The sequence below is a fragment of the Streptosporangium roseum DSM 43021 genome, assembly GCF_000024865.1.
GTDB lineage: Bacteria > Actinomycetota > Actinomycetes > Streptosporangiales > Streptosporangiaceae > Streptosporangium > Streptosporangium roseum.
The window spans coordinates 6,911,724-7,024,241 of sequence record NC_013595.1 but is presented as its reverse complement, the minus strand read 5'-3'; the positions used below and the strand labels follow the sequence as shown (position 1 = coordinate 7,024,241).

107 protein-coding genes and 2 pseudogenes (2 of these 109 running past the window's edge) are annotated in these 112,518 nt (G+C 70.8%); 69 read left to right on the top strand and 40 right to left on the bottom strand.

Annotated elements, in window-relative coordinates; genetic code table 11:
* The 4 genes from SROS_RS30965 to SROS_RS30950 all read left to right on the top strand — a co-directional run.
* Positions 1-1,568: the 3' portion of a carboxyl transferase domain-containing protein gene (locus SROS_RS30965; protein ID WP_012892862.1), read on the top strand. 1 nt of this gene lie to the left of the window's left edge; only the last 1,568 of its 1,569 coding nucleotides appear in the window; only part of the start codon is in view: it crosses the left edge, with 2 bases visible at positions 1-2; its stop codon occupies positions 1,566-1,568.
* 55 nt (positions 1,569-1,623) lie between these two features.
* A complete protein-coding gene (locus SROS_RS30960; protein WP_043657121.1) occupies positions 1,624-3,591 on the top strand; it encodes an acetyl/propionyl/methylcrotonyl-CoA carboxylase subunit alpha in 1,968 nt (655 codons plus the stop codon).
* Positions 3,592-3,676: 85 nt separating this feature from the next.
* On the top strand, positions 3,677-4,624 hold the full coding sequence (locus tag SROS_RS30955; RefSeq protein WP_012892860.1) for a hydroxymethylglutaryl-CoA lyase: 948 nt from the start codon (positions 3,677-3,679) through the stop codon (positions 4,622-4,624).
* A gap of 2 nt (positions 4,625-4,626) precedes the next feature.
* Positions 4,627-5,784, top strand: coding sequence for an acyl-CoA dehydrogenase family protein (locus SROS_RS30950; protein ID WP_012892859.1), 1,158 nt, complete (start codon positions 4,627-4,629; stop codon positions 5,782-5,784).
* Between the two features lie 232 nt (positions 5,785-6,016).
* Here SROS_RS30950 and SROS_RS30945 read toward each other — a convergent pair whose 3' ends face one another.
* Positions 6,017-6,601, bottom strand: coding sequence for a nucleosidase (locus SROS_RS30945; protein WP_012892858.1), 585 nt, complete (start codon positions 6,599-6,601; stop codon positions 6,017-6,019).
* Positions 6,602-6,874: 273 nt separating this feature from the next.
* On the bottom strand, positions 6,875-7,864 hold the full coding sequence (locus SROS_RS30940; RefSeq protein WP_012892857.1) for an LLM class flavin-dependent oxidoreductase: 990 nt from the start codon (positions 7,862-7,864) through the stop codon (positions 6,875-6,877).
* A 221-nt stretch (positions 7,865-8,085) separates the two neighbouring features.
* On the opposite strand from SROS_RS30940, the gene SROS_RS30935 reads away from it, so the two are divergent.
* Positions 8,086-9,432, top strand: coding sequence for a glycoside hydrolase family 6 protein (locus SROS_RS30935; RefSeq protein WP_012892856.1), 1,347 nt, complete (start codon positions 8,086-8,088; stop codon positions 9,430-9,432).
* 338 nt (positions 9,433-9,770) lie between these two features.
* Positions 9,771-11,729 (top strand): APC family permease, encoded by a 1,959-nt coding sequence (locus SROS_RS30930; protein ID WP_148269254.1) that lies wholly within the window; start codon positions 9,771-9,773, stop codon positions 11,727-11,729.
* A 135-nt stretch (positions 11,730-11,864) separates the two neighbouring features.
* Here SROS_RS30930 and SROS_RS30925 read toward each other — a convergent pair whose 3' ends face one another.
* A complete protein-coding gene (locus SROS_RS30925) occupies positions 11,865-12,392 on the bottom strand; it encodes a MarR family winged helix-turn-helix transcriptional regulator (protein WP_012892854.1) in 528 nt (175 codons plus the stop codon).
* A gap of 79 nt (positions 12,393-12,471) precedes the next feature.
* Between SROS_RS30925 and SROS_RS30920 the strand changes: the two genes are divergently transcribed.
* Complete coding sequence (locus SROS_RS30920) at positions 12,472-12,903, top strand: DoxX family protein (protein WP_012892853.1); 432 nt, start codon at positions 12,472-12,474, stop codon at positions 12,901-12,903.
* Positions 12,904-12,984: 81 nt separating this feature from the next.
* On the opposite strand, the gene SROS_RS30915 is transcribed toward SROS_RS30920, so the two are convergent.
* From SROS_RS30915 to SROS_RS30900, 4 genes are all read right to left on the bottom strand, one after another.
* The gene (locus SROS_RS30915) at positions 12,985-14,757 is read right to left on the bottom strand and encodes a hypothetical protein (RefSeq protein ID WP_012892852.1); all 1,773 of its coding nucleotides are present in this window, start codon (positions 14,755-14,757) and stop codon (positions 12,985-12,987) included.
* Between the two features lie 64 nt (positions 14,758-14,821).
* On the bottom strand, positions 14,822-15,772 hold the full coding sequence (locus SROS_RS30910) for a carbohydrate kinase family protein (protein ID WP_012892851.1): 951 nt from the start codon (positions 15,770-15,772) through the stop codon (positions 14,822-14,824).
* 7 nt (positions 15,773-15,779) lie between these two features.
* Positions 15,780-16,718 (bottom strand): pseudouridine-5'-phosphate glycosidase, encoded by a 939-nt coding sequence (locus SROS_RS30905; protein WP_012892850.1) that lies wholly within the window; start codon positions 16,716-16,718, stop codon positions 15,780-15,782.
* Between the two features lie 118 nt (positions 16,719-16,836).
* Positions 16,837-18,255, bottom strand: coding sequence for a YeiH family protein (locus tag SROS_RS30900; RefSeq protein ID WP_012892849.1), 1,419 nt, complete (start codon positions 18,253-18,255; stop codon positions 16,837-16,839).
* 70 nt (positions 18,256-18,325) lie between these two features.
* Here SROS_RS30900 and SROS_RS30890 point away from each other — a divergent pair, with 70 nt between their 5' ends.
* From SROS_RS30890 to SROS_RS30855, 8 genes are all read left to right on the top strand, one after another.
* A complete protein-coding gene (locus SROS_RS30890) occupies positions 18,326-19,267 on the top strand; it encodes a LysR family transcriptional regulator (RefSeq protein ID WP_012892848.1) in 942 nt (313 codons plus the stop codon).
* Between the two features lie 172 nt (positions 19,268-19,439).
* Positions 19,440-20,930 (top strand): phytoene desaturase family protein, encoded by a 1,491-nt coding sequence (locus tag SROS_RS30885; protein WP_245564341.1) that lies wholly within the window; start codon positions 19,440-19,442, stop codon positions 20,928-20,930.
* 59 nt (positions 20,931-20,989) lie between these two features.
* Complete coding sequence (locus tag SROS_RS30880) at positions 20,990-21,703, top strand: response regulator transcription factor (protein WP_012892846.1); 714 nt, start codon at positions 20,990-20,992, stop codon at positions 21,701-21,703.
* On the top strand, positions 21,700-23,094 hold the full coding sequence (locus SROS_RS30875) for a sensor histidine kinase (protein ID WP_012892845.1): 1,395 nt from the start codon (positions 21,700-21,702) through the stop codon (positions 23,092-23,094). The genes SROS_RS30880 and SROS_RS30875 overlap by 4 nt, the downstream gene beginning before the upstream one ends.
* Before the next feature lie 156 nt (positions 23,095-23,250).
* Positions 23,251-24,459 (top strand): bifunctional glycosyltransferase family 2/GtrA family protein, encoded by a 1,209-nt coding sequence (locus SROS_RS30870; protein ID WP_012892844.1) that lies wholly within the window; start codon positions 23,251-23,253, stop codon positions 24,457-24,459.
* Entirely contained in the window at positions 24,456-26,726 is a 2,271-nt protein-coding gene (locus tag SROS_RS54020) for an ArnT family glycosyltransferase (protein WP_012892843.1), read from the top strand. Before SROS_RS30870 ends, SROS_RS54020 begins: the two co-directional genes overlap by 4 nt.
* A gap of 735 nt (positions 26,727-27,461) precedes the next feature.
* Positions 27,462-28,385 (top strand): hypothetical protein, encoded by a 924-nt coding sequence (locus SROS_RS30860; protein ID WP_012892842.1) that lies wholly within the window; start codon positions 27,462-27,464, stop codon positions 28,383-28,385.
* Between the two features lie 421 nt (positions 28,386-28,806).
* Positions 28,807-29,007, top strand: a complete 201-nt coding sequence (locus tag SROS_RS30855) for a hypothetical protein (protein WP_148269252.1) — start codon at positions 28,807-28,809, stop codon at positions 29,005-29,007.
* 131 nt (positions 29,008-29,138) lie between these two features.
* On the opposite strand, the gene SROS_RS30850 is transcribed toward SROS_RS30855, so the two are convergent.
* A complete protein-coding gene (locus tag SROS_RS30850) occupies positions 29,139-29,786 on the bottom strand; it encodes a hypothetical protein (protein ID WP_012892840.1) in 648 nt (215 codons plus the stop codon).
* Positions 29,787-29,901: 115 nt separating this feature from the next.
* Here SROS_RS30850 and SROS_RS30845 point away from each other — a divergent pair, with 115 nt between their 5' ends.
* Entirely contained in the window at positions 29,902-30,696 is a 795-nt protein-coding gene (locus tag SROS_RS30845) for a DUF6461 domain-containing protein (RefSeq protein ID WP_012892839.1), read from the top strand.
* Between the two features lie 489 nt (positions 30,697-31,185).
* On the opposite strand, the gene SROS_RS30840 is transcribed toward SROS_RS30845, so the two are convergent.
* From SROS_RS30840 to SROS_RS30830, 3 genes are all read right to left on the bottom strand, one after another.
* Positions 31,186-32,019: a CPBP family intramembrane glutamic endopeptidase gene (locus SROS_RS30840; protein WP_052317073.1), complete on the bottom strand. Its 834-nt coding sequence runs from the start codon at positions 32,017-32,019 to the stop codon at positions 31,186-31,188.
* An 80-nt stretch (positions 32,020-32,099) separates the two neighbouring features.
* On the bottom strand, positions 32,100-32,378 hold the full coding sequence (locus tag SROS_RS53305; RefSeq protein WP_043653267.1) for an oligopeptide/dipeptide ABC transporter ATP-binding protein: 279 nt from the start codon (positions 32,376-32,378) through the stop codon (positions 32,100-32,102).
* Positions 32,379-32,708: 330 nt separating this feature from the next.
* A complete protein-coding gene (locus SROS_RS30830; RefSeq protein ID WP_012892836.1) occupies positions 32,709-33,383 on the bottom strand; it encodes a TetR/AcrR family transcriptional regulator in 675 nt (224 codons plus the stop codon).
* A gap of 123 nt (positions 33,384-33,506) precedes the next feature.
* Between SROS_RS30830 and SROS_RS30825 the strand changes: the two genes are divergently transcribed.
* From SROS_RS30825 to SROS_RS54010, 8 genes are all read left to right on the top strand, one after another.
* Complete coding sequence (locus SROS_RS30825) at positions 33,507-33,821, top strand: putative quinol monooxygenase (RefSeq protein ID WP_012892835.1); 315 nt, start codon at positions 33,507-33,509, stop codon at positions 33,819-33,821.
* A 684-nt stretch (positions 33,822-34,505) separates the two neighbouring features.
* Positions 34,506-35,162, top strand: a complete 657-nt coding sequence (locus SROS_RS30820) for a C39 family peptidase (protein ID WP_012892834.1) — start codon at positions 34,506-34,508, stop codon at positions 35,160-35,162.
* Positions 35,163-35,179: 17 nt separating this feature from the next.
* Positions 35,180-35,764 carry a hypothetical protein gene (locus tag SROS_RS30815; RefSeq protein ID WP_012892833.1) on the top strand — a complete coding sequence of 195 codons (585 nt, stop codon included), beginning with the start codon at positions 35,180-35,182 and terminating at the stop codon, positions 35,762-35,764.
* 103 nt (positions 35,765-35,867) lie between these two features.
* Positions 35,868-36,167: a DUF3703 domain-containing protein gene (locus SROS_RS46315; protein ID WP_052317072.1), complete on the top strand. Its 300-nt coding sequence runs from the start codon at positions 35,868-35,870 to the stop codon at positions 36,165-36,167.
* Positions 36,168-36,293: 126 nt separating this feature from the next.
* A complete protein-coding gene (locus SROS_RS30805; RefSeq protein WP_012892832.1) occupies positions 36,294-36,782 on the top strand; it encodes a CAP family protein in 489 nt (162 codons plus the stop codon).
* A gap of 124 nt (positions 36,783-36,906) precedes the next feature.
* Positions 36,907-38,577, top strand: coding sequence for an IPT/TIG domain-containing protein (locus SROS_RS54015; RefSeq protein WP_012892831.1), 1,671 nt, complete (start codon positions 36,907-36,909; stop codon positions 38,575-38,577).
* 329 nt (positions 38,578-38,906) lie between these two features.
* Entirely contained in the window at positions 38,907-39,077 is a 171-nt protein-coding gene (locus SROS_RS51315) for a hypothetical protein (protein ID WP_169369412.1), read from the top strand.
* 307 nt (positions 39,078-39,384) lie between these two features.
* Complete coding sequence (locus tag SROS_RS54010) at positions 39,385-39,507, top strand: hypothetical protein (RefSeq protein WP_012892829.1); 123 nt, start codon at positions 39,385-39,387, stop codon at positions 39,505-39,507.
* Between the two features lie 126 nt (positions 39,508-39,633).
* Here the strand turns inward: SROS_RS54010 and SROS_RS30795 are convergent, their stop codons facing one another.
* On the bottom strand, positions 39,634-40,329 hold the full coding sequence (locus SROS_RS30795; protein WP_012892828.1) for an SDR family oxidoreductase: 696 nt from the start codon (positions 40,327-40,329) through the stop codon (positions 39,634-39,636).
* A gap of 111 nt (positions 40,330-40,440) precedes the next feature.
* Between SROS_RS30795 and SROS_RS30790 the strand changes: the two genes are divergently transcribed.
* Positions 40,441-41,016, top strand: coding sequence for a TetR/AcrR family transcriptional regulator (locus SROS_RS30790; RefSeq protein WP_012892827.1), 576 nt, complete (start codon positions 40,441-40,443; stop codon positions 41,014-41,016).
* Positions 41,017-41,187: 171 nt separating this feature from the next.
* On the top strand, positions 41,188-42,081 hold the full coding sequence (locus tag SROS_RS30785; RefSeq protein WP_012892826.1) for a LysR family transcriptional regulator: 894 nt from the start codon (positions 41,188-41,190) through the stop codon (positions 42,079-42,081).
* A gap of 211 nt (positions 42,082-42,292) precedes the next feature.
* Here the strand turns inward: SROS_RS30785 and SROS_RS30780 are convergent, their stop codons facing one another.
* Positions 42,293-42,478: a DUF4158 domain-containing protein gene (locus SROS_RS30780; protein ID WP_043653264.1), complete on the bottom strand. Its 186-nt coding sequence runs from the start codon at positions 42,476-42,478 to the stop codon at positions 42,293-42,295.
* Between the two features lie 256 nt (positions 42,479-42,734).
* Here SROS_RS30780 and SROS_RS30775 point away from each other — a divergent pair, with 256 nt between their 5' ends.
* The 7 genes and pseudogenes from SROS_RS30775 to SROS_RS54565 all read left to right on the top strand — a co-directional run.
* Positions 42,735-43,109 carry a VOC family protein gene (locus SROS_RS30775; protein WP_012892825.1) on the top strand — a complete coding sequence of 125 codons (375 nt, stop codon included), beginning with the start codon at positions 42,735-42,737 and terminating at the stop codon, positions 43,107-43,109.
* A 194-nt stretch (positions 43,110-43,303) separates the two neighbouring features.
* The gene (locus SROS_RS30770) at positions 43,304-43,711 is read left to right on the top strand and encodes a hypothetical protein (protein WP_012892824.1); all 408 of its coding nucleotides are present in this window, start codon (positions 43,304-43,306) and stop codon (positions 43,709-43,711) included.
* 60 nt (positions 43,712-43,771) lie between these two features.
* Positions 43,772-44,767, top strand: coding sequence for a CocE/NonD family hydrolase (locus tag SROS_RS48820; RefSeq protein WP_169369410.1), 996 nt, complete (start codon positions 43,772-43,774; stop codon positions 44,765-44,767).
* A 45-nt stretch (positions 44,768-44,812) separates the two neighbouring features.
* A complete protein-coding gene (locus SROS_RS48815; protein ID WP_086012378.1) occupies positions 44,813-45,628 on the top strand; it encodes a CocE/NonD family hydrolase C-terminal non-catalytic domain-containing protein in 816 nt (271 codons plus the stop codon).
* 77 nt (positions 45,629-45,705) lie between these two features.
* Entirely contained in the window at positions 45,706-46,545 is an 840-nt protein-coding gene (locus SROS_RS30760) for an SDR family oxidoreductase (RefSeq protein ID WP_012892823.1), read from the top strand.
* Positions 46,546-46,821: 276 nt separating this feature from the next.
* The gene (locus tag SROS_RS30755) at positions 46,822-47,256 is read left to right on the top strand and encodes a site-specific integrase (protein WP_043653262.1); all 435 of its coding nucleotides are present in this window, start codon (positions 46,822-46,824) and stop codon (positions 47,254-47,256) included.
* Positions 47,257-47,323: 67 nt separating this feature from the next.
* A pseudogene (locus SROS_RS54565) lies at positions 47,324-47,932 on the top strand (permease-like cell division protein FtsX); the annotation flags it as partial.
* Here the strand turns inward: SROS_RS54565 and SROS_RS53290 are convergent.
* A complete protein-coding gene (locus tag SROS_RS53290) occupies positions 47,914-48,684 on the bottom strand; it encodes a DUF4158 domain-containing protein (RefSeq protein ID WP_362967194.1) in 771 nt (256 codons plus the stop codon). The pseudogene SROS_RS54565 and the gene SROS_RS53290 overlap by 19 nt on opposite strands.
* 278 nt (positions 48,685-48,962) lie before the next feature.
* Between SROS_RS53290 and SROS_RS30740 the strand changes: the two genes are divergently transcribed.
* On the top strand, positions 48,963-49,595 hold the full coding sequence (locus SROS_RS30740; RefSeq protein ID WP_012892821.1) for a TetR/AcrR family transcriptional regulator: 633 nt from the start codon (positions 48,963-48,965) through the stop codon (positions 49,593-49,595).
* Between the two features lie 60 nt (positions 49,596-49,655).
* On the opposite strand, the gene SROS_RS30735 is transcribed toward SROS_RS30740, so the two are convergent.
* The 10 genes from SROS_RS30735 to SROS_RS30690 all read right to left on the bottom strand — a co-directional run bounded on the left by SROS_RS30735 (position 49,656) and on the right by SROS_RS30690 (position 62,499).
* The gene (locus SROS_RS30735) at positions 49,656-49,916 is read right to left on the bottom strand and encodes a hypothetical protein (protein WP_012892820.1); all 261 of its coding nucleotides are present in this window, start codon (positions 49,914-49,916) and stop codon (positions 49,656-49,658) included.
* Between the two features lie 67 nt (positions 49,917-49,983).
* Positions 49,984-50,898, bottom strand: coding sequence for a helix-turn-helix domain-containing protein (locus tag SROS_RS30730; protein WP_245564337.1), 915 nt, complete (start codon positions 50,896-50,898; stop codon positions 49,984-49,986).
* 81 nt (positions 50,899-50,979) lie between these two features.
* Positions 50,980-51,186: a hypothetical protein gene (locus SROS_RS30725; RefSeq protein ID WP_012892818.1), complete on the bottom strand. Its 207-nt coding sequence runs from the start codon at positions 51,184-51,186 to the stop codon at positions 50,980-50,982.
* Positions 51,187-51,348: 162 nt separating this feature from the next.
* The gene (locus SROS_RS30720) at positions 51,349-52,377 is read right to left on the bottom strand and encodes a phosphotransferase family protein (protein WP_012892817.1); all 1,029 of its coding nucleotides are present in this window, start codon (positions 52,375-52,377) and stop codon (positions 51,349-51,351) included.
* Positions 52,378-52,597: 220 nt separating this feature from the next.
* Complete coding sequence (locus SROS_RS30715) at positions 52,598-54,457, bottom strand: acyclic terpene utilization AtuA family protein (RefSeq protein WP_012892816.1); 1,860 nt, start codon at positions 54,455-54,457, stop codon at positions 52,598-52,600.
* A 103-nt stretch (positions 54,458-54,560) separates the two neighbouring features.
* Entirely contained in the window at positions 54,561-55,364 is an 804-nt protein-coding gene (locus SROS_RS30710) for an enoyl-CoA hydratase-related protein (protein ID WP_012892815.1), read from the bottom strand.
* Complete coding sequence (locus tag SROS_RS30705) at positions 55,361-57,364, bottom strand: acetyl/propionyl/methylcrotonyl-CoA carboxylase subunit alpha (protein ID WP_012892814.1); 2,004 nt, start codon at positions 57,362-57,364, stop codon at positions 55,361-55,363. Before SROS_RS30705 ends, SROS_RS30710 begins: the two co-directional genes overlap by 4 nt.
* Before the next feature lie 8 nt (positions 57,365-57,372).
* Positions 57,373-58,956: an acyl-CoA carboxylase subunit beta gene (locus tag SROS_RS30700; protein WP_012892813.1), complete on the bottom strand. Its 1,584-nt coding sequence runs from the start codon at positions 58,954-58,956 to the stop codon at positions 57,373-57,375.
* 276 nt (positions 58,957-59,232) lie between these two features.
* Positions 59,233-61,011 carry a serine/threonine protein kinase gene (locus SROS_RS46310; RefSeq protein WP_052317070.1) on the bottom strand — a complete coding sequence of 593 codons (1,779 nt, stop codon included), beginning with the start codon at positions 61,009-61,011 and terminating at the stop codon, positions 59,233-59,235.
* Positions 61,012-61,137: 126 nt separating this feature from the next.
* Positions 61,138-62,499, bottom strand: coding sequence for an FAD-binding oxidoreductase (locus SROS_RS30690; RefSeq protein WP_012892810.1), 1,362 nt, complete (start codon positions 62,497-62,499; stop codon positions 61,138-61,140).
* A 270-nt stretch (positions 62,500-62,769) separates the two neighbouring features.
* On the opposite strand from SROS_RS30690, the gene ctaD reads away from it, so the two are divergent.
* From ctaD to SROS_RS51305, 6 genes are all read left to right on the top strand, one after another.
* Positions 62,770-64,443, top strand: a complete 1,674-nt coding sequence (gene ctaD / locus SROS_RS30685; protein ID WP_012892809.1) for an aa3-type cytochrome oxidase subunit I — start codon at positions 62,770-62,772, stop codon at positions 64,441-64,443.
* Positions 64,444-64,905: 462 nt separating this feature from the next.
* Positions 64,906-67,680, top strand: coding sequence for an immune inhibitor A domain-containing protein (locus tag SROS_RS30680; RefSeq protein WP_012892807.1), 2,775 nt, complete (start codon positions 64,906-64,908; stop codon positions 67,678-67,680).
* Positions 67,681-68,057: 377 nt separating this feature from the next.
* Entirely contained in the window at positions 68,058-68,456 is a 399-nt protein-coding gene (tnpA, locus tag SROS_RS30675) for an IS200/IS605 family transposase (protein ID WP_043653256.1), read from the top strand.
* Positions 68,457-68,462: 6 nt separating this feature from the next.
* A complete protein-coding gene (locus tag SROS_RS30670; RefSeq protein WP_012892805.1) occupies positions 68,463-69,752 on the top strand; it encodes an RNA-guided endonuclease InsQ/TnpB family protein in 1,290 nt (429 codons plus the stop codon).
* Between the two features lie 50 nt (positions 69,753-69,802).
* A complete protein-coding gene (locus tag SROS_RS30665) occupies positions 69,803-70,741 on the top strand; it encodes a diacylglycerol/lipid kinase family protein (RefSeq protein ID WP_012892804.1) in 939 nt (312 codons plus the stop codon).
* Between the two features lie 93 nt (positions 70,742-70,834).
* Positions 70,835-70,990 (top strand): hypothetical protein, encoded by a 156-nt coding sequence (locus SROS_RS51305; RefSeq protein WP_012892803.1) that lies wholly within the window; start codon positions 70,835-70,837, stop codon positions 70,988-70,990.
* A gap of 56 nt (positions 70,991-71,046) precedes the next feature.
* Here SROS_RS51305 and mads6 read toward each other — a convergent pair whose 3' ends face one another.
* Positions 71,047-72,468 (bottom strand): methylation-associated defense system protein kinase MAD6, encoded by a 1,422-nt coding sequence (gene mads6 / locus SROS_RS30660; protein ID WP_012892802.1) that lies wholly within the window; start codon positions 72,466-72,468, stop codon positions 71,047-71,049.
* A gap of 436 nt (positions 72,469-72,904) precedes the next feature.
* Between mads6 and SROS_RS30655 the strand changes: the two genes are divergently transcribed.
* The 3 genes from SROS_RS30655 (at position 72,905) to SROS_RS46305 (ending at position 74,897) form a co-directional block, all read left to right on the top strand.
* A complete protein-coding gene (locus SROS_RS30655) occupies positions 72,905-73,429 on the top strand; it encodes a GNAT family N-acetyltransferase (protein ID WP_012892801.1) in 525 nt (174 codons plus the stop codon).
* A 278-nt stretch (positions 73,430-73,707) separates the two neighbouring features.
* A complete protein-coding gene (locus SROS_RS30650) occupies positions 73,708-74,109 on the top strand; it encodes a phage holin family protein (protein ID WP_012892800.1) in 402 nt (133 codons plus the stop codon).
* Entirely contained in the window at positions 74,106-74,897 is a 792-nt protein-coding gene (locus tag SROS_RS46305; protein ID WP_012892799.1) for a DUF3618 domain-containing protein, read from the top strand. The genes SROS_RS30650 and SROS_RS46305 overlap by 4 nt, the downstream gene beginning before the upstream one ends.
* A 384-nt stretch (positions 74,898-75,281) precedes the next feature.
* Here the strand turns inward: SROS_RS46305 and SROS_RS30640 are convergent, their stop codons facing one another.
* Both SROS_RS30640 and SROS_RS30635 read right to left on the bottom strand, forming a co-directional pair.
* Positions 75,282-75,575: a hypothetical protein gene (locus SROS_RS30640; RefSeq protein ID WP_012892798.1), complete on the bottom strand. Its 294-nt coding sequence runs from the start codon at positions 75,573-75,575 to the stop codon at positions 75,282-75,284.
* A 44-nt stretch (positions 75,576-75,619) separates the two neighbouring features.
* Positions 75,620-75,892, bottom strand: a complete 273-nt coding sequence (locus tag SROS_RS30635; protein ID WP_012892797.1) for a hypothetical protein — start codon at positions 75,890-75,892, stop codon at positions 75,620-75,622.
* Between the two features lie 507 nt (positions 75,893-76,399).
* On the opposite strand from SROS_RS30635, the gene SROS_RS30630 reads away from it, so the two are divergent.
* Together SROS_RS30630 and SROS_RS30625 are read left to right on the top strand one after the other, a co-directional pair.
* Positions 76,400-76,975: a hypothetical protein gene (locus tag SROS_RS30630; protein WP_012892796.1), complete on the top strand. Its 576-nt coding sequence runs from the start codon at positions 76,400-76,402 to the stop codon at positions 76,973-76,975.
* Between the two features lie 11 nt (positions 76,976-76,986).
* Positions 76,987-77,451 carry a VOC family protein gene (locus SROS_RS30625; protein ID WP_012892795.1) on the top strand — a complete coding sequence of 155 codons (465 nt, stop codon included), beginning with the start codon at positions 76,987-76,989 and terminating at the stop codon, positions 77,449-77,451.
* Here the strand turns inward: SROS_RS30625 and SROS_RS30620 are convergent.
* Entirely contained in the window at positions 77,448-78,143 is a 696-nt protein-coding gene (locus tag SROS_RS30620; RefSeq protein WP_012892794.1) for a TenA family protein, read from the bottom strand. The two genes, SROS_RS30625 and SROS_RS30620, sit on opposite strands and share 4 nt — an antisense overlap.
* 112 nt (positions 78,144-78,255) lie before the next feature.
* Here SROS_RS30620 and SROS_RS30615 point away from each other — a divergent pair, with 112 nt between their 5' ends.
* The 6 genes from SROS_RS30615 (at position 78,256) to SROS_RS30590 (ending at position 84,274) form a co-directional block, all read left to right on the top strand.
* Entirely contained in the window at positions 78,256-78,936 is a 681-nt protein-coding gene (locus SROS_RS30615) for a FadR/GntR family transcriptional regulator (RefSeq protein WP_012892793.1), read from the top strand.
* 146 nt (positions 78,937-79,082) lie between these two features.
* Positions 79,083-79,601, top strand: coding sequence for a MaoC family dehydratase (locus tag SROS_RS30610; protein WP_012892792.1), 519 nt, complete (start codon positions 79,083-79,085; stop codon positions 79,599-79,601).
* 151 nt (positions 79,602-79,752) lie between these two features.
* The gene (locus tag SROS_RS30605) at positions 79,753-80,913 is read left to right on the top strand and encodes an acyl-CoA dehydrogenase family protein (RefSeq protein ID WP_012892791.1); all 1,161 of its coding nucleotides are present in this window, start codon (positions 79,753-79,755) and stop codon (positions 80,911-80,913) included.
* A 22-nt stretch (positions 80,914-80,935) separates the two neighbouring features.
* Entirely contained in the window at positions 80,936-81,766 is an 831-nt protein-coding gene (locus SROS_RS30600) for an HpcH/HpaI aldolase/citrate lyase family protein (protein ID WP_218919718.1), read from the top strand.
* Positions 81,767-81,770: 4 nt separating this feature from the next.
* Positions 81,771-82,199 (top strand): HIT family protein, encoded by a 429-nt coding sequence (locus SROS_RS30595; protein WP_012892789.1) that lies wholly within the window; start codon positions 81,771-81,773, stop codon positions 82,197-82,199.
* 71 nt (positions 82,200-82,270) lie between these two features.
* Positions 82,271-84,274, top strand: coding sequence for a DUF6571 family protein (locus SROS_RS30590; protein ID WP_012892788.1), 2,004 nt, complete (start codon positions 82,271-82,273; stop codon positions 84,272-84,274).
* Here SROS_RS30590 and SROS_RS50060 read toward each other — a convergent pair.
* A complete protein-coding gene (locus tag SROS_RS50060; RefSeq protein ID WP_012892787.1) occupies positions 84,261-84,719 on the bottom strand; it encodes a hypothetical protein in 459 nt (152 codons plus the stop codon). The genes SROS_RS30590 and SROS_RS50060 overlap by 14 nt on opposite strands.
* A gap of 103 nt (positions 84,720-84,822) precedes the next feature.
* Here SROS_RS50060 and SROS_RS30585 point away from each other — a divergent pair, with 103 nt between their 5' ends.
* The 3 genes from SROS_RS30585 to SROS_RS48810 all read left to right on the top strand — a co-directional run bounded on the left by SROS_RS30585 (position 84,823) and on the right by SROS_RS48810 (position 86,899).
* A complete protein-coding gene (locus SROS_RS30585; RefSeq protein WP_012892786.1) occupies positions 84,823-85,110 on the top strand; it encodes a hypothetical protein in 288 nt (95 codons plus the stop codon).
* A 363-nt stretch (positions 85,111-85,473) separates the two neighbouring features.
* Entirely contained in the window at positions 85,474-86,697 is a 1,224-nt protein-coding gene (locus SROS_RS47980) for a helix-turn-helix domain-containing protein (protein WP_012892785.1), read from the top strand.
* A gap of 31 nt (positions 86,698-86,728) precedes the next feature.
* The gene (locus SROS_RS48810; protein WP_245564336.1) at positions 86,729-86,899 is read left to right on the top strand and encodes a hypothetical protein; all 171 of its coding nucleotides are present in this window, start codon (positions 86,729-86,731) and stop codon (positions 86,897-86,899) included.
* 174 nt (positions 86,900-87,073) lie between these two features.
* Here SROS_RS48810 and SROS_RS30575 read toward each other — a convergent pair whose 3' ends face one another.
* Positions 87,074-88,345 (bottom strand): MFS transporter, encoded by a 1,272-nt coding sequence (locus SROS_RS30575; RefSeq protein ID WP_043657097.1) that lies wholly within the window; start codon positions 88,343-88,345, stop codon positions 87,074-87,076.
* A gap of 400 nt (positions 88,346-88,745) precedes the next feature.
* Here SROS_RS30575 and SROS_RS30570 point away from each other — a divergent pair, with 400 nt between their 5' ends.
* The 9 genes from SROS_RS30570 (at position 88,746) to sthA (ending at position 97,547) form a co-directional block, all read left to right on the top strand.
* A complete protein-coding gene (locus SROS_RS30570) occupies positions 88,746-89,942 on the top strand; it encodes a sensor histidine kinase (RefSeq protein ID WP_012892783.1) in 1,197 nt (398 codons plus the stop codon).
* Between the two features lie 198 nt (positions 89,943-90,140).
* Positions 90,141-90,395 carry an MFS transporter gene (locus SROS_RS30565; protein WP_148269251.1) on the top strand — a complete coding sequence of 85 codons (255 nt, stop codon included), beginning with the start codon at positions 90,141-90,143 and terminating at the stop codon, positions 90,393-90,395.
* Positions 90,396-90,470: 75 nt separating this feature from the next.
* Complete coding sequence (locus SROS_RS30560) at positions 90,471-91,232, top strand: LytR/AlgR family response regulator transcription factor (RefSeq protein WP_012892782.1); 762 nt, start codon at positions 90,471-90,473, stop codon at positions 91,230-91,232.
* On the top strand, positions 91,229-91,762 hold the full coding sequence (locus tag SROS_RS53285; RefSeq protein WP_012892781.1) for a hypothetical protein: 534 nt from the start codon (positions 91,229-91,231) through the stop codon (positions 91,760-91,762). The genes SROS_RS30560 and SROS_RS53285 overlap by 4 nt, the downstream gene beginning before the upstream one ends.
* Complete coding sequence (locus tag SROS_RS30550; RefSeq protein WP_012892780.1) at positions 91,759-93,258, top strand: sodium/solute symporter; 1,500 nt, start codon at positions 91,759-91,761, stop codon at positions 93,256-93,258. The genes SROS_RS53285 and SROS_RS30550 overlap by 4 nt, the downstream gene beginning before the upstream one ends.
* Before the next feature lie 73 nt (positions 93,259-93,331).
* Positions 93,332-93,472, top strand: coding sequence for a hypothetical protein (locus SROS_RS51300; RefSeq protein WP_012892779.1), 141 nt, complete (start codon positions 93,332-93,334; stop codon positions 93,470-93,472).
* Positions 93,473-93,477: 5 nt separating this feature from the next.
* Entirely contained in the window at positions 93,478-94,737 is a 1,260-nt protein-coding gene (locus SROS_RS30545) for a YcaO-like family protein (protein ID WP_169369406.1), read from the top strand.
* Complete coding sequence (locus SROS_RS30540) at positions 94,737-95,930, top strand: MFS transporter (RefSeq protein ID WP_012892777.1); 1,194 nt, start codon at positions 94,737-94,739, stop codon at positions 95,928-95,930. Before SROS_RS30545 ends, SROS_RS30540 begins: the two co-directional genes overlap by 1 nt.
* Positions 95,931-96,143: 213 nt before the next feature.
* Positions 96,144-97,547, top strand: coding sequence for a Si-specific NAD(P)(+) transhydrogenase (sthA, locus tag SROS_RS30535; RefSeq protein ID WP_012892776.1), 1,404 nt, complete (start codon positions 96,144-96,146; stop codon positions 97,545-97,547).
* A gap of 133 nt (positions 97,548-97,680) precedes the next feature.
* Here sthA and SROS_RS30530 read toward each other — a convergent pair whose 3' ends face one another.
* A complete protein-coding gene (locus tag SROS_RS30530) occupies positions 97,681-98,262 on the bottom strand; it encodes a maleylpyruvate isomerase N-terminal domain-containing protein (RefSeq protein WP_012892775.1) in 582 nt (193 codons plus the stop codon).
* 635 nt (positions 98,263-98,897) lie between these two features.
* Here SROS_RS30530 and SROS_RS30525 point away from each other — a divergent pair.
* Positions 98,898-99,227: a DUF485 domain-containing protein gene (locus SROS_RS30525; protein WP_012892774.1), complete on the top strand. Its 330-nt coding sequence runs from the start codon at positions 98,898-98,900 to the stop codon at positions 99,225-99,227.
* A complete protein-coding gene (locus tag SROS_RS30520; protein WP_012892773.1) occupies positions 99,224-100,834 on the top strand; it encodes a solute symporter family protein in 1,611 nt (536 codons plus the stop codon). Before SROS_RS30525 ends, SROS_RS30520 begins: the two co-directional genes overlap by 4 nt.
* A gap of 163 nt (positions 100,835-100,997) precedes the next feature.
* On the opposite strand, the gene SROS_RS30515 is transcribed toward SROS_RS30520, so the two are convergent.
* Positions 100,998-101,921: an aldo/keto reductase gene (locus SROS_RS30515; RefSeq protein WP_012892772.1), complete on the bottom strand. Its 924-nt coding sequence runs from the start codon at positions 101,919-101,921 to the stop codon at positions 100,998-101,000.
* A gap of 104 nt (positions 101,922-102,025) precedes the next feature.
* On the opposite strand from SROS_RS30515, the gene SROS_RS30510 reads away from it, so the two are divergent.
* Positions 102,026-103,072 carry an alpha/beta hydrolase gene (locus tag SROS_RS30510; protein WP_012892771.1) on the top strand — a complete coding sequence of 349 codons (1,047 nt, stop codon included), beginning with the start codon at positions 102,026-102,028 and terminating at the stop codon, positions 103,070-103,072.
* A 223-nt stretch (positions 103,073-103,295) separates the two neighbouring features.
* Here the strand turns inward: SROS_RS30510 and SROS_RS30505 are convergent, their stop codons facing one another.
* A complete protein-coding gene (locus tag SROS_RS30505) occupies positions 103,296-104,846 on the bottom strand; it encodes an MFS transporter (RefSeq protein WP_012892770.1) in 1,551 nt (516 codons plus the stop codon).
* Between the two features lie 32 nt (positions 104,847-104,878).
* Positions 104,879-105,436: a TetR/AcrR family transcriptional regulator gene (locus SROS_RS30500; RefSeq protein ID WP_012892769.1), complete on the bottom strand. Its 558-nt coding sequence runs from the start codon at positions 105,434-105,436 to the stop codon at positions 104,879-104,881.
* Between the two features lie 241 nt (positions 105,437-105,677).
* Between SROS_RS30500 and SROS_RS30495 the strand changes: the two genes are divergently transcribed.
* The gene (locus SROS_RS30495) at positions 105,678-106,271 is read left to right on the top strand and encodes a TetR/AcrR family transcriptional regulator (protein WP_012892768.1); all 594 of its coding nucleotides are present in this window, start codon (positions 105,678-105,680) and stop codon (positions 106,269-106,271) included.
* Between the two features lie 27 nt (positions 106,272-106,298).
* Here the strand turns inward: SROS_RS30495 and SROS_RS30490 are convergent, their stop codons facing one another.
* The 4 genes and pseudogenes from SROS_RS30490 to SROS_RS30480 form a co-directional block, all read right to left on the bottom strand.
* Entirely contained in the window at positions 106,299-107,771 is a 1,473-nt protein-coding gene (locus SROS_RS30490; RefSeq protein WP_012892767.1) for a WS/DGAT/MGAT family O-acyltransferase, read from the bottom strand.
* A gap of 153 nt (positions 107,772-107,924) precedes the next feature.
* Positions 107,925-108,180 (bottom strand): annotated as a pseudogene (locus tag SROS_RS53280) (transposase); the annotation flags it as partial.
* Between the two features lie 125 nt (positions 108,181-108,305).
* On the bottom strand, positions 108,306-108,935 hold the full coding sequence (locus SROS_RS30485) for a response regulator (protein WP_012892766.1): 630 nt from the start codon (positions 108,933-108,935) through the stop codon (positions 108,306-108,308).
* A complete protein-coding gene (locus tag SROS_RS30480) occupies positions 108,875-109,972 on the bottom strand; it encodes a sensor histidine kinase (protein ID WP_012892765.1) in 1,098 nt (365 codons plus the stop codon). Before SROS_RS30480 ends, SROS_RS30485 begins: the two co-directional genes overlap by 61 nt.
* Positions 109,973-110,101: 129 nt before the next feature.
* Here SROS_RS30480 and SROS_RS30475 point away from each other — a divergent pair, with 129 nt between their 5' ends.
* Entirely contained in the window at positions 110,102-111,127 is a 1,026-nt protein-coding gene (locus SROS_RS30475; RefSeq protein ID WP_012892764.1) for a hypothetical protein, read from the top strand.
* Positions 111,128-111,262: 135 nt separating this feature from the next.
* Here the strand turns inward: SROS_RS30475 and SROS_RS30470 are convergent, their stop codons facing one another.
* A complete protein-coding gene (locus tag SROS_RS30470) occupies positions 111,263-111,829 on the bottom strand; it encodes a PadR family transcriptional regulator (protein ID WP_012892763.1) in 567 nt (188 codons plus the stop codon).
* Between the two features lie 143 nt (positions 111,830-111,972).
* Between SROS_RS30470 and SROS_RS30465 the strand changes: the two genes are divergently transcribed.
* Positions 111,973-112,365: a nuclear transport factor 2 family protein gene (locus tag SROS_RS30465; RefSeq protein ID WP_012892762.1), complete on the top strand. Its 393-nt coding sequence runs from the start codon at positions 111,973-111,975 to the stop codon at positions 112,363-112,365.
* A 10-nt stretch (positions 112,366-112,375) separates the two neighbouring features.
* Here SROS_RS30465 and SROS_RS30460 read toward each other — a convergent pair whose 3' ends face one another.
* A protein-coding gene (locus SROS_RS30460; RefSeq protein ID WP_012892761.1) for a sulfite oxidase crosses the window boundary here: on the bottom strand, positions 112,376-112,518 show its end. Its footprint extends 1,060 nt past the window's final position; 143 of the gene's 1,203 nt are visible here — the last part of the coding sequence; its start codon lies off the right edge, out of view; its stop codon occupies positions 112,376-112,378.

The following is a 112,518-nucleotide window of genomic DNA, read 5'->3' as shown; positions in this document are numbered from 1 at the left end:
TGAGTGGCTGGCCGGTGCTGCGGAGCGCCTGCGACCCGGGTGGCGAGGGGTTCAAGGGCAACGCGGAGGTCAACGAGCGCCTGGCCGCGGACCTGAGAGAGCGGCTCGCGGTCGCCGGGCTGGGCGGTCCGGAGAAGTCCCGGGCCAGACACGTGTCGCGCGGCAAGCTGCTGCCCCGCGACCGGGTGGACGCCCTGCTCGACCCGGGCTCACGCTTCCTGGAGCTCTCCCAGCTCGCCGCCACCGGGCTCTACGGCGACGAGGCCCCCGCCGCCGGGATCATCACCGGCGTGGGCCGCGTCTCCGGCCGCGAATGCGTGGTCGTCGCCAACGACGCCACCGTCAAGGGCGGCACCTACTACCCCGTCACGGTCAAGAAGCACCTGCGGGCCCAGGAGGTCGCCCTCCACAACAACCTGCCGTGCGTCTACCTCGTCGACTCCGGCGGCGCGTTCCTGCCCAAGCAGGACGAGGTCTTCCCCGACCGCGAGCACTTCGGCCGCATCTTCTACAACCAGGCCACCATGTCGGCGCGCGGCATCCCGCAGATCGCCGCGGTGCTCGGCTCCTGCACGGCGGGCGGCGCCTACGTCCCGGCGATGAGCGACGAGGCGGTGATCGTCCGCAACCAGGGCACGATCTTCCTCGGCGGCCCGCCGCTGGTGAAGGCGGCGACCGGGGAGGAGGTCACCGCCGAGGAGCTGGGCGGCGGCGACCTGCACGCCCGGGTCAGCGGCGTCACCGACCACCTCGCCGAGGACGACCCGCACGCGCTCAGGATCGTCCGCGACATCGTGGCCACCCTCGCCCCGCGCCCCCCGTCCCCGTGGGAGCGCGTCCCCGCAGAGGAGCCGGCGCACGACCCGCGCGACCTCTACGGGATCGTCCCCGCCGACACCCGCACGCCGTACGACGTGCGCGAGATCATCGCCCGGGTCGTGGACGGCAGCCGGTTCCTGGAGTTCAAGGCCGAGTACGGCGCCACGCTCGTCACCGGCTTCGCCCACATCCACGGCCACCCGGTCGGGATCATCGCCAACAACGGCATCCTGTTCGGCGAGTCCGCGCTCAAGGGCGCGCACTTCATCGAGCTGTGCGACCGCCGCGCCGTGCCCCTGGTGTTCCTGCAGAACATCAGCGGGTTCATGGTCGGCAAGGCGTACGAGGCCGCCGGCATCGCCAAGCACGGCGCCAAGATGGTCACCGCCGTCGCCTGCGCCCGGGTGCCCAAGTTCACCGTGGTCGTCGGCGGCTCGTTCGGCGCGGGCAACTACGCGATGGCCGGGCGTGCCTACTCGCCCCGGTTCCTGTGGATGTGGCCCAACGCGCGCATCTCGGTGATGGGCGGCGAGCAGGCCGCGAACGTGCTCTCCACGGTCGGCAACGCCGACCCCGACGCCATCCGCAGGCAGTACGAGGACCAGGGCAACCCCTACTACTCCACCGCCCGCCTGTGGGACGACGGCGTCATCGACCCTCTCGACACCCGCACCGTCCTCGGCCTGGCCCTGTCCGCCTCGGCCAACGCCCCTCTCGAACCCGTCGGCTACGGCGTCTTCCGGATGTGACCGCACCCATGACTCACCCACCCGCTCCCCAGCCGCCTCGCGGGGGCCGCTCATGATGTTCCACACCGTTCTCATCGCCAACCGGGGCGAGATCGCCCTCCGGATCATCCGCACGCTCAGGAGACTGGGCATCCGATCCGTCGCCGTGCACAGCGACGCCGACGCCGGAGCGCGGCACGTCCGCGAGGCCGACATCGCCGTACGGCTCGGCGGCGGCTACCTCGACATCGACCGGATCCTGGACGCCGCCGCGGCGACCGGGGCGCAGGCCGTGCACCCGGGATACGGATTCCTGGCGGAGAACACGGCCTTCGCGCGCCGGTGCGCCGAGGCCGGGCTGGTGTTCGTCGGCCCGCCGCCGGAGGCCATCGAGGCCATGGGCGACAAGATCCGCGCCAAGGCCACCGTCTCGGCGGCCGGGGTGCCCGTCGTCCCCGGAGGCGCCGAACCCGGCGACGACCTGGCCGCCGCCGCCGAGCGGGTCGGCTTCCCGGCGCTGATCAAGCCCTCGGCGGGAGGCGGCGGAAAGGGCATGGTGCTGGTGCGCACGGCCGCGGAGCTGCCGGACGCCCTGGAGTCCGCGCGCCGTACGGCGGCCGCCGCGTTCGGCGACGCGACCCTGCTGATCGAGCGGTTCGTGGAGAACCCCCGGCACATCGAGATCCAGGTGATGGCCGACACGCACGGCAACGTCGTCCACCTGGGCGAGCGCGAGTGCAGCCTCCAGCGCCGCCACCAGAAGATCATCGAGGAGGCCCCGTCCCCGTTGCTCGACGCCGCGACCCGGGCGAGCATGGGCGCGGCCGCGGTCGAGGCCGCCAGGTCCGTCGGCTACGTCGGAGCGGGGACGGTGGAGTTCATCGTCCAGGGAGCGACCGGCGACTACTACTTCATGGAGATGAACACCCGGCTCCAGGTCGAGCACCCGGTCACCGAGCTGGTCACCGGCCTGGACCTGGTCGAGCTCCAGCTCAGGGTGGCGGCCGGCGAGCCGCTCCCGCTCACCCAGGACGAGGTACGGCTGCGCGGCCATGCCGTCGAGGCCCGCGTCTACGCCGAGGACCCCTCCCGGGGCTTCCTGCCGACCGGCGGCCGGGTCCTCGCGCTGCACGAGCCCGGCGACGTCCGGGTGGATTCCAGCCTGATGGTCGGCGGCGTGGTCGGCAGCGACTACGACCCGATGCTGTCCAAGGTCATCGCCTGGGGGCCGGACCGGGCGAGCGCGCTGCGCCGGCTGGACGGGGCGCTCGCCGCGACGACCGTGCTGGGCGTGCCGACCAACATCGCCTTCCTGCGCGCGCTGGTCACCCACCCGGAGGTGGCCGCCGGCGACCTCGACACCGGCCTGGTCGAACGCCACCTCGACGCGCTGGTCACCCGCGAGGCCGTCCCCGCCGACGTCCTGGCCGCGGCGGCCCTGGTCCTGCACCACGAGCGCGTGCCCGCGACACCGGCCGACCCGTGGGACGTGCCCGACGGCTGGCGGCTGGGCGAGGCCGCCTGGACCACCTGGCGGCTGGAGGGCCGCGACGGCGTGACCGAGGTCCGGGTGCGCGGCCTGCCCGGGGCGGGAGCCGAGGTGGACCTGCCCGGAGACGGCGCCCGGACGGCCGTGCGGGCGAGGCTGTCGGCGGACGGCGACGACCTGCTGGTCACCCTCGGCGGGGCCCGGCGGCGCTACGCCGTCGCCCGGGACGGTGACACCGTCTGGCTCGGCCGGGACGGCGACGCCTGGGCACTCACCCGACACCACCTGGGCGACCCCGGTGACCGGGCGGGCGCGGGCGGCGCCGGGGACGGGGTGGTCCGCAGCCCGATGCCCGGCACGGTCCTGGTGGTCAAGGTGACCGCGGGGGAGCAGGTCGCCGAAGGGCAGCCGCTGCTCATCGTCGAGGCGATGAAGATGGAGCACACCGTGACCGCGCCGGTCGGCGGGGTCGTCGCCGAGCTGCCGGTACGCACCGGCCAGGCGGTCGACATGGACGCCGTGCTGGCGGTCGTCCACCGGGACGGGGAGTCGTGATGCGCGAGCCGTACGGGAGCCCGGCGGCGGGACGGGGAGCCGCGGCGGAGCGGCCGGGGGAGACCCCGGCGGGGCCGGAGGAGTCATGATGCGCGAGCCGTACCGGACGCCGGCGGCGGGCCTGCCGGAGCGGGTCACGATCTACGAGGTCGGGCCCAGGGACGGACTGCAGAACGAGTCGGCGGTCGTCCCCGTCGAGGTCAAGGCCGAGTTCGTCGCCCGGCTGGCCGCCGCGGGGCACCGGGTGATCGAGACGACCAGCTTCGTGCACCCCACGTGGGTACCCCAGCTCGCCGACGCCGCGGAGCTGCTGGCCCGCCTGGAGCGGGTCCCCGGCGTGCGCTACCCGGTGCTCGTGCCGAACCGGCGGGGCCTCGACCGGGCGCTGGAACACGGCGTCCGGGAGATCGCCGTCTTCGCCAGCGCCACCGAGACCTTCGCCCGCAAGAACCTCAACCGGACGCTGGAGTCGCAGTTCGAGATGTTCGAACCGGTGGTCGCGCGGGCGCTGGACCACGGCCTCACGGTCAGGGCGTACGTGTCGATGTGCTTCGGCGACCCGTGGGAGGGGCCGACGCCGATCGGGCAGGTGGTCGCCGTGGGCCGCAGGCTCCTCGACCTGGGCTGCTCCGAGCTGTCGCTCGGGGACACCGTCGGCGTCGGCACCCCCGGCCACGTGAGCGCGCTGATCGAGGCCTTCGGCGGCCCCTCCCGGCTCGCCGTGCACTTCCACGACACCTACGGCCAGGCACTGGCCAACACCCTCGCCGCACTCCAGGCGGGTGTGACCGTGGTGGACGCCTCCACCGGCGGCATCGGAGGCTGCCCGTACGCCGAGAGCGCCACCGGCAACCTCGCCACCGAGGACCTGGTGTGGATGCTGCACGGTCTCGGGGTCGAGACCGGGCTGAACCTCGAATCGCTGGTGGAGACCAGCACCTGGCTGGCCGCGAAGCTCGGCCGCCCCAGTCCCTCGCGGGTCGTCCAGGCACTGGGAACGGCCCCGGCGACCGATCAAGACGTCAAGGAGTGACGATGCCCAAGCTCAACGACGAGTACGAAGACCTGCGCAAGACCGTGGAGGCGTTCGCCCGCGACGTGGTGGCCCCGGTGATCGGGGACCTCTACGAGCGTGAGGAGTTCCCCTACGACATCGTCCGGCAGATGGGCGCGATGGGCCTGTTCGGGCTGCCGATCCCCGAGGAGTACGGCGGCATGGGCGGCGACTACTTCGCGCTCTGCCTGGTCCTGGAGGAGCTGGCGAGGGTCGACTCCAGCGTGTCCATCACCGTGGAGGCCGCGGTGTCGCTGGGCGCGATGCCGATCTACCGCTTCGGCACGGCGGAGCAGCGCGCCACGTGGCTTCCCCGGCTGACGTCGGGCGAGATGCTGGGCGCGTTCGGCCTGACCGAGCCGGGCGGTGGTTCCGACGTGCCCGGGGGCATGCGGACCACGGCCGTACTGGACGGGGACGAGTGGGTGATCAACGGCTCGAAGGCCTTCATCACCAACTCCGGCACCGACATCACCGGTGTCGTGGGCGTGGCCGCCATCACCGGTGAGCGCGCCGACGGCAAGAAGGAGATCTCCACGATCCTGGTCCCGTCCGGGACACCGGGCTTCACCGTCTCGAAGAAGTACTCCAAGGTCGGCTGGAACTGCTCCGACACCCGGGAGCTCTCCTTCTCCGACTGCCGGGTCCCGGCGGAGAACCTGCTCGGCGAGCGGGGCCGCGGCTACGCGCAGTTCCTGCAGACCCTCGACGAGGGCCGTATCGCGATCGCCGCCCTCTCGGTCGGCCTGGCCCAGGGCTGCGTGGACGAGTCCCTGCGCTACGTGCGCGAGCGCCGGGCGTTCGGCCACCCGATCGGCCACTACCAGGCCATCCAGTTCAAGATCGCCGACATGGAGGTCCGCACCCACACCGCCCGCCTGGCCTACTACCATGCGGCGGAGAAGATGCTGGCCGGTGAGCCGTTCAAGAAGGAGGCGGCCATCGCCAAGCTCGTCGCCGGCGACGCGGCCATGGACAACGCCCGCGACGCCACCCAGATCTTCGGCGGCTACGGGTTCATGAACGAATACCCCGTCGGCCGCTTCTACCGCGATGCCAAGATCCTGGAGATCGGGGAGGGAACCAGCGAGGTCCAGCGCATGCTGATCGCCCGCGAGCTGGGCCTGTCCGACCTCTGAGGCGCGGGCACACGGGCCTGTCCGACCTCTGAGGCGCGGGCACACGGGGCGGTCCGGGCTCCGAGCCGCGTCAGGGCCCGGAGGGCTCCGAGCCGCGGAGCCTGGCCTGGCCGGGCTTCCGAGGGAGCCGAGCCGTGAGCCGGGACTGACCGGGCTCCGAGCCGTGAACGCACGGGACGGGGGAGCGGGCCTGCCGCGGAGGCGGCCCCAGGGCCGGCCCTGTTCCGTGGGGTCAGGACTGCCGGGGCATGTGCAGGGTGGCCCAGTCGGCCAGGGCCCGGGCGCAGCCGGCCACCGACTCGCGCCAGCTCTTCGCCGCGCCTTCGCCCGCGTCGTCGCTGACGTGCTTGACGATGCGGAGCGCGACACCGGCCTGGGCCGCGGCCGTCGCCAGGGCGTAGCCCTCCATGTCGACCAGGTGGGCCCGGGCCGCCAGGCGTTCGCGCGCGGCCTCGTCGGCGATGAAGGCGTCGCCGGTCGCCAGGACCGGGCCGTCGTCCGCGTTCAGGGTCAGCGCCGCTCCGTAGGTCTCGCCGGTGAGGGTGCGCAGCAGGTCGGTGTCCAGGTCGTGCTGGATCACGGAGCCGACGACGTGGGTGCCCGTCCATCCCGGGCGCAGCGCCCCTGCCGTGCCCAGGTTGACGACATGGGAAGGGCGGGGCCCGCGGGCGAGGACACCGGCCAGGGCGACCGCGGCGTTGACCTTGCCCATGCCGGTGAACAGCACCGGCAGATCCGTGTCGAGGAACTGCGCTTCCTCCTTGACCGCGAGGACGAGCAGCGGGCGGTCAACGGTGATTCTCCCGACGAGTTCCATGGGCAAACGTTAGGTCATCGGCCCGGCGGCTCCGTGGCGGGGGACCGTCGCCGCGGCCGTGTTCCCGTACGAGCCGCCGCCACCCGCCGGACGGGACCCAGCCGGTGAGACGTGGCCGCACCGGGCGGCGCAGGGGCCGGCCCGGCGGCACCGGGGAGAACCCGCCGTTGCCGGCCTTCTTCTCCGGCAGTTCGTCTTCTTCTCCGGCAGTTCGTCGTGCGGGAGTCGTCACCGTCCCGGCCGGAGGGGCCGGAGCCGAGAGGGTGGGCCCCGTCAGGCGGGGACCAGTCCGCTGACGTCCGCCAGCAGCTCGTAGGAGCGCAGCCAGGCGTCGGTGTTCCTCGCCTGGGTGGCGACGATGAGCTCGTCGGCCTGGGCGTGCTCGGTGAAACGGTCGAGGTAGTCCCTCACCTCGGCAGGGGTTCCGACGGCGGAGTACTTGGTCATCTGCAGCACTTGCCGTCCGGCGGGCGACTGGAGGATCATGTCCGCTTCCTCCGGGGTGAACGTCCGGCCTCTGCCGAAGAACAGCTTCACCCTGTTGCGCCGCGCCGCCAGGAGCTGCTCCTGCGCCTCGGCGGTGGTGTCCGCGGCTATGACGTTGACCCCGGCGATGACATACGGCCGGTCGAGCTGCGGGGACGGCTCGAACTCGCGCCGGTAGACGGCGACCGCCTCCTCAAGCATGTCCGGGGCGAAGTGGGAGGCGATGGCGTACGGAAGTCCGAGCGCGGCGGCGAGCTTGGCCCCGAACAGCGAGGAGCCGAGGATGTACAGCGGCACGTTGGTGCCCTTCCCCGGCGTCGCGTCGACGCCGGGGATCCGGGACTCGCCCGTCAGGTATCCCTGCAGTTCCAGGACGTCCCGGGGGAAGTCGTCCGCGGACCTCGGGTCGCGGCGCAGGGCGCGCATGGTCTGCTGGTCGCTGCCAGGCGCCCGCCCGAGGCCCAGGTCGATGCGTCCCGGATGGAGTGTTTCGAGGGTTCCGAACTGCTCGGCGATGGTCAGCGGGGAGTGGTTGGGGAGCATCACGCCGCCGGCCCCGAGGCGGATCGTCCGGGTCAGCGCGGCGACGTGGGCGATGAGCACGCTGGTGGCCGAGGACGCGATGGTGGCCATGTTGTGGTGCTCGGCGTACCAGATCCGCCGGTAGCCCCACTCCTCGGCGCGCCGGGCCAGGGCCACGCTGGCGTCGAAGCTGTCGCGCGGCGTCCTGCCCTCGGGGATGTGCGCGAGGTCGAGGATGGACAGTGGAACGCTCATGGGGAACAGCCCTTTCATCGCGAGCGGCGGCGACCGGCCGGACTGATCGGGAAGGCCAGGTCCGGGCCGGAGCCGCGCTGTGAAACTTTCAGCGGTCGCAGACGGTATCAGCACAGCTCAGAGCTGATGCGAGTGGGCGGACGACAGTTCGGACTATATGCAGAGATTGTCGCGCCGTTATTGTGGGAGCGCTCCCATGCCCCCCTCGAAGGAGCCCATCCATGCCAAGAAGGTCGATTCTGGCCACGCTCTGCGCGGCCCTGGTGGTCGTGACCGGTGCCGCGGTGTCCGCGGCCTCCGGAGCGTCCGCGGCCGATTCCCCGTTCTACGTCGACCCCGAGACCAGTGCGGCCAAGTGGGTCGCGGCCAATCCGGGGGACTCCCGCACGCCGGTCATCCGCGACCGGATCGCCGCCGTCCCGCAGGCGCGCTGGTTCACCACGACCAACACCTCCGCGGTGCGCGGGCAGGTGTCGGCGTTCGTCGGCGCCGCCGCGAGCGCCGGCAAGACCCCCATCCTGGTCGTCTACAACATCCCCAACCGGGACTGCAGCGGCGCGAGCACGGGTGGCGCGCCCACCCACGCGGCCTACCGGCAGTGGATCGACGAGCTCGCGGCCGGTCTTCAGGGACGTCCCGCGACGATCGTCCTGGAGCCCGACGTGCTCCCGATCATGACCAACTGCATGAGCTCCTCCCAGCAGCAGGAGACCAACGCCTCCATGGCGTACGCGGGCAAGAGGCTGAAGGCCGGTTCGGCGTCGGCGAAGGTCTACTTCGACATCGGGCACTCCGGATGGCTGTCCGCGTCCGAGGCCGGGGCCCGGCTGAGGGCCGCGGACGTCGCCAACAGCGCCGACGGCATCTCCCTCAACGTCTCCAACTACCGCTGGAGCTCCACCGAGGTGGCGTACGCCAAGAGCGTCATCTCCGCCAGCGGCGTGTCCCGGCTGCGCGCGGTGATCGACACCAGCCGCAACGGCAACGGCCCGCAGGGCGGCGAGTGGTGTGATCCGGGCGGCCGGGCGATCGGGACGTTGAGCACGACCGGCACCGGAGACTCGATGATCGACGCGTTCCTCTGGATCAAGCTGCCCGGCGAGGCCGACGGCTGTATCGCCGGCGCCGGGCAGTTCGTGCCGCAGCGGGCCTACGACCTGGCCATCGCGGCCCCGCCGCCCACCCCCACCCCCACCCCCACCGTGACCCCCACCCCGACCCCGACTCCCACCGTCACCCCCACCCCGACCCCGACCGGCGGGAAGGCCTGCACGGCCGCGTACAAGCTGGTCGGCTCCTGGCAGGGCGGCTTCCAGGCGGAGGTGACGGTGAAGAGCACCGGCGGCGCGGCCATCGCGGGCTGGACGGTGAGCTGGTCCTTCCCGAACGGCCAGAGCGTCACCCAGCTCTGGAACGGACGGCACACCCAGAGCGGCGCCGAGGTCTCGGTACGCAACGCCGACCACAACGGCGCCCTCTCCCCGGGTGCCTCGGCGTCCTTCGGCTTCACCGGCAACTGGTCCGGGACCAACGGTGTGCCGGCCTCGGCCGGCTGCGCCGCCGCCTGACCCGGCGGCGCAGCCATGACCCGGTACGGCCCGCGCGGAACGTGCCCCCCGCGCGGGCCGTACCGGATGTCCTTCTCTCCGGGATGACAGGCTCTCCGGGATGACCGGGATAACTGGGATGACCGGATCCGGCGGCCCGTCCGAGGTGGCGGGGGCACGGCCGTCCAGCGAGGGCCCCGGAGAGGGCGGGGCCGGAAGGGAGACGACGTCGCAGACGCCGGTAACAGCGGGTAAGTCGGCGCTCACCTGTGGGTATCAACCCGGTGGCGCGGATCCCGTGGAGGGGGCGCGCCGAGGCCTCCGGCCGGTGGGCGGATCTTCGACGGGGAGTGACGGTGGTGGGTGGGGGCCCGGACGGGACGCGGGGCGGGGTGGGGGTGGAAGGCGGCCGTCCGAGGGGGCGGCTGTCGCGGTGGCTGCTGGCGGAGCCCTCCGCGAAGGCCCGGACGGCCCCACGCGAGGAGCATCCGTGGTGGCGCGTCATGTGCCTCACCGGTGTGGACTACTTCTCGACCCTGGGCTACCAGCCCGGAATCGCCTTCCTGGCCGCGGGTGTCCTGTCCCCGATCGCCACGCTGGTCCTGGTCGCGGTGACGCTGCTGGGCGCGCTGCCGATCTATCGCCGCGTCGCGGAGGAGAGCCCGCACGGGCAGGGGTCCATCGCCATGCTCCAGCACCACCTGCCCCGGTGGCGGGGCAAGCTCCTGGTGCTGGTCCTGCTCGGCTTCATGGCGACCGATTTCATCATCACCATCACGCTGTCGGCCGCGGACGCCACCGCCCACGTCATCGAGAACCCCTTCGCCCCGCACCTCCTGGACGGGCACCGCATCGGCCTCACGCTGCTGTTCATCATGTTGCTCGCCGGGGTCTTCCTGGGCGGGTTCAGCGAGGCCATCGGCATCGCGGTGGGCCTGGTGGGCGTCTACCTGACGCTCAACCTGATCATCGTGGTGACGTCCGCGCAGCACCTTCTCGCCCGGCCCGAGACCGTGGTCCACTGGGAGAACGCGCTGACCGCGCAGTACTCCAGCCCGCTGGTCATGATCGGCGTGGCGCTGCTGGTCTTCCCGAAGCTCGCGCTGGGGCTGTCGGGCTTCGAGACGGGTGTCGCCGTGATGCCCCTGGTGCGGGGATCGCAGGACGACGATCCCGAGCGTCCGGCAGGCCGGATCAGGGGGACCAGGCGCCTGCTCACCGTTGCCGCGTCGATCATGAGCTTCTTCCTCATCGCCAGCAGCCTCGTCACGGCCATGCTCATCCCCGCCGGGGAGTTCCAGACGGGCGGGCGGGCCAACGGCCGCGCCCTCGCCTACCTCGCCCACGAACATCTCGGGGAGGTCTTCGGCACCTTCTACGACGTCAGTACGATCACCATCCTGTGGTTCGCCGGCGCGTCGGCCATGGCCGGCCTGCTGTCGATCGTGCCGCGTTACCTGCCCCGGTACGGCATGGCACCGCAGTGGGCGTCCGCGACCCGCCCCCTCGTGATCCTCCTCACCGCTGTCGCGTTCGCCATCACGATCATCTTCAGGGCCGACGTCGACGCCCAGGGCGGGGCCTATGCCACGGGCGTGCTGGTCGTGATCCTCTCCGCCGCCCTGGCCGTCACCCTGTCCGCCCGTTCCCGGGGCGACCGCAGGGGGGTGGCCGTGTTCGGGGTGATCACACTGGTGCTCGCCTACACCACGGTCGCCAACATCTTCGAGCGTCCCGAAGGCATCAAGATCGCGTCGTTCTTCATCACGACGATCATCGTCGTGTCCTTCGTCTCGCGGGCCAGCCGGTCCCTCGAACTCCGGGTGGACGAGGTCGGGCTCGATCCCCGGGCGCGGTCGTTCGCCGAGGAGGCCGCCGCGTCGGGACGACTTCTGCTGATCGCCGACAACCCGGACGACAGGGATCATCTCGGCTACCGGGAGAAGGAGAGGCGCGCCCGCAAGCTGCACCATCTGCCCGGGGACGCCCCAGTGGTCTTCCTGGAGGTGACGGTGACCGACGCCTCGGAGTTCAGCACCAAGCTCCTGGTCAGGGGCGAGGAGCGGGACGGCGGCCACCGCGTCCTCACCGTCCGGAGCCCCGCGGTCGCCAACGCGATCGCCGCCATCCTGCTCCACCTGCGAGACCGCACCGGTCTCATCCCGCAGGTCTACTTCCACTGGGCCGAGGGCAACCCGGTGATGGCCCTGCTCGGCTATCTCGTCCTCGGCGGGGGCGACGTCCCGCCGCTGACCCGGGAGATCCTCCGGCGGGCCGAACCCCGCCCGGACCGTCGGCCGCAGGTCCACGTCGGCTGAGCGCCGCCGTACGGCCCGGCCGGGCGGCGGGCACGAGGCGCCGGCCGGCCGGGCGTGGTGCGGCGTCCGGCCGCCGGGGTCAGCCGGGCGGGGTACGGTCCCCGGTCCCCGATCCCCGGTCTCCGGCCGCCGGGGTCAGCCGGGCGGGGTGCGGTGCGCGGTCCCCGGCCGCCGGGCACCGGCCCGCGCCTCGGTCGCATGGCCCGGCGCCGCCGTCATCACCGCCGCGGCCTTCGACATGATCCGCGCCATGGCCTGGAGCTCCTCGGGGGTGAGCTGGTCGATCAGGAAGGCGCGGACGACGGCCACGTGGCCCGGCGCCGTCCGCTCCAGGCAGCGCACGCCCTCGTCGGTGAGCACGGCGAGGACTCCCCGCTCGTCGGAGGGGCAGGTCGTCCGCTCGACGAGACCGAGCTTCTCCAGCTGGCCGATCTGGTAGGTGAGCCCGCTTTTCGACACGACCACCTTGCGTGCGAGCTCGGTCATCCGCATGCGCCGCTCGGGGGAGGCCGAGAGCTTGGCGAGGATCTCGTACTGGGCGTGGGTGAGCCCGGAGTCGGCCTTCAGCTGCTCCTCGACGCGCCGTTCCAGGAGGTGTGTCGCGGTGACATAGGCCATCCAGGCGTCCAGCTCGATCTCGCTGAGCCATCTCGTGTCCTTCACCTCGCCATTCTACGGCTTGTTCAAATTTGAACTAACAGTTAGGGTGTGGTTCAAATTCGAACAACTAGAAGGAGTTGCCATGCTTGAGCGGATACGGCCCGTCGCCCTGCTGCTGGGGCGGATCGTCATCGGGGTGGTCTTCTTCGCCCACGGCTGGCAGAAGTTCACGGTGATGGGCATGGACGGGGTGACGGCGTTCTTCGGCTCGCTGGGAATCCCGATGGCGGGGGTGGCGGCACCGGCGGTGGCCGTACTGGAGATCGTCGGCGGGATCGCCTTCATCCTGGGCGCGGGGCTGCCGGTCGTCGGCCCCCTGCTCGCCCTGGACATGATCGGTGCGATCGTGTTCCTCCACGCCGGGAACGGCTTCTTCGTGGAGAAGGGCGGCTACGAGTTCGTTCTCACCCTCGCCGCGACCAGCCTGGCCATCGCCTTCAGCGGCGGCGGCCCTCTCGCCGTCGACACCCTGTTGCGGCGGCGACGCGCCCCCGCCCTCGCGTCCGTGGCGTAGGCGGAGCCCGGCGCCGGCGGGCGGGTGGGGGCCGGCCCCGGTCACGGCCGGTGGGGCGGCTCCGTGAGCCGCCCCGGCTTGTCAGCTGGGTAGCTGGGCGTCCAGGCGATAGCCGTCCACGGTGACGTACACCTGGTCGCCCGGCCGGGCGTTCAGGCGCATCAGCACCGGCTGTAGGGAGTCGAAGACCGGATGGTCACGCCAGACCAGCACCACCGCGTTGTCGCCCGGACCGGTCACCGACAGCAGCGTGCCGGGACGCATGCCGAGCTGGGTGGCGTATCCCTCCGGGACCGCCACCGGGCCGCCCCGCAGGTGCTCGCTGGTCACCTCGATCCGCTGCCAGCGGCTCGGATCGGTGGCCGGGGTGGTCGGCGGGTGCATCGGCGCCCGCTGGCTGGTGATGAGGTGGGGCCGGGTGTTGCCGCCTGACAGGGCCGACAGCGCGGCCAGCGCGGCGCGGGGATCGATGGAGTTGGCGTTCACCTGCGGGATCGGCTGGCCGCCGCGGTGGTGGTGGCCGTTGGCTCCCGGCGTGCGGCGGGGGAGCTGCTTGCCGCCGTCGGGGGAGGAGTCCTGGACGGTCTCGTCCCGCGTGGCGCTGGTGGCGAGCGCGTCCAGCCAAGCCTGTGCGGAGTGGGTGCGGATGCCGAGCTGGTGCTCCATGACCGCGACCATGTCGGCGTCGACGGGTTTGCCCGCCAGCAGCTGCCGGGTGCGGTCGCGCAGGCCCCCCAGATCGCCGACGACGAGCCAGCCGTCCTGCAGCCGTCTGTCGGGCATGAGCGTGACCAGCACCCGCCAGAGCGGGGTGCGGAGCGTGGGGACCTCGACGGGGTGCGCGGGGTCGGCGCCGATGAGCTGGTCCTGCGTGGCGGCGGCGCCCAGCCACTCGGTGAGCCCGAACATGTGGCCGGTGAGCGGCGCGGACTCGGAGGAGCGCAGCCAGAGCAGGATGCGTTCCTCGGCGGCCCGCTGGGCCATGGACAGCGCGTCGCGGTCGGCGTTCAGCTTGTGCGCCAGCGCCCGCAGGCTGATCGGGTCGACGGCGAACAGCCGCTCCACGGCGACCGCGCGCTCCAGCGGGCCCCAGTCGCGGAACATGTTGTCCACCAGGCGGACCAGCGGGTAGTCGTTGAGACTGACCTGCGGCTCGGCGGCGGGTTCGGCCGGTGCCTGCTGAGGCGCGGCAGGCACTTGCTGCTGTACGGCCGGGCCTTGCTGAGTTGCGGCCGGAGCCTGCTGCGGTACGGCCGGAGCCTGCTGCGGTACGGCCGGTGCCTGCTGCGGTACGGCCGGGCCCTGCTGAGTTGCGGCCGGAGCCTGCCGCGGGGGTGCTGCCGGTGCCTGCTGCGGCACGGGTGGGACCTGCTGCTGCGGTGCCTGCTCCGCCGGTGCCTCCGCGGCCGGCGCGGGCTGCTCGGTGATCATCGGGATCCGGCTGAGCACCTCGCGGAACATCGCGGTCACCACGACCTCGGGAGAGACGGCTGCCGAGGGGCCGCTCAGGTCTCCGGTGGTCAGGCGGCGCAGCCGGGACCAGCCGCCCAGCCCGGCCAGGGCCGAGCGCGCGGGCTCGGCCCAGCCGGGCAGGGTGGGATCGACGGTGTGCACGTGCAGCGCGGGCAGCACGTCGCTCAGCGGCAGGTGGTCCCATCGGGACACCGAGAGCCGGGCCAGCCGGTCGCAGACCCAGTCGAGCCCGGCGACGCCGAGGGCCTTGGGCAGGGTGACCGAGGACCACCAGCCCGCAGGCAGGCGGGGATCGGCCAGGGCTTCGGCGATCTGCTGTGGCCGGCTCCAGCGCAGGGCCGGAACCAGATCACTCAGGCAGATCGATGACTCGGCATCCATCGGCGGACCGCAACCTCCCCAAAGTGACGCATGTGGCTAATGGTGCAGCCTACGCCGCAAGCTATCAATTGGTGTTAAGAGGGTAAAGCTGGTCCGTACCCATTTCGGACGCGAGGATGCGGGGCCGGCCGCCTATGGCTGTCACAGCCTCGGCTCCGGCCCGGCGTCCCGCGTCCAGCGCGGCCTCGTCGTCGGCCCCTCTCAGCAGGGCGGTCAACAGGCCGGCGGCGAACGCGTCCCCCGCTCCGGTCGAGTCAACCACTTCCGTGGCGATTCCGGGAACCCGAGCGGTCAACTTTCCGTCCTTCGCCATCAGAGCGCCCCGGGAACCGAGTTTCACGGCCGCCGCGCCGTACCGGAGGCTCAGCCGTTCGGCGGCCCGCTCGGCGGAGCTCTCGCCGGCGAGCAGCAGCGCCTCGTCCAGGTTCGGGATGATCAACTGGGCGGCCAGGGTCTCCTGGACGAACCGCTCGGGGCCGAAGGAGCGCAGGGGGCCGGTCGAGGCCGGATCGACGCTGATCGTGACGCCGCGCAGGGTGGCCTCGGCCATGGCCAGCCGGGAGAGCTGCAGTCCCGGCTCGGCGAACAGCGTGTATCCGGACAGGTGCAGGTGGCGGACCCCGTCGAGCAGGGTGGCGTCCCAGTCGTCGACGCCGATGTGCCCGCCCGCGCCCCGGTTGGTGAGCATGGAACGCTCCCCGGTCGCGTCGACCATGGCGATCACCACCGCGGTCGGGCGGTCGGGATCCATCCGCAGGTGCGGCCGGACCCCGACGCGCCGCAGCTCGGCGGCGTGCCACTCTCCGGTGTCGAAGCCGACCCGGGTCAGGATCCGGACGTCGGCGCCCAGGCGCGCGGCCCAGGAGGCCGTGTTGGCCCCCGAGCCGCCCGGGCGCAGAACGATGTCGGCGTCGGTGTCCGTGCCGAGGGCCAGCCCGGCCAGGGCCGGCCCTCCGTGGAGTGCGACGACGTCGGTGACGACGTCGCCGATGACCAGCAGGCCCGTTCGGGTCACGACTTCCTCAGTTTCCCCGGCTCCACGACGCCGCGATCTGCCCGGCTATCCGGACGTTTCCTCGTACGGCGGCCAGATTCGCCTCAAGCGAGGCGCCGTCGGTGCCCCTCACCAGGTACTCCAGGAGGAACGGGGTGATGGCCTGGCCGGTGACCCTCTCCCGGTCGGCGGCGGCCAGGGCCTCGGCGAGGACCCGGTCGTGCAGGGCGGGGTCGAGCTGCTCGGCCACCGGCACCGGGTTGGCCACGATCAGCGCGGTCTCCGGGCCGCCGAGCGCGTCCTGGGCCCGCATGATGTCGGCGGCCTCGGCCGGGGTCTCGATCCGCCAGTCGATCGGCTCGCCGGAGGTGTGCAGGTAGAAGCCGGGGAACTCGTCGGTGCGGAAGCCCGCGACGCTGACCTCACGGGTCTCCAGCCGCTGCAGGGTGCCCGGGACGTCCAGAATGGACTTCACACCCGCGCAGACGACGGTGATACGGGTGCGGCTCAGCATGTCGAGGTCGGCGGACTCGTCCTGGCTCTCGGTCCACCCGCGGTGCACGCCGCCGAGACCGCCGGTGGCGAAGATCCGGATGCCCGCCCGGGCGGCCAGGAACGAGGTCGCCGAGACCGTGGTCGCCCCGCTGGCCTTCAGCGCGGCGGCGGCGGGCAGGTCGCGGAAGCCCAGCTTGCGCAGGCCGGACTCGGTGGCGATCCGCTTGAGCTCACGCTGGTCCAGGCCGATGTGCGCGACGCCGTCCAGCACCGCGATCGTCGCCGGCACCGCCCCCGACTCACGGACGATCTCCTCCAGCTCCAGCGCGACCTCGAGGTTGCGGGGCTGGGGCAGGCCGTGCGAGATGATCGTGGACTCGAGTGCCACGACCGGGGCGCCCTGCGCCAGTGCCTCGGCCACCTCGTCGGAGGGCCGGAGCACGTTGTCGATGGGCTGCTGGGTGGTACGCATGAGCGGGTTCTGTCTCCTCGTCCGGACCGGATGGTCACCCTGTTGGAACGATGTAAACGGGTTCCACTGGTTTAAAGGTGCACGTTACGGGGGTTGTCGGGAGACGTCCACTTGGAGTTCAGCCCATGATGACCACGCCGAGCAGTGAGATCACGCCGATGACCGCCGTGGCCGCTCCGCCCAGCAGCAGGGACCGTCCGCCGCGCGCCAGCTCCCTGAGGTTGACGCCTGTCCCCAGCCCGAAGAGTGCGGCCGCGAGTAACACTCCTGTCACCTCGGGCAGCGCCCGGGTGACCTCGGCGGGGACCAGGCCCGTGCTCCGCGCGATCACCATTGTGAGGAATCCCGCCACGAACAGGGGCATCACCGGCGGACGCCGCCCGGCACCCGCGACCGTAGAGCCCGCCCCGCCCTCCGCCACGCCCCCCGCCGTGCCCTTGTCGCCCGCCGTGCCCGACGTGCCGGTATCCGTCATATCCGCCGTGTCTGCCGTGTCCGCGCCGCCGCCTTCCGGCACCCCGGTCCCGGGAGCCCCGGGCGGGCGGGGCGCCGCGCCGCGCCGCAGGGTGGCGGAGGTCAGTGCCACGATCGGGGCCAGCAGGACGACCCGGGCCAGCTTGGCCACCACCGCGCTCGCCAGCACCCCCGCCCCGGCGGTCGCGCCGATGGCCGCCACCTGGGCGACCTCGTGGACCGAAGCGCCCGCCCACACGCCGAACTGGTGCGGCGTCAGGCCGAAGAACCGTGCGAGCAGCGGCAGCACGACGATCGTGGCGCTGCCGTACAGGACGACCACGCTGACCGCGCTCGCCACGTCGTCGTCGTCGCTGTCGGCCACCTCGTGCATGGCGGCCACGGCCGCGGCCCCGCACACGGAGACCCCGGTCGCGATGAGCAGCGACCTGCGCGGGCTCACCCCCATCCGCTTCCCGATCCACCGCGTGGCGAGGAACGTGCCGCCGGTGGCGGCGGCGATCACCATGAGCGCCCGCCAGCCGAGTGCGAGCACCTCCGGCAGGGCGATCTGCAGCCCGAGCAGCACGATCGCCAGGCGGAGCAGCCGGCGGCCCGCGAACCGCAGCCCTGGGCGGAGCGACCGGTGGAATCCACCGAGGTTGGTGAGCGCGACCCCGCAGGCCACCGCGATGACGGCCGCGCTCGTCCCGGGGACGGCCCGGCTCAGTGCCGTCGACAGGACCACCACCGCGGCCGCCACGCCCAGGCCGGGTGCGAGGGTGCCGAGCTCCGCCGCCGCCCGCCGTACCGGGCCGGGCCGGGGAACGACGCCTGGGCCGTCGCCGGGAGGCCGGGGAACGACGCCCAAGATGTCGCCGGAGGGCCGGGGAGCGATGCCTGGGTCGTCGTCGGCGGGCCGGGGGGCGGCGTCCCGGGCGTCGCCGGCGGGCCGGGTGGCGGGCTCAGAGGCGGCGCCGGCGAAGGAGTCCGCGCCCTGCCCGCGGCGGGCCGGTCCGCCTCCGCCCGGGGCATGCCTGTCGGTGAGGTGTCCGGAGGAGCCGGTGAACGGGAGGAAAGCCATGATTCGAGTGTTGACGCAGGTCGGCGCGGCCAGTAGCCGTCATCTCCCTGGAAGGTCATAGCCTAGGGCTATGAGCGAGTTGCCCGATCTCGGGTCCCTGCGGTTGCTCGTCGACGTGGACCGCCTGGGCAGTCTCGGCCAGGCGGCCCGGGCGGCGGGCATCGCCCAGCCGTCGGCGAGCAAGCGGATCGCGCTGCTGGAGCGCCGTCTCGGGCTCCCCCTGCTGGAGCGCACCCCGCGCGGCTCCACCCTCACCCCGCAGGGGGTGATGGTCTCGGCCTGGGCCGCGCAGGTGCTGGCGGCGGCCGAGGAGCTGATGCGCGGGGCGGAGGCGGTGCGGCACGGCCGGGCGGCCCACCTGCACATCGCGGCCAGCATGACGGTGGCCGAATACCTGCTGCCGCGCTGGCTGGGGGAGCTGCAGAACCGGGAGCCTCAGGTCCAGGTCGGGCTGGACGTGCAGAACTCCGCGGAGGTGGCCAGGCTGGTCGGCGGCGGGATCGAGCTCGGCTTCGTGGAGGGGCCCTCGGTCCCGCCGGGGCTCGCCTCCCGGGTGGTGGCCACCGACCGGCTCGTCGTGGTGGTCGCTCCCGGCCACCCCTGGGCGCGCCGCCGTACGGCGCTGCTGGCCGCCGAGCTCGCCGCCACCCCGCTGGTCGTCCGCGAGCGTGGCTCCGGCACCCGCGAGACCCTGGACCTGGCGCTGAACGGCCACGCGGCCGCGGCTCCCCGGCTGGAGCTCGGCTCCAACGCCGCGGTCAAGGGCGCCGCGGGCGAGGGCGCCGCCCCCGCCGTGCTCAGCGGCTACGCCGTCGAGGCCGAGCTGGCCACCGGCCGTCTGGCCGAGGTCGCCACCCGGGGGATCAACCTCGAACGCCGCCTGCGCGCGATCTGGCGGCGGGGCCGCACGCCCACCGGCCCCGCCGCCACTCTCCTGAAAATCACCCTGTCCACGGCCGCGAGCGAGCGGGGGCCCCGGACCGGACCGGCGGCGGGCCGATCCGCACCGTAGACCGATTTGTCGAGTTCGCTATATGGTGCGGCGCATGGTGTCGATTGGCGTGTCGCGTGTGCCCCGTCCTGATCCGCACTGGCAGACCGGTCTCTGACCTGGGCGGAGCCCTTCTCGCCCCGTCCTCACCTGACCCCTGGATGTCCCCGTGTCCCGTTCCCGCCATGACGCAGTGATCATCGGAGGCGGCCACAACGGCCTGGTCGCCGCCGCCTACCTCGCCCGCGCGGGCCGCAAGGTCCTCGTCCTGGAACGCCTCGGCCACGTCGGCGGCCTCGCCGTGTCGGCGCAGGCCTTCCCCGGCGTCGACGCCCGGCTCTCGCGCTACTCCTACCTGGTCAGCCTGCTGCCGGCCAAGGTCGTGGCCGATCTCGGGATCAAGGTCGAGCTGCGCCGCCGCCGGTACGCCTCCTACACCCCCGCCGGGGACACCGGCCTGCTGGTGGACAACGGCGACGCCGCCCGCACCGCCGCCTCCTTCGCCCGGGTCACCGGAGGCACCGCCGAGCTGGAGGCGTGGCGGCGCTTCTACGCGATGACCGCCGACGTCGCCGAACGGGTCGCGCCGACCCTGCTGGAACCGCTCATGGACCGTGCGGCGATGCGGGACCTCGTCGGCCGGCAGGCGTGGCGGGAGCTGTTCGAACGGCCGATCGGCGAGGTCGTGGACGAGCGGTTCGCCGACGACACCGTGCGGGGCGTGGTGCTCACCGACGCCCTGATCGGCACCTTCGCCGACCCGTGCGACCAGGGCCTGCTGGCCAACCGCTGCCTGCTCTACCACGTGATCGGGGACGGGACCGGTGACTGGAACGTCCCTGTCGGCGGCATGGGCGCGGTCTCCGGAGCCCTGGCCGGCGCCGCGCGCGCGGCCGGCGCCGAGATCCTGACCGGCGCCGAGGTCGTCGCCGTCGACCCGTCGGGCGAGGTCACCTTCCGCGACGCGGACGGGGAGCACACGGTCCGGGGCGAGCGGATCCTGGCCAACGTGCCGCCCGCCGTGCTCGCCCGCCTGCTGGGGGCCGGCGAGCCGACACCCGAGGGCGCCCAGCTCAAGGTGAACATGGTGCTGTCCAGGCTGCCCCGGCTCAGGGATCCCGACGTGGACCCGGTGGCGGCCTTCAGCGGCACGTTCCACATCAACGAGGGCCGCGACCAGCTCGCCCGCGCCTACGCGGAGGCGGCGGCCGGGCGGATCCCGGAGCTGCCCCCGGCCGAGGTCTACTGCCACTCCCTCACCGACCCCTCCATCCTCGGCCCGGGCCTGCGCGCCGCCGGAGCCCAGACGATGACCCTGTTCGGCCTCCACATGCCCGCCCGGCTGTTCCGCGAGGATCCGGCCGGGGCACGCGAGGCCGCGCTGAGGGCCACGCTGGCCTCGATCGACCGGGTGCTCGCCGAGCCGATCGAGGACTGCCTGCTGCGCGCCCCCGACGGACGCCCCTGCCTGGAGGCCAAGACGCCGGTCGACCTGGAGAACGAGGCGGGCCTGCCCGGCGGCCACATCTTCCACCGCGACCTGTCCTGGCCGTTCGGCGAGCCGGGCAAGTGGGGCGTGGAGACCGCCTTCGAGCGCATCCTGCTCTGCGGCGCGGGCGCCCGGCGGGGCGGCGGCGTCAGCGGCATCCCCGGCCACAACGCCGCGATGGCACTGCTGGCCTGACCGCCGCCGCGGCGGAGGACGTTCATGGGGTTCTCACGATGAGCCTCTAGCGTTGGGGCATGGGTGACGATGAGGCGGCGCGCGTGCTGGTCGTGGACGACGAGCCCGCGCTCAGGGAGGCACTGCAGAGCAGCCTGGAGTACGAGGGATACCGGGTGGGCCTGGCCTCGGACGGACTGGCCGCGCTGGAGATCCTGGAGCGCGAGCCGTACGAGCTGGTCCTGCTCGATGTGATGATGCCCCGCCTCGACGGGCTGACCGCCTGCCGCAGGCTCCGGGCCGCCGGCAACCACGTGCCGGTGCTCATGCTCACCGCCCGCGACGCCGTGGGCGACCGGGTGTCGGGGCTGGACGCGGGGGCCGACGACTACCTGGTCAAACCGTTCGAGCTGGACGAGCTGCTGGCCCGCGTCAGGGCGCTGCTGCGGCGCAGCGCCCTGACCGCGCCCGCCGCGGCCGACGACGACGGCGGCGTGCTCCTCCACGGCGACCTGCGGATGGACACCGCCAGCCGCGAGGTCACCCGCGCGGGCGAGCCGCTGGAGCTGACCAGGACCGAATACCTGCTGCTGGAGCTGCTGATGGTCCATCCCCGCCAGGTGCTCACCCGTGAGCAGATCCTCAGCGAGGTGTGGGGCTTCGACTTCGAGCCGTCCTCCAACTCCCTCGACGTCTACGTCATGTATCTGCGCCGCAAGACCGAGGCCGCCGGGCGGTCCCGGCTGATCCACACCGTCCGGGGCGTCGGCTACGTGCTGCGGAGCTCCCCTTGAGGGGGCGCCGCTCCCTGCGCTCCCGGCTCACGGCCCTGATCACGGTGGCCGTGGCCCTCGCCATCGCGGCCTGCGCCGGAACGTGCTGGCTGATCGTCCGCGACGAGCTCTACGACCAGGTGGACCGGACGCTCCAGGGCCACCCGAGGGGAGCGCCGCCCGGGGAGAGGCCGCCGAAGGAGCGGGACCTGTCCCGGGTCCTGGAGCTGTGCGCGGCCGGGCGGACGTCCCCGGCCGGCGGCGACGAGCTGCGGCCCTTCCTGTCCCTGGTGCAGGTGGTCTACCTGGACGGCCGGCAGTGCGTGCTCGGCCCGACGGCGGTCGTGGTGACCAGGGCCGACAGGGCGGTGGCGGCGGGCGGGCCCGGTGACGCCGAGCTGCGCAACGGCGTCACCGACGAGGGCGAACCGGTGCGGGTGCGGACCGCGAACGTCGCACCCGGCGTCGCGATGATGGAGTCACGGTCGCTGGCCCAGACCGAGTCGACGCTGACCTGGCTGGCCGGGATCCTGGCGGGGGTGGCCGCGCTCGGGGTCCTGGGCGCGGCCCTGGCGGGCCTGCTCATCTCCCGTACGGCGCTGCGCCCGGTCGGCCGCCTGACCGAGGCCGTGGAGCACGTCGCCAGGACCGAGGACCTGGCCACCAGGATCCCCGTCGAGGGCACCGACGAGATCGCCAGGCTCGGCACCTCCTTCAACGCGATGACCAGCGCGCTGGCCGGGTCCCGGGAGCGTCAGCGGCGGCTGATCGCCGACGCGGGGCACGAGCTGCGCACCCCGCTCACCAGCCTGCGCACCAACATCGACCTGCTGCTGCGCAGCGAGAACACCGGCCGCCCGCTCGGCCCGGACCCCAAGCGCAGGCTGCTGGGCAACCTCAAAGCCCAGTTCGAGGAGATGTCCACGCTGGTCGGGGACCTGCTCCAGCTCTCCCGCTCGGAGGACGAGCACGAGCCGTACGTCGAGGTGGCCCTCCACGACGTGGTCGAGTCGGCCGTGCGCCGGGCCCGGCTCCGCGCCCCCGAGACCCCGATGGAGGTCGGCCTCGGGCCCTGGTACGTCCACGGGGACCAGGCCGCCCTGGAACGGGCCGTGGTGAACCTCCTGGACAACGCGGTGAAGTTCTCCGCGGGCCCGGTGACCGTACGGCTGCGCGACGGTGAGCTGACCGTCCGGGACCGGGGGCCGGGCATCCCGCAGGACGAGCTGCCGTACGTGTTCGACCGCTTCTGGCGGTCCTCCTCCGCCCGGAGCATGCCCGGCTCGGGGCTGGGACTGGCCATCGTGGCGCAGGCCGTACGGGACGCCGGGGGGGAGGTCGCCCTGGAGAACGCCGCGGGCGGCGGGACCCTGGCCAGGGTGCGCCTGCCGGGCTCTCCCCATCAGATCTGAGAAGATCACCCGAAATTCCCCTATAACTAGTCATTCCTATGAGCTTCCAGCCATCCTGGAGGCTCTTCGGTTTCTCACCTGCCGTTAACGATCGCCTCAGGTTCACTCAAGATCCCCCGGCGAGCCTGAGGGCATGAGACATCCGAGTCGTCACTCATGGGGGGAAGCGTGAAGCAGTTGACGGCACCGCCACGCACCCGGCTGGTCGAGATCGTGGTCCCCGTGTACAACGAGCAGCGGGTGCTCGCCGAGAGCGTCCGCCGCCTCCACGCCTACCTCGCCGGCACCTTCCCCTACGGCTTCCGCATCACGATCGCCGACAACGCCAGCACCGACGCCACCTGGCAGATCGCCACGGACCTCGGCCGTGAGCTGTCCCACGTGCGCGCCGTCCACCTGGACGCCAAGGGGCGGGGACGGGCGCTGCGCCGCGTCTGGTCCGAGAGCGACGCCGACGTGGTCAGCTACATGGACGTGGACCTGTCCACCGATCTGGACGCCTTCCTGCCGCTGGTGGCCCCGCTGCTGTCGGGCCACAGCGACCTGGCCATCGGCACCCGGCTGTCCAGGGGCGCCAACGTGGTCCGCGGGCCGAAACGGGAGCTCATCTCGCGGTCCTACAACCTGCTGCTGCGCTCGGCGATGGGCGCCGGCTTCTCCGACGCCCAGTGCGGCTTCAAGGCCGCCCGGACCGAGATCGTCCAGGCGCTGCTCCCCGCGGTCGAGGACGAGGAGTGGTTCTTCGACACCGAGCTGCTGCTCCTCGCCGAGCGGCACGGCCTGCGCATCCACGAGGTGCCGGTCGACTGGGTGGACGACCCCGACAGCCGGGTGGACATCGTCAGGACGTCCATGGACGACCTGCGGGGGATGGCCAGGGTGGCGCGGAAGACCCTGTCGGGCGCGGCCCGGATCCCGGTGCCGCCACGTGTCCAGAAGGCCCGGCTGCCCACCGGCATGGCCCGGCAGCTCCCCAGCTTCGCCGTCATCGGCGTGATCAGCACCCTGGCGCACCTGGCCCTGTTCGTCACCCTGCGGCTGGTGGTGCCCGCCGTGGTCGCCAACGGCCTGGCCCTGCTCATCACCGCCGTGGCCAACACCGCCGCCAACCGTCGCTTCACCTTCGGCGTCACCGGCCGCGCCGGAGCCCTGCGCCACCAGCTCGAAGGCGGCCTGGCCTTCCTCATCGGCCTCCTGCTCAGCACCGGTGGCCTGGCCCTGCTCGGCTACCTCGCCCCCGGGGCCTCCACCGCCGTCGAGATCGCCGCGGTCGTCGCCGCCAACGCCCTGGCCACGCTGGTCCGCTTCCTCCTGCTCCGCGTCTGGGTCTTCAACCCCCGCCGCGCGAAGGAAGGCGCCCGATGACCTCCCGTACCCCCGGCCCATCCGTTTCCTCCCCCGCCGTCTTCGGTCAGGGGTCCGTGCCCGCCGGTGCCGCCGTCTCCGGTCAGGGGTCTGTGCCCGCCGGTGCCGCCGTCTCCGGTCAGGGACCCGGGCCCGCCGCCGGCCCGATGCCCCCGGGCGGCCCTGCCGCGGCCCCCCGCCACGGGATCTCCTCCGACGACGGCGCAGGCGCGGCGAAGAGCCCTACGGCGGGGTCCGGCGCCGCCGTACGGCGGGCGGTCCTCGGCGCACCCGGCGACCCGCGCTGGGCGCGGCCCGGCCTGTGGGGGGTGCTCGCCCTGGCCGCGGTCCTCCACCTGTGGGCCCTCGGGCGCAACGGCTACGCCAACGACTACTACTCCGCCGCGATCCTGTCGGGCACCCAGAGCTGGAAGGCCTTCTTCTTCGGCGCCCTGGACGCCGGATCGTTCATCACCGTGGACAAGCCCCCGCTCGCGCTGTGGGTGATGGGGCTGCCGGCCAGGATCTTCGGGTTCGGGACGTGGAGCATGCTCCTGCCCCAGGCACTCGCGGGCGTCGCCGCCGTCGCCGTGGTCCACTCGGCCGTACGGCGGGCGCTGCCCGGCACGCCGGGCCATGCCGCGGGGCTGCTCGCGGCCCTGGTGATGACGCTGACCCCGATCACGGTCGCGATCAACCGGGACAACAACCCCGACACCGTCCTCGTCCTGCTCCTGGTCCTGGCCGCCTGGTTCTGCCAGGAGGCGATCCGCACCGGCCGGACGCGCACGCTCGTCCTGTCGGCCGTCCTCGTCGGCCTGGCCTTCAACACCAAGATGCTCCAGGCCTACCTGGTGCTCCCGACCTTCGCCCCGCTCTACCTGGCCATGGCCCCCGGCACGGTGCTCCGCCGGCTGGGCCGCCTGCTCGCGGCGGGCGTCGCGCTGGTGGCCTCCAGCGCCTGGTGGATGGTGATCGTGGACCTGTGGCCCGCCGCCGGCCGCCCCTACATCGGCGGCAGCACCGACAACTCCGTCTGGGACCTGGTCATCGGCTACAACGGCCTCGGCCGGATCTTCGGTGGCGGCGGGCGCGGCGGCTTCGGCGGGGGAGGGGGCGGTTTCGGCGGCGAGTCCGGAGCCGGGCGCCTGTTCAACGACGTCATGGCCGGGCAGATCTCCTGGCTGCTGCCCTTCGCCGTGATCGCCCTGGCCGCCGGGCTGGTCCTGGCCGGCCGCGGTTCCCCGCGCGGCACCCGCGTCGCCCTGCTGCTGTGGGGCGGCTGGCTCGCGGTCCACTACGTGGTGTTCAGCTTCTCCAGCGGCACCTTCCACCCCTACTACTCCACCGCCATGGCGCCGGCCGTCGCCGCCCTGACCGGTCTCGGCGGGGTGCTGTCGTGGCAGGCCTACCGGCGGGCCGGGGCGTGGTCGTGGACGCTGCCGGCCGGCATCGCGGTCACCGGCGCGTGGGCCTTCGTGGTGCTCCGCCGTACCCCGGACTTCGTGCCCTGGCTGGCCTGGACGGTGGCCGCGGTGACGGTGGCCGCGGTGGCCGGGCTGGTCCTGGCCCGGCTCGGCCGGCGCCTCGGGCAGCGGATCGCGGTGGTCGCCCTGATCGCCGGGCTGGTCGCGGGCCTCGCCGGTCCCGCCGCCTACGCCCTGACCCCGCTCGGCTCGGCCGTCAACGGCACCAACCCCACCGCGGGGCCCGCTGGCAGCGGCGGCTTCGGCGGCATGCGAGGTCCCGGCGGGATGCGGGGCGGCTTCCCGGGCAGGCTCTCCGAAGGAGGCCCGGCGGACCTCCCCGGCGGAGGTCCGGGCGACCTCCCGGAGGGTCTCCCCGGCGGCGGCCGTGAGGCGGGCTCGCCCGGCGGCACCGGGCGGTACGGGCCGGAGGGGATGCCCGGCGGGATGATGCGGGGCGGTCCCGGCGGGGCCGTGGACCAGAAGACGACCGAGTATCTGCGCAGGAACCAGGGCGGCGCGACCTGGCTGGTGGCGGTGAGCAGCGCGCAGAGCGCCTCGTCGCTCATCCTCTCCACCCGCCTGCCCGTCATCGCCATGGGCGGCTTCACCGGCGGCGACCCCGCCATGACCGTGGACCGGCTCAAGGAACTCGTCTCCTCCGGGCAGCTCAGGTATCTGATGCCGGGCGGCGACCGGGGCGGCCCCGGCGCCGGCGGCGGCTCCGAGGTGAACGCCTGGGTGCGGGCCAACTGCACCGTCGTCGCCCCCGCCGAGTACGGCGGCGCCGAGGGCAGCCAATCCCTCTACCGCTGCGGCTGACCCCGCCCCGGCCACAGGGCCCTCCACCCCCGGAGGACCTCCACCCCCGGAGGACCTCCACCTCCGGAGGACCTCCACCTCCGGAGGACCTCCACCTCCGGAGCCCCACTCCCGGAGAGCCTCCGCCCGGCCCCGCGTGGTGCCGGGCGGAGGCCGTGCCCGCCCAGCGGGGGTTCCGCGATTACTACCGGAACCCCTGCTCGGCGAACAGCTCATTGCCAGCGGCGGTCTGGGTGAAGACCTCCTTCACGGCCCTCCGCTCGGGTCGGTGTCATAGGCCGCAAAGTAAGGGCGTATCCCCAGGTCAGGACAGCGCGCCGATGCCTGTCGAAATCCGCTCACCGACCCGTTTGCCAACGTTGATTCTCGGCACGAGTTCTCGACGCTCACCACCTGCGACCTCGTAGTTTCCCGGTGGAGTGTCGACAGACGAGGGTCTGCCGACACTGATACGCGATTACACAGAGCTACTAATCACTCCTAACGAGTTCAGCCGCTCCGGCAGACTCGGGCCTGAACAGCCGCCAGGTGGCCAACCGCCTCGTCGGCATCCTGCACGGATGCCTGAAGACCAGCACGCTCTACGACGAAGCAACCGCCTGGTCACATCACACCAAACCACTCACCGCTTGACACCCTAAGCACCTGGGATGTCTTTGCGCCCTGTGACGCCGACCCCGGCACCGGGCCAAAGAAACCGGCAACACTCTGATGACTTCTGGCATCTCATGAAGCATGAGGTTTCGTGCAGCTCTCGCGACATTCCTCCTCGCCGCCGTAACACTGATCGGACAGCCTGCGGCGGCTGCCACGCCGGTCACGATCGCGTACGCGCAGCTGACACAGACCTGGGAACCGGTGCTCACCAACGGAGACGTGGTGGAGGTGCCGGAGGCGCTCGCCAAGGCGCCTGAGAACGCGGTCAATGCCGGCGCCCGGGCGCCGTTCCTGGTCAGTGGGGATGGGCGGCATTTTCTTTACTTCCGGAAATCGGACGGGCGGTTCGTCGAGCGGACTCTGAACAGCAAGGAAAGGGTCGTGTCACGGCAGTTCACGGCGGACACGATCGGCGAGGAGTGGCCGTGGGTGTCGGACGACGGCAGTTATGTGGTCACGGGGACCTCGGGGCCGGGGCTGGGAGTCTTCGCGGACCTGCGGAAAGGCAGGGTATTGGGGCCTCGCGGAGAGACGGATGAGTGGGGCTTCCGCGGATTCAGCCCGGACGGCAAGCGGTTGCTGCTGGTAGGGGAACGGTTGACGGTGTTCGACCGAGGGCTGCGTGCCCGGATGCGGCTGAAGACGCGGCTGTCGCCGAGGGCGTTGGCGAATGACTACGTCACGGCGGCGACGCCTGTCGGCACGTACGGCAAGTACCGCAAGCTGCGCCTGCTCGACCTGCGTACCGGCCGCGCGACCGGCACGGTGACCGTGCGGTTGCCGCGCGGGCAGTACATCGAAGACCTCGACTTCGACCAGGCGGGTCACGTGATCGTCCGATCGAAGACCAAGACGGGGGTGGCTGTCTACCGGGTGTCGAGGGCGACCGGCAAGGCGACCCTGCTACGGACGATTACCCGGCCCGACGAGGAAATTTGGGTGCTCCCGGGGGACGGTACGTACGAGCTGTGGACGGAAAGAAAAAAGCAAGGCGACTCGTAGGGGGTCCCGGTAGTACTGGGGAAATTTTCGACGGATATGCAGGTCGGAGCCCCCGTAAGGGCCTTTGAGCACAGCCTGGAAGACGGGCCGCTGACCTGCATATCCGTTGTTTCCTGCGCCGTTACCACCGCCCCCGCATCACGGCCCGCGACCAGGCCGTCGCGGCCGCCGCCGTGAAGGCGCCGGCCGGCCGGATGGTGACCGGGTGGGACCGCGACGCCTGGAGCCGCTCCGTCTACGGCGAATCGACCTGGTCCGCCTGCCTGGCCGACTGACCGATTTATGCGCCATGGGCGCGGGCCTCGTCCCATCTGCACCCATTGATGGCAACCGCAGTTCTGACGGTTTTTTGAGGAACGATAACGATCCGTGCCCGCATCGCAACGGATTGTCGGGGGTGCTCGCTACCTTCCTGTCCGATGTGACAGATCCACAGGATGGGAGAGGCATTCTGGCCGAGCTCGCCGCTCAGCTGCGCGAAGGCGAGCTCGGCCGCCAGCACTGGCACCACGCCAAGCTCTACAACGCGATGCTCGATGCGCTGGTCGACCTCGGCGCGGCCTACCCGGGTGGCGTGGACTACCTGCAGCGCGACGCCGACCGGCGTAAGCGCAGGCGCTGAGAGCGCGGCCTGTTGCCCCGTTCGCCGGGGAAGGCGGCGCCCGTATAACGTCCCGGACGTATCGCTTTTCGTGTCCGTTTCCCGGTGCAAGTTAGTGGATAACTCCGATTTACGGCGAAGGGCAGAGTAGGTCACAGGGTGCCGGCCAGGCAGCGCCGGTCGCTGGTGATGGCGTAGCGGCGGTAGGCCAGCACCGTGGCCAGGTCCGTGCAGATCTCGTCGGCGAAGAGGGCCAGGACGTCGGAGGCATCGGCCTCCGGCAGGTACGCCGGGGCGATCTCCAGGCACATCCGCCCGACCTCGGCGGCCACCGCGTACAGCTCCTCCACCATGGCCCTGCCCTGACGCACCCGAGGATCGCCGGCCCGTGGTCGGGGCGGGGTGCGGACGTGCGAGATCGCGCGACGCAGCAGCTCGGCCACGTCAGCCTCGGCCAGCTCGCGGCCGTCGCGTTGGGCCTGTGCGGCCAGGTGGGCCAGCACCGCGGCGACCTGCTCGACCTGGTCTTGGACGTCGAGCAGCGCGCGGCCGGACAGGGCGATGCTGTCTCCCGTGGGAGACAGCCCGGTCGCGGTGGCGGCAATCGACAGCAGCCGGTCGGCGGTGGTGGCGATGTCGATCCGCCGGTACGCGTGGGCGCGGCCGATCCCGAACTCGGCGGCCGCGTACTGGCCCCAGGAGGCATAGCCGAGCGCGATCCAGGCCCGGCCCTCGTGGGGGGCAGACCAAGTAAGCCGGAAAGGGCTAATAGGGCTGGTCAGGCGGTTGTCTGGACTCATCGAACCTGACAGTTTGGCGCGGATCTTGACAGTTGACTTGATAGTGAGAGATCGAAGATGACAGTTGGCCCGCGCCCTCGACGCCTGGCGTTGATGGTTCGGTAAGTTTCTGATCATGTCCGATGCCGACTTCACCCCCCTCCGCGTCACCTACCGCGAGGGGCTCTCCCGTGACACCTCCCTCCGCATGCGCGCATGGGCGAAGGCGAAGGGCTACTCCGTCAGCGAGCGTGGCCGGGTCGCGCCGGAGATCATCGATGCCTTCCTCGCCGCCCATCCCGAGGTCTACGAGCAGGCAAGAAAGTTCGAGATGGTCCACGCCACCGCGAGAACCCCCGGCGCGTCGCCGGAGGATTACGAGTGGCAGGGGGACAGCCGACTCGGGGACATCTACACGATCGCTTTCGTCCGCGGGCTCGACGAGCACGAGGTGCTCCGCCGACTCGGTGCCGCGGACGAGGACATTCGGCTGATCACAGACGAGGACCACTCTCTGCCGGAAGGGCCAGAGGTCATCACTGTGAGGCGAATCGGGGATTGGACCATCTCGATCGAGGACTGCGGCTGGCGCGCGCAGTGGCAGGCTCTGTCCGACCTGTCTCGCGACGGCGGGGAGGTGGTGACAGTGCAGCGGCACGACTACGCCCAGCACCACGTCGCCTATGCCGTCGACGGCCGGCTCATCACCGGCATCAACCCGAGGTTTCCCATAGACAGGCAGGGTGCGGATCCCGACCGGCTCAATCGTCACCTCCATGAGCTGGGCATCGATCCGGCCGCCGGCGACTCCGTCGACAACTCCATCCCGGCGGCCCTGACACTCGCCACCCGCATCACCGGCGTCATGATCACTCCACAACACCTTCACCGCCCCATTCTCGGCGCCGCCATACCCGGCGCCTATTTCTGACCCACCTCAGCCTCGAAACGGGCCAGAAGCGGTGATGATGCAGCGATGCCCTCACCTCGCCACAGAGCCCCTCCGGGGGTCCGGTAGTAATCGCGGAAAATCCAACGGATATGCCCCTGACCTGCTCTGATATGAGGGCGTCGCAGGACTGGTGCGCCGGTTGGTAGATGCGGTGAGCCGAGCCGAAGATGCCGCCGACCTTGCCCGGGTCTTCACGTCGACTCAGGTCAGCGGCATATCCGTTGGAAATTTCTTCATTGCTACCGGGCCCCCAGGGGGCGTCCGATGAAATTGCGGCCACTTCCCGGATCGGAACGGCGAGTGGCGGTAAGCCGCACCCGACGCATCGCTAATGCCATTGACCGCTCCATTGCTTCTCGACCCCCTAAACAGGGAGCACCCCTTCTAGGGGCGCCCCAGGCGACGTCATCGGCCTCGTCGGCATCAATGGAGCAGGCAAGTCGACGCTGCTCCCATCATGCTCAAGCGTCAGATCAACATGTCCACGTAGACCAGGTTGACGATGGTGTGGATGAGGATGATCACCCAGATGTTGCGGTAGCGCCCCCACAGGTAGCCCTGCATCAGGCCGAACATCCCCTGCGCCGCCACGACGGAGGCGATGCCGACGCCGATGGCCTCGGGGTCGATGTGGCTGACGTGCATCGCGGAGAACAGCAGCGCGGAGGCGAGGATCGCGGGCCATCTGCCGTACAAGGCCTCCAGTCTTGTCTGCAGCCAAGCCCGGTAGAAGAACTCCTCCAGCACGCTCGCCGTCAGCAGGGTGATCAGCGAGCCGATGGCGAGCGTGACGGGATCGGGCAGTTGCTGGGTGAGAGGCGGCGACAGCGGGCTGACCTCCGCCAGCAGGAACCACGCGACGACGGCGGGCAGCGGGGCCGGCCACGTCACCGGCCTGGGGATGGATCTGGCGGCGGGGCCGTCCCCTCTGATCAGCCTGAACCCGACCAGCGGTACGACCACCAGGATCGTGATCTTGACGACGGGGTAGAGCAGCCCCCGGCCGACGAGCGCCACCGCGATGGGGAAGGCGACCGCCGCCGCGAGCAGCAGCCAGGTCTCCTTGACCAGCCTCGGCCGCGGCAGGCCGGACAGCGGCTGGGGTAAGGCCGCGCGCGGCGCGACGAGCATGGCGAGGAGCACCGCGGCCAGCTGCGGCAGCAGCGCCGCCCACAGGGAGACGCCGGTGGCGCCGGGATCGGCCGACAGGCGGATCACGGTGTTGCCGGTGAGGATCAGTGACGTGTAGGCCAGGACGAACACCGCCAGGCCCGCCCCCGTCAAGAGGCCGGTTCTCGACATGTGTTTCATGATTGTTCCGGCTCAGGCCCGTTTCCTCCTGCCGTGGAACCAGCCGGACGTCATCCCTTGTGTTGACGCGATCAGGCCGAGGTCGGGACCGATCTTTTCGCGAAATAGCAGGCGGCCTGTGCCTCCGGTACGGCAGGCGGCACCTGGAGCAGCTCCGAGCTGCACCTGCCGTCCGCCCCCTCCGATGCCGCCTTGCCCGACGCCGGTACCTGGCAGCGGGCGTGGAAGCGGCAGCCGCCGGGGATGCGCGTCGGGTCGGGCGGCTCGCCGGTCAGCACCACCCGCTCGGGCGACTCGGGCAGCACCGACAGCAGCGCCTGCGTGTGGGGGTGCTTGGGCGCCTTCAGCACCTCTTCGACGGGTCCCGACTCGACGAACCAGCCCGATTGGGAACCCGCTCTCGGCGGTATCGCAGTTACCTGTCGTGACCTGCGGCGATGCTCCCCGTTTGGGCCGTGTGGTGCATTTCTTACCGTCGCCCCTGGTTGGATGGGGTTTCTGCTTGATCGTGTTCGTGTCGGAGACGGTCGGGTGGAGGGCGGGTTGGGGTGCGTCGGGAGTGGGAGTCGGAGGAGCTGACAGGAGGGTCGGTTCCCGCCGGGAGCGGAGGGCACCTCACCGGCTTCGGCGCCATGGCCAAGCTCTACGCCGCGCCGAGCTGAAGTCGCCGTGTACGGCCGCTAACGGATGGTCGAGATCCCGGCGAGGATAAGGTCGATGCCTGCGAGGAATTGCTTGCGGTCGTCGTGCTCGGCCAGCTGTGCCACGACCTGATGCACGAACGGATACTTCGCGGCGTCGTGCTGTGTCGTCCACTGAGCGGCGATGGTTTCAAGGAACGCGGACTGGTCCGTCTCTCGTGGCAGGGCGCGGGCGCCTGCAGCGGACTGTCCTGCGATGCCGAGAACGTAGTTCACGAGCGCGGAGGCGGCGTCGAACTGCGCGTGTTCGGGAACGCCGAGGGCTGCGAGCTGACCGCCCGCGCTCTCGAAGATCTGCAGCATCGCCGTCTGCCACGGTTCGCGAGACAGCTGCGCACCGACCCACGGGCGGGCGTGGATCGCATCGAACACGCCGAGCATGATGGCGCGGATCGCCTCACCTGGCTCGTCACCGGTGACCGCTCCGGTCGTCACGTGAGCGATGACCTCGTCGGTGGCGGCGCGCAGGAGCTCGTCCTTGCCGGCGACGTGGTGGTAGATCGCTCCAGGCCCGGTCGACAGACGATTCGCCAGCACCCGGAAGGTCAGCGCGTCCTCCCCGCCCTCATCGAGGGTCTCGACCGCGGCACGGACGATGCGTTCCTTCGACAGCGCGTCCCCGCGCCGCGCTGTCCGCGGCTTTTTTGTCGTCATACGTCCATTTTGACACGGATGGAACGTTGTTCCATGCTATTGGAACAACGTTCCAAGCGAGATGCGCCGAAGGCCGGGCCAGGTACCCACCGAACGGCGTACACGGAAGAGATCGGAGATGGCATGGCACTCCAGGACCAGCCCGCGTACATCATCAAGATGCGTGCCAAGCCCGGACTGGGCGACCAGCTGTTCGAATTGGCCACCGCCGGCATGAAGAAGTCGGGGTCCTCCGACCGGTTCATCATGGCTCGCGAAGACGAAGACCCGGACGTGCTCTGGAACTTCGAGGTGTTCAGGTCCGAGGAGGTCAAAGACGCCTACGAGAACGGCCCTCTGGCTGACGAACTCCGAGACGAGATCATCGGCCTCCTGGCCGAGCCTCCGATGCGGATTCCGGTCCACCCGTACTCCGCTCTGCCCGCCGACCCCTCCTGAGCCGGCCAGGCCGCCTGCCGCGAACATGTTCACGACGGGCGGTCACATCGCACCACGCCGCCCGATGCGCGCCCCTCCTCAGCCGCTTGGCCACCAGGGCGTGGGTCTGGGTGTGGGGGGCGTGGTGGCGATGTGATTCGTCGCCATGGCGGTGAGAGCGCGCCGTCGCTGCCTCCTCGGACAACGGGGGGAACACATCAAGACCTACCCGGCGGCTGGGGACATCTTCGGGAGCGGGGAGCCGACCGGGGAGGGGAGACCTCACCTTGCTCAACGCCCCTCTCGCCCGTCTGATCATCCGGCCGCACCCGCCCCCTGGCAAGGGCCCCGGCCTCGACGGATGCGAGGTTGGCCGGATCTGGACACGTTCCGTATGGAACGCACCACGAACGCACGCCATCGCCAAGGTCACCGAGGTTCTGGCACCCCGTCACCGTACTCACTGACTGCGCACGTCAGCACCCAAATGACGGCTGGTGACAGCCGCCTTGCCGGTATCCCCAGTTGGTCTCAGAGGTTCGAGTTTCTCGGCTCCACTCCGGCAAATCTGCCCATTTACATTCTCGGCTGTCCGATAAAAGCTCTGGCCAAAGGATGCCGTTGAATCATCAACACGAAGACGGCGACGACGTAACCGGCGTAGCGAAGGGATGACGTCGCGTGTCACAACCAGACGAGAGCGTCATGATCAAGAGCCTCGGCTCGACATACTGGCGCAGCATTCAATACCAGGAACAAACATTCTGGTGTTGGAACGCGACGACGATCAGCGTCGCGAACTTCTACGCCAACGCGCAGGTTTGGACCCAGTGCGGATTCGCCGCCGCAGTCCTCAACAGGGACGACTCCCGGCTCGCTGACCAGCGACCGTTCCGCTGCTGCCCGGGTGACGAGTTACGCGGGGACTGCAACCAGGGTTGGTGGCCGGATGCTGGGCCGCTGCAGCAAGCCGGGATTCAGGTCCCGGTCGCCGAAGGCGACAGGCATCGCGTCGACCAGACGTGGATGGACGGCAGATGGGTGGGGGTCAGAAGGCTCACTGAGCTGACGAAGAACGAGGTCAAGGCGGAGATAGACGCCGGACGCCCGATCATCATGAACATCGGCTGGGGTGGCGGCCTGTCCGGCCACGTCGTCAACATCTGGGGGTACAGCTACCGCCCGGAGACCGGTGAACTGGTGCACGTATGGGTGCATGACCCGTGGGAGGACACGGGCGGGGTATATGAGGGCATGGAGGACGCTCCCATCATGTGGGTCGCATGGGAGACGCTCTTCGGCGGTTACCCGGGCGGCCAGAACGGCACCTGGAACAGGACCTTCAAGACTCGGCGCAACTAGCCTCAGGGAGCTTTGCAATGCCGTTGAACATGCCTGAACCGCCGGGACGGATTCGCGACGAAACGCGCTCCCATCTCGGCCGAATCGCCAGAGCCAGCGGGGACGGCCCGAAACTGCTTGGCGAGATCGCCCCGGATGACGTGGAGGTGTCCACCCCACACCGGGTGTTCGCACTGCTCGTGCGAGACATCGAGGCCGGCGGCGGCCTGGGAAAGGCGCAGCCGGTGGGCTGGCGATTCCTGTTGGAGTCCGGCGGCAAGGTGCTCGCCGGCGCCGAAGTCTCCGAAACGCCGGAACGCACCTTCCCGCCAACGTTCTACAGAGGCTCATCCGTTGGAGCCACCGCGACCGCGGTCAAAGCCGCACGAGCCCTGCCGCAGCTTCAACTGGCCGGGTTCGACCTCCGACTCCTGCGGATCCCCGAGCTCTACCAGATGGCGCTGTGGTTGCACTCATCCAACACCGACCTGCTCATACCGCTGGCACCCTCCCCGATCGGGCGCGAGGGTCAGGTCACACCACCACCGGTGTTCTTCCGAGAACTCACCGCCCGTGCCCAGGACTACAGAGCCCGCCAGCCCCCCGTCCGGGAGTCGGCCTAACGCCATCCGCTCACCCTTCCTGGAGGTGATCGCAAAAGATCGCCGGCCGGCGTGAGTTGCTCGGGGATGCGGGGGTGACTTCATCGCCCCCGCTCCCAAGGCCGTGGTGCCGGCGCACATCGTTTCCCAGCCCTGGCCCTGGCCGCACACCCCCAACCACCTGGCCATGTTCGCCCTCGCGGTACGCCGGCGCGACCGGCGTGAAGCGATCGGCCAGGTGGTGCGGACCATCGTCGCGGCGCCCGGATCGGCGCTGGGCCGCTATCCGGCAACTGGGCACTTCCGGCTCGCCAGTGGCGGCCAGTGGCGGCGGCCCTACCGACACCTGGTGTTCGGCGATGGTGCCTGCTCCGCGGCGCACCCTGGCCACTACGCCGAGTGTCCGCTTCCGGACAGCGTGTAGGTCTGGTGCATGTCGGCAAATAACGGAAGATGAGCGGTAAGCGGCACCCAGCCGCCTCCCGCCGGGTACGGGGATGCGGCGAACAGCATCCGGCAGGGACCCCTCCAGGTCGGACAAGGATCTCTCATGGCCGGAACGCGTCCCGCTCTGCCCGACGCCACCACTCCCGAATTCCAGGCCGAGGCGCTCGCCGAAGCCAACGCCCTGCGGGCCAGGCACCACGCGCCGCCGCTGGTCCTGGATGCCGCGCTCAGCGCCTACGCCCAGGAGCGGGCGACATCCCGGTCCGAGCAGGAAGGGCTGGAGGCCGGGCACGACGGCCTGCGCGCGCAGACCGGCGAGAACATCTTCTGGGGCGGTGGTTCGGAGGCGCTGCCCGGATCGGTAGCGGTCAACAGCTGGTACGAGGAGATCGCCGCCTACGACTTCGCCGCGGCCAAGTTCTCTCCGGAGGCCGGCCACTTCACCCAGCTGGTGTGGAAGGCCAGCACCAAGGTCGGCATCGCCCGCGCCGCCGGGCAGGGCGGCGAGTTCTTCGAGACCTACGTCGTGTTCGTCTTCGAGCCGCGCGGCAACCTCCAAGGCGCCTTCGCGCAGAACGTGCTGCCCGAGTAACCGGCCCTCGCCTGCATCGCGCCGGCGGCCTCGCACGTTCAGGATCGACCGCACCGCCCACGGTTGTCATGGGCCCGATCGAAGCCCACCGGAGGCGGTACGCAAGCCGAGAGGAGCTCTCCCCTTGCCCCCCACCACCCGTCCCCGCCGCGGACCGCGCAAACGTCTCACCGCTCTGGTCGCCGCGTTCGCCCTGGCCGCCACCGGCCTGACGGCACTGTCCACTCCCGCGCACGCCGCGGCACCTGGCGCCACGGCCTACGTCACGAACCTGCGAGGCAACTCGGTCTCGGTCATCGACGCCACGACCGGCACGGTGAGCGCGACCGTTCCGGTCGGCACTTTCCCGTCCGGGGTGGCCGTCTCCCCGGACGGAGCCGAGGTCTACGTCACCAACCAGGGTTCCAACAACATCTCGGTGATCGACGCCGCCACGAACACGGTGTCGGCGACCATCCCGGCCTCCCAGTTCCCCAACCCCGTGGCGTTCGCGCCGGACGGCGCGCACGCCTACGTGGGCGTCAGCCTCGGCGGAGGAGCCCAGGGAGTCAGAGTCATCGACACCGCCACCCACACGGTCACCGCGACCGTCACCGTCACCGGCCAGCCCTTCGACATCGCGGTGACCCCCGACGGCGGCAAGGCGATCGTCGCCGGTTTCGTCGGCAGCACGGTCTCGGTCATCGACACCGCTACCAACACCGTCACCGCGACCATCACCAGTCCCAGCGCCCAGACCCCGGCCGGCGTGGTGATCAGCCCCGACGGGACACACGCCTACACGGCCAACTACAACAGCAACAACGTCTCCGTCATCGATCTGGCCACCAACACGATCACGGGCACTGTCCCCGTCGCCTCCGGTCCGCAGGACGTGTCGATCAGCCCGGACGGCGCCCACCTCTACGTGACCACCGCCAGCGCCAACGCCGTCGCGGTCATCGACACCGCCACCAGCGCCGTCACCACCACCATCCCGGTGGGAACCCAGCCCGCGGGCATCCGCGTCAACCCCGCCGACGGCACCGCCTACGTCACCAACACCGCCACCGACGACGTCTCGGTCATCGACCTGACCACCAACGCCGTCACCGCCACCATCGGCGTCGGCGACACCCCGTACAACGTCGACGTCTCACCTGCCCGGCCCATCGTGACCGGCCTCAGCCCCAGCAGCGGACCCGCCGCCGGCGGCAACACCGTCACGATCACCGGCAGCCACCTTTACAGCACCAGCGCGGTGAAGTTCGGCGGCACCCCGGCCACCAACGTGACCGTGGTCAACGCCACCACCGTCACCGCGACCGCCCCGGCCCACACCCCAGGCACCGTGCACGTCACGGTCACCACCCAGGCCGGCACCAGCGCCACCGGCAACGCCGACCAGTACACCTACCTCCCCGAACCCGAAGCCGACATCGACGTCGACCTGACCGCCCAGCCGCACCTCGGCATCCTCGTCCCCTACCTGTCCTACACCCTCACCGCCCACAACACCGGCCCCGACGCCGTCACCTCGGCCACCCTCACCGCCACCCTCCCGCCCGGCGCGACCGCCACCAACCTCCCGGCCGGCTGCACCGCCGCCGCCACCACCGTGACCTGCACCTACGGCACCATCGCCAACGGAGCCAGCACCGGCAAGACCTTTCGCGTCCCTCTCCACCTGCTCTCCCTCGGCCACGTGACGGTCACCGGCGTCCGCGCCACCAGCGCCCCCACCGACCCCAACACCGCCAACGACACCGCCACCAAGACCTGCCACGTCATCTCCATCATCCTCGCCACCTGCTGACCAACCCCCAGCGGACCACCTGACCCACCAACGACCACAGCACAGCGGCCGGGACTCACCAAGCCCCGGCCGCACCGCAAGCGAGGGACCGCCACGACCTATGGTCAGGGCGATCTGACCAGCGACAACTGGCCCCATGCGCGCGCTCAGGGTGGCAACGCCTTACAAGGAACGGTCGTGCGGTCCGATCGCCCGGACCGCATGACCAACAACGCCGATTCCGCGCTTTCCGTAGAGGGCGCGGGCAGGATCGTGATCGAGGGTGATCATCACGGAAAGGGCGGTTGCCGATGCCAGGACGAGGCGAAGGACGGCGTACTGCCGACGGGGTGCCGCGGCCGCGCCGGGTCGGACCGTTGCGCCTGGCCGAGGAAGAGTTCACCACGCTGAGCGCGGCCGCCAAGCGCGAGGGACCGAGCGTCGGCGCCTACGTCACCTCGACCGCGCTGACCGTGGCGCAGGAGAGGCTGACGCCCGTGCCGGCGGACTGGCGCGCGTAGAGGACTGGTTCGAGCCGAGCTGGCCGCCGCAGAACAACAGAAGATCAAGCAGCAGAAGACAACCACGACAACTACACGAAACAGAGCAGACACCCGAGAAGGCGCAGACGACCAGACAGAACAGCAGAACGAGACAGGAAGATCACCAGTACGTCAACCAGCATCAAGTCAGAAGCAAGATCAACCAGCAGTGCTAAGGCATCGTCATTTCATGACAATGCGTAGCGGAACGTAAACAGAAGCTCACGGACAGTGCTAAGGCATCCGGCACCCTGTGCCCGATACGTCCGGGACGAAAAGGGTCGCGATGCCCACCGAGCCGGAGCCCGACGTCTCGGCCTACGTGCGCGTCTACGAGCAGTTGCTGGGCCGTTCCTGCGCCTGGTGTGGACGGCACGCGCCCTATTCCGGGCAGATCGCCTGGGCGTGAGCCCGGCGGTGTTGGCGCCCTACGGGCAACGGGGCGCAGACCCGTTCGGGCCATCTGGTGATGGATCTGTGACTGGTTAATGACGCACACTCCTATCTGTTCTGGTCGGTGCGGTCGCGCCGTTGGTTAGGCGAGGCGAGCCGGAACGGGGCCCTGTGCCAGGCCCTGGCGGACCTGGCGGGTGAGATCGTCGGCCAGGATTTCCGGCTGGCTCTCGGCGAGACCGTCGAGTGCCTGGGCGGCGACGTCGGCGGGGTCGGCCTTCGGGACGCCGGGCATCCCGGCGGTCATGTCGGTGTCCATGAAGCCGACGTGGAGCGCCGAGACGCTGATTCCTCGGGGCTGGAGTTCCTCGCGGGCTGCGTTGGTCAGGGCCCATGCGGCGGCCTTGGCTGCCGCGTACGCCCCGGCCCGTGCCGGGTGCATCCACGAGATCACCGACAGGATGTTCAGGATCGCGCCGCCGCCGTTGGCCTCGATGACCGGCGCGAACGCCCGTGTGACGGCAAGGGGGCCGTAGAAGTTCGTCTCCAGTTCCCGGCGCACCGTGTCGATGTTGCCGGCGATCAGCGGCGTGCCGGTGGAGATCCCGGCGTTGTTGATCAGAAGGTTCGCGTTGGTGGCGATCTGAGCGGCGGCCCGGATTGATTCGTGGTCGGTGACGTCGAGCCGGAGCGGAGTGGTGCCTGGCAGGTCCAGCTCGTCAGGGCGGCGTACTGCCGCATAGACCGATGCTCCGCGCTCCAGCAGCTGAGTCGCCAGGTGACGTCCCAGACCCCGGTTCGCGCCGGTGATGACCGCGATCGCGCCGTTCAGTTCCATGTCTGCCTCCTTGGGTGTGGGCCCGGCCTTGGGCCTCGAAATAGATTATGGCTATAATCTATAGCAGGAGCACAGGATAGATGATGTCCAACATCCAACAAGGGGCAGCAAATGGGTCGCAGATCACAGGCGCAGGCGCAGCAGAACCGCGAGCGTGTCGTCGACACGGCGTCCCGGCTCTTCCGCGAACAGGGCACCGAGGTCAGCGTCGCCGACCTGATGAAAGCGGCCGGGCTGACCCACGGCGGGTTCTACAAGCAGTTCGCCTCCAAGGAAGCGCTCATCGGCGAGGCGACCGCGCACGCCTTCGATGAAAACGCCCGCCTGCGCGCCACCGCACTCGAACGGCACGCCGGGGACCATGACGCCGCCCAGCAGGCGTTCATCGATGCCTACCTCTCAACCGGGCACCGCGACAACGCCGGGGACGGCTGCCCTGTCGCCGGGCTTGCCGTCGACATCGCCCGCGGTCACGGCGACACCGAGGCCCGCCGCGTCTTCACCGAGCAGGTCGGCGACACCGCCGCCTGGCTCGCCACCGGAGACCAGGACGGCATCGCCCGGCTGTGCACCATGATCGGCGCCCTCGTCCTCGCCCGCGCCACCACAGGCAGCCCGCTGTCCGAAGACATCCTCGCCACCGCGCGCGCGGTATTAGCCGACACCGGCAACCCGTCCGCCCCGTAGGCGGCCACCCCGTAGATGGGTCGCCGAGGCATCTTGTGACACCACGCCGATTTGCACTTGTGGTGCGAATGTTCTGATTTGTGTGTTTCGAGAATCCAGTACGGTGAACACCCGGAAAACGACGAATCCTGAAAGATCACCTTCAGTGGGAGTAGGCGGAGCAGGCCAGGCATGGAACTGCGCGACATCGAGATCTTCCTGACCCTGGCCGAGGAACTGCACTTCGGTCGCACCGCCGCCCGGCTGCACGTATCACCCGCCCGCATCTCCCAGGCGATTCAGAAGCAGGAGCGGCAGATCGGCGCGCCGTTGTTCGAGCGCAACAGCCACACCGTACGGCTGTCGCCGGTCGGGCAGCAGCTGCGCGACGACCTCCGGCCTCTTTACGCCGGGCTGAAGGACAGCATGGAACGCGCCCAGCTCGTCGGCCAGGGCATCACCGGCGTTCTGCGCGTCGGCATGCTGCCCGCCAACGCCTACGACCTACGCCCCTACTGGGACGCCTTCCGCCTGCGGCACCCGCAGTGGAAGCTACGCATCCAGAAAATCCAGTTCAGCGACGCCTTCGCCACGCTGCGCCGCGGGGACATCGACGTCCTGATCGCCTGGCTGCCCATCGACGAGCCCGACCTCATTGTGGGACCGGTCCTGTTCGCCGACCCCCGGGTGCTGGCCGTCTCCACCGGCCACGAGCTCACCCGCCGCACGTCGGTCTCCCTGGAGATCGCCGCCGACTTCCAGCACCCGCAGTCCGACACCCGGCCCGACTACTGGTACAACGCCGCCATTCCACGCGAGACCCGCCGCGGCCGCACGATCGAGCGTGGCCCGCTGGTGCAGGACACCGAAGGCGCCATCACCCTGGCCAGCATGGCCGAGATCGTCGTGCTCTTCCCCGCCCACATGACCCGCTACTGGATACGGCCGGACATCACCTACCTGCCGGTCACCGACATGGGGCCGCTGCCGTACGCGCTGGTGTGGCGCAGCGAGACGGAGAACGAGCTCATCCGGGCCCTGGCCGAGGTCGCCCGCGACCTCGGCCCACTCGCGCAACAGAGCTGATCGCCGAACAACACGGTGAACCCGGAAGCGTCGGGCGGTCCGGACGTCATCAGGTGCAGCGCCACCTTGGGCAGAGCCGCGGCCCATTTCAGCTGATCACCGGCAGGGGTGACCGGTGCGAGCACCTCGGCACTCATGTGGCCGGTGCCGGTGCCCTCGGTCGCCTCGACCAGGCAGCCGGTGCGCAGGATCGCCTCCTTGATGATGCCGATCAGCGCAGTTGTCCGGCCAGCCCCAAGCGCGCTTCCGGTCCCCAACCCGGCGCATCCAAGAACGCGTGCTCGCGCGACGTCAGCGTGAAGTACTTGATCAACTCCTCACGCCCGATGTCTGGGAGCGACCGAAGTCGCTCCAACTGCTCATCCGGCACCAACCCCGGCGACATCAACCACTCCACGCGCCACAGATCACCTAGGTCGTGACGGGCCGTAGCGGAGATGATCAATAAGAAGCGTGGAAGGCGAGAAGTCGCAGGTCAGACGTAGATCTGTTGGATTTCCGCCGTTTGCTACAAAAACCCCGTTAAGTCTGTGGTTAACGCGGCGTTGCGGGATCCCGCATTGCCGACAGTGAGCCGTACCGGCAGTCTTGATCCAGGACGAATCAGCACATGGGAGGGAAAACGTGGCATACAACCACATACGAGCAGATTCATGAACATTGTTGGCTCAAAAGTCGTCTTCACCATCGACGATCTGCCGAGGTCCCGCCACTTCTTCACCACCCACCTCGGTTTCCGCGAGATGCTCGACACGCCGGATCTCGTCTGGCTGAACCGCGATGACGCGGCCGTCGACATCATGCTGCACCAGCGCGACCTCGAACGGCCGCCCGAGCGGATCGCCCAGCCGGTGGTGGCGTTCGCGGTCACCGACCTGGTCAAGGAGTCCGCGCGCCTGAGCGCCGAGGGCGCGCCCGTCACCACGCGGCTGTGGCGCAGCCCGTGGGGCGAGCGGCTGATGCGCCTGACCGACCCCAACGGCATCGTCGTCGAGCTGACCGAATGGATCCCGCCGAGCGGCGCCTGATCCACCCCACCGGCTCTGCCGGGAGCACACGCCGCTGCTGCGGCCGAGCAGCGGCCCGTCCCCGTCGCACCGCGCACTGACAGGCGCGCCGGCTGGTGTCAGCGGCCGCGTCAGAGCGGCGACGGTACCGCCTCAAGGCGGCCAGCGATCGTCACCCATCGAACTTCGCAACTGATCCCCAGGAGCTCACCACCATGTCCCTCACCCTCACCACCCAGGACAAGATCACCCTCCGCACCGCCGCCTACGGCGCCGTCACGCTGCTGGCGTCCGCCGACGCCGCCGGCTCGCCGCACAAAGCCGCCACCGCCGGCTCGCTCGCCCTGTACAGCGCGACCGGGCCGGTCGGGCACGTGCTCGCCGAGAAGAAGCCGGGCGTCCACCTGGAGGGCAAGACGGTGGCCGCGATGGCCGACCACGTGCTGCCCGCCCTGACCGCCTCCATGACCCTGCTCACCCAGCAGGACCCGGCCGTGGCCGGAGAGTTCCGCCACACCGTCCTGGTCGCCGTCGACGCCGCGGCCCGCTCCCACCGGGGCGAGCCCAGCCCGACCGCGGCCGAGATGACCCGCAAGATCACCGCAGCTCTCGACGCCGCCTGACGAGCCGGTCGCCCAGCGCGACCACAGCCGGCCGACTACGAACAACAACCAAGGATGTCCATGTCTGTCCACCCATGGCGAGCCTCGCTCGCCGCACTCCCCCTCGCGGCAGTGACCGCGGTCGCAGGCGCTCCCGCCGCCTCCGCCGAGCCGAAGATCGAAGTCTCCGGCGGACTCACCCAGCCCGTCTTCTCCTACACCGACGCCATCCGCGAGCACGTCCGGGTGCAGTCGCCGCTCGACAGTGACGGCGACGGCAAGAAAGACCTGGTCCGGGTGGACGTCATCCGGCCGAAGGAGTCCGGCTCCGGGCTCAAGGTCCCAGTGATCATGCATCAGAGCCCGTACTTCGACAACCCCGGTGTCGGCTTCCAGCTGGATCACAAAAAATACGATGCGAACGGCAATCTGACGAAGTTTCCGCTGTTCTATGACAACTACTTCGTGCCCCGCGGCTACGCGTTCGTGTCGGTCGACATGGTCGGCACCCGGCTGTCGGAAGGCTGCCCGACCGGAGGCGGCCCGTCCGACGTGCTCGGCGGCAAAGCGGTCATCGACTGGCTGAACGGCCGCGCACCCGCCTACGACGACAACGGCGACCCGGTGAAGGCCACCTGGACCACCGGCCGCACCGGCATGATCGGTCACTCCTACGAGGGCGCGTTGGCCATCGGGGTGGCAGGCACCGGGGTGGCCGGGCTGGAAACGATCGTGCCGCTCGCCGCGCCGAGCAGTTGGTACGACATGTGGCGGGCGAACGGCACCCTCACGGACTTCAAGGGCGGGCAGGCGTGGCTGGCCAAGCGGGTCGACGCCGATCCGCCCGAGAAGTGCGCGGCGGTGCACCAGCGGATGACCACCGGCTCGGACGACACCACCGGCGACTACAACGCCTACTGGGACGAGCTCGACTACCGCGACGGGCCGATCTCGAGTGCGCGCAACGTGCGCGCCAGCGTCTTCCCGGTGGTGGGCATGCACGACCGCAACGTGATGGGCAACCAGTTCTCCCAGTGGTGGGCCGCGCTGCCCCGCCGCGTCGAGCGCAAGGTGTAGGTCACGCAGTACGGTCACCTGGACCCGTTCTGGGCGCGGCGCGACGTGTGGGTCGACACCCTGCACAAGTGGTTCGACCACGAGCTGATGGGCGTGGCCAACGACATCATGCGCCGGCCGCGCGCCGACGTGCAGCTCGGCCCGGACCGCTGGATCACCCAGGCCGACTGGCCGGCGCCGACGCGTACGGTGACCCTGAGACCGCGACAGGACGGCTCGCTGCTCCGCGGCCCCTCCAAGGGCGACGGCAGCTTCCTCGACACCAAGCAGGCCGAACTCGCGATGGCCGAGAACCCCGCCACCGCCAACCCGAACCGGCTGGCCTACCTGACGCCACCGCTGAAGGGGGCGGCGAGGTTGTCCGGGACGCCGACGGTAAGCCTCAAGGTCAAGCTCGACAAGCCCGCCGCCAACCTGGGCGTCCTGCTCGTCGACTACGGCACCGACACCCGCATCCACGGCGTCGACCCCGCCCAGGGGCAGGGTCTCAAGCTCATCGACGGACACGACTGCGTCGGCGAGGGCACGGCCGACGACGACGGCTGTTACCTCAGGGCCGGGGACAACACGATCACCTCCGGCTTCCAGGTGGTCTCCCGTGGCATCATCGACGCGCAGAATCGCAGGTCGCTGAGCCGTCCGGCGCCTTTGGCCCCGGGCCGGCCGTACCAGATCACCTGGGAGATGTTGCCGCAGGACTACGAGTTCAAGGCGGGGCACCGGCTGGGGCTGGTGCTGACCGGAACCAACGCCGACCTGGACCAGGCCGTCCTCGGCGAGGGCGAAACCGCCACCGGGGCCAGGGTTGCCGTCGACCTGGCCGGCACCTCGATCGCGCTGCCGCTGGTGATCTCCGGCTGACAGCGAGCCGGTTTCCCTTCACTCATGCAGGACAAGGCGGTTCGTCTTGTCCCCTACTAGTTCAGGAGTATCCGCATATGCAAACCACCTGGTTCATCACCGGTGCCAGCCGCGGTCTGGGCCGCGCCTACGCCGAGGCCGCGCTGGAGCGCGGTGACCAGGTCGTCGCCGTCTCCCGAAGCGTCGTGCGCGGCGACTTCCACGACGTCTACGGCGACCGCGTGCTGCCCTTGGCCGTCGACGTGACCGACCGGGACGCCGTGTTCGCCGCGGTATCCACCGCGGTCGAGCGCTTCGGGCGCCTCGACATCGTGGTGAACAACGCCGGGACCATGTCCTCGGGCATGGTGGAGGAGTTCACCGAGGCCGAAGCCCGCGCCCAGCTGGAGGTCAACTTCTTCGGCGCGCTGTGGGTCAGCCAGGCGGCCCTGGGACGGATGCGCGAGCAGGGGGCTGGGCACATCGTCCAGATTTCCAGCATCGGTGGCCTGGGCGGCTTCCCGAGCACGGGGTTGTACAGCGCGAGCAAGTTCGCACTGGAGGGCATGAGTGAGGCGCTGGCGATGGAGGCGGCGGCCTTCGGGGTCAAGGTCACCATCGTCCAGCCGGGCGGCTACTGGACCGATCTGTACACCAGCATGACCTCGACCGCTCCGGCGGAGCCGTACGACCCACTCCGTGCCGAGCTGGCCGAGCAGTGGGCCGAGGGGTCGATCGACAGCGATCCGAGGTTGGCCGCCGAGGCGATGCTGAAGCTGGTCGACAGCCCGGAGCCGCCGCTGCGGTTGCTGCTCGGGAGCATGGTGTACGACCTGGCCTTCGACATCTCGCGCCGGCGGATGAAGGAGTGGGCGGGCTGGGAGGAGGTCAGCCGGGCCGCCGAGCACGCCGTACCCGCCCCCGGGAGCGCCGGCTGACCTTGATGCGGTCCGGCCTGGGCGGATGTTTCGCCGACGCGCTCAAGGCACGCCGAACCGTGCGGCGTGCCGGGAGGGGTAACGGTGTCGGATTGTGGTCGGCTCGGTGGCCAGGCGTAGCGCGAATGTCGGGGTTAACGGGATCGCGGTGGCAGTGGAAATACTGAAGATCGTGTTGTCGCGCCGTGGCCGCGGCATGGCCCTCTCCTCGGGGCGGCGCAGGCCGCTTCCGGCCCGGGTCGGTCGGGGGCGGCCGGGGATGGTCCAGGCGCCGACGTGGACGACGTGGACGCGCTCCCGCACGCCGAGTGGTCGGCGGTGGCCGCGTGGCTGAAGGCGGGCAAGGCCGTCACCACCCGGCGCGCCCGCCTGGCCGACGTCGCCGCGTTCGTCCGCTGGCTGGCGGCCGAGGCCCCGGACGTGCAGCTGCCGGCCGTGACCGAGGATCACCTGACGCACTACCGCGACACCATCGCCACCGGCACCGCGCGCGCCGCCGCCCACCCGGCCGACGCCGCCGCCGTGGCGCTGCTCAGCGTGTGCGCGGTCCGCGTCAGCGAGCTGGTCTCCCTCACCGTCGGCTCGGTGGCCATCGACGCAGGGCACACGGTGATCCTGTTTCGCCGCAAGGGCGGCAAGGTCGACCAGGCTGCTGATCACGTCACTGACAGTGGTCAGCCTGGCCGGCGCCGGCGGCTGGTACCTGTATGAGCGTTCCCAGCTGCCTCAGCCTCCACCGGATATCGCGCTCTCGCCGTCACTTGAGTTCGAGGTGGTCATGTGCGGGTGCGGCACCCTGCCCGCGGCGACCGTTGAGCAACGGCAGGAGACCGAGGCCATGCTTCGGGCGATGCCCCAGGTGACCTCGGTCAAGGTGCGAAGCGGCCAGGAGGTGGCCGACCAGCTGCGCAGAAGCTACGAACGGAGCGGGGACACCAAACGGGCGCAGGACCCCTCCTCCTTCGGCGACGTCCTGCATGGCGTACTCCGGCGCGCTGAAGGCTTCCCCGCCATAGCCGAAAAGATGAAATCGGCGCAGAGAGTCTCCATGGTCTTCCGATCGGGGGTGAACTTCTGGGCAGGCAAGGCCGAGGCCCAGATCTCCCTATGCGGGCAAGACCTCTTCTCCCGGAACGCACCCGCGTGCCGGCAGAGCAAGCGCGCGGGAGCGACGAGGGTGGTCACCGAGACGAGGGTGGTCACCGAGACGAGGGTGGTCACCGAGGAGGAGAAGGCGGCTGTCGTAACCCGGCTGCGGGACCTGCTCGGAGTGGAGACGATTTACTTCCAGGACTCCGGCCACGCCCTGAAAATCGCGAAGCTCTCCGCTTCGGACCACAGGTCGACCGAGACCTTTCCGGATTCTTTCTATGTCAAGTTCCCCGATCCGGCCCTCGCCCGTGCAATCACCCCCACCATCAAGCCGATGCCCGGCGTCTTGGCGGTGTGGCCGGCCCAAGGTGATGCCGCCTGCTGCCCCGCCGACGCGTCCCGGGCCGGGGTCACCAGCCACTCCAGTCGGGTCATCCCCAGCCCCGCATCCACCACCAGCATCCGCTCCAGATCGGCGCGGAGCTCTGCCGTCAGCAGGTGCCCCACCAGCTGAGAGGTCAGATCGGCGGCCGCCTTTCGGGCGGTGCCGACCATCTTGGCCAAGATGAGCACGCCGGGCCGGATCACCTTGGCCGCCATCAGATACTCGCGCGCCAGGTTGAACAGCAGCGTCGGCGAATCATGCTCCATCGCCCGGTCCAGCAGGAACTGCTCCAGCTCCTTCATCGCCTGGCTGCCCGCCGGGGCGCTCTGCCACTCCAGATACTTGGCGATCAGGCCCAGATGATCCGAGCGGGTCTGATCGCGCTTGCCGTACAGCCGCAGCGCCGCCGGCGCCACGCCCAGCCGCTCCGCGACCCGGCCCACGGCCGCCGGCGGCGCCGAGCCCACATCGTCGGGCACGAACCCCAGCCTCGGCAGCGTACACAGCTGGACCAGCATGCCCAGCCGGTCGACCGGGCCCCGACCTTTCCCTGGATCGACGAACGCCACGTCAGCCGACGTCGGCGTGAAATATCGGATCAACTCATCCACGCTGATCTCCGGGAACGAGCGCAGCTGCTCCAACTGCTCCTCGGAGAACATCTTCTCTGACAACGCACCACTCCACGTGCCGTACCGGACAAAACCGGGACGAACGTAGAGACAGTGATCATCAACCCGCCACAGGCGGTCAACTCCTCCCGTTACCGCAGGTCAGACACTACTTCGTTGGAAATTTCTTGATTGCTACTGGGACCCCCAGCGAGTCGGCGGCGGGGAGGACGCCCGGCGGGAGCGACATGTTCACCGGATGGTGAGTGGGCCGTATCCGAAGGTCGCCGGGCCGCACCGGCGCGGTCTCACGGCTGTAGTCTTGCGCCGTGCAAAGCGGAGGGGCGCGCGGCAGCCGCGCAGACCAGGCCGACCAGCGCCGTGCGGAGCTGCTCGAAGCCACCAGGCGGGTCGTGCTCGAACGGGGGCTGGCCAGCACCCGCGTCGCCGACATCGCCAAGGCGACCAACGTGAGCGGCGGCCTGATCCACTATCACTTCGCCACCAAGGACGATCTCATCACCGAGATGCTCCGCAGCACCAGCGAGTCGGAGGTCCAGCGGCTGAAGGAGATCGCCGCGGAGCCGGGCACCGCCGTCGAGCGGCTGGATCGCGTCCTGCGCTTCTACATCCCGGCCTCCCGGTCCGACCAGAGCTGGATCCTCTGGCTCGACGCCTGGGCCGTCGGGGTGCGCGAGGCGCACGTCAGGACCATCCTGCTGGAGCTGGAGGGGGCGTGGATCGAGATCCTCGCCGAGGTGATCGCGGGAGGCGTGAGCGGAGGCGAGTTCGTCTGCGACGACCCGCAGGGGGCGGCCGAGCGGATCGACGGCATGCTCGACGGCCTGGTGGTCCGCTACACCCTGCACGCCGGCAACATGTCGCGCGGCAGGCTCCTGCACCACGCCCGGGTCGCCGCCGCCCGTGAGGTCGGCCTCGACCCCGGAGTCTTCCCCGCCTGAGTCACCCGCCCCGCCCGCGGATCGGCGGGCTCCGGCGGCGACGGCAGGGAGGCCGGGAGCTCAGGCGGGCAGTGCCGCGAGCAGGAAGGCCAGCCGCGCGGCGGCGTCCTCGATGTTGTCGGTGCTGCCCAGCCGGTAGCCCCACGAGGTGATGAAGCCCCCGTCCTGGGAGCACGTCACGGTCTCGACGAGCGTGTTGCTGAAGCGGTTGCGGACGCACACATAAGCAGGGTCCCCGAACGACATCCTCTGCACGGACAGGTCCGCGTGCTGCCGCGTGGCAGCGGCGAACCTCTCCAGACAAGACAGCGTGTCCAGCATCGTGTGTCACCTCCGTCTCGACAGAGAATTGCACGATCTTGGGAGGTTAATCAAGCAATTGCGGGGATTAATCCGCTGATTGTCGCTCGAAGTCCTCCAGCACCCGGACGATCACCGCTCTGGCGGCCTCCCGGAAGGCCGCGATCTCGTAGAACTCCTCGAACGCCCGCTCGTAGAAGGCGACGTCGTCCGGGTCGCGCAGGATCAGGTCCCGGGTCCTCGTCGGCACCGCGACCTGGTCGCTGTCATAGATCCAGAAGCCGTTGAGCAGGGCGGAGGGGAGGGGGGCCTCGAAGGGGACCACGCCGAACTCCACGTTCGGCAGCGCGGTCACCGCGAGCAGCCGGTCGAGCTGGCCGCGCATCACGTCCAGCGGGGCCAGGCGGTAGCGGAGCACGGCCTCGGGCAGGACGAACCGGAACTTCTTGGTCTGGTCGTAGAGGATCTCCTGGCGCTGCATGCGCACCCGGATGGCGGCGTCGATCTCGTCGGGCGCGTTGTAGAGGCGTTTGATCCGGGTGAAGATGCTCCGGGCGTACTCGGTGGTCTGCAGCAGGCCGATGACCACCCCCGGCTCGAACACCCGGAACAGGGCGGTCCGCATCTCCAGGTCGCGGATGTCCTCCTGGAGCGCGGCCAGCCCGCTGCGGTGCCGCTGCCGCCAGGAGTCCTGCCGCTCCAGCAGGCTGGACGCCTGCTCGATCAGCTCCTCGACGATCTCGGGGGCGGCCTGGACGGCCTGCCCCCACTGGGTGATGTCGTCCTCGGTGGCGGTCTGGCGGGCGTTCTCGATCCGGGAGACCTTCGAGGCCTGCCACCTCAGCCGCTCGGCCAGCTCCTTGCCGGACAGGTGGGCCGCCTCCCGCAGCTGCTTGAGCTGCACGCCCAGGTCGGCCCTGACCTGCTGGAACCCGCTCACCCGATCTCCTTTGCCGGACATGTGAGCGCCGGCGCCGTCGTGCTCGCGGGCCCGCTCGCTCACGCGACCTCCCGCATGGTTCGCATGAGGCTAGCCCCGGGCGGCGGGTCATGCCATAGAGGTCTCCCCAATCGTGATCAATATTTACAGAAGCACCCGGCGGGCGATGTCCACGAGAAGCTCTCTGGGGACCTCCACCGCGCTCTCGCCGTCCAGGACGTGGCGGAGGTCGCCCAGGGCCTCGGCGTCGGTGACGTGGAGCCCCTGGACGACAATGGTGCCGTGGTCGGTCTCATAGAGGGACGGGCAGGCGCCCGCCTCCGAAGTGGAGCCAAGAAACCGCAAACGCATGACTGATTCCTTCCCCGAGCCAGCCTCATGATGCAATTGCGGGCAATCCTAGAGTTCGGAAGGTTGTATGGGGGTTTCAATCGCCAAATTATGCATATTTCGCCCATCCGGTAGTGGGCGGCGGGGGAACCGGCACGGCGGCGAGGCTCCTGCGGCGCGTCCTCACATGAAGCTCCGGGCGCGGGCGAACAGGCTCAGCGTGGTCGCGTGGAGCAGGTCTCCGATGTCCTTGGGGGCCATGCCCGCGCACGCCCGGGCATGGGTGCCCTCCAGGACGATGCCGAGCTTGAAACAGGCCAGCACCGCGTACCAGTCGATGGCCGACACGTCCCGGTCGGACAGGGCCGTGTAGCAGTCGACGATCTCCCCGACGGCGGGCAGCCCGGGGACATGGCCGGCGATCATGCCTCCGCCGTCCGGGTCCGGCCAGGTGGCCAGCAGCCACCCGAGGTCCAGCAGCGGATCCCCGACCGTGCACATCTCCCAGTCCACGATCGCGGCCACCCTCGGCCCGTCGTGGGCGAACATCAGGTTGGCCAGGTGGTAGTCCCCGTGCATGACGCCGGGGGAGAAGCTCCGCGGCCTGTTCCGCTCCAGCCAGCCGGCCGTCTCGGCCAGGCCGGGGATCTCGGGCCCCGGATAGCCGTCGAGCGCCGCGTAGCCGTCCAGCTCGCTCATCCACCGGGGCACCTGCCGCTCCAGGAACCCCTCGGGCCGTCCGAGGCCGTCGAGGGCGTGGTGGTCCACCCTGCCGAGCTCGGCCAGCGCGCAGGCCGCCTCAAGTCCCATCCGATGGCGGATCGCGGGATCGCCGGCGTGCGGTTCGGGCAGCCCCAGGGTGGCGTTGAACCCCCGGACCGGCTCCATCAGGTAGAAGACCGCGCCCCCCATGACTGTCTCGTCCGTGCAGGCCGCGACGAGGCGGGGCGCCGCGACCGGGGTGTCCCTGAGCGCCGCGAGCACCCGGGCCTCCCGCCGGAGCACCTCGTTGCTTCTGGCCCGCGGGTGCAGCGGCGGCCTGCGCAGGACGTAGGCCGAGCCGCCCCGCTCGAAGCGGACCATGATGTTCTGCGTCCCGCCGGTCACCGGCTCGACGCGCTCGAACGGCCCGTCCGGCAGCCCGAGGCCGTCCATCCACATCCCCAGCGCGTCGAAGTCGATCGCGTTGACGTCGATGTGCGTGGAGGTCATGCGCCCGCCCTAACCGAATGATGTTCTGTTGATGTGAATCTACGAGCTCCCCCCACGGGGGTCAATAGCCCGCCCGCCGTCGCTACCGGCCCCTTCGGCGTGCCCGTCGAAGGGGGCTTCCGCGTCCGCGGGCCCGGTGGCGCCGTCGAGGGGCGACCGGTGCCGGCCGGAACCCGTGGCGCGCCGGGGCCTCCCCAGCCCGCCCGGCCGTACGGAACGGTCACAGCAGGGAGCGGGGGATGTCCGCGTGCCTGGCGCGGAGCTCCTCGCCGAGGGCCTTGGCCTGGGCGTCGAGGCGGGGGCTGGCGGCCACCCCCCGCCCGAGGAGGCCGTGGACGACGAAGTTGAGCGCGTGGAGGTTGGGGAGGTCGAAGCGGTCGATCTCCAGGCCGGCCGTGGCCGGGAGGAGTTCCCTGAGCCGCTCGGCCGTCAGGTGGCCCGACAGCCACGCGAACTGCTCGGCCGTGCGGACCCAGACGCCCAGGTTGGCGTTCCCGCCCTTGTCCCCGGAGCGGGCGCCCATGATCGCGCCCAGCGCGGTCCGCACGGTCCGCTCACCGGCCTCGGGCTCCAGGCCGGTCGGGCCCGCCCCCGGCCGCTCCGGCGCCTGCACCGGGGGCGGTGACGTGGCGGAAGCCGCCAGGGAGGCCGGGTGCGCTCCGCCGTCAGGATCGCCGCCGTCGGGTGCCCGCTCCCCGGGCGTCCCCCCGCCGGGCTTCAGGCCGCCGGGCTCGCGCTCCCCGGGCTCCGGGCCGGCGGCTTCCGGGCCGTCGAGCTCACGGCCGTCGAGCCAGACGCGCGCCCGGACGGTCTCCGCCGGGACGAGGGTGGGCCAGTAGACGCCATAGGGGGAGGCGTCGCCGGGCGGGGTGAGGCCGTAGAAGCCGGGATAGCTGGCCAGCCCCGTCTCCACCACGGCGGAGGAGAAGGCGCGTCCCGCCTTCTTCCGGTCGGCGTCCATCACGGTGACGCGGAGCAGGGCGGTGCCGGTGGCCGGCGCGGCGTCAGGCGGCGGGGCGGTGGCGGCCAGGGGGGTCAGCTCGACGTCGACCCGGTCGAAGGACTCCCTGGGGACGCGGGACCAGATGGCCTCCTGCGCCAGCCGGGCCTTGGCCTCGATCTCCAGACCGGTCAGGACCATGGTCATGGTGTTGCGGTAACCGCCGACGTAGTTGATCGCGACCTTGAGCGTGTCCGGCGGGGCCTCGCCGCGAACCCCCGAGATCCGGACCCGGTCCGGGCCCTGCTGCTCCAGGCGGATCGTGTCGAACCGCGCCACCACGTCGGGGCCCGGGTAACGCGGTGAGGCGATCTCGTACAGCAGCTGCGCCGTGACCGTGCCCACCGAGACGAGCCCTCCGGTCCCGGGATGCTTGGTGACCACACTCGATCCGTCGGACTCCAGCTCCACCAGCGGGAACCCGCAGTGCGCCAGGTCGGGCACCTCGCCGAAGAACGCGTAGTTCCCGCCGGTCGCCTGGCAGCCGCACTCGATGACGTGCCCGGCCACCACCGACCCGGCCAGCGCGTCGTGGTCGCCGGGCCGCCAGCCGTACCGCCAGATCCCCGGCCCGGTGACCAGCGCGGCGTCCGTGACCCGGCCGGTCACCACCACATCCGCCCCGGCGGACAGCGCGGCGGCGATCGGCCGGCCCCCCAGGTAGGCGTTGGCGGTCAGCGGGGCGGCGGGCAGCCGCTCCCCGGTGTCCAGGTTCGGCGCGCCGCCCAGGTCGTGCCCGGACAGGTCGTCCCCGGTGACGTGCGCGACCTTCACCGGCAGCCCGAGGCGGCCGGCCAGCTCGGTCACCGCGCCGGCGCACCCCGCGGGATCCAGGCCGCCCGCGTTGGACACGATCCTGATGCCCCGGTCCAGGCACGTCCCCAGGACCTGCTCAAGCTGCCGCAGGAAGGTCGGCGCGTAGCCGGGACGGCCCTTCAGCCGGTTGCCGGCCAGGATCAGCATGGTCAGCTCGGCGAGCCAGTCGCCGGTGAGCACGTCGATCGGACCGCCCTCGACCATCTCCCGGGCGGCCGACAGCCGGTCGCCGTAGAAGCCGGAGCAGTTGGCGATGCGCAGCATCGAGCCTCCTATGGCTGGGGAATCCAGGGCCCGCGTGGCCCTGGAATCCAGGGCCCGCGGCGGGGCGACGTCAGGCCTCCGGAACCGGCGCGCGGCGGGCCCTTCAGGACCGGGGGATCCAGGACGCGGGCCGTTTCTCCATGAAGGCGGCGATGCCCTCCTGGCCCTCGGCGGAGGTGAAGCGCCGGGCGGACAGCTCGGCCATCCGGCGCAGGCCCTCCTCCACCGGCAGCGCCGGCACGGTCCGCACGAGCTGCTTGGTCAGCGCCAGCGCCTCGGGCCCCCCGCGCAGCAGCATGTCTGTGTAGTGGGCGACCGTGCCGTCCAGATCCTCCTCCGGCACGGCGCGGGTGAGCAGGCCGATCTCCTGCGCGCGGGCGGCGTCGAAGGTCTCCCCGGTGAGCAGGTACTCGGCCGCGGCCCGGGGATCCAGCCGCCGCAGCACGGTCACCGAGATCATCGCGGGGACGACGCCGAGCCGTACCTCGGTGAACGCGAACGACGCCGTGTCCGGCGCGATCGCGAAGTCGCAGGCCGCCACCAGGCCCAGCCCTCCGGCGCGCGCGGTGCCGTTCAACCGGCAGACGACCGGCTTGGGGCTCTCCCAGATCAGGTTCATGATCTCCGGGAACGAGGCGGTCACCGGCGCCTCGTGCGCGCTGCCCGGCTCGACCCGCTGCTCCTTGAGGTCCGCGCCGGCGCAGAACACCGGCCCGGTGCCGGTGAGCACGATGACCCGCACGCTCTCCTCGGCGAGCGCCCAGTTGAGCCGGTCCTCCAGATCGCCCAGCAGCCGCACGGACAGCGCGTTCCGGTTGCGCGGGGAGTCCATCGTGATCGTCGCGACCCCGCCGGACACCTCCCTGTGCACCAGGCGTTCCACTGGCCAGCCCCCGTCGGTGTTCATGCCCGCTCCTCGATGACGGCCAGTACGGCCTCCGCCTCGACCTGCCGGCCCGGCACCACGTTCAGCGCGGAGACCGTGCCCGCCGCGGGGGCGGTGATCTGATGTTCCATCTTCATTGCCTCCAGCACCACGACCACCTGGCCCGCGGTGACGTGCTCGCCCGATTTCACCTCGACGCGGAGCACGGTACCGGGCATCGGCGCCAGCAGGGAGCCCGGCGCCACACGCGTGGCCGGTTCGGGGAGCCGTTCCAGGGGCGTGAGCCGTACGGGGCCGAGGGGGGAGTCCACGTGGGTCACGCCGTCATAGCGGGCCACGGCGAACCTGTGCCGCACGCCGGAGGTCTCCAGGACGACCAGGTCGGGCGTGGCGCCGACCAGGACCGTGTCGGGGAAGCCTTCGGCCCGCAGGCCGTCCCGGGTGATCCGGTAGGCGACCTCCGCCTCCCCGAAGGCCGCGCGCTGCGGCTGTGAGACCACGTTCCGCCACCCGCTGGGCAGCCCGGCCTGCACGGCCGCCGCCGCCCGGCCCGCCGCCGCCTGGGCGAGGGCCGCGGCGAGGGCGGACAGGCGTACGGCGCCCGGCCCGGCGGACAGGGTGTCGCGGTGCTCGGTGAGGAAGCCGGTGTGGGTGTCTCCCGCGAGGAACGCCTCGTGGCGCAGGACCCCGACCAGGAGGTCCCGGTTGGTGACGGGCCCGTGGATCCTCGCGTTCGACAGGGCGGTGGCGAGCCTTCTGACGGCGTCGGCGCGGCAGGCTCCGTAGGAGATGACCTTGGCGAGCATCGGGTCGTAGTGGACGCCGATCTCGGAGCCGTCCTCGACGCCGGAGTCCAGCCGGAGGCCGTGGGACGTCCCGCCGGGCACGGGGGCGAAGCGGGAGCTCACCCCGGGGACGTCGAAGCGGTGCAGGGTGCCGCTCTGCGGCAGCCAGTCGCGGGCGGGGTCCTCGGCGTAGAGCCGTGCCTCGACGGCGTGGCCCGCCGGGGACGGCGGAGCCTCGGGGAGCCGGGCGCCCTCGGCGATCCGGAGCTGGAGCTCGACCAGGTCGACGCCGTAGACGCACTCGGTGACCGGGTGCTCGACCTGGAGCCTGGTGTTCATCTCCAGGAAGGCGACCGTGTCGTCCTTCACCAGGAACTCGACGGTCCCCGCCCCGGCGTATCCGATCGCCTCCGCCGCCCTGACCGCCGCGTCGCACAGCCGCGCCCGCATCGCGGGGGAGATCGCCGGGGAGGGGGTCTCCTCGATCACCTTCTGGTGCCGCCGCTGGATCGAGCACTCCCGCTCGCCCAGCGTCCACACCGTTCCGTGCCGGTCGGCCAGGATCTGGACCTCGATGTGCCGGGCGTCCTCCAGCAGGGGCTCGACGAAGACCGTGCCGTCGCCGAACGCCGACTCGGCCTCCCGCCGGGCGGACTCGACCGCGCCGGGCAGGTCGCCGGTCGGCTCCACGATCCGCATCCCGCGCCCGCCGCCCCCGGCCGAGGCCTTCACCAGCAAGGGCGTCCGCCGGCTGGGCGCCGATCCGCCCGCCGGGGCGGACATGCCGGCCAGGCCCTGTTCGAGCTCGGCCGCCGAGGAGCCGGGCGCGGCGGTGAAACCCGGGAGCACCGGGACTCCGGCCTCGGCCATCAGGGCCTTCGCGCCGATCTTGGAGCCCATCGCGGCGATGGCCTCGGGGGAGGGGCCGACCCAGGTCAGCCCGGCGTCGAGCACGGCCCGCGCGAACGCCGCGTTCTCCGACAGGAAGCCGTAGCCCGGATGGACGGCGTCGGCCCCGGTCGCGAGGGCCGCGCCGACGATCGCCTCCACGGACAGGTAGGTGTCGGCGGGCCTGACCCCGGCGAGCCGTACGGCGTGGTCGGCCTCCGACACGTGGGGTGCGGTGGCGTCCGCGTCGGAGAAGACCGCGACGGTCTCGATGCCGAGGTCGCGGCAGGTGCGGAAGACGCGGCGGGCGATCTCACCCCGGTTGGCGACGAGAAGACGGCTGATCATGGGCACGTTCACATCCGGAAGACGCCGAAGCCGGCGGGCTCCGGGGCGGGGGCGTTGTTGACGGCCGACAGGCACAGGCCCAGGACGGTCCGGGTGTCGCGGGGGTCGATGACCCCGTCGTCGTAGAGCCGCCCGGACAGGAAGAACGGCAGCGACTCCGCCTCGATCTGCGCCTCGACCATCCGGCGCATCGCCGCGTCGCCCTCCTCGTCGTAGACCTGCCCACGGGCCTCGGCGGCGCTCCGGCCGACGATGGACAGCACCCCGGCGAGCTGCGCGGGCCCCATGACCGCGGACTTCGCGCTGGGCCAGGCGAACAGGAAGCGGGGGTCGTAGGCGCGGCCGCACATGCCGTAGTTGCCCGCGCCGTAGGAGGCGCCCATGACGATCGTGATGTGCGGGACGGTCGAGTTGGACACCGCGTTGATCATCATGGCGCCGTGCTTGATGATGCCGCCCTGCTCGTATTCCTTGCCGACCATGTAGCCGGTGGTGTTCTGCAGGAAGACCAGCGGCGTGCGCGCCTGGCCGGCGAGCTGGATGAACTGCGCGGCCTTCTGCGCCTCCTCGCTGAACAGCACGCCGCGGGCGTTGGCCAGGATGCCGACCGGGTAGCCGTGCAGCCGCGCCCACCCGGTCACCAGGCTCCCGCCGTACAGGGGCTTGAACTCGTCGAAGACGCTGCCGTCCACGATCCGCGCGATCACCTCGCGCGGGTCGAAGGGGATCTTCAGGTCCTCGGGCACGATGCCCAGCAGCTCGTCCTCGTCGTACAGCGGATCCCGTACGGCCCGCGGGGGGACGCCCAGCTTGCGCCAGTTCAGCCCTCTGACGATCTGCCGCCCGATCCGGAGCGCGTCGTGCTCGTCGGCGGCCAGGTAGTCGGCCAGGCCGCTGACGCGGGCGTGCATCTCGGCGCCGCCCAGCGACTCGTCGTCGGACTCCTCCCCGGTGGCCATCTTGACCAGCGGCGGCCCGCCGAGGAAGACCTTCGCGCGCTCCCTCACCATGACCACGTGGTCGCTCATCCCGGGGACGTAGGCTCCGCCGGCCGTGGAGTTGCCGAACACCAGGGCGATCGTCGGGATCCCTGCGGCCGACAGCCGGGTCAGGTCCCGGAACATCCGGCCGCCCGGGATGAAGATCTCCTTCTGCGTCGGCAGGTCAGCCCCGCCGGACTCCACCAGGTTGACCAGCGGCAGCCGGTTCCGCAGGGCGATGTCGGCGGCCCTGAGCGTCTTGCGCAGGGTCCAGGGGTTGGACGCGCCGCCCCGCACGGTCGGGTCGTTGGCGCTGAGCACGCACTCGACGCCCTCGATCACCCCGATCCCGGTGACGACGCTGGCTCCGACGGGAAAGTCGCTGCCCCAGCCCGCCAGCGGTGACAGCTCCAGGAAGGCCGAGTCGGGGTCGATCAGCAGCTCGATCCGCTCCCGGGCGAGCAGCTTGCCCCGCCGGCGGTGCCGCTCGACGTATTTCTCGCCGCCGCCCGCCACCGCCTTCGCCTGCTCGGTGTCGAGCTCGGCCAGCTTGGCCAGCATCGCCTCGCGCCGCGCCAGGTAGTCGTCTCCGGATGTGTCCAGCCGGCTCATGCGCCGCCTCCCTCGGTTGACGCGGACGTGGCCGGCATCACGGCGGGCAGCCGGGGGGCCGGCGCCGGATCGGCCGGCTCCTGCCCCTGCAGGCGGCGCAGTCCTTCCGCGCCCCGCCGCACGAAGACCTCGCGCGGCCGGTCGGCGCCTCGGACTTGACGATCACGCCAGTTAACGTAGCCGACAACCCGCCCCGCTACCAGGGGCGGCTCCGCTCCACGTCCTTCGCGGCCCCGGCTCCGGGGACGGGCGTGGAGCCTGGGCCGGGCAGCCGGGTCAGCCGCAGTGGCTCCAGCCGCTCTTCCATGACAGGGAGCCGTGCGAGCCGCCCCAGATGACGCACTTCTTGACGGCGGAGAGCCGTACGGGGCCCGCGTAGGCGGTGAAGGAGCCGGGGTTGCTGCCCGACGAGCCGCCCTTCACCTGGAGCGTCGCGTTCATGCTGACCTTCGAGGGGATCACGTACTTGGCCATGGTGACGACGCAGTTCTTGCCGGCGCCGGAGCTGTAGAGCAGGTAGATGGTCGCCGCGGAGCCGAGGGCCCTGGAGTTGACCACCTTGTAGCCCGCGCCGCAGACGCCCGTCGGGGTGTAGGGGTTCGGCTTCGGCGGCGAGATCGTCTGCTTGCCGGTCGGGGAGGGCTTCGACGTGGGCTTCGCCGTCGGTTTGGCGGTCGGTTTGGCGGTCGCCGTCGGTTTGGCCGTCGGGGACGGCAGGCCCGCGTCCGTCGGCTCGATCACCGAGGGCGGCTCCGACGTCTTCTCGTCCGGCTCCGGCTCGCCGTCCCCGGAGTCCCCGCCCGCCTTCTTGGTCGGCTGGCCGGTCGGCTGGTCGGCCGGTCGGACCGTCGGCTGGGAGACCGTCTCGCTCGTGACCCGGACGGAGGGGGAGGGGCTCTTCCTGGGCTTGGGGGACTCCCACGCCGAGGGCGGGTCGTCCGGGGTGAGCGCCGGGTCCGACTCCTCGGCCTCCTGGGAGGCGGGCGCCGACGCCACGGGCCGCACCGCCGCCGCCTTCTCGCCGCCCTGCAGGGCCACCGCCGTCCCGCCGCCCACCACGACCAGCGCGGCCGTCCCCGCGAGCAGGAGGCCGACCGGCCGGCGCGTCTTCTGCCGGGGCTGCGGCACGGGAGCCTGCGGCGGGACGGTGGCCGAGGAGTCATGCGGTGAGCGAGCGGACGCGTGCGGCGGGGCGGGAGCGTGCGGCGGGGCGGCGGGCGCGGGAGCCTGGCGCCGGACCGGGGAGGCGATCGTCGCGCCCATCAGATGGCTGACGAGCTCCTCGGCGGTGGGACGCCGTGACGGGTCCTTGGACAGGCACGCGGCGACGAGGAGGCGCAGCTGCCCCTCCAGGCCGCCCAGCTCGGGCTCCATCGTCAGGATCCGGTTCATCACCACGGCGATGGAGTCCGCGCCGAACGCGGGCTTCCCCGTCGCGGCGAAGACCATCGTGACGCCCCAGGCGAAGACGTCCGCGGCGGCCGTCACCTCGCCCTCGCTGAGCTGTTCGGGGGCCAGGTAGGACGGCGTCCCCATCGCCATCCCGGTCGCGGTCATCCCGGGGGAGTCCAGCGCCCTGGCGATGCCGAAGTCGATCACCACCGGGCCCTCCGGGCCCATCAGCACGTTCGCCGGCTTGAAGTCGCGGTGCAGGATTCCCGCGCGGTGGATCGCCGACAGGGCGGTGGCCGTGCTGATCGCGAGCCGTTCGAGCGCGGCGCCGCGCCGCGGGCCCTCCTTGTCGACGAGCTGGCGCAGGGAGAGGCCCGGCACGTACTCGCTCACGATGTACGGCTGGCTGCCCGCGAGGTCGGCGTGGAGCACCGGGGCGGTGCAGAACCGGGCCACCCGCTGGGCGACCGAGACCTCGCGCAGGAAGCGTGTCCGGGCGTCGGGATCGGAGGCCAGCCCATGGTGGAGAAGCTTGACCGCGACCTGCTCGCCCGCCGGGCCCTGCCCCAGGTAGACGACCCCCTGGCCGCCCTCCCCGAGCCGGCTGGTCAGCTCGAACGGTCCCAGCCGCCGAGGATCCTCCGCCGACAGCGGCTGCACCACAATGACCCCCCGACAATGCATGTAAAATGGGTTATGTGGTGTAGAACGCTACCAGTGTGGGCAGTGATGCGGACGATCTATTGAGATCCGCCTCCCCCGCCGGGGCGGATCGCAGCAGATCAGAGGTCAGATGGCCTTACCTGGATTGAGGATGCCGAGCGGGTCGAAGACCTGCTTGATCCCGTGGTGGATCTCCTCGGTGACCGGTCCGCTCTCCAGGGAGAGCCAGCGCCGCTTCAGCAGCCCGACGCCGTGCTCGCCGGTGAGCGTGCCACCCATCTCCAGGGTCTCCCGGAAGACCTCGTCGGCGGCCGCCCAGACGTTGGGCGGCGGTTCGGCCAGGCCGTGGTCGAAGATGAAGATCGGGTGCAGGTTGCCGTCGCCCGCGTGGGCCACCGTGGCGATCAGCACGTCGTACTTCGCCGCGACGGCCTCGATCTTCTCGATCATGTACGGCAGCGCGGAGCGCGGCACGCACACGTCCTCCACCAGGCACTTGCCGAGCCGTTCCTTGGCCTGGTAGGCCATCCGCCGTACCCCGATCAGCTCCTCGGCCTCCTGTGGGGACGAGGAGACCGCCACGAAGGGGGAGCCGTTGGCGGTGCACAGTTCCGCCATCCGCGCGGAGACCGCGGGGGCGTCCGCCGCGTCCGACTGCGCGATCAGCATCGCCTGGGTCGACTCCTCCAGCCCGATGTTCCTCCAGTCGTCGATGGCCTTGAGCGTGGTCCGGTCGAGCATCTCCAGCAGCGACGGCTGGCATCCCGCGGCGATGATCGCCGCGACCGCGCTCGCCGCCTCCCTGAGGGAGGTGAACTCGGCCGCGATCGTCGCCGGATAGACCGCGGGCGCCCGGCGCAGCCGTACGGTGGCCGCGGTGATCACGCCGAGCGTCCCCTCCGAGCCGACGAACAGGCCGGTCAGGTCATAGCCCGTCACGCCCTTGACCGTGCGCCTGCCGGTGTTCAGGATCCGCCCGTCCGCCAGCACGACCTCCAGGCCCAGCGCCGAGTCGCGGGTCACGCCGTACTTGACGCACCGCAGGCCGCCCGCGTTGGTGGCCAGGTTGCCGCCGATCGTGGAGATCTCGTAGGAGGACGGGTCGGGCGCGTACATGAGCCCGTACTCGCGGGCCGCCCGGTCCAGGTCCGCGGTGATGAGGCCGGGCTCCACCACCGCGATCTCGTCGGCGGGGGAGAGCTCCCTGATCGCCGTCATCTTGTGCAGCGCCAGGACGACGCCCCCCTCGATCGCCGTCGCCCCGCCCGCCAGTCCCGTGCCGGCGCCCCGGGGCACCACCGGCACCCGGTGCTCGGTCGCCCATCTGAGGGTGGCGACGACGTCGTCGCGGGTTTCGGCCAGCACGACGGCCAGCGGCCTGCCCGGTTCGAGGAAGGTCCGGTCCCGCGCGTAGGAGTCGGTCACATCGGGGTCCGTCAGCACCTTCTCCGGTGAGAGTGCAGCGACAAGTTCGGCGATAGCGGTCACATGGGGACTTTACGGCCTATGGCCCGAGGGAACGTCAGAGGGCCGCCGGCCGTGACGCCGCGCTCGGGTGTCCCGGAAGGCCGGATTCCGGGGTGTCCGGTCTCCCCCGGAGAGCGGAGGGGAAATTTATGTAAAAGAGCAGTTCTGTACCTGCTTGAGACCTTCTGTAAGGGGTGTCCGTTATGTGGAAGCCGGGCAGAGGGTTGACAGGGTGGACGGCTGGGAGGAGTCCCGCCGTGTCCGGCTGACGCCAACGGGAGGGAGCCGGCTGTGACCACTGTGCAGCAGAGGCCCACGCTTGTGCCTGCCGCCAAGGGATCGAGGCTCGCGTCGTGGCTGTCCTCGACCGACCACAAGGTCATCGGATATCTCTACCTGATCGCTTCATTCGTGTTCTTCCTGATCGCCGGGGTCATGGCCCTGGTCATCCGGGCGGAGCTGGCCCATCCCGGACTCCAGGTGGTCAACGAGCAGCAGTACAACCAGCTGTTCACCATGCACGGCACTCTGATGCTGCTGCTGTTCGCCACGCCGCTGTTCGCCGGATTCGCCAACGTGATCATGCCGTTGCAGATCGGCGCGCCCGACGTGGCCTTCCCCCGCCTGAACATGGTGAGCTTCTGGCTCTTCCTGTTCGGCGGGATCATCACGCTCAGCGGCTTCACCACCAACGGGGGCGCCGCCGACTTCGGGTGGACGGGATACGCGCCCCTGTCGGTCGCCACGTACTCCCCGCAGCCCGGCGGTGACCTGTGGATCGTCGGCCTGGTGATGGCGGGCCTCGGCACGATCCTCGGCTCGGTCAACTTCATCACCACGATCATCTGCATGCGCGCACCCGGCATGACCATGTTCCGGATGCCGATGTTCACCTGGAACGTGCTGCTGACCGGCCTGCTCGTGCTGATCGCCTTCCCGGTGCTGGCCGCCGCCCTGCTGGCCCTGGAGGCCGACCGCAAGTTCGGCACGCACATCTACGCGCCCGAGACCGGGGGGCCGATGCTCTGGCAGCACCTGTTCTGGTTCTTCGGCCACCCCGAGGTCTACGTCATCGCGCTGCCGTTCTTCGGCATCGTGACCGAGGTCCTCCCGGTCTTCAGCCGCAAGCCGCTGTTCGGCTACATCGGCCTCGTCGGCGCGACCATCGCCATCGCCGGTCTGTCGATCACCGTGTGGGCGCACCACATGTTCGCGACGGGCCGGGTATTGCTGCCGTTCTTCTCGTTCATGACGTTCCTCATCGCGGTACCGACCGGGGTGAAGTTCTTCAACTGGATCGGCACGATGTGGCGAGGGCATCTGTCCTTCGAGTCGCCGATGCTGTTCTCGATCGGCTTCCTGGTCACCTTCCTGCTGGGCGGGCTGACCGGAGTCATCCTGGCCTCGCCGCCGCTGGACTTCCAGGTGACCGACTCCTACTTCGTCGTGGCCCACTTCCACTACGTCGTCTTCGGCACCGTGGTGTTCGCGATGTTCGCGGGCTTCTACTTCTGGTGGCCCAAGATGACCGGCAAGATGCTCAACGACACCCTGGGCAAGGTCCACTTCTGGATGCTGTTCATCGGCTTCCACACCACCTTCCTGGTCCAGCACTGGCTGGGCGCGGAGGGCATGCCGCGCCGCTACGCCGACTACAGCGCGGTCGACGGCTTCACCGGCCTGAACCTGATCTCCTCGATCGGCGCCCTCATCCTCGGCGTCTCCACGCTGCCGTTCCTCTACAACGTGTGGATGACCAGCCGGCGCGCGCCGAAGGTGACCAGGGACGACCCGTGGGGCTTCGGAAACTCGCTGGAGTGGGCGACCTCCTGCCCGCCGCCGCGGCACAACTTCATCTCGCTGCCGCGCATCCGGTCCGAGCGCCCGGCCTTCGACCTGCACCATCCCCGGGTGGAGGCCCAGCCGCGCCAGCTCGACCCGACCGCGCCCGCCGAAGAGATCTGAGGGCCCTCCTCTCACGCCGCCCGGCGCCCTTCCCGGAGCCGCCCGCCGTCCGCGTCCGGTGCGCGCCCGCCGCCGGTGTCCGATGCCCATTCGGCCTCCGGGGGTATATGGCGGAGCCATAAGTCCGGGCTATACATCCGCGCCGTGCATTCGGCGCCGCGCGGGGTGAGCGGGGCCGGCCGGCCGGCGCCGTACACCGGGCCCATTTCGCGTCCGCGGTGATGTGCCCGTCCGCCCCGCGGTCCGGCTCCGCCGCGCTGACCTGCCATGGAGGGGGCCACCGACGGCGTTGGAGTGGAAATCATCACCATTTTCTAACAAACGACCATTTATTGCAGTTTGACAACATCATTTGGCGCTTTTACTGCCGCTTTACCTTCTCGTCTAACGTCCCGCTCGGCGCGTGCATCAGGCGCGCCGGGGACGTCCGCGCCCGGCGAACCCGGGCAGGGAGGGTATGCGTTGTCCAGCAGAGGCAGAGGCGTCGGCAAACGCCTTCTCGCGATAGTGCCCGTGGTCGGCCTGGCCGCCGCGGGACTGGCGATGGGCGGTACGTCGGCGGAGGCCGACACCTCGGCCGCGCGGTATCAGCCGACCGCGGCCGACTACTACATCAACTACGCGCCCCCGAGGGACGAGCCGGAGGTCGACGACCCGGCCGCGCCCGACGCCAAGGCGCGCAAGGTCAGCCCGTCCAAGAAGCTCCAGCAGAAGTTCACCGGTGGCAACCCCGCCGCCGCGCGGGTGCTGGCCGCCCGCGAGGCCGAGGCGATCCGGACCGGGCGCAACCCCGCGGACTTCCTGTTCAAGAAGGCGAAGACCACCACGTCGGCCAAGCTGCTCACCTTGCTGGTGGAGTTCGACGACAAGGCCAACGACGACTTCTCCGGCTTCGTCCGCCCGCCGGACGCGCGGAGCGAGGACCCGGCCGAGTGCGTCACCGAGCCGCCGGGCACGCTGCTCAACGGCCCGCTGCACAACAAGATCCCCGACCCCGCGTCGCTGCCCGCCAAGGACAACAACAGCTTCTGGGTACCGGACTTCAGCCCCGAGCACTTCAACAAGATGCTCTACAGCAAGGACGGCATCACCCAGCGCGTCCGCCCCGACCTGACCGACCCCCGGGACGGGCGCAAGGGCATCGACATCTCCAAGCACACCATGAAGAACATGTACGAGGAGATGTCCAAGGGCGCCTACACGGTCTCCGGGCAGGCGAGCCCGTGGATCAAGGTCCCGCACTCCGAGGCCTACTACGGCGCGCGCGCCTGCGGCAAGGAGATCCAGGACATGACCGGCCACCCGAGCAACCCGCTCGGCCCCGGCCAGCTCGCCATCGACGCGGTGAACACCCTGGCCGCCGCCAACCCGGACTTCCCCTGGGCCGACTACGACGTCGAGGACGTCGCCGACTCCGACGGCGACGGCAACTTCGCCGAGCCGGACGGGGTGGTCGACCACCTCGTGCTGGTCCACGCCGGCAAGGACAAGTCCTCCGACGGCGGCGCCGAGGGCCCCTACGCGATCTGGGCGCACTCCAGCGCGGTCGCGGGCGGCTACCAGGTCCCCGGCAAGAGCGTGAAGATCTCCAACTACATCGTGCAGCCGGAGGACTCCGGCGTCGGCGTCTTCGCCCACGAGTACGGCCACGACCTCGGCCTGCCGGACCTCTACGACACCAGCGGCCAGGCCTCCTCGGCCGTCGACTTCTGGGACCTGATGTCCAGCGGCTCGCACAGCGGCCCGATCTTCCAGTCGATGCCGACCCACATGGGTCTGTGGGACAAGTGGATCCTCGGCTGGGCCAACCCCAAGGTCTTCAACCCCGGTGACCGCGCCCGCGCGGTGACGGTGGGCCAGACCTCGCGCACGCCCAAGTTCACCGAGGACGGCCTCCGGGTCAACCTGACCAGCGCGCCGCTGGAGATGATCGAGCCGCACAGCGGCACCAAGGCACTCTGGTCCAACCTCGACCAGGAGTGGGCCGACTCCAAGATCACTCGTGACGTCCAGGTGCCCGCCGGGACCGACGTGAAGTTCTGGCTCTGGAACAACTACGAGATCGAGGAGGACTGGGACTTCGGCTTCGTCGAGGTCTCCGTCGACGGCGGCGCGACCTATGCCCAGCAGAAGGTCTACACCGAGGGCGGCGCCCTGGTCTCCACCGACGACGGCTACGGGGACCCCAACAAGAACCTCGTCAAGTTCGGCAACAAGAAGTACGGCCTCACCGGCAACACCAACGGCTGGCGGCACGACTACGTCGACCTGGCCCCGTTCGCCGGCAAGACCGTCAAGCTCCGGCTGACCTACGACACCGACGCGGCCTTCTCCCCGCGCGGCTGGCACGCCGACGACTTCGCCCTCACCAACGGCACCCAGACCGTCTGGAGCGACGACGTCGAGAGCGGCCTCAACGGCTGGGTGCCGAGCGGTGGCACCTTCACCAACACCCACGGCCAGGGCTGGGTCGTCAACGACGGCCAGCGGGAGGTCTCGCGGTTCTACCTCGCCGAGTGGCGCAACTTCGACGGCTTCGACAAGGGCCTGCAGTACGCCTACGACACCAACTACTCCCGCGACGGGGCGTGGAAGGTCGAGAAGTTCAAGTACAACGCCCCGGGCCTGCTGGTCTGGTACCGCGACTCGACCTTCACCAACAACTCGCTGATCAACAACCTCGAACTGCCGCCGAGCCTCGGCTCCAAGGGCAGCCTGATGATCGTCGACTCGCACTACGAGCCGCTGCGCCGTACCGGTGTGGCGGCGGAGAAGGACGGCGAGCTCAGGGACAACCTGCAGGGACGCGTCCAGACCGGCAACGCGGCCTTCTCCTTCGGCAAGACCTACCCCTTCACCGAGTGCGTGGAGGCCGCGGGCGAGCCGTTCAGCGAGTACTGCACCAAGATCGGCACGCAGCGCGGCGTCACGGAGTTCACCGACGCCAAGACCTGGTACCCGGGCATGGAGGTCCGCAACGGGGCGCTCGGCTACCGCGACTTCGACGCCTCGGTGGTCGTCCCGTCCAAGGGCGACCAGCCCTACAGCACCCGGGTCGTCAACGTCGACGGCACCCCGGCCACCGAGCTGTACGGCACCGACCTCGGCAACGGCCACGTCCTCGGCACCGGCAACCCCGGCGACGAGGGCAAGGCCCTGGGCGTGAAGTTCCAGCTCCTCACCCCGCTCCCGGGCAACCTCGGCGCGGTCGTCTACGTGACCCCGCCCAAGCAGTAGTCCCGCTCCGCCGGTCGCCGCCCCCGTGAGGGAGCCGCCGCCGGCGGATCGACCGGCATGACGGCGGCCCCGCGATCACATGTGTGATCGCGGGGCCGCTGCCGTCATGATCACGCCGCGACCGGATCGCCGGCACCGCAGTGCCCGGAGGGGATCCGGGCCGATCCCGTCCCTCACGGGCGGCGCGGCCGGACCCGGTGCGACGGCCGCGCCCTCCGCCTGCCGGATGGCGCGGCCGTCGCACCGGCAGTGTCCCACCGGCGGATCGGCCCTACGATCGGAGATCTAGGGCGCGGACCCCTGACTTCAGCCATGAGGGTAAGCCCTTCTATCGAATCTTTGAGCGGTAGATAGGCTGCTGCCGTATATTGATCCAGGTGGCTGCGACCTTGCGTACGAACAGCAATATCGCCTTTCAGTGCGCCTTTCACGTGGTGTGGTGCCCCAAGTACCGCAGGCGGGTGCTGGACGGACGGATCGAAGCGCGACTGAAAGAGCTGATCCACGAGGTGATCGAGGAGAAAGGGGCGTGGCCGGTGGAGGTGGACGTCATGCCCGACCACGTTCACCTGCTGGTCGAGGTGGATCCCCAGCTCGGGATCCACAAGCTGGTCAAGGCCATCAAAGGCCGCACCTCCCGCGTCCTGCGCCAGGAGTTCCCGAGCTTGAGGTCCAAGCTGCCTACGTTGTGGACCAACTCCTACTTCGTGGCCACGGCCGGTGGGGTGCCCCTGGATGCCGTCAAGCGGTACGTCGAGAACCAGAAGAACCGGTGAGGCATCGTGCTGACCGGACGCCGCTACCGCCTGGACCTCACCCCCGGCCAGGCGGAGTTCGCCGAGCGGATCGGCGGAGCATGCCGGTCGGTGTGGAACACCGCCCTGGAACAGCGCCGTGTCCACCACCGGCGCGGCGCGTGGATCGGCTACCACGAGCAGGCCCGCCAGCTTGTGGAGGCCAAGGGCGAGTTCGGCTGGCTGGCCGAGGTGCCCGGCCGCTGTCTTCAGCAGACGCTCATCGACCTGGACCAGGCATGCGCCAAGCACGGCACGTGGAAGGTGCGCTGGAAGTCGCGGGTGAGGAACGCCCCGAGCTTCCGCTTCCCCGAGGGCGGGAAGATCACGGTCGAGCGGTTGAACCGGCGCTGGGCGCGGGCGAAGCTCCCCAAGCTCGGCTGGGTCCGCTTGCGCATCACCCGCCCGCTCGGCGGGAAGATCAAGAATGCCACCGTCTGCCGGGACGGCAGGCACTGGTACATCAGCTTCCTCGTCGAGGACGGACTCGCCCCGCCTGAGCGGCACGCGAACCCCGGCAGTAGGGTGGGGATCGACCGGGGCGTGGTCAAGGTCGTGACCCGCTCGGACGGCATCTTCCACCACCGGGTGTTCGCCCGCGACCGGGAAGCCGCGCATGCCAAGAAGCTCCAGCGAGACTTCGCCCGGACCGCGAGGGGGTCGGCCCGGCGCAAGAAAGCTGCCGGGCGGGTCGCCGACCTGGCGGGCAGGATCGGCAGACGCCGCCAGGATTTTGCCGCCAAGACCGCCTGCGTCCTGGCCACGGGCTTTGAGCTGGTGGTGTTCGAGGCTTTGGCGACCAAGAACATGACCGCCGGTGTCGAGCCCAGGCCGGACCCCGAGCGGCCGGGTGCGTTCCTGCCGAACGGGGCAGCGAGCAAGTCCGGCCTGAATCGGTCCATCCTGGACAATGGCTGGCACCGGATCGAGGTGGCCACCATCGGCAAGGCCCGTTACACGGGCACCCACGTGATCAAGGTCAATCCTGCGTACACCAGTCAGAGGTGCAACGTGTGCACGGCGGTGGACGGGAAGTCCCGCGAGAGCCAAGCGGTCTTCCGGTGCACCTCGTGCGGACACACCGAGCACGCTGATGTGAACGCCGCCAAGAACATCCTCACCGCCGGGAGGGCGGAGCACGCACAACCCAGACCGGGTGTGCGCGTTGGGGCGCGCAAACCACGCAACCGCGTGGGCCGGAAGGCAAACCGCCAAGCAACAGCGGCTCAGGTCACCGCGCAGACGGAGCCCGAGCCGGCTGGAATCCCCCGACTTTAGTCGTGGGGAGCGCTTCAATTGCAGGGAACACCCGATCGAAGAGGGGCAGTGTGGGAGAGCTTCGCAGCAAGGCCGAGCACACCGAGGCCGTCCGGACCGGACGCCGGATCTGCGTGGTGGTCAACACCAGGTCGCGCCGTGGCCGCCGCCTCTACCCCGAGGTGGTCCGCACGCTCCGGGCCGAGGGCTTCGAGCCGATCCGTCTGTACCCCCTGGACGACCCCAGGCGCCTGCGCGCCACGCTGGAGGCGGCCCTGGACGCCAAGCCGGACCTGCTCGTCGTGGGCGGCGGCGACGGCACCCTCAGCGCCGCCGTCAAGCACGTCGCCCACCGCGACGTCGCTCTCGGCGTGCTGCCGCTGGGGACCACCAACAACTTCGCCCGCAGCCTCGGTCTCCCGCTCGACCTGCCCGGCGCGATCCGGGTGTTCCACACCGGCAAGGTCGCCGACATCGACCTGGGGATCGCCGGCGACCGGGAGTTCGCCAACCTGGCCAGCTTCGGCGTCTCCGTCGAGGTGGCCGGCAAGGTCAAGCCCTGGCTCAAGCGCATCCTCGGCCGTGCGGCCTACCCGCTCACCGCCCTGACGATCCTCCCTCACCACCAGCCGTTCCGCGCCTTCATCACGGTGGACGGCCGGCGCCACGAGCTGCTCACCCATCAGCTCAACATCGCCAACGGCCGCTTCCACGGCGGCTGGCAGGTGGCCAGGGACATCAGCATCGACAACGGCCTGCTGGTCGCCTACCAGCTCGGCTCGGGCAAGCGCCTGAGGCTGCTGGGGGAGACCCTGGTCCGCGCCACCGGCGGCCGCTGGCGCAGCCTGGCGGGCGGCCCCTTCGTGGTCGGCCGGGAGATGCACCTGGAGACCGAGCCCCCGATGGCCGCCGACGTCGACGGCGAGGTCCGCCTGATGACCCCCATCACGATCCGGACCGTCCCCAACGGCCTGCGGGTGATGGTCCCCGACCACTTCGTCGACTCCTGACCCGGCCCGGTCCCCGCGCCGCTCCCGGTGCCCGGTCCCTGATTGGGGCCGGGTCTGGGGGGTAGGCGGTCATCCTGAGGGGTTGGAGGAGACATGGCATCTCTGGTGGACCGTATCCGGAGCTATCTGAGCAGTCCGCAGGGGCGGAGAAACGTCGAGAAGGCCAAGATGATGGCCCGCGACCCGCGCAACCAGCGCAGGCTGCGGGAGTTCATGAACCGTTTCCGCTCAGGCGGCTCCAGGCACTAGACGAGCGGCCCGTGGCCCCGGGACGGTCCGCCGTCCCGGCGGCCGCGGGCCGCCCTTCACGGCTGTCGCCCGGACATGCGCCGGAATCTGTTCCGGAGCCTGTCGAGCAGGAGGGGCTCCGCCGGTTCCGTCGCGAGTCCCTCGCGTGCCCGCCGCAGGGCGCCCAGCGCCTCCACCGCGTCCGGCCGCTTGGCGGGCGAGTGATCGCGCATGCGCCGCAGCAGCTCCATGACCTCCGCCGGCACGCCGTCCGCGGAGATCTCGGCGTCCGGGCTGGCCGGGGGCAGCAGGCCGGTCAGCAGACGGAAGGCGATCACCCCGGCCGCGTACACGTCCGACGCGGCCGTCATCCGCTCGGGCCTGCCCTGGCACTCGGGGGCCACGTAATGGGTGTCGAGGACGTTGGGGAGCTCGTTGGCCACGGTGTGCGCACGGGGGCCCGGCTTGGCGTAGTCGAAGCCGGTCAGCATCGCCCGGCCGTCCTCGGTCACCAGGACGCAGGCCGGGCTGAGCGCCCGGTGGATGACCTTGTTGGCGTGGACGTGGGCCAGCCCCACCAGCATGTCGTCGATCAGGTCGAGCATCGCGCCGGTCGACAGCGACCGCCGTGAGGCGGTGAGGTGCAGGTGCAGCGCCTGGCCGTGCACGTCGTCGAGGACCAGCACGAACCGGCTCTCGTCGTCGATCGCGAAGAAGTCGCGTGAGCGCACGACGCACGGGTGCGGGGGGATCCGGGTGAGGGACTGGTAGGCGTTGGCGATCAGCCGCCGCTCGGCCGCGCGCGGCTCCTCCTCGGCCAGCGGGTCGGCCCGGTACACCCGCAGCAGCACCGTCTCGCTCCCCGGGACCGTCGCGTTGATCGCGCGGTACTCGGTCACCCGGTTGTCCCCGCCGAGCTGCTCCTCCACCTCCCAGTTGCCGAACCGCGGCGGCGCGGTGGAGCGCCGCACGGCGCCGTTCAGCGCCTCGATGATCGCGGTGCGGTACGGCCTCACGTCCGTCGTGTAGCCGCGCCTGACGCGGGAGGCGTCGCTCAGCGTGCCGACCAGGCCGGGCAGGTCGGTGACGTGCCGCGAGTCACGGCCGGCCGGGTCCACCAGCTCGGCGTCGGGACCGGTCAGCGTGACGACGCTGTCGACGTAGACCCGCTCCAGCTCACGGCGCTCCTGGGTGAGCAGCCCCTTGAGCGCGCGCCCGTTGCCGCGCAGCTTGGCGACCGGGGAGCCGAAGGCGTCCCGCCGCGCGGGGAACCAGCGCGTCCCGGCGACCTCGATCCGGCCGCGCGTGCCCTTGACGTCGATGAGGCAGAGCGAGTGGCCGGTCAGGACGATCACGTCGACCTCGAAGCTGTCGTCGCCGCGCGGCACCTCGATGTTGTGCAGCAGCAGCCAGTCACCGGGGGCGTTGTCCCGCAGATGGGCGATGACCCGCCGCTCGGCATCGTTGACCGGGCGTCCGCCACCGACGATCTGTGCCATCTCTCGCGCGCCGCCCTTCTCACCGTGCACCGAAGTAGGGCAAGGGTCTCATGCTCACGTGTATCTCTACTTTTCCGCCACTCTGACGGGCCCGGAGTATCCATGATCATGACACATCCCCGGCCTCGGAGAGGGGATCGAAACGTCGCCACAGCATGACCGAAACGCCGCCGAGGCGCGGAGGTCCACCGTCCTCCGGCGGCCCGGCCCTCCGGCGGCCCGGCATGGAGCGTGCGGTCCGGCGCGGAACGGGCGTCCCGGCATGGAGCGTGCGGCCCGGTGCGGAAAGGGCGGCCCGGTGCGGAAAGGGCGGCCCGGCCGTCAGGCGCCGCACCGGGCCGGTCGGACGGCTGGACGGCCTCGGCCGTGCCGGGCCGGGCCGTACGCGCGGAGCCCGCCGTCGGCCAGGGGCCGGCGACGGATACGCTCGGCTGCCATGGAACCCATGGAAATCGCCGCAGGAAGGCTTCACCTCCGGCCGTGGCGTCCGGCCGACACCGAGGTCGTGGCGGAGGCGCTGAACGATCCGGAGATCAGCAGATGGGCGCCCGCCCCCATGGCCGACTCGGACGAGAAGGCGTGGATCGCCGACCGGATCGCGGGATGGGCCGACGACTCGTCATTCGCGTTCGCGATCGCGGACGCGACGACCGGCCAGGTGCTGGGCCACATCAGGGTCAAGTCCGTCGTCGACGGGGCCGGAGAGGTCGGCTACTGGGTCCTGCCCGCGGCCCGGGGCAAGGGCGTGGCCGCTCACGCGCTGGGCGCGGTCGCGCGGTGGGCGTTCGCCTGCCTGGAGCTGTCCCGGCTGGACCTGCTGCATGCCGCCGCGAACACCGCCTCCTGCAGGGTCGCGCAGAAGAGCGGGTTCGCGCTGACCAGGCTGCTCGACGAACCGTCCTGGGACGGGGGAGAGGAGACCGTCGAGGTCCATCTCCACGCGCTCTCGCACAGCGGATGAGGCACGCGCCAGGGGGACCGGCGCACGCGTGACAGCTCACTGCGACCGCTGACCGGCGCGCCGGTCAGCCACCCCCTCCTCGCCCCTCCTCGCCGAGAACGCCGCGCCCGGACGGGGCGGTGGCGAGGCGGCGCATGACCTTGCCCGTGGTCAGCCGGCGGACGTGGGCGCCGCCGGGCCTCGACCGCCCGGACGGCCGCCACCGCGAGCCGGAGGTTTGCCGTGGCGGGAGAGGGTAGCGCCTTCTCCAGTAGGGACCTGCAGGGAGGAGGCAAGCCATGACCGGCAGTCCGAAGGACGCCCTGTCCACGGCCGAACTGATCCGGCAGATGTCGGAGGAGGTCTCACGCCTCGTCAGAGACGAGCTCCGCCTGGCCAAACTGGAGCTCGCCGAAAAGGGCAGGCACGCTGGAATCGGTGCGGGCCTGTTCGGCGGGGCGGGCGTCGTGGCCCTGTACGGAGGCGGCGCCCTGGTGGCCGCCGTGATCCTGCTCCTCGCCCTGGCGATGCCCGCGTGGGCCGCCGCGGCGATCGTGGGCGTGGTGCTGCTGGCCGTGGCCGCCGTTCTCGGGTTCCTGGGCAAGCGTCAGGTGACCGAGGCCGTTCCGCCGGCGCCTGAGCGGACCATCGAGAGCCTCAGGCACGACATCGACGTGGTGAAGGAGAGGGCACACCGATGACTGAGACAGACCCGGGCAGTCCCGACTTCGAACCCGGAGAAGCCGGGACCACCGGCTCTCGCAGGAAGGGGGTCGGCGAGCCCGTGACACCCGACGAGAGGGAGTCGCTGAACATCCCGCCGAACGCGCCGGACATGGCGGAGGCTCCGCCGGCCGGCCGTGACGGGACGCCCACCACGGATCTCGGTGGCCCGCCGTCCAGCCGTGACGGGACGCCTCACCTGGCGAACGGCACCGATGCCGGAAGAGCCGACGCCGGGACCGGTGCGGGGAGAACGGGCGCGGACCGGACCGGCAGGGCCGGCGCCGCCGTCGCCGGGACGGGCGCGGGCGTGACGGGCACGGCCGGCGTCGGTGGAGCCGGCGACGACAGGCCGGCCGCGGGAGTGACGGGCAAGGAATCCGTGCGGCGGGACATCGAGAACGACCGACGCGAACTAGGTGACACTGTGGAGGCTTTGGTGCACAAGACCGATGTGAAGGGCCGCGTTCAGGAGACCGCCACCCAGGTGGGCGAGGACATCCGCCGGGTGGGAGCGGCCACCGCCGGCACCGCGACCGAGATGGTGAGCCGGGTCAGGGAGGCGGCCCCCGAGATGGTCGGACGGATGAAGGAGGCGGCCCCCGAGGTCGTGGGCCGGGTCAAGGAGATGACCCCCGTCGAGATCAAGGATGCGGCCGGCAAGGTCTCGGCCGAGGCGGGCAAGCGTCCTGTCCTGGCCTTCGCCACGGTGGCCGCGCTCGCCCTGGTCGTCTTCCGGATGCTGAGGCGGGGCAGGAAGAAGTAGGCGAGAGCCCTCCGGGAAGGCCGTCCGAGGCCCTTCCGTCCGGAGAGCGCAGCGAGAGCCGGGCGACGCTGTCGCCCGGCTCTCGCGCGTCAACGTCGTCTTCATCGTCGCCCGGATCTTCGGCTGGGACGCCACCTCGTCGCCGCGGCCGTTCCGCCGCCCGCTTCGAGCCCGTGATGGCCGCCTCCGTGCCGCTCCTGCCGGGGGCACCGCCCATGTCTCCGCCCGGCTTGGCCGTAGTGGCTGCGACCTCCCCTGAGCGCGCCTCCGGTGGGCCGGCTGAATGGGCCGACTGAGCGGGCCGGACGGGCGGGCTGAAGTGGCTGACCGAGCGGGCCGGGCGGGCCGGCTGAAGTGGGCCGGCCGGGCGGGCCGGTTGGGCGGTCAGGACGGGGCGCCGCCGGCGGGGGGTTCGTGGCGGCCGATGGCCGGAGTGTCGCAGGTGGCCAGCTCCCAGTGGCTGACCTCCGGGGCGGTGAGAGCCGCGGTCACCTTCACGCGGATCTGTTCGATGGTCGTGTCGTCCTCGGTGCGCACGCGGACGACGATTTCGCCGTTGGCCGCCATGAGCTCTTTACGCCATTGCGCGGGAAGGAGGGAAAGGATCCGCACTCCGTCGATCGGCGAGTTATTCGGCGGTTCTGACGTGGTGCGCCGTATCGTCAGCTCGACCAGCATTATTCAATTTCCTCACGTACTCCGGGGTGTTTTCCGGAGCAACTTTAGAGCGTCGCGGTGTCCCAGGTGGTGCCGTCGGCGGAGTCCCACGTGGTGCCGTCGGTGCTCGCGGTGTCCCAGGTGGTGCCGTCGGTGCCGGCGGCGTCCCAGGTGGTGCCCGCGGCGACCGTCGAGCTGGAGTCCCAGGTGGTGCCGGCCGCGGCCGTGGCGGAGGAGCCGCCGATGACGGCGGTGATTGCGATGACACCCGAAACAATCGCACCCGAAAGCTTGGCGGCGAACTTGAGGTCGATCAGGGAAGCGGTGGAGTTCTTCATTTTCCGAGCTCTTTTCTTGAGTGGTTGTTCTCTTCCGGTACAACCAACTCTCCGCCTTCCACGACCCTCGGACCAGGCAGAACGGTGTCAGCAAGTTCCCCTCCGATGGCAGTTTGCTGACACCGGATGAGGGCCGCCGGGCCCGGGACGGGGGCCGGGCCCGGCGGGCACGGCGACCGGCTCCACGGCGATCTGCCCGGCCTCGACGCGGCGAACGAGCCAAGTCCGGGGTCGCCGGGGTAATCTGACCGCCTCCCGGGCGGGCGGCGGACCCCCTCCTTTCCGCCCGCCCGGGGCCTTTCCATCAGGAAACGTCCGCGGATCTCCCGGGGAACGCCCGCGGAGCCGTCGCGCCGGAGGGGCCGGCGGCCGTTCCGCCCGAGCGTCCGTGAACCGTTCCGGCGGCCCGGACGTTGTGATCGGTGCCGGGATTGTGAAACTCCTGATCCCGGAGCGGAGACGTCACCCTGAAGGCGGCGTCCTCCGGCAGGACACACAGGAGGTCTCATGCGCCGTGTTCTCGGTATCGCCGCAGGCCTGGCCCTCATCGCAGCCGCCCTGTCCCCGATCACCCCCGCCGAGGCCTCCTGCCTCGACGCCGCGAAGAAGTGCGGGCGGGACGCCCTGATCGCCATCGACGTGAAGGCCAAGGGCACGCCCCGCGCCCATCCGGGCGGGCGCGTCACCTACGTTCTGGACTACTCCATGACCTGGACACCGTCCTTCGCCCCCTACTGGGGTTCCTTCTGGGTGGGCGGCAAGTTTCCCCGGGGCGCCCAGGGCCCGGCCAGGGCCGTGCTCTTCGACGAGAAGGGCAAGCGGCTGGCCGCCTTCACCTGCCGCAGGCACTCCGACGGAGTCTGGTGTGACACCGGCGGCGCGATCCCGCACCGGGGGAGGATCGTCCTCAGCGCCCGCCTCGCCCGTGGCGGCGCGGGGGCGGCCGTGGCCAAGCTCGGCTTCGACAGCTTCGACGGGCTGAACAAGGAGCAGTCCGCCCGGCACCTCAACCGTGAGAAGTCCCGTGCGGAGTTCTGCAACTATCGTTTCACCAGGACCGTCACCACGAGGGTGGACTCTTGAGGGAGGTCGTGATGGAAGCCGGAGTGAGTGGTGTCCACCACGTCAAGATCTGGGTGAGCGACCTGGCGCTGAGCCGCTCCTGGTACGAGCGGGTTCTCGGCCTCGAACTGCGCACCAGCTTCGAGGACGACGACGGCGTGGTCAGGGGCATGGCCTTCGACGTCCCCGGGGCCGGCCTCCAGCTCGCCCTCCGGGAGAACCCGGAGCTGGCCAGGGCCCTTTCCGGCACCGACCCCTTCGCCCTCCAGACCACCGGGGAAGGGCTCGACGCCTGGGCCGCCCACCTCGACGCCCTCGGCGTCCCGCACAGCCCCGTCGTCAGGGCCTCCGCCGGCCACGTCATGGGCTTCCTCGACCCCGACGGCCTCCAGATCCGCCTCTACGCCCCCGACGCCGGGGTCCACGCCGCCCGGGCGGGCCAGGCGGGCACCTATCGTCCGGGCCCCGCCCCGGGCCCGGACGGCGGCCGGGGCTAGGCGCCCGCGGCCATGTCGAAGAAGCGCAGCTCCAGCCGTACGGCGCGGCGGAAGAAGTCGAGCACGCGGAGCTGCCCCTCCGAGGTGAGCCCGGGGCCGAGGCGGTCGAGCTCACCTCGGAGGAACCCCACCCACGCCCGGAACACCGGCCCCTCGTGCAACTCGATCCACTCGCGGTGGACGAAGTTGTCCGGCGACGGCTCCCCGGCCAGGCTCGCCCAGCCGAGATAGCTCCACTCCGCGACCGACAGCACCGCCAGGACGAGCGGATAGTCCAGGCTGGTCCTGGCCTCGTCCATCAGGGCGCGGAAGTCGGCCGTCACCGGCTCCAGCGGCGGGGAGGCCAGGTCCGCCGGGGTGGCGCCGAGGGCGGCCAGCGCGCGGTGGAAGTAGGTCTTCTCCTCGGTCGTGGCGGTCTCGCCGAGGAAGCGGCCGAACGGCACCCGCGACTCGAAGTTGTCCGCGCTGGCCACGGCCGCGCCGAGCAGCGCGGTGAAGGAGTCGACGAACTGGAAGTCCTGGATCAGGTAGCGGCGCATGTCGTCGTCGGCGACGTCGCCCCGGGTGATCGAGGCGGCGAACGGATGGTTCACGACCGCGGTCCACTCCGGCTCGCTCAGCGAGCGCAGCCACTCGCTGAACGCGGGGTCGACGGCGCTCGCGCGCCACTCGTCGTAGGGGACCAGGTCCACCGGGCTTCTCCTCGCGATCTGGGGAACGTCGATCAGCGTGAATGCTAGTCCGCCGCCGGATCAACGGCCGTCGCGCCGGAAGGCCGGCCGCCGTCGCCTACGATCACTGGATGTGACCGCCTACCAGGCACTCGCGGCCGACCTGCGCGACCGGATCGTCTCGGGGGAGTTCCAGCCCGGCGACAGGCTGCCCATCGAGCCCGACCTCTGCGTCCGGTACGGCGTGAGCCGCAGCACGGTCCGTGAGGCGCTGCGCCTGCTGGCCAGCCAGAACCTGATCAGGACCGTCCGGGGGGTGACCGGCGGCAGTTTCGTCGCCCACCCCGACCCCGACCACATCAGCGCCTACCTGGAGACCAGCTTCGACCTGATGCGGGTGGGCATCGGCCAGCTGATGGAGATCCGCGAGCTGCTGGAGGTCCCGGCCGCCGGGCTGGCCGCGCTGCGCCGTACCGGGGCGGACCTGGAGCGCCTGCGCGGCTGCATCGTCGGGGCCAGCGGCAGGGAGCCCGGCGAGGTCTTCGCGCCCAACCGCGACTTCCACATCGTCCTGTTCCGCGCGGCCGGCAACCCGCTGCTGGAGGTCGTCGCCCGGCCGGTCTTCGAGGTGCTGGAGGGCCGCTTCGTCCGCGACCGCGCCCCGCGGGCCGCACTCGACGGCATCGACCGGGAGCACCGCGACATCCTGCGCCACATCGAGGCGGGCGACGCCGAGGGGGCGCGGCGGGCCACCCTGGAACACCTGGACAACCTCCGGACCGCCTACTACCCCAGCGTGGAGCCGCGGGAGTAGCCTCCGGCACTCCCGGCCCGCCTGTCCCGCCGCGCCCGGACCGGCCCGCGCCCACCTGGCCGTCGCGTGGAAACAACCAAGCAAGCCATTGACCATCAAAACGTCAGACTATTAGCGTCAAGGTTCCGTCGTTCAGGGAGAGATCCGTGACCGTGCACGAACCCGGCCTGGGCCGGTACTACGAGGACTTCGTCGTCGGCGACGTCTACCAGCACCCGCTCGGCCGCACGATCAGCGAGGCCGACAACACCTGGTTCACGCTGCTGACGATGAACACCAACCAGAACCACTTCAACGCCCACTTCGCCGGGCGCGCCCCGGTCGGGAAGATCATCGTCAACTCGGGGCTGACCGTGGCGATCGTCCTGGGCATCTCGGTGATCGACGTCAGCCAGACCGCGCTGATGAACCTCGGCTGGGACGAGATCAAGCTGACCCACCCGGTGTTCCTGGGCGACACCCTCTACGCCGAGTCGATCGTGGTGGCCAAGCGGGAGTCCGGATCGCGGCCCTACGCCGGGATCGTCACCTGCCGCACGCGCGGCCTCAACCAGGACGGTGACGAAGTCATGTCCTGGCGCCGCTCCGTGATGGTCTACCGCCGCGACGCCCCGCACGACAAGCACTACTTCCCGCAGGCCAAGACCGGGCCGCTGACGACATGAAGGGCGCCGCCGGGCCGTGGGGGGAGTTCCCGCCCGAGCCCGCCGCCGTCCGGGCCGCCGGGGGCGGGCCCGCGGCCGAAGACGGACCTGTGACCGGCGAGCCTCCCCGCCCCGGCGGCCGCCGGCCTCCCGCGTTCGAAAGGACCCCGCCATGGATTTCGAGCTGAACGACGAACAGCGGCTGTTCCGCCGGACCCTCAGGGAGTTCGTGGACAAGGAGATCGTGCCGGTCGCCTCGGAGTGGGAGCGGACGGGCCGCTACCCCACCGAGATCGTCGAGCGGTTCAAGCAGATGGGACTGTTCGGGATGACGATCCCCGAGCAGTACGGCGGGCTGGCGCTGGACCGGGTGTCGTTCGCGCTGGTCTTCGAGGAGATCGCGCGAGGATGGATGGGGGTGGCCGGGGTGCTCGGCTCGCACTCGCTGGCCTCCTGGATGATCGCCGAGCACGGCACCGACGAGCAGCGCGACGCCTACCTCCCGGACCTGGCCACCGGTGCCCGCCGTACCGGGATCGCGCTGACCGAACCCGCCGCGGGCACCGACCTGCAGGGCATCCAGACCCGGGCGGTCCGCGACGGCGACCACTACGTCATCAACGGCACCAAGACGTGGATCACCAACGCCCGCCACGCCGACCCGATGCCCGTCCTGGTCAAGACCTCCGTCACCGAGCCCGCGCACCGCGGCATGTCCCTGATCCTGGTCGAGGCCGGCACCCCGGGCTACACCGTCAGCCGGGACCTGCCCAAGCTCGGTTACAAGGGCACCGAGACCTGCGAGATCGTGCTGGAGGACGTCCGCGTCCCGGCGTCGCGGCTGCTCGGCGGGGTCGAGGGGCGGGGCATGCAGCAGGCGCTGTCGGCCCTGGAGCTCGGCCGGGTCAACATCGCCGCCCGCGCGGTCGGCATCTCCCAGTGCGCCTACGACGCCGCGCTGAACTACTCACGTGAGCGTCACGCCTTCGGCCATCCCATCGCCGACTTCCAGGCGATCCAGCTCAAGCTCGCCGACATGGCCACCGACATCCAGGCGGCCCGGCTGCTCACCTACTGGGCGGCGACCCGCTCCGAGAGCGGCGCGGTCAACTCCGAGGCCGCGATGGCCAAGTACTTCGCGTCGGAGGTCGCGCTGCGGGTCACCATGGAGGCCATGCGGATCCATGGAGGGTACGGCTACTCCCAGGAGTTCGTCATCGAACGCCTCTACCGCGACGCGCCCCTGATGGCCATCGGCGAGGGCACCAACGACGTCCAGCGGATGGTCATCGCCAGGTCCCTCATCTCCGGTACCGCCAAGGTGGGCTGGTGAGCGGTGGCGCTAGGGTCGGGTGGTGATTCGATCTGCGCTTTATGTCCCGGGTGACCAGCCCGGCAAGCTCGCCAAGGCACTCGACCGGGGCTCCGACTCACTGATCGTCGACCTGGAGGACGCGGTCCTGCCCGCGCACAAGGCCGAGGCCCGCGCCGCCGTGGCCGGCTGGCTGCGCGGGCTGGGGCCCGGCGGCCCGGAGATCTACGTCCGGGTGAATCCGGGTGAGGCCGGTCACGAGGACCTCCGGGCGGTGGCCCTGCCGGGCGTGCGCGGGGTATGCGTGGCGAAGACCGAGTCGGCCGCCGAGCTTGAGGCCGTGGACGCCGTGCTCGCCGCCGCCGAGGCCGCCGAGGGCCTGCCCGGCGGCTCGATCGCGGTCTGCCCGCTGCTGGAGAGCGCCGGTGCGGTCCTGTCGGCGCCGGAGATCGCGCGGGCGCCCCGCGTCCTCCGGCTGCAGATCGGCGAGGCCGACCTGCGGGCCGAACTCGGCGTCGAGACCGGCTCCGACGAGCGCGAGCTGCTCTGGGCCCGCTCCCAGGTCGTCCTGGCCTCGGCGGCCGCCCGGCTCACCCCGCCCCTCGCCCCGGTCAGCACCGACTTCCGCGACCTCGACGCCCTGCGCGCCTCCACCGTCGCCCTGAGACGCCTGGGGTTCCGCGGCCGCGCCTGCATCCACCCCGCCCAGCTCGCCGTGGTCAACGAGGTCTTCACCCCCACGGAGGAGGAGCTCGCCCAGGCCCGCGACCTGATCGCCCGGTTCGAGGCCGCCGGAACCGGGGTCGTCACCGACGCCCGGGGCCGGATGGTCGACGAGGCGATCGTGCGCGCCGCCCGCCGCCTCCTATCCTGAGGGGATGCCAGCCGGAGAATGTTCGTTCTGCGCCATCGGGGCGGGGGAGCAGCCGGGCCATGTGGTGCTCTCCGACGAGGTGGCCGTGGCCTTCCTGGACACGCGACCGGTCTTCAAGGGCCACGTCCTGGTGGCGCCCAGGGCCCACGTCGAGACGCTCCCCGACCTCCCGCCGCCGGAGGTCGGCCCGTTCTTCGAACGGGTCCGCTCCGTCACCGCCGCGGTCGAGCAGGGCCTGGAGGCGGGCGGCACGTTCGTCGCGATGAACAACCGGATCAGCCAGAGCGTCCCGCACCTCCACGTCCACGTCGTCCCCCGCAACCGCAAGGACGGCCTGCGCGGCTTCTTCTGGCCCCGCACCACCTACGACGACCCCGCCGAGGCCGAGGCCTACGCCCTCCGCATCCGCAAGGCCCTCGACCCGAATCCCTGAGCCGCTGGGCCCATGGGATGGCGGCCAGGAGTTCCGCACAGTCATGATGGTTGCCTGGAGGTGGTGGAGACGTGGGGGAGACTCCTGCGGTGATGCCGGGGACCGGGCCGCTCGGGCCAGAGTTCAATGGGATCGACCCGGTGCTCATGAACGGCTTCATCGCCGAGTTGGAGCGGGCGGGAAAAGCGATCGCCGAGCATGGCGAGGCGATCCGCCGGGAATTGGCCGCTGTAGATCTTCCCACCCCGGGCATCGCTTCCATCAGGGAGATCGGCGGATGGGCCGAAGAACAGCTTCCCCGGCTCCGGCAGCGGGTGGAGACCATCGAAGTCATGCCCGCCATATTGCTGGGAAGCAAACTGGAACCGTACTCGGAGGGTGCACTGCCCGCTCCGGTGGAGGTCCGGAGGCAGGGCGCCGAACTGGGCAAGCGAGTCGCCGCCGTCGATCCGGAGGCGTTCTCTCTCACGGGCCCGTATCCCACCGAAAGGCTGGCTGCTCTCGTCAACGAGCTGAAAGCTCACCAGAGTGATCCGAACTTCACCGCCGCGTTCTTCGCGGCGCTCGGCCCCGCCGGAACCCGAAAACTCGGCGAAAAACTTCGTCGCCTTGAAAAGGCCGACGACGCACTCGGCATCGCCGGTACGGCTTTGGGCACCGCGGCCAGGGGCGGGGCCAGGATTCCCGGGTTCGCCCAAGTCATGGGAGCGGTGAAGAAGGCCGAAGTCAAGGACATCGAGGGGTTCGCCGAACTGCTGAACTCCGGCGACTACCCGGACGTGTGGCTGGCCGAGATCGTCGCACCCATGCTGGCGGCGGACAGCCACGTCAGCGGCGAGACCCTCGGTAAACTGCTGAATGCTCTGGGCAACAACCCCGTCGCCGCCAGACTCGCGATCAGCTCGGTCACCGACATCAGCCCGGTTCCCGCCTCCGCCAAGACCCCGTTCGGAATACTGCCCAGTAGCCCTCAGGTGTGGAAAGCCCGGCCGGATCTGGCTGCGTTTCTCAAAACGCTCAATGAACGGGTGAACTGGCAACCCGCGGCGGCGAAGGGATTCGGGCGGATGCTGGCAGCCGCGTCCGGAGCCTACGACGAGGCGCAAGGCAAGCACAGCCAGGAAGCCGCTTTCTTCGCGTATACGGTGATGACCAGCGTCGACGATCTGAAACTGGGTGACGCCACCCGGCCGCACCTGTCGGAGATCGCGGGCTCGTACGCCGCCGAGATCACCCTGGGCGCCAACATCGGCGACGCCGACATGACCAAGGACAGCGCGCTCCAGCTCACCCCCGGTCCCTTTGAGCCGACCATGGTTCCCGGTCTACGCGGCGCGTTCCGGCTCAGTCCCGAGGACACCTTCCGCTTCCTCACCACCTTTGCCGGGACCGCTGAAGCCCGTGCCCCGTTCGAGGCGGGCATGGGCGAACTCACCCAGCGACTTCTTCCCGAGGCGTCCCGCCTGGCCAAGAGCACCAAGGACGTCACCACTCTGGACAACCTGTTTACCGCTCTTGGAAACGTGCGCGGTTTCGAATTGGCTGCTGCCGTGCGGGTGCTTAAACCCTCGGACGAGGAGGCCGAAAGCGCGAAAGACGCGGAGGATCTTCTGGTAGGTGCTCTCATGGGCGTCGCCGGACTTGTTCCACCTTTTTCTATATACGCAAAGACTTGGGCCGGAATCTGCACAGGGAAAGCCGCCTATGACACCTATGGTCCTCAAGCTGAGGAGAAAGTGGAAAAACTCCGAGAGTTGGACGGCATGGAAACCTTGGGCCGTCAATACGCGGTGGCCCAACTCCTCGTGAAGCAAGGCTTCACCCCCAGAACGCCCCCATCCGGTACGGTTATCGCCGACTCAAACGGCAAGTTGCGCCCGTTCGGCGAGATTGCCAAGCAAGGCGATGTGGGCATGAAAGCACTAGAACAGTGGTTCATCGAAAATGGTATGGGCGCCGAGAACAGGATGCTACCGGGTGGGCTCAGCCGTCTGCTTGCGGATCGATTCGACGGACGTAAGAACTTTGGCTACGAGCGAGCACATCTCTACAAAAAGGGGCTTACGACTGATTGAGGCACTCCGTCTCGCCGCTCACCAAATATCTACCCATAGATGACGCATCAAGGACTAGAACGGTCCTGGCAGACTTGTCTGCAATCGTGGCCGGCTTCGATAGGTCGGGCACGCCGATACTGGTGTAATTTGCAACGCGGCCTAACGCTCCCCGCATTTCATCCTTCATGTAGATCGGCTGTGAGTATGGTGGCGCACCGTGGCCGATGGCGGCGAAGGTGCGTTTAAATTTGCCGTCCCCGCAGGGGATGTCCTTGCCGCCCGGGTCGGTGATCTGGATGTTCTGGGTGTTTACCTCTTTCAGTAACTTAAGGATATGCGCCTTGAGGGTCGCCCCCGCTTCGACGGCGGTGGGCTCCCTCTCGCCACAGGCCGCCAGGGTCAGAGCCGTTGCCAAGAGCGTGACGCCGAGCCGTACGGGGAAACTAGGGGCGGAACGGGGCACCGAATCTCCTTCGAAGCGCTGGCCGACTGAGCGCACGATCTCATATTCTCCGGGAGAATGCGCAAGCCGTACCGGAAAAACGCCGAGACGGAAGGCGGGACGGATGGGTTTCGGGCCTGAGGGCATAGCCAATCCTCGGCGGGAGGAATTGCTGCGTGCCCTGACGCGGGTGCAGCTGCATGCGGTGCAGTTGGAGACGGCGCTGGATCCGGCGCACGCCTCACTCACCGGGAAGGCGGTCTGGGCGGGGCCGACGGCGCGGGCGTTCGCCGAAGAACTGACCGGGCGGCGGAATCGGCTCCGGACGCTCGTGCAACGGATTGTCGAGGACCTGGAAGCAGAGCTTCGCGCCACCCCCGAGAAAGTGGATCGGTCATCAAACGTACGTTGACGGGCAGGGCTCCTGCCGTGCTTATGGAGGAAACAGGCGTTGGCGCCCTTCCAGCTGCCATGCCGCCACACCCGTTCATGGGACGGGCCACGGCGTCCGCCGAAGCGAGACGCGTCTTCACCCCGTCACGGTGACGTACATCCCCTGTTGCGCCCAGCGCTTCAAGCTCCTGCCTGAGCCGTTTGATGGTCACTCTGGCCATCGTCACGGTGATCGGACGATAGGAATGTCGCCCGGTGCCGCCACGCTTGTCGCTGATCACAAGGGGTGACAATACGGCTGCGAAAAGGCAGCGAGATCAGTGTGGTTGATACTTCGGCGCGAGGAGGGGACGGGGGCGCTGTCGCGGGCTACCTTGAGGGCATGGCCTACTCAGACCCGGCGGGTGAAAGCGCGGGGACACATGTGCGTCGTGCCCGTAAGCGCGCGGGCATCACCCAGCGAGAGCTGGCCCAGCGTGTCGGCCGAGCGCAGTCATGGGTGTCCGGGGTCGAGAACGACAGCATCCCGCTTGACTCCATCGCACTGGTCAACGGCCTTGCCCGCGTCCTGCGCATACATCCCAACGAGCTCACCGCACGCCCCTACCGGGGCGACACCCCCGCAGAAGACCGAGGGCATTCGGCGATCCCCGAGATCCGCCGTCACCTGGAGCGCTACGACCTCGACCCCGAATGGGGCGGCGAGGTGAGGTCGCTACCCGAGCTTCGCGCCGGGACCGAGCGCGCAAGCTGGCTGCGCCTGGAGGCGCGCTACGCGGAACTCGCCGAAGAACTCCCCGCTCTGCTCTCTGAGCTCCAGGCGGCGACCCACCTCTCCCCTGAGCCTGATCGGAGCGCGGCGTTCAGCCTGCTTTCCCTGGCCTATCAGGCGGCACACTCAGTGGCCTGCAATCTCGGTTACGCCGATCTTTCCCTGATCGCCGCGGATCGAGCTCGTTGGGCGGCGGAGTGCTCGGGAGACCCCTACCACGAAGCGGTGTTCGCCTGTATCCGAGTACGGAACCTGTGGTCCAGCACCTCGTGGAACGACGCGCTCACTGTCCTTGACTCGGCGTGCGCGCATATCGAAGATCGATATATCGCCGGTCAACCGAAGGCGCTGGCTGTTTGGGGTGGGCTCCAGTTACGGGCCGCGATCACTGCCGCACGGAAGAACGACGCCGCAGAGGCATGGTCGCGACACCGACTCGCGGCCGAGGCCGTCGCCAGGCTCGGACCTCGCCAGCGCACCAACTACTACGATCTATCTACCAACCAGCCCAACATTGATATTCACGGCGTCGCCATCGCTGTCGAACTCGGTGACGGGCCGCAGGCCGTACGCCGAGGAGAAACCGTCCGGCTTCCGAAGGGTCTGCAAGCCGGTCGCGTCGGACATCACCACCTTGATCACGCCCGGGGCTTGCTGTGGTGTGGCAAGCGAGAGGCCGCGCTGGCTGAGCTGGAGTGTGCCGAAAAGATCGCCCCTCTGCTCATCCGTAACCACCCGATGGCCCAACAGGCTGTACGGACGCTTCTCGATCTCGAACGCTACAGCTACCGGGAACGCATCCGTCGTCTGGGCGTTCGTATGCACATTCTCTGACCCTCTGGCGTCGGGCGGCACGTTCGTCGCGATGAACAACCGGATCAGTCAGAGCGTCCCGCATCTTCACATCCGCGTCGTCCCTCGCCACCACAAGGACGGCCTGTGCGGCTTCTCCTGGTCGCGCACGATGTACGGTGGCCCCGCCGAAACCGAGCCCTACGCCCTACGCATCAACGAGGCCCTCCCGCCTGGACGGTGAGCCGTCATGCCCTCGGGATGGCGGCCGATAGGCCCGCCTGGTCACGATGGTCGCCTGGATGCGGTGGGGCCACAGGGGAGACGCATGCGGTGAAGTCGGGGAGCGGGCCGCCGTGGGCTTTCCCCGCCGCCGGTTCTCGTAGCGGCGGGGAAGCGTCAGTCCCCATATTTGCCGTCATGAGGTTTGCGGCAGGACGGCGGCGCGGATGCCCTGGCGCAGGAGGGCGGGGATGCAGAGGACCGTGCCCAGGGCGCCGATCCACACGGCGGCCGACAGGCCGCCGAGCGCGGTCGCCCCGGCCGCCAGCAGGCTGCCGAGGGCGACGGCGCCCCAGAGCAGGAACCGCTGGACCGCGCCCACCCGGCCGAGCAGGCCGGCGGGGGTGGCGGTCTGGCGGAGGGTCAGCGAGGTCGGGCTGAACGCGCCCTCGCCGACGCAGTGCACGATGCTGCCGGCGATGAGCCCGGCCGTTCCCGCGGCGCCGCCGAGGGAGCCGAGGGCCGGCATCGAGACGATCCCGAGGACCGACAGCGAGGCGGCGCCGAGCAGGGTGCGCGGGGTGCCGAACCGGCGGATCAGCCGGCTGGACAGCAGGTTGCCGATCGGGTAGCCGGCCGCGGCGGCCCCGATCACGACACCGATCCACTGCGGGGACAGGCCGAGCACGTTGCGGCAGTACAGCACCAGGCTGGTCTCGACCATGCTGAGGAACAGGACATAGGTGGTGCCGCACATCAGGACCGGCTGCAGTATCGGGTGACCGAGTGCGAACCGGAGCCCGGTGGCGACGTCGCGCCGCAGCCAGCCGCGCACCCGCGGGGCGCTCTCGCCCGGCTGCTCCCGGTGCCGGATCAGCGCCAGCGAGACGACCGAGGCGGTGAAGCTGATCGCGTTGGCCGCGAGCGCGCCGACCAGGCCCAGGACGTGGATCAGCGGCCCGGCGGCCATCGGGCCCAGCGCCTTGGACGCCGACTCCGACAGGGCCAGGCGGGTGTTGCCGCGGTGCAGGTCCTGCGGGTCGCCGTAGAGGCTGGGCAGGTAGGAGGTGTAGGCGACCTGGAAGAACACCATCGCGCAGCCGCTCAGCAGCACCAGGCAGAACAGCAGCGGGAAGGTCAGCGTCCCGGTGGCGGCCAGCGCCCAGACCGCGCCGAAGGCGGCCACCTGCACGCCGTCGCAGACCAGCATGGTCATGCGGCGCGAGAGCCGGTCCACGATCGCCCCGGCAGGCAGGCCGAGCGGCAGGAAGGGCAGGAACAGCGCGAAGGGCAGCAGCGCCGCCTGGGCGGGTGAGGCCTCCAGCACGGTGACCGCGAGCAGCGGCAGTGCCAGTGTCATGAACTGGTCGCCGAAGAGGGACAGTGACTGTCCCGCCCAGAGCAGGCCGAAATCACGGCGCACGGAGGGCGCGCAGGCGCCGGGGGGACTGGTTGTGGGGGCGGACACGGGACGGCCTTCCGGGGAGGGGATCGGGGTGCCCACGGAGTATGCCGACCGGCACCGGCGCGTGACTGGCGGGAAGCGGACGCGGATGTCGGTCTCCGGAACGGGGCCGATCACGGCCACCGCCCGCGCGCCGGAGGGGTCCCGCCGCCGTCCGGCCGGATCCCTCGCGCAGTTTATTGATCCGCAAGGTAAGGGCATCGGATCGGTGCGGGATCTCGAGGGGTCCCGCCGCCGTCCGGCCGGATCTGTCGCGCAGTTTATTGATCTACAACGTAAAGGCGTCCGGTCGGCGCGGGATCCCGGCCGCACGAGACCGGCCTGTTCGATCCCGGCGCCAAGCGCGCCGACATGATCTCCCTGGAGGAGGCGCTCGTGAACCCGGGCAGATAGGGTCCGGGGCGTGGAGCCCGTCGTCGCAGTGCTGTTGATCGCCACTCTGGTCGGTGTCCCGGCCCTGGTGCTGTGGCGGGTGCTGCGCGGCAGGCGGGAGCTGGGCAGCAGCCCGGCCGAGCGGGCCACGTTCGAGACCCTGCACACCGCCTCGCTCGCCGCGCCGCCGCTGCGGGCCGGGCTGACCGAGGCGGGCGCCCAGAAGGCCTCCCGGTATCTGCGCGAGCTGCTCGGCTCCCCGGCGCTGGCGATCACCGACGGCGAGCGGCTGCTGGTCTACGACGGTGAGGGCGACCACCACGCCCGGGAGGCGTTCACGCACGCCGCCAAGACCCTCGCCGGCGGCCGGACCCAGGTGCTCGGCCCGGAGGTCGTCTCGTGCGAGATCCCCGAGTGCCCGATCAGGTTCGCGGTCGTGGTGCCGCTCACCACGGACGGCCGGGTGGTCGGCTCGCTGGCGGCCTACGGCGGGCACGCCTCGGCGGGCCTGGTCCGGGCCACCCACGAGGTGGCGAACTGGGTGGACTCCCAGCTGGAGCTGGCCGAGCTCGACCGGTCCCGGACGCGGCTGATGGAGGCCGAGGTCCGGGCCCTGCGCGCGCAGATCTCCCCGCATTTCATCTACAACTCGCTGACGACCATAGCGAGCTTCGTCCGCTCCGACCCCGACCGCTCCCGCGAGCTGCTGCTGGATTTCGCCGACTTCACCCGCTACTCCTTCCGGCGGCACGGCGAGTTCACCACGCTGGCCGAGGAACTGCGCTCCATCGACCGCTACCTCACCCTGGAACGCGCGCGCTTCGGCGACCAGCTCCAGGTCACGCTCCGGATCGCCCCGGAGGTGCTCCCCGTCGCCGTGCCGTTCCTGTGCCTGCAGCCGCTGGTGGAGAACGCCGTCCGGCACGGCCTGGAGAGCAAGCCCGGCGTCGGACGCATCTCGATCATCGCCGAGGACGCGGGCGCCGAGTGCCTGATCAGCGTGGAGGACGACGGCGTCGGCATGGAGCCGGACCGCCTGCGCCGCATCCTGGCCGGTGACGCCGACGAGCGCTCCGGGGCCGGGGGCGTGGGCCTGGCCAATGTGGACGAGCGGCTGCGCCAGGTCTACGGCGACGAGTACGGCCTGGTGGCCGAGACGGGAAAGGGCGCCGGCACCAAGGTCAGCGTCCGCCTGCCGAAGTACCACCCGGGAGTCTCCGCCCGCTGACCCCCCTGAGCCGGTCGACGGTCGTGGAGACAGCCGCCCATGTCGCGGAGTCGCCTGTCACGACCTCCTGCCCGGTGCCGCCACCGAGATGGCCGAGCCGCGGATCAACGCGATTCCGAGGACGTACCCCCTCAACCCGGAGGAACCATCGCCGCCACGGCAGTTGGCGGCTCGCTCCTCGTCTGGAACGTGCTGATCATGTCGGTCCGCCAGGCGCTGGTGCCGCCTCACCTGTTCGGCCGTGTCCTGGGGGCGATCCGCACCCTGCTGTGGGGGCTGATCCCGCTGGGCGCCCTGGCGGGCGGCCTGCTGGCCGGGGCGTTCGGGCTGCGAGCCGTCTTCATGATCAGTGGTTGCGTGATGCTGGCGCTCATGGTGCCGCTCTGCTGGGTGCTGTGGCGGCATCGGGAGCTGATCAACACTCTCCGCGAGCCGGGAACTGTTGACACCTGATGTCTGATTCATCACCCTCTAGGGATTCACCGTGAGCGTTCGGGGTTCACAGGTGACCGACCCGGAGGAGTGACCGTGACCGGCCTGCGTGTCCTGGCGGTGGACGACGAGCTCCCCGCGCTGGAGGACCTGGCCTACCTGCTGCGCGACGACCCTCGTATCGGAGAGGTCTCCCTCGCCAGGGACGGGGCCGCCGCACTGCGTGTCCTGGACCGGGCGATCGCCGACGGGCGGCCGATCGACGCGGTCTTCCTCGACATCCGGATGCGCGGCCTGGACGGGGTGGTGCTCGGCAGGCTGCTGTCGCAGTTCGCCAACCCGCCCCGGGTGGTGTTCGTGACCGCCTACGAGGAGCACGCGGTGGACGCGTTCGAGATCAAGGCCGAGGACTACCTGCTCAAACCGGTCCGGCCGGAGCGGCTCGCCGAGGCCATCCGGCGGGTGTGCGTCTCGGCCGAGCTGCCCGACAGCGACGGTGCGGGCCGTACCGACCCCGGCACCATCCCGGTGGAGCTCGGCGGCGTCACCCGGTTCGTGGCCAGCACCGAGGTCCGCTACGTCGAGGCGCAGGGCGACTACGCGCGCCTGCACACCGCGGGTGGCAGCCATCTGGTCCGGATCTCGCTGGCCACGCTGGAGGAGCGCTGGTCCTCGGCCGGGTTCGTCCGGGTGCACCGCAGCCACCTGGTGGCGGTCAAGCACATCGACGAGCTGCACATCGACTCGGGCCGCTGCGTGGTCCGCATCGGCGAGACCGAGATCCCGGTCAGCCGCCGCCACACCCGTGAGCTGCGCGACCTGCTGGTCCGCCGGGCACGCAAGGGTCGGCCGGAATGAGCGAGGAGAACCGCGGCCCCGAGCCGAGCCAGGGGTCCGGGCCTCGTCAGGACGCGGAGCCGCGGCGCCGGATGGCCGACCGGCTCACCCGGGCGGTGGAGCGGCCGCGCAAGGAGACCGACCGGCTCGCCCGCGCGCTGGAACGGCCGCGCAAGGAGACCGACCGGCCGCGTCGCGAGGTCGTGACCAGCCCCCGCACCATGGCCGCCCGCCACCCCCGCTACCCGGTGACCCGTGAGATCGACGAGCAGACCCGGCTGGGCGAGGTCTACATGGGCTCGCTGATCCGCACCCAGTTCCGCCTGGCGCTGTTCGTCTGCACGGTGCTGGGCTGCGTGGTCGGCGGCCTGCCGATGCTGTTCCTGCTCGTGCCGGAGCTGCGGGAGGTCCGGCTGCTCGGGATCCCCCTGCCGTGGGTGGTGCTGGCCGGTCTGATCTACCCGGCGTTCGTGATCGGCGCCTGGCTCTATGTACGGCAGGCCGAGCGGAACGAGCGTCACTTCGCGGAACTGGTGGACCGGGCCCGATGAACACCGCGTACGGCGTGACCGCGGTCGTGCTGGTGGTCCTGGCGGCGGTGCTGATCGGCGCGTTCGGCATCCGGCTGTCGCGCACCACCTCGGACTTCTACGTGGCCTCCCGTACGGTCTCCCCGCTGTGGAACGCCTCCGCCATCGGCGGGGAGTATCTGTCGGCGGCGAGTTTCCTGGGCATCGCCGGGCTGATCCTCGCCTACGGCGCCGACATGCTCTGGCTGCCGGTCGGCTGGACCGGCGGCTACCTGGTGCTGCTCGTCCTGGTCTCCGCGCCGCTGCGCCGCTCGGGCGCCTACACGCTGCCCGACTTCGCCGAGGCGCGGCTGGAGTCGATGGCCGTGCGCCGGATGGCCGGAGTGCTGGTCGTGCTGATCGGCTGGCTGTATCTGATGCCGCAGTTCCAGAGCGCCGGCCTGGTGCTGGCGGCCATCACCGGAGCCCCGGAGTGGGCCGGGGGGCTGCTGGTGGCGGCCGTGGTCGCGGTGAACGTGATGTCGGGCGGCATGCGGTCGATCACGTTCGTGCAGGCCTTCCAGTACTGGCTCAAGCTCACCGCGCTGGCCGTGCCGCTGGTGTTCCTGCTGCTGGCCTGGCGGGCGGGCGGTGCGCCCGGTCTGAGCGCGGAGGACGCGGCCACCTGGGCGCTGCCGCTGTCCAGCGGCAAGGAGTACGGCCTCTACTCGACCTACTCGCTGATCCTGGCGACGTTCCTGGGCACCATGGGGCTGCCGCACGTGCTGGTCCGTTTCTACACCAACCCCGAGGGGCGGGCCGCGCGCCGTACGACGCTGGTGGTCCTGTCGCTGCTCGGCGCCTTCTACCTGCTGCCCGCCATCTACGGCGCGCTGGGCCGGATCTACGTCCCGGAGCTGCGGGGCAGCGACATGGTGGTGCTGACGCTGCCCGGAAGGCTGGTCGGGGGAGTGGCGGGGGACCTGCTGACCGCCCTGGTGACGGCCGGGGCGTTCGCGGCGTTCCTGTCCACCTCTTCCGGGCTGACGGTCTCGGTCGCGGGTGTCATCGGGCAGGACATCCTCCGGGGCGGGGTCCGCTCGTTCCGGGTGGCGGCCCTGCTGGCCGTGGTCGCGCCGCTCGCCCTGGCGACCTCGGCCCGGTCGCTGCCGGTCGCCGACGTGGTGGGGCTGGCGTTCGCGGTGGCCGCGTCCTCCTTCTGCCCGCTGCTGGTGCTGGGCATCTGGTGGCGGCGGCTGACCTCCACGGGCGCGATGGCGGGGCTGATCGTCGGAGGCGGGCTGGCCTGCGGCGCGGTGCTGACGACCATTGCCGGAGGGCCGTACACCGGCCTGGCCGGAGCCCTGCTCGCCCAGCCCGCGGCCTGGACGGTGCCGGTCGCCTTCGCCGTCATGGTCGTGGTGTCGCTGCTCACCCCGGGCCGCATCCCGGCCGGTGTGGCCCGCACCATGGTCCGGCTGCACACCCCTGAGACGCTCAACCTCGATAGGGGTGACTGGCGGCCTCGCTCCTCTTGACTTGATTCATTACTTATGTCGAAATGTCCAGTAATTAAATGACATGTCAGTTACTGCTGTGAAGGGGTGTGCGATGGGCAACAGCAACTCCAACGGTCAGTCGCTTCTCAAGCCGGACGGCTTCCAGTTGGAGGACAGCTTCTCGTTCACCCTCGCCGAGACGGTGCTCCTCGACCAGTTCTTCGCCGCGCGGTCCGCGCCGGGCGCGCTCTGACAGTGGTGGCGCGCGCCCAGCGTGAGCGCTGCACCGGCCTTGCCGAGGCACTGTCGCTCATCGAGTCGGTGCTCGCCGACTCCGGTCTCTCGGCGGAGTTCCTCTCCACAGGCTCGGCGGAGTTCCCCGTGCACCGCTGCACCCTCCGAGACCCGGCCGGACGGGTGCTCACCGCCTCCCTCGGCAAGGGAGCCGGCGCGCAGAGCACGGTGAGCGCGCTGTTCGAGGCATGGCAGCACCTCCAGCACGAGGAGGGCCAGGCCGCGCTCCCCGGAGACCACCGGCGGGCACGGGCGGTGCCCGTCGCCACCGTCGTGGCCCAGCCGGAACTGTGCGGGGAGCAGATGATCCACCGGCTCGCCCGCGACTATCCGGACATCGACCTCGCCTGCCTGCGGGCCGAACCCCTCAACCCGGAGCGGGCCGCGCTGTGGTACCCGGCCTTCACCCGGTCGCCGTCCTGCCGCAGCCATCCGATCCCCGGCGACGACCTGCGCTACGAGCCCTACCTCCGCTACGCCTACGACAACGGCACGGCCACCGGGGCCACCGAGCCGGAGGCGCTCCTGCACGGCCTGCTGGAGGTCATCGAACGAGACGCGCTGTCCCACGCCCTGCTCGACTGGTACCTCGACGAGCGGCCACGGCTCTCCGCCCTCGGCCCCGACCTCCTCCCACCCGACCTGCGCCGCCTCCACGACGAGGCGACGGCCCGTCTCGGCGCGCCCCCGCTCGTCATCGACATCACCTCCGACCTGGGCATCCCCACCTACTGCGCGCTTCCCTCGCGCGCCGGGCCGTACCCGGGAGTGGTCGGCTCCGGCGCCTCCCTCGACCCCGAGTACGCCGTGGAGCGCGCGCTCACCGAGGTGATCCAGTCCTCGTTCAACCTGTCGCTCGGCGTGGACCTCACCCTGGGCCGCAGGCTGGAGAGCCTGCGCCGGTGGCCGCTGCTGGAGCGCTGCGCCCGGCTGGACCCCGCCCCGCTGCTCGACCGCCTCACCTTCGACGCGCGCCTGCCCGGCCGGCGGCCGGAGGACGCCGGCGAGGCGCCGGGGGATGTCGGCGAGCAGATCGCCACGATCCTGGAGACGCTGGAGCGCGCGGGGTTGCCGGCCTACTCCTTCCGCTGGAACCCCGCACACGACAGGTGCCCGGTGCTGACGGTGATCGTCCCCGGCCTTGAGACGTTCGCCATGGTCCACAGCGCCGTTCCGGTGTTCCCGACCGGCCGGGCCGTACGGCGGCTCGCCGGTCACCGGTGATGCGGGCGGTCCTGCGCGAACGCGGGTTCCGGCTCATCTATCTCGGGATGGCCGTCAGCCTGCTGGGTGACGCCTCGCTGCTGCTGATCCCGGCGATCCTGGCCAAGAAACTCACCGGCTCGGACGGCGCCGCAGGGCTGACCCTGTTCTTCTTCACGCTGCCGCTGTGCCTGTCGCCCCTCTTCGGCTACGTGATCGACCGCGTCGACCGCAGGAGGTTCCTCATCGCCGCGTGCCTGCTCTCGGCGGCGGCGCTGACCCCGCTGACCGCGGTGACCGGCGGGGACACCCTCTGGCTGCTCTACCCGGTGTCGGCGGCCATGGGCTGCTCGTACGCGGCAATCTCCGGGGCCCTCAGCGGCCTGCTGAAGAGCGTCCTGCCCGAGGATCTCCTCGCCGAGGCCAACGGCGCCCTGCAGACCACCCGGCAGGGACTGCGCCTGGTCGGGCCGCTGCTGGGGGTGGCCGTCTACACGAGCTCCGGCATCGGCGCCGTCGTCCTGCTCGACGCCGGCACCTTCGTCATCGCCGCGGCGGCCTTTGCGGCCCTGCCGAAACCGGCCCCCGTCCCGGCCGCGCCACGCGGCCGCTGGCGCGAGGAGTTCTCGGCCGGAGCCCGCCACCTGGCCGCCGACCCGTTCCTGCGCCGCGCCGCCGGGGCGTTCTGCCTGATGTTCGCGCTGGCCGGGGCGACCGAGTCGCTGATCTTCGCGGTCATCGACCACGGCCTCGGCAGGGCTCCGGAGTTCACCGCCCTCACCTCCACCGCGATGGGCGTGGGGGCGATCATCGGCGGCCTGTGCGGGGCCACGGTGATCAGGTGCCGGGGCGAGCTGTTCGCGATCGGTACGGGCATCGCCCTGTACGGCGTGGCGGTCCTGCTGTGGACGGTCCCCGCCGAGCCGGCCGTGCTGGGCGCGATGACGATGGCGGGCGCCGGCCTGACCCTCGCGGGCGTGGCCCGGATGACCCTCGTGCAACGCCGTAGCCCCGGCCACCTCGTCGGCCGGGTCTCCACCGCCTTCGAGGCCATGGCCGGAGCCACCCAGCTGCTGTCCCTGGTCGCGGGCGCGGCGCTGGTGTCGCTCGTCGACTACCGCCTCCTGCTGGCCGTGGTCGGGCTGACCATCTGCTGCGCGGCGGCCCACGCGCTCCGGGGCCGGACACCGGCGGAACACCCCAGACCTGGTTGAGAGGTCCCGCAGCGCGCAGACTGGGCCTTATATCGGTGGCGTCTGCGTCACACCGGCACCATCCCCTCCAAGACGCTGCACGAGGCCGTGATCCACCTGACCGGCCTCAACCAGCGCGGCATGTACAAGCGGGAGGGCGCCGGGGCACGTGTGGCGGAGAGTCGTATCCATGAGACCTTCTCCTGATCTCCAGCGGCGCGCAGACTGGGCCTTATGTGGGACTTCGATGTTCTCGTCCTGGGTTCCGGGCCGGGCGGGCAGAAGGCGGCGATCGCCGCGGCGAAACTCGGCAAGCGGGTCGCGGTGGTGGAGAAGAAACACATGCTCGGGGGCGTGTGCATCAACACCGGGACGATCCCGTCGAAGACGCTTCGGGAGGCGGTCCTCTATCTGACGGGGCTCAATCAGCGGGAGCTGTACGGAGCGAGTTACCGGGTGAAGGACGAGATCACGGTCGCGGATCTCGGGATGCGGACGCAGCATGTGATCGGCCGGGAGATCCAGGTGATCCGGAGCCAGCTGGGCCGCAACCATGTGACCGTCTTACAGGGGACCGGACGGTTCCTGGACGCTCACACCATCGGGGTCACCGGGGACGAGGAGAGGAAGGTCACGGCGGAGAAGGTCGTGATCGCCACGGGGACGTCGCCGGCCCGTCCGTCCAGCGTGGAGTTCGACGACAAGATGGTCATCGACTCGGACGCGATCTTGCATCTCGACCGGGTGCCCGAGACCCTCGTCGTCGTCGGAGCCGGGGTCATCGGCATCGAGTACGCCTCGATGTTCGCAGCGCTCGGCACCAAGGTGACCGTGGTGGAGCGTCGTGAGCGGATGCTGGAGTTCTGCGACCTGGAGATCGTGGAGGCGCTCAAATACCACCTGCGGGACCTGGCCGTGACGTTCCGGTTCGGTGAGAGCGTCGCCGCGGTCGAGCGACGGCCCCGCGGGGCCCTGACCGTCCTGGAGAGCGGCAAGAAGATTCCCGCCGACTGCGTCATGTACTCGGCGGGCCGGCAGGGGAAGACGGCCGAGCTCTGCCTGGCGGCGGCCGGGCTCGCCGCCGACGACCGGGGGCGGATCGAGGTGGACGAGAACTACGCCACACCCGTCCCGCACATCTACGCGGTCGGTGACGTGATCGGCTTCCCGGCGCTGGCGGCCACCTCGATGGAGCAGGGCCGGCTGGCCGCTCAGCACGCGTGCGGCGAACCGGTCACGGAGATGCACGAGCTGTCGCCGATCGGGATCTACACCATCCCGGAGATCAGCTTCGTCGGGAAGACGGAGGACGAGCTGACCCGTGACAAGATCCCGTTCGAGGTGGGTATCTCGCGCTACCGCGAGCTGGCCAGGGGGCAGATCATCGGTGACTCGTACGGGATGCTCAAGCTGCTCGTCTCCTCCGAGGACCGGCGCCTGCTCGGCGTCCACGTGTTCGGCACGGGGGCCACCGAGCTCGTCCACATCGGACAGACCGTCATGGGGTGCGGCGGGACGGTCGACTACCTGGTCAACGCCGTGTTCAACTACCCGACGCTGGCGGAGTCGTACAAGGTCGCCGCCCTGGACGCCATGAACAAGATGCGGGTGATCGCCCGGCTGACGGCCGAACTGTGACGCCGTGATCGCTACCCGGTCCCCGTGCCGTGCGGCGCGTGGTCGCGGTCAGCGCTGTTTTCACCCTGAGCGATCGGGAATCCGGCCGTCCCGTGGCCCGGCCGGCTGTCCGCCCGCCGCCGGCTGCGGGGCCTCAGCGGACGTCGCCGTGCCACTGCCATTCCTTCCGGCGGCCGAGGCCGGGCAGGGCGACGCGGCCCGTGCACCACAGCAGGGTGCGCGCCGGATCGTGGCCGGCCGGAGCGTCGGGGAAGAGCCGCTCGACCACCGGCGCGCACAGGTCGTCCGGGGGCGTCCAGTCGATCCCGAGGGTGAGGGCGATGTCGCGGCTGTGGACGAGGATCTCCAGCGTGCCCATGGCGGCGAAGCCGGGGCCGTCGGAGTGCCCGTAGGGGTGCCAGGCGCGGACCTCCGGTACGGCCTCGCGGACGGCCGAGGCGAGGATCGTCGCCGAGATCCGGATCCCCTCCAGGCACGCGGGGATCGGGGCCTGGCCGTCGAGCGAGGCGAACAGGGCGATGTAGCGGTCGGCCGGCTGGGCGATGAGCAGTCCCGCGTAGCCGACGACGCCGAGGGCCATGTGGTCGAGGGTCTGCCGGCAGGTCCAGTCGAGGTCCCCCGCGTCGCGGGACCAGTCCTGGTCGGCGCCCTTGGCGAGGACGGAGACGCCGTCGGCGGCTGCCGAGGTCACCAGGTCGGGCCAGGAGATGGTCATGGCGGGTCGTCCTTCTCGTCTGGGGCAGGCTTGGGCAGAGGGGATGGGGTGGGCGGAGATGCCGGAACGGCCCTCCCGGCCCACGCGGTGGGCCGCGACCGGCTCCCACAGGGGTGCCGCCGGTCGATGACCAGGCTCGCAGCGTGTCCCGTCCGGCGACAGCGGCAGGACTGCCTGTCTTCGACATATTCCTGCCATACCTGGTGATCATGAGCCCCAGGCCCGTCACGGTTGCCGTGGTCGATCACGCTGGCGTTTTGCCGTCTGTGCCGTGAAATATCAGCCTCAAAAGGTCGGCGTTATTACCGTGATCGACTATGGGCTGGGATGACGACGCGGGCGCCGGCCTCGCCGACCGGCAGAGGGACATCCGCCCCCAAGACCGGTAGGACGGGCGAGGCGGCGCCCGCTGCCGGGCCGGAACCGGTGGTGGGTCCCTGTCCGAGGGGCCTCCGTCCGGCGGGTCCCGAGTCGGTGGACCGCTCACCGCATGAGACGGACCTTTCACCGCAAGCCATATCCAACTGACCGCGACCCGGTGCCACCTGGGCGAAGAGTCCGGCTGTGGGTCTCCTCGCGGGGTACGGTCCCCTCCTACGTTATCCGTGATCCAGATCACATTCGTGGGAGGTCGCGTGACCGCCAGACAACATGATTCATCGGTTTACGAACATATCCAGGGCGAGGAGAGGTTCCAGGAGCTGAAGCGGCGCTTCCGGTCCTGGGCGTTCCCGATGACGGCGGCGTTCCTGGCGTGGTACCTGCTCTACGTGGTGTTGTCCGCCTGGGCGCGTGACTTCATGGGCACGAAGGTGTTCGGCAACATCAACGTGGCGCTGATCTTCGGTCTGCTCCAGTTCGTGTCGACCTTCCTGATCGCCTGGGCCTACTCCCGATACGCAGAGAAGAAGCTCGACCCGGTGGCCGACGAGATCCGCCACGAGGCGGAGGGGACGACCGAATGAGCCACCAGACGCTGTCCACGATCCTGTTCCTGCTCTTCGTCGCGGTGACGCTGGGCATCACCTTCAAGGCGAGCCGCAGCAACAAGGACGCCGCCGACTTCTACGCCGGCGGCCGCTCCTTCAGCGGCGCGCAGAACGGCCTGGCGATCGGCGGCGACTACATGTCGGCGGCGAGCTTCCTGGGCATCGCCGGGATCATCGCGCTGTCGGGATACGACGGCTTCCTGTACTCGATCGGCTTCCTGGTCGCCTGGCTGGTGGCGCTGCTGCTGGTCGCCGAGCTGATGCGCAACTCCGGCAAGTTCACCATGGCCGACGTCCTGGCCTTCCGGATGAGCCCGCGGCCGGTCCGCACCGCGGCGGGCGTCTCCACCATCGTCGTGTCGATCTTCTACCTGCTGGCCCAGATGGTCGGCGCGGGCGCGCTGGTCGGCCTGCTGCTCGGCATCACCTCTCCCCTGGGCAAGGCGCTCACCATCGTCGGCGTCGGCCTGCTGATGATCGTCTATGTGGTCGTCGGCGGTATGAAGGGCACCACCTGGGTGCAGATCGTCAAGGCTGTGCTGCTGATGACCGGCGCGACCCTGATCACCCTGCTGGTGCTCGGCAAGTACGGGTTCAACCTCTCGGCCCTGCTCGGCGACGCCGCCGCGCAGAGCGGCAAGGGCGACGCGTTCCTCAACGCCGGTGGGAAGTACGCCACCGAGGCACAGGGCCTGGCCGGCAAGCTCGACCTGATCAGCCTGGGCCTGGCGCTGGTGCTCGGCACCGCGGGCCTGCCGCACATCCTGATCCGCTTCTACACGGTCCCCACCGCCAAGGAGGCCCGAAAGTCGGTTCTCTGGGGCATCGGCATCATCGGCGTCTTCTACCTGCTCACCCTCGTGCTGGGCTTCGGCGCCGCGGCGCTGGTCGGCGGCAAGGCGATCCTGGCGCAGGACAAGGCGGGCAACACCGCGGCGCCGATGCTCGCCGAGGCGATCGGCCAGGCCATCTTCGGCGACGTGGGCGGCACGATCCTGCTGGCCGTCATCGCGGCCGTCGCGTTCGCCACGATCCTGGCGGTGGTCGCCGGTCTGACGCTGGCCTCCTCCTCCAGCTTCGCCCACGACCTCTACGCCCACGTGTTCAAGCGCGGCAACGTCACCGACAAGGAGGAGGTCCTGGTCGCCAGGATCTCCGCCTTCGTCATCGGCGCGGTCGCCATCGGGCTCGGCATCCTCGCGCAGGGGCAGAACGTGGCCTTCCTGGTCGCGCTGGCCTTCGCGGTGGCCGCCTCCGGCAATCTTCCCGCGATCCTCTACAGCCTGTTCTGGAAGAGGTTCAACACCGCCGGCGCGGTCTCGGCCATCTACGGAGGCCTGGTCTCCGCGCTGATCCTGGTGATCTTCTCGCCGGTCGTGTCGGGCAGTGCCACCGCGCTGTTCCCGGACGCCGACTTCGCCTGGTTCCCGCTGAGCAACCCCGGCCTCATCTCGATCCCGATCGGATTCCTGGCCGGATTCGTCGGCGCGCGGCTCAGCAAGGAGTACAACCCGGCCAAGTACGCCGAGATCGAGGTCCGCTCGCTGACCGGCATCGGCGCGGAGAAGGCCGCCCAGCACTGAGCCGACCACTCGGCTCGGAGCCGCCCCCTCGGCTCCGAGCGGACGGACCGGCTCTGAGCGGACCGTCCGGCTCCGAGCGGACCGTCCGGCTCCGAGCGGACCGCTCGGCACGACCCCGGGCGGGGGCCCGGCCGCATCACGGCCGGGCCCCCGCCGTACGGCGTCAGCGGGACGCCACGTCCAGCATCGCCAGCTCGTCCTCGCTCAGGGTCAGCCCGGCGACCGCGAGCAGCGGCCTGAGCTGTTCGACGTTGCGGGCGCTGGCGATCGGCGCGGCCACCGTGGGCTGGGCGGCCAGCCAGGCGAGCGCGACGGCCGCCGGGGCGACGTCGTGGGCGGCGGCCACCTTGTCCAGGGCCTCCAGCACACGGGGGCCGCGCTCGGTCTCCAGATACGCCGAGGCCCGGCCCGCGCGGGGGCTGTCCACCTCGACCCCGGGCTGGTACTTGCCGGTCAGGAAGCCACGGGCCAGTCCGAAGTACGGCGTGCTGGTCAGCCCCTCGGCGGCCACCACATCGCGCAGCGGGCCCTCGTAGTCGCGCTCCACCAGGTTGTACGACTGCTGCAGCACCCCGTAGCGGGCCAGGCCGTCCCGGTCGGAGATCGCCAGCGCCTCGGCCAGCCGCTCGGGACCGTAGTTGGAGGCGCCGATGTTACGGACCTTGCCCTCGCTGATCAGGGAGTCGAACGCGCCGAGGGTCTCCTCCAGCGGAGTCCCGGCGTCGTCGATGTGCGCCCAGTACAGGTCGATGTGGTCGGTCCCCAGGCGCCGCAGCGAGTCTTCGGCGGCCGCGCGGATGTTGGCCGCCGACAGCCCGGGACGGCTTGCCAGCGAGCCGACCTTGGTGGCGATCACGATCTGGTCGCGGTTGCCGCGGGAGGCCATCCACTCCCCGATGATCGTCTCCGACTCCCCGCCGGAATGCCCGGGAACCCAGTCGGAGTAGACGTCGGCGGTGTCGACGAAGTTGCCGCCGGCCTCGACGTAGGCGTCCAGGACGGCGAACGAGGCGTCGCGGTCCGCGGTCCAGCCGAATACGTTGCCACCCAGGCAGAGCGGGAAGAGGTTCAGCTCAGAAAGGCTCATGGTTCTCAGCCTATTTGCTGAATAATCGCGCACTCCGCGGGCATCCCCGGCAAGCGGCGGACAGTTATTATGTGCGACGTCAATAAGGACTGTCGGAGGCTCTCATGGCACCCGGTTCACGGCTACGCGGATTCTTCATCGGCGCTGTGATCGCGGGCGGGCTGACCGTCCTCGTCGTGGCCGCCTCGATCGCCCTCGTCGTCAACCAGCGCCAGGCGGCCTCCGGGCCGGTCAGTGCTCCGGCCAGTGCCACGGCCAGTGCCACGGCCTCCGCGCGGCCGCTGGAGACCTCCGGCGACGTGGAGGTGGTCAAGGAGCGGCGGCTCGGCGAGCGCCGGATGGAGCTGACCCTCCGCTCCACAGCTCTCGACGACGTCACCACGGTCCGGCTGCTGCTGCCCAAAGGCTGGTCCAGGGACTCCGGCAGAACCTGGCCGGCGCTCTGGCTGCTCCACGGCGGTCTCGACGGCTACCAGGGATGGTCGAAGTCGGATGTCGAGGAGATGACCGAGAACGCGCAGGTCATCGTGGTGATGCCGGACGGGGGCAAGTGCGGCAGCTACTCCGACTGGTACAACGGCGGCGACGGGGGCCCGCCCCGGTGGGCGACCTACCACCTGAAGGAACTGCTGCCTCTGCTGGAGAGCCGGTACGCCGCGAACGGGGAGCGGGCCGTCGCCGGATACTCCATGGGCGGCCAGGGAGCGATGCTCTACGCCGCGACCGGGAGCTTCAGGGCCGCGGCCTCCTTCAGCGGCGCGGTGCACACCCTCATGCCCGGGGCCGACGTGGCCGTCTTCCTCGGCACCACGGCGGGCTGCTTCGGCACCGACTGGAAGCGCATCTGGGGTGACCCCCGCGGCGACCGCGAGGTCTGGCGGGCCCACGACCCCTACCACCTGGCGGGCCGGCTCCGCGGGGTCCGGCTCTACGTGGCCGCGGGTGACGGCCGGCAGAGGCGGGGCGAGCTGTTCGGCGACATCACCGAGGAGCTGGCCGGCAAGGCAGCCAGGGCCTTCGCCGGCCGGCTCAAGGAGCTCGGCATCCCCGTCGAGACCCACTTCTACGGCGGCCGCCACAACATGACCTACTGGAACAGGGAGCTCCGCCGCGCGCTGCCGATGCTGCTCGACTCCGTCGGGGCGAAGTGAACCCGCCGGGTCCCGGTGCCTCACGCCCGGGGCCACCCGCCGGTCGAGGGTGCCTCACGCCCGGGACCGCCCGCGGGGTGCCGGTGCCTCACGTCCGGAGGTGACTACCTGCCGGGGGCGCCGGCCGGCGGGCGCCCCCGGCACCCGGCGGACGCCGTACGGGATGGTCAGTGCCCGCCGGCGGGCGGGCCACCGGCACCCGGCGGGCGCCCGTACGGGACGGTCAGTGCCCGCCGGACAGGTCCATGTCGCGCGGTGTGAGCAGCCAGACCACGACGGCGGCGGCCAGCATGAGGCCGCCGCCGGCCGCGCCGGTCACCACCAGTGAGTCGGTGAAGGCGGTCTGGGCCTGGCGGGCCAGCTCGGTCCCGGCCCGGCCCACGGCCCCGGTCACCTCCAGCGCCCCGCCCAGCGACTCGCGGACCACCTCGGCGGCCTGGCCGGTGACACCTCCCGCGGCCAGCTCGGCCCGCGTGAGCTCGTTGCGGTAGACCGCCGCGGCGACGCTGCCGAGGACGGCCACGCCCAGTGCCCCGCCCAGCTCGTAGCTGGTCTCCTCGATCGCGGCGGCGCTGCCGGCCTTCTCAGGCGGCGCGCCGGACATGATGACCGCCGAGGCGATCGCCAGCGACCCCATGCCGGCGCCGATCAGGAGGAGCGCCGCGGCCACGGCCGGGTAGGGGAGAGGGGCCGGTGCGACGGGAAGCACGAGGAACCCGGCCGCGGCGACGGCGAGACCTCCGGCCAGCACCGTCCGGGGGCCGAGCCGGCCGGCCAGGCTGGGGGCGAGCGGCGAGAGCAGCCCCGCGCCGACCGCGGCCGGCAGCAGCCGCACCCCCGTCTCCAGCGGGGAGTAGCCCTGCACCAGCTGCATCCACTGGGCCACCAGCAGCATCATTCCGGCCATCGCGATGGAGGTGGTCAGCGCCGCGACGGTGCCCGCGGTGAAGGAGGGACGGCCGAACAGGCGGACCTCCAGCAGCGGATCGGGCCGGTCGAGGCAGCGCCGGACGAACCAGGTGAGCGTCACCGCCGCGACGGCGAGGGCGATCAGCGCGCCGGGATCGCCGAGCCCGTCCTTGCCGAAGTGCTTGATCGCCCACACCAGGGCGACCATGCCCACGATCGACAGCACGGTGGCCACCGCGTCCCAGCGGCCCGGACGCGGGTTGCGGGACTCGGGCAGCAGCAGGAGCCCCGCGATGATCGCCGCGGCCATCACCGGGACGTTCACCAGGAACGCGGCGTGCCAGCTGAACCTCTCCAGCAGTGCTCCGCCGAGGATCGGCCCCAGCGCGGCGCCGAGCGCGGCCATGGCCGACCAGACGCCCAGCGCGGTGGCCCGCTCCCTCGGGTCGGTGAACAGGCTGCGGATCATCGACAGCGTGGACGGCATGATCATGGCGCCGCCGATGCCGAGGAGCGCCCGTACCGCGATCACCTCGCCGGGGCTGTCGGCCGCCAGCACCCCGACCGAGGCGAGGCCGAAGATCGCGAATCCGGTGAGCAGCATCCGCTTGCGGCCCCACCGGTCGCCCAGCGCGCTCAGGGTGACCAGCAGCCCGGACAGCACGAGCGCGTAGACGTCCACCATCCACAGCAGCTGCACCGAGTCCGGCCTCAGGTCGGCGGAGATCGCGGGCAGCGCCACGTTGAGGACGGTCATGTCCATGACCACCAGCAGCAGGCTCGCGGACAGGACGCCGAGCCCCGCCCAGCGGCGTGGGTGCGGGGGTGCGCCTGCGGTCGATCCCGGCTCCGGGGCGTGCGTCACATGATCTCCGGTGGACGGTTCCGGGGTGTGCGTCACGCGGTCCCCCGGAGAAAGGTCTCCAGCAGCGTCCGCTCGATGTCCCTGCGGGCGACGTCGCCCCGACGCAGGCTCTCGCGGACGGCGACGAGCAGGCCGTACACGGTGTTGCTGATCCACCTGACCGGCAGGTCGGAGCGGAGCACGCCCGCCCGCTGGGCGGCCAGGTAGAAGGCGATCTCGCGCTCCTCCAGCTCGTCGGCGCGCTCCTGCAACCCGGGCAGCTTGGTCATGACGTGCTCGGTCAGCGCGAAGCCGTGCTCCTGCACGTCGTCCACCATGCCGGCGAGCAGCTCGTGCAGGGCGGTGGTGATGCGTGCAGGGTCGGCGGAGGCGGCGGCCTCCTCGATCGCGGCCTGCCGCTGCCCCCGCTCCCACCCGTCGAGCGCCCTGCTCCCGAGGACCACGAGCAGCTCCTCCCTGCTGGCGAAGTGCCGGTGGAGCGTGGCGCGGCTGACCCCGGTGGCCTCGGCGAGCTGGGCCATGGAGGCGGTCGGGTCCCCGTTCAGGTGCTGTATCGCCAGGGCGATGATCTGGTCGCGGCTTACAGCCACCACTCATCTCCGTTTCATTTGAGACATATTTGTTTCAGATGATACGTGATCGTACCGATGCTCCGTGCGGCACCCGCCTCCCCGGCCCGGCGTGCCTACGGCCGCGGCGCGCATGCGGTCCCGTGCCGCGACAGGACGTGCCTACGGCCGCGGCACGCATGGGCCCCCGGTACGGCATGCGTACGGCGCTCTCTCCCCGGTGGCATGGAAATGCGGTCCGGCCGGAGGCTATGGTCAGGCTGTGGCCAGCCTCAGACAGCGCTCCGGCAGGTCCGGGCGTGCGCGCGACACCTCGGATCCCGGCACGCGCACCCGCATCCTCGACGCCGCTGAAGAGCTGTTCGCCAGGGGCGGCTACGAGGCGACGCCCACGGCGGAGATCGCCCGGCTGGCCGGCGTGCCCAAGGGGCTCGTCTTCCACTACTTCCCCAAGAAGATCGACGTGCTCGTCGCGCTGATCGACGAGCGCACGCTCGTGGAGGAGCTGCCCGAGGTGGAGGCCGTCCCCGGCGACGCCGCGGGGACCCTGTCGCGGCTGGCCCGGCGGCTGCCGCTCAGGGCCTCCCCGGCGATGCGCCGCATCCTGTTCCGCGAGGCGGACACGCACGGCTCGGTCCGTGACCGGCTCGGCCGCCTGAACGGTGAGATCATCCGGCGGGCCCGGTTCGCGCTGGAGCTGGCGCTGCCCACGGCGCGCGGCGACGCCGCCCGGCTGGAGGTGGCCGCGGTCACCTTCGCCGCGGTGCTGCTCTACCAGGAGAACCTCTGCCAGCTCACCGGCCACCACATCGATCCCGACGCGGTCGCCGAGCTGATCGCCCACGCCCTGGGATGAGATCCGCCCCCGGCCGGGCGGCCCGCCTCAGGCGGGGACGGCCTCCCGGGCCGGACGGGGCCCGGCCAGCTCCGTCAGCTCGTCCATGGCCTCCCGCAGGTGGCCCATCAGCCGCCACACGTCTTCCACCCGGTCGGGGCAGGCGAGGATGCCGAAGTCCAGCGAGCCGTCGTAGGAGAAGCAGGTGATGTTGACCCCGCCGCTCAGGTCGGTCAGCGCCGACATCGGGTGGTAGGCGAGCACCCGGGCCCCGCACAGATACAGCGGGCGCCGGGGCCCCGGGACGTTGGAGACGATCAGGTTGACCGGCGGCAGCACGATCGAGGCCAGCCGGAAGAGCGTGGAGGTCGCGCGCGAGGTGACGGCCGCGGGCAGCATCGAGGACAGCTCGCCCAGCCAGGTGGCGGGGGAGCCGGCGAAGCGCCGCTTGGCCGCGCGCATCGTCCGCCCCATGACCTGCAGGCGGTCGAGGGGCGCGGCGAGGTCGGTCGGCATCGGGGTGATCATGACCGAGAGCTGGTTGCCGACCACGTCCCGGGCACTCGCCGTGCGGACCGCGACCGGTACCGCGGCGATCAGCGGCCGGTCCGGCAGGCAGCCGTGCTCGCGCAGCCAGGAACGCAGCGCGGAGGCGCACAGCGTCATGACCACGTCGTTGACGCTGAGCCCGAAGGCCCCGGCGACCCGCTTGACGTCCGCCAGCGGGATCGAGCCGTAGGAGAAGCGCCGTCCGGCGCTGATCGGGCCGTTGAACGGCGTGCGCGGGGCGGACAGGGAGGGCGTCTCCGGCAGCTCCCGGTGGTCTCCCCGGATCATCCGGGTCGCGGCGGCCACCGTCCGGGCGCCGGGCAGCGCCGCGGCCACCGGGATCGCGTCGAGGTCGGCCGCCATCCTGCCCAGCGAGCGCAGCGCTCTGGCCGGGTGGGCCACCGACCGGGTCAGGGCCGCCGCGAGCATCGCGACCGGGCCGGGGGCGGTGGTCGCCGCCGGGGCGGCCGGCGGGTCGACCACGCGGCGCTCGGGGGTGAGGTCCAGCAGGACGGCGAGGGTCTCCGCGCCCGACACCCCGTCGATGGCGCAGTGGTGGACCTTGGCGTAGAGGGCGGCCCGGCCGCCGCTCAGGCCCTGGATGAGGTGCATCTCCCAGAGCGGCCGGGCCCGGTCCAGCCGCCGCTCGTGGATCCGGGCGATCGCCTCGGCGAGCTGCGCCTCGTCGCCGGGCAGGGGGAGGGCCGCCTCGTGGACGTGGTCGGCGACGTCGAGGCCGGGGACCTCCGCCCAGTAGGGATGGTCCAGGCCGAACGGCACGTCGGCCAGGCGCAGGCTCAGCGCCGGGGCGAGATGCAGCCGCTCGCGCAGCAGCTCGACCAGGGCGGCGCGCGTGACGGCGCCCCCGGGAGCCCCGGCCGGATCGAGGATCGCCACCCCGGCGACGTGGGCCGCGGTGGTCGCCGATTCGGCATGCAGGAACAGCGCGTCGAGTGCGGTCAGCTGGCGCATCGATTGAGCCTCCTCGCGGAGAGCGGAGAGATGGATCCGGCCATCATCGCCCCGGCAGGTTTCCGCCTCGTTTCCCCCGAGCGACTTCGGGAGTCGGTCCCGTCCACGCTGGTGCTGTATGAGTCGACCTGCGCGTGATCCTGTTTCTGCAGGTTAAGCGGTAGGTGTCTGCGGAAGAGGGGCGTGCTGCGGCGTGTCGCCCGTGATGACCCGCATCCGGGCTTCGGCGAGCACGTCCAGGCCCATGGAGCGGGCCCCGGTCCACCCGTCGGTCTGCTCGGCCGAAAACCGCACCGGCGAGGCGGACGATCGAGCCGGGGCCGGGGAAGATCCCGACCACGTCGGTGCGGCGGGGGTCTTCTCGGTCAACGTTCAACCGCTCCTGAGAATTGTTCGACCACACCTGTTTAGCGTCACACCGTTCGCGTGGATCTCGGGCTGGGCGAGTGAGGCCATCGAACCGGGCGGGACCGCGGGCGTGGTGAGTGACGGCACATGCAGATTTCAGGGGACGCCGCCGGTGGCTGTGCGCGGTCAGGGCGTGGCTCTTCCGGTGGCCCAGGCCCAGGCGGCGATGGCGACCCGGTTCCGGGTGCCGGTCTTGTTCTGGACGGACGCGATGTGGTTCTTCACGGTGCCCGGAGACAGGAAGAGCTCAGCGGCGATCTCGGCGTTGGTCATGCCGTGCGCGACCATGGCCACGATCTGGTCTTCTCTCTCGGTGAGGACGACGCTGGACGACTCCTGCGGCAGGCCGCGCCGGCGCAGCAGCCGGACGGTGAGCTGCGGGCTGATGAGCATGTCGCCGTTCATCGCGGCCCGGATGGCTTCGATGAGCAGCGTGGGGCCCGAGCGTTTCAGGACGAACCCGGCGGCGCCGTGGTGCAGGGCGGCGTGGACGTATTCATCGAGCCCGAACGTGGTGACGATCACGACGTGAATGCCGGTGCCGGCCAGAGCGCGCGTCACCTCGATGCCGTCGGCGCCCGGCATGCGGATGTCGGCGAGCACGACATCGGGTTGGACCGTCCTGGCGGTGTCGATCGCGGCGCGGCCGTCGGAGGCCTCGGCCACGACGGTCATGTCGGGCTGGGCGTCGAGGATCATGCGGAAGGCGCTGCGGATGCCTTCCTGGTCGTCGGCGATGAGGATTCGGGTGACCACATCGGCGATTGTTCCAGGGGCAGGCGTGCCGTCAGCGACCACCCGTCCGGTACGGCCCGCGCGACCAGCTCGCCGCCCCGATCCTCCACGAGTCCGGCCAGGCCGGGCAGGCCGGACCCGCCACGCCGGCGGCTCCGCATGCGGGTCACACCGTCGTTGGTCATCGTGATCTCCAGGACGCCGGCGGAGGCGCTGACCCGCAGGTCGACGCGCGTGGCCTGCGGAGCATGCCGCCGGATGTTGGTCAGTCCTTCGATCACGATCCGATAGGCCAGTGCCGCGGTCTCCACCGGAACCGTCACGGCCGGATCCATACGCAGGCGGACCTGCGCGGAGCCGGCGGCGGAGAATCGCTCGGCCGCCTCGCTTATGCCGCCCAGGTCACCGGCGGGGCTGAGGGGCCGATCGTGGTGGAGCGTGTCCAGGGTGCCGTCCAGCGTGGACAGGGCCCGCTGGCCCGCGTTTTCGATGCGTTCGAGCGCCTGAAGCGGATCGCCCGCGACCCTGCCCGCCTGGGCGTGCGCCACCATCTCGCTGATGTCGTGGGCGAGGAAGTCGTGCAGGTCCCTGGCCAGCCGCAGTCGCAGGGCGGTGCGCGTGTCGGCCACCGCGCGCTCCTGCCGTACATCGAGAAACCGCAGGTAGGCGCCCATGGCGGTGGCCAGCAACGCTCCCAGCCCCCAGAACGCGCTCACGCCGATCGCCTCCAGCGGCGAGGCGGGCGTGAAGACGCGCAGCGGCCAGACGGCAGCGGCCAGACCCGCCGCCGACGTCGAGAGCACCGCCTGCCGGAGGGGTGCGTACCGGATGACCAGGCCGGCCGACACCATCAGCGCCACACTCTCGATCATTCCCAGCGCGTCGACGCCGGGCGTGGGCCGCGCCGCACCACTGAGGTAGGCGAGTGTGACGGCCAGGGACACGCCCGCGGCCGGCAAGGCCGGCGCGGACAGACGCGGCCTGAGCCGGGACCGGAACAACCCGGTCGCGGCCACCGCGACAGCAACGACCACCGACACCAAGGCGACAGCCCACATCAGGTTCACCTGAAGACAATATGCGCACCAGGCGATCGACCCGCAGGTGCCGAACAGCACCTCTTCCGGCCGCAGGGAGTGCCGAACGGCATCTGGTCCGCCGTCCAGCCGGGCCGGGAGGCTGATCGCATGAAAACCTTCACTTCCGGCCGGCACGGGTATGCGGCAGCGCTGTGGGCGCTGGTCTACGGTGTGCTCGGCGCAGCGTGGGCACTGGGGATGCCCGGCTTCCCCTGGGGCCCCGACGATCCCGACCCCGACGGGGCGCTGTCGATCCTGGCCGGCACGACACCGCGCTTCGGCTGGTGGATCGCCGCCTTCTCACTACTCACCGGGGTGACGGCGCTGGCGCTGACCCGCAGGAGCGGCCACCGCGCGCCGTTGTTCCTGGCCTGGCCGATCGCCGCGCTCCTGATCCTGGTGATTCCCGACTCCCGGCTGATGATGGGCGTCGCCTACACGCCGCTGTTGCTGGTCGCCCCCGTCTTCGGCTGGAGCCTGGGCGGCGCCACCTTCGCCGACGCCTGGCCGTGGCCGGTGCTCAACCAGCTCGTGTGCGTGCTGGGCGGCCTGCTGCTGGCCGCCGCGGCGCTGGCCTACGGACGCCAGCAGGAGCGCAGGAGCTGGTTCACTCCGGAGCGCGGGCGCGTAGCGGTGTACGTGGCGGTCGCGGTGCCGTTGGTGTATTGCGCCACCCGGTGGGCGTGGGCGCTGGGCATCCCTCTCGGCGTGAGCGCGGAGTTCCTGGCCGAAGGCGAGGACGGTCTGTGGCTGGCAGGCGCCTACCTGGCCACCTTCGGCGCGTTGGGCGGCGTGCTCACCCTCGGGCTGATCCAGCGGTGGGGAGAGATCTTTCCGCGCTGGATCCTCGGACTGCGCGGCAGGCGAGTGCCACCGCTGCTGGCGATCATCCCCGCCGGGTTCGTCTCGATCATCATCACCGTGGCCGGGCTCACCTACATCCGCTGGACCGTCGCCGGCCGGTTCGCCTGGGCCGAATGGGGAGCCTGGCTGCCGGAATGCTTCTGGCCGATCTGGGGCGCCGCCCTGGCCACCGCCGCCGCCTCCTACCACCAGCGCCGAAGAGTGGACGCACACCAGGCAGGAACCGATCACGCCCGCGCGGTCCTGACCGGTGACGGCGCCGGGCGCTGATATGCCGGGGATCGGCCCATCCCGGATCGGCGCCGGGGATCATCAGGGCGTGGGCCGAGGCTGCGGCGATGCGCGCGTGACCGAGCGAAGTCGCGTGGACGCGGCCATCACCCCACGGACGGGAGCAGGGCATGACTACTCCACAGGGCTCTTGGTGCGCCGGTCAAGGACGGTCAGCGTCTGCCGGGCCCAGCGGAGGTTTTCGCGTTCGAACGCCAGGCCGCGCAGCAGGGCCAGATACGGTCCGACACGCTCGGCCCGCGCGAGGTGCTCCTGCTCGGTGCGGCCGTTCAAAAGGCGCGCGCGGAGCCGTTCAAAGCGATTGATCTTGGCTTCGGTCCAGATCATGCGTTCGCGGAGGGCGCTTTTAACGGCTTCGACGTCACCCGCGTCGACCGCGAGGACCTGCACCATGAGCTCTTCGCGGATCGCGCCCGGGCGCGGGGATGTGGCGGTGAACTCGTGCAGGGCGTGGCGGCCGGCATCGGTGAGGGAGAACAGCCGCTTGTTGGGACGGCGCTCCTGCTGAACGAGCCGGGCCTGGATGAGGTCATCGGCCGCCATCTTGTCCAGTTCCCGGTAGAGCTGCTGCGGGGTGGCCATCCAGAAGTTGGCCACCGACGCGTCGAAGCTTTTGGCCAGGTCGTAGCCGGATGCCTCGCCCTCCAGGAGGGCGGCCAAGATCGCGTTGCGCAACGACATGGGCCGAGAGTAGAGCGCCGATACCTGCATATGCCATTAATCAACTATGTGACTATGACCACAGGCGGCACTCATGGATCGCGTGGCTCGGCATGGCTAGCATCTCTCGCACCTAGTCAATGAATTGAGTAGTGGGTGAGGTCATGCATCCCTTCCGGCAGGCTGTGGAGAACGGCGATCTGGCGGCGGCCGAGGCGCTGTTCGCCGACGACGTGGTGTTCACCAGCCCGATAGCGTTCAAGCCGTATCCGGGCAAGGCGGTCACCGCGGCGTTTCTGCGCGGGGCAGCGCGGGTGTTCGAGGACTTCCAGTACGTCCGGGAGATCGTGAATGTGGATGGCCGTGACCACGCGCTGGTCTTCACGGCCAAGGTGAAAGGCCGCGTGGTGCACGGCTGCGACTTCCTGCACCTGAACGAGGACGGTCTGATCGACGAGCTCACTGTCATGGTGCGACCGCTGTCAGCCGCTACCGCGCTGTCCGAGGCCATGGGCGCGCAGTTCGATCGCATCCAGCAGGAGGCGCTGGGCGGATGAGCGGCTTCGATCATCCGTTCACGACGGTCACGGGATGGCGCACGACGGCGTCGAAGAGGTAGCCGTAGTCGTTGTGCGTGGCCCGCAGGGGCTGGACCGCGCCCGTCTCGTCGGTGGCCCGGGCGAGCAGGGTGTGCGGGCCGGTCCGCTGGG

Bases quoted from the DNA above. Each gene is read 5' to 3' on its own strand.
- SROS_RS30585 (WP_012892786.1), top strand. From the start codon at position 84,823: ATGGGTTTCGGGCCTGAGGGCATAGCCAATCCTCGGCGGGAGGAATTG.
- SROS_RS30900 (WP_012892849.1), bottom strand. From the start codon at position 18,255: ATGGCTTTCCTCCCGTTCACCGGCTCCTCCGGACACCTCACCGACAGG.
- sthA (WP_012892776.1), top strand. From the start codon at position 96,144: ATGTGGGACTTCGATGTTCTCGTCCTGGGTTCCGGGCCGGGCGGGCAG.
- SROS_RS30785 (WP_012892826.1), top strand. From the start codon at position 41,188: ATGGAACTGCGCGACATCGAGATCTTCCTGACCCTGGCCGAGGAACTG.
- SROS_RS30540 (WP_012892777.1), top strand. From the start codon at position 94,737: ATGCGGGCGGTCCTGCGCGAACGCGGGTTCCGGCTCATCTATCTCGGG.
- SROS_RS30935 (WP_012892856.1), top strand. From the start codon at position 8,086: ATGCCAAGAAGGTCGATTCTGGCCACGCTCTGCGCGGCCCTGGTGGTC.
- SROS_RS30715 (WP_012892816.1), bottom strand. From the start codon at position 54,457: ATGCTGCGCATCGCCAACTGCTCCGGCTTCTACGGCGACCGGCTGTCG.
- SROS_RS30830 (WP_012892836.1), bottom strand. From the start codon at position 33,383: ATGACGACAAAAAAGCCGCGGACAGCGCGGCGCGGGGACGCGCTGTCG.
- SROS_RS30480 (WP_012892765.1), bottom strand. From the start codon at position 109,972: ATGTGGGCTGTCGCCTTGGTGTCGGTGGTCGTTGCTGTCGCGGTGGCC.
- SROS_RS30550 (WP_012892780.1), top strand. From the start codon at position 91,759: ATGAACACCGCGTACGGCGTGACCGCGGTCGTGCTGGTGGTCCTGGCG.
- SROS_RS30635 (WP_012892797.1), bottom strand. From the start codon at position 75,892: ATGAAGAACTCCACCGCTTCCCTGATCGACCTCAAGTTCGCCGCCAAG.
- SROS_RS54020 (WP_012892843.1), top strand. From the start codon at position 24,456: ATGACCTCCCGTACCCCCGGCCCATCCGTTTCCTCCCCCGCCGTCTTC.
- SROS_RS30530 (WP_012892775.1), bottom strand. From the start codon at position 98,262: ATGACCATCTCCTGGCCCGACCTGGTGACCTCGGCAGCCGCCGACGGC.
- SROS_RS30655 (WP_012892801.1), top strand. From the start codon at position 72,905: ATGGAACCCATGGAAATCGCCGCAGGAAGGCTTCACCTCCGGCCGTGG.
- SROS_RS30595 (WP_012892789.1), top strand. From the start codon at position 81,771: ATGCCAGCCGGAGAATGTTCGTTCTGCGCCATCGGGGCGGGGGAGCAG.
- SROS_RS30735 (WP_012892820.1), bottom strand. From the start codon at position 49,916: ATGCTGGACACGCTGTCTTGTCTGGAGAGGTTCGCCGCTGCCACGCGG.
- SROS_RS30490 (WP_012892767.1), bottom strand. From the start codon at position 107,771: ATGCGCCAGCTGACCGCACTCGACGCGCTGTTCCTGCATGCCGAATCG.
- SROS_RS30870 (WP_012892844.1), top strand. From the start codon at position 23,251: ATGGGGGGAAGCGTGAAGCAGTTGACGGCACCGCCACGCACCCGGCTG.
- SROS_RS30605 (WP_012892791.1), top strand. From the start codon at position 79,753: ATGGATTTCGAGCTGAACGACGAACAGCGGCTGTTCCGCCGGACCCTC.
- SROS_RS30650 (WP_012892800.1), top strand. From the start codon at position 73,708: ATGACCGGCAGTCCGAAGGACGCCCTGTCCACGGCCGAACTGATCCGG.
- SROS_RS30630 (WP_012892796.1), top strand. From the start codon at position 76,400: ATGCGCCGTGTTCTCGGTATCGCCGCAGGCCTGGCCCTCATCGCAGCC.
- SROS_RS30640 (WP_012892798.1), bottom strand. From the start codon at position 75,575: ATGCTGGTCGAGCTGACGATACGGCGCACCACGTCAGAACCGCCGAAT.
- SROS_RS51305 (WP_012892803.1), top strand. From the start codon at position 70,835: ATGGCATCTCTGGTGGACCGTATCCGGAGCTATCTGAGCAGTCCGCAG.
- SROS_RS30700 (WP_012892813.1), bottom strand. From the start codon at position 58,956: ATGAGCCGGCTGGACACATCCGGAGACGACTACCTGGCGCGGCGCGAG.
- SROS_RS46305 (WP_012892799.1), top strand. From the start codon at position 74,106: ATGACTGAGACAGACCCGGGCAGTCCCGACTTCGAACCCGGAGAAGCC.
- SROS_RS30625 (WP_012892795.1), top strand. From the start codon at position 76,987: ATGGAAGCCGGAGTGAGTGGTGTCCACCACGTCAAGATCTGGGTGAGC.
- SROS_RS54010 (WP_012892829.1), top strand. From the start codon at position 39,385: ATGCCCACCGAGCCGGAGCCCGACGTCTCGGCCTACGTGCGCGTCTAC.
- SROS_RS30705 (WP_012892814.1), bottom strand. From the start codon at position 57,364: ATGATCAGCCGTCTTCTCGTCGCCAACCGGGGTGAGATCGCCCGCCGC.
- SROS_RS30845 (WP_012892839.1), top strand. From the start codon at position 29,902: ATGTCCGATGCCGACTTCACCCCCCTCCGCGTCACCTACCGCGAGGGG.
- SROS_RS30470 (WP_012892763.1), bottom strand. From the start codon at position 111,829: ATGTCGTTGCGCAACGCGATCTTGGCCGCCCTCCTGGAGGGCGAGGCA.
- SROS_RS30465 (WP_012892762.1), top strand. From the start codon at position 111,973: ATGCATCCCTTCCGGCAGGCTGTGGAGAACGGCGATCTGGCGGCGGCC.
- SROS_RS47980 (WP_012892785.1), top strand. From the start codon at position 85,474: ATGGCCTACTCAGACCCGGCGGGTGAAAGCGCGGGGACACATGTGCGT.
- SROS_RS30905 (WP_012892850.1), bottom strand. From the start codon at position 16,718: ATGCGTACCACCCAGCAGCCCATCGACAACGTGCTCCGGCCCTCCGAC.
- SROS_RS30920 (WP_012892853.1), top strand. From the start codon at position 12,472: ATGCTTGAGCGGATACGGCCCGTCGCCCTGCTGCTGGGGCGGATCGTC.
- SROS_RS30825 (WP_012892835.1), top strand. From the start codon at position 33,507: ATGGCACTCCAGGACCAGCCCGCGTACATCATCAAGATGCGTGCCAAG.
- SROS_RS30950 (WP_012892859.1), top strand. From the start codon at position 4,627: ATGCCCAAGCTCAACGACGAGTACGAAGACCTGCGCAAGACCGTGGAG.
- SROS_RS48820 (WP_169369410.1), top strand. From the start codon at position 43,772: ATGTCTGTCCACCCATGGCGAGCCTCGCTCGCCGCACTCCCCCTCGCG.
- SROS_RS30820 (WP_012892834.1), top strand. From the start codon at position 34,506: ATGATCAAGAGCCTCGGCTCGACATACTGGCGCAGCATTCAATACCAG.
- SROS_RS30720 (WP_012892817.1), bottom strand. From the start codon at position 52,377: ATGACCTCCACGCACATCGACGTCAACGCGATCGACTTCGACGCGCTG.
- SROS_RS30815 (WP_012892833.1), top strand. From the start codon at position 35,180: ATGCCGTTGAACATGCCTGAACCGCCGGGACGGATTCGCGACGAAACG.
- SROS_RS30790 (WP_012892827.1), top strand. From the start codon at position 40,441: ATGGGTCGCAGATCACAGGCGCAGGCGCAGCAGAACCGCGAGCGTGTC.
- SROS_RS30955 (WP_012892860.1), top strand. From the start codon at position 3,677: ATGATGCGCGAGCCGTACCGGACGCCGGCGGCGGGCCTGCCGGAGCGG.
- SROS_RS30775 (WP_012892825.1), top strand. From the start codon at position 42,735: ATGAACATTGTTGGCTCAAAAGTCGTCTTCACCATCGACGATCTGCCG.
- SROS_RS30850 (WP_012892840.1), bottom strand. From the start codon at position 29,786: ATGAGTCCAGACAACCGCCTGACCAGCCCTATTAGCCCTTTCCGGCTT.
- SROS_RS30840 (WP_052317073.1), bottom strand. From the start codon at position 32,019: ATGTCGAGAACCGGCCTCTTGACGGGGGCGGGCCTGGCGGTGTTCGTC.
- SROS_RS30860 (WP_012892842.1), top strand. From the start codon at position 27,462: ATGAGGTTTCGTGCAGCTCTCGCGACATTCCTCCTCGCCGCCGTAACA.
- SROS_RS53290 (WP_362967194.1), bottom strand. From the start codon at position 48,684: ATGTTCTCCGAGGAGCAGTTGGAGCAGCTGCGCTCGTTCCCGGAGATC.
- SROS_RS30945 (WP_012892858.1), bottom strand. From the start codon at position 6,601: ATGGAACTCGTCGGGAGAATCACCGTTGACCGCCCGCTGCTCGTCCTC.
- SROS_RS53285 (WP_012892781.1), top strand. From the start codon at position 91,229: ATGAGCGAGGAGAACCGCGGCCCCGAGCCGAGCCAGGGGTCCGGGCCT.
- SROS_RS30795 (WP_012892828.1), bottom strand. From the start codon at position 40,329: ATGGAACTGAACGGCGCGATCGCGGTCATCACCGGCGCGAACCGGGGT.
- SROS_RS30770 (WP_012892824.1), top strand. From the start codon at position 43,304: ATGTCCCTCACCCTCACCACCCAGGACAAGATCACCCTCCGCACCGCC.
- SROS_RS30805 (WP_012892832.1), top strand. From the start codon at position 36,294: ATGGCCGGAACGCGTCCCGCTCTGCCCGACGCCACCACTCCCGAATTC.
- SROS_RS30515 (WP_012892772.1), bottom strand. From the start codon at position 101,921: ATGAGCCTTTCTGAGCTGAACCTCTTCCCGCTCTGCCTGGGTGGCAAC.
- SROS_RS30520 (WP_012892773.1), top strand. From the start codon at position 99,224: ATGAGCCACCAGACGCTGTCCACGATCCTGTTCCTGCTCTTCGTCGCG.
- SROS_RS30510 (WP_012892771.1), top strand. From the start codon at position 102,026: ATGGCACCCGGTTCACGGCTACGCGGATTCTTCATCGGCGCTGTGATC.
- SROS_RS30760 (WP_012892823.1), top strand. From the start codon at position 45,706: ATGCAAACCACCTGGTTCATCACCGGTGCCAGCCGCGGTCTGGGCCGC.
- SROS_RS30710 (WP_012892815.1), bottom strand. From the start codon at position 55,364: ATGAACACCGACGGGGGCTGGCCAGTGGAACGCCTGGTGCACAGGGAG.
- SROS_RS30915 (WP_012892852.1), bottom strand. From the start codon at position 14,757: ATGGATGCCGAGTCATCGATCTGCCTGAGTGATCTGGTTCCGGCCCTG.
- SROS_RS30940 (WP_012892857.1), bottom strand. From the start codon at position 7,864: ATGAGCGTTCCACTGTCCATCCTCGACCTCGCGCACATCCCCGAGGGC.
- SROS_RS30890 (WP_012892848.1), top strand. From the start codon at position 18,326: ATGAGCGAGTTGCCCGATCTCGGGTCCCTGCGGTTGCTCGTCGACGTG.
- SROS_RS51300 (WP_012892779.1), top strand. From the start codon at position 93,332: ATGGGCAACAGCAACTCCAACGGTCAGTCGCTTCTCAAGCCGGACGGC.
- SROS_RS30880 (WP_012892846.1), top strand. From the start codon at position 20,990: ATGGGTGACGATGAGGCGGCGCGCGTGCTGGTCGTGGACGACGAGCCC.
- SROS_RS30725 (WP_012892818.1), bottom strand. From the start codon at position 51,186: ATGCGTTTGCGGTTTCTTGGCTCCACTTCGGAGGCGGGCGCCTGCCCG.
- SROS_RS30960 (WP_043657121.1), top strand. From the start codon at position 1,624: ATGTTCCACACCGTTCTCATCGCCAACCGGGGCGAGATCGCCCTCCGG.
- SROS_RS48810 (WP_245564336.1), top strand. From the start codon at position 86,729: ATGAACAACCGGATCAGTCAGAGCGTCCCGCATCTTCACATCCGCGTC.
- SROS_RS30565 (WP_148269251.1), top strand. From the start codon at position 90,141: ATGTCGGTCCGCCAGGCGCTGGTGCCGCCTCACCTGTTCGGCCGTGTC.
- SROS_RS30475 (WP_012892764.1), top strand. From the start codon at position 110,102: ATGAAAACCTTCACTTCCGGCCGGCACGGGTATGCGGCAGCGCTGTGG.
- mads6 (WP_012892802.1), bottom strand. From the start codon at position 72,468: ATGGCACAGATCGTCGGTGGCGGACGCCCGGTCAACGATGCCGAGCGG.